We start from the raw sequence: 110,879 nt of genomic DNA on the forward strand, positions 1-110,879 counted from the left end.
AGGGGTTTGCTGGCTAACAAGCCGGTCGAAGAGGTGAACCGCCAGAATTGCGCCGGACGCTCCGATCGGATGTCCCCGGGCGAGGGCTCCCCCCAGCGAATTGAGACGCGCCGCTTCAAGGGAAAGCGCCTCCACAGTTATCCGGGCCTGCACCGCATAGGCTTCCATCAGTTCCACCGCCGCGATACCGCCGCTTGAAAGACCGCACATTCTTATAAGGTCCTCCGCCACCTTGACCGGAGCCAAGGCGGGCATGGCCGGGTCTGAGCCGATGCTGAGCCCGCCGGCGACCAGAACTCCGGGCCGGGCGGAGGCTGCCAATTTGTCTGACGCCATCATCAACACCGCCGCAGCCCCGTCCGCCTCGCAAGCGATGGTCGCTGCGCTGAGGCCTGTCGCCTCTTCACCGGTCAGGACGGGTGCGCGCAGTGCCGCTTTCAGCGACAGGGCGCGGGTGAACCCGTCCCGGTCCGGCAGCCCCTCCGCCTTGCCGGCAAGGCGCGATTGCCAATGAGCCAGTGCTGCCAACGCCTTTTCATGCGATGCAACGGCGAACTCGGCCTGTGCCTGCCGTGTCATGCCCCGCTCCCTGGCGAGGTCCGCAGCGGCTTGCGCCATGTCGGGATCGGCAAAGGGCGGCGGCGCGAAGGCGGGGCGGACATAGGCCACCGGCGCCTCATCCGGAGCCAAAGGCCGTCTCATGCGGATCGGGGCGCGGCTGAAACTTTCCGTGCCGCCCGCGATCACGCAATCGGCAGCACCGGCCTCGATCAGGCTGGCGCCAAGGAGAATGGCATCGAGGCCCGAACAGCATTGTGTGTCGAGGGTGAGCGCCGGGACGCTTTCCGGCAGGCCTGCCCTTAAAGCTGCCAGACGCGCGGGATTGCCGCCTCCATATAGGGCATTGCCGAGAACAACGCGATCAACCCTTTGCGGCGGGAAACCGGCGTCTTCCAGAAGCTGTCTCATGACGGGAGCGGCCAGCTCATCCGCCTGAAGGGTGGAAAGCGCTCCGCCACGCGGACAGACGGCCGTTCGTCTGGCGGCCACGATCACGGCCTTGCGCCCCTCTGTCACCGCTTCTTCCCGCCTCCCGCCAGTTCCGCTGCAATCTTCTGGATATCCGGTTTGCCGCCGGCCGTCAGCGGCAGCTCCTGCAGGATGTGGATCTTTTTCGGTACCTTGCCGCTTGCCAGATGCTCCCGGCACCGGCGCAGGAGCTGGATTTCCGGGTTGTCCAGGGACGCGGAAAGTTCCACCGCCGCCTCCAGCCTCTGGCCACGGACCGCATCGGCGAGGCCGACGACCACCGCGAGGGCAACAGCGGAATGATCCATGAGCACCGCCTCGACCTCTTCCGGATAGACATTGAGGCCGGAGGTGACGACCATGCGGTTTTCGCGCCCCGTCAGGACGAGGAAGCCGGCTGCGTCCAGGAACCCGTGATCACCGACGGTGAGCCACCCATCCTTCCAAAGCGTGTCCGGCGCTGCGCCGCAAAGATAATGGTCAAACAGCAAACCGCTCCGGACCCAGATGAGCCCGGCCTTGCCGGCAGGAGCGGGGGCGTGCGGATCGCCGATGACGATCTCGACGCCGGCAGCGGCGCGGCCGACGGAACCCGCCGGCCCGTCCTCTTCCGCCGAGGACACCGTGATGAAACTGGTCTCCGATGCACCGTAGAACTCAAAAAGCTTCGCCTCGGGGAAAACCGCTTTCATCGCCTGACGGTCCGCGTCGCGCCATTTGGCGCCGCTGGCGAGCACCTGTCTGACCGCAGCAACCGGCCCTGTGCGCCTGGCGGCTTCAGCCAGAAAATGGAGTTGGGTGGGCGTTGCATAAAGCACCGAGCCCTCCGGGGCGTCTTCAAGGGCAGCCAGGACGGCACGCGGATCGAAGCGCGGCATCAGCACCACCTCCTGTCCCGAAGCCAGCCCGCAGACGGCACCATATAGATGCAGCGAATGGGTCAACTGCCCCGGCAGCACGACGCGGCTTTGCGGCGAGATGCCGAAGACATGTTCCGAGAGGGCAAAGCTTTCCAGCCAGGACCCGTGCGAACGCACATAGCCCTTGGGCATGCCGCTGGAACCGGAGGTAAAGCCTGCGTAGAAAAAATCCGCTTCACCCGGAGGTTCCTGCCCTCCGGTGCTGCCGTCAGACGAGAGGTCGTCACCGTTGGAAAGCTCGGCAAAGATGTGTTCGTCGACAACGAGGTTCGGAGCGATCCCGGCCAGAACGGCGTCCGTCTGCGCCGGAGGCCAGCCCGGGTCCATGACGACGGCAATCCGCCCGGTGCGGGCACAGGCGAAAAAGCAGATGAGAAGAGACGCGGGATCGGCGAGACGCAGGACAACCCGCCCGCCGCGCTGCGTGCGGCACAGAAGGCCGGCTTCGATAGTGCCGACCCGTTCGGCAAACCCGGCCCAGGAAAAGCGAACCGGGCCACACGCGAGTGCGGCCCGGCCGGGAAATCTTTTAGCAGAGTGCGCGAGGCTGTCGCCGACGAATGCCATGGCGCGAGGCCTCGGACAGCTGCTTACGTCCTGGAGAGCAGGGCGCTCGGCAGACCACGGGCAATGGTCTGGGCAATTACCGCCGTCAGCACGACCTTGACCAGATCGCCCGGGATATAGATGGCGCTGCCGAGAGCGGCTTTCGGCAGGGAGAGATCTGCCATGATGGCGATGCCCGGGATGCCGAAGGCATAGACCACCAGAATGCCGCCGATGGCCGCCGAGATTGCAGCCGATACAGCGACGTTCAGATCGCGCGTCGACCGCATCACCCATCCGGCGACGAGGGCACCGACCGGCCAGCCGATCAGAAAGCCGACGGACGGCCCCATGAAGACGGCAAGGCCGCCACGGCCGCCGGACAGAAGCGGTGCACCGAGGGCAACGAGGAACAGGAACAGAAGCACCGCAAGCGCGCCGCGAATCGGGCCAAGCATGACGCCCGCCAGCATGACGCCGAGTGTCTGCGCCGTGATCGGCACGCCGCCGAGATAGGCAATCGTCACCGGCGGAACCAGGCCGAGAGCCGCGATCAGGGCCGCGTAGAAAGCAATGTGCACAAGAGACCGGTCAGCCATTTCGATTACACCTTCTTCTTGATGGTAAGGATGCTGCCGCTTGAAGTTGAGTTTATCACTTGTTCCCGGCGCGACGCAGCGTCTTCTATTGGCGGGATAGCCCAATTTCTTGGCAAATGCCAGATCTATTCGACTTCCTTCTTAGGTTATCTTGACAAGCCTTCGGCACCACCGCGCGCCTTCAAGGCTTCGGCGACATGGTCGGACATGCTCAGAGACTGGATCGCGAACGGGGCCAGCAGGCGCCAGGATTTCTTGGTGCCGGTGCGGGCCTGCCAGGCTTCCTGCAGATGGCCGAAGATCAGCATCAGATGCGGCACGAAACGCAGCACCAGCGTGACGCCGAGCGCGGGCTTGCGCGGTGAGAGCCCAAAAAGCTCAAGCGGCCGGAAGAGGGGCAGGACCGCGGCCAGCATGTCGTCCATACGGGTGGTGATGGAGACGAAATTCGCCGCCAGGATCATCACCACGAGGCGCAGCACGATGACGAGACCGTCGACAAGCGTGCCCGATACGGCGTGCAGAGCCAGCAGCAGCACAAGAAGCATGCTCAAGCTGCGCAGGAGCTTCAGCTGCGCCAGGCCATTGCGGCCAAGCGAGGCATAGGCGGCGAGCACGGCGGCGAGGCAGGGAAGATAAACCCAGACCGACGTGACCTGGAACAGGACCAGACCGGCAATGGCAATGACCAGCAGCTTGAAGCCGGCGGGCAGTCGGTGGGCCCAGCTGTTGCCCTGAAGATAGATCGGGATCATAGCGCCGCGAACTCCGGTGCCATGCCGAGCCGCAGCGCAATGTCCCGGGAATAGGCCTCCCGGACCGTGCCGGGATCGCCGTCCATGCGCAGCCGGCCGTCCTCCAGCCACAACAGCCGGTCAAAGCCGTCGAAATGGGACAGGTCATGGCTGACCATCACGATCTTCTGCGGTAGGGAGAGGATCTTGTCGCGGATCCGCCTGGTAACCAGGGCGTCGAGGCTCGTCATCGGTTCGTCCAGCACCAGGAGACGCGGCTCCATGACCAGCACCGCCAGAATGCAGATCAGGTGTTTCTGACCTTCGGAAAGTTCCGTGATCGGCTTGCCGGCCAGTGCTTCGCAGCCGTGGAGCGCCAGGAAGGCGCGGGCGCGGCTGCGGCTTTCGTCCCGGCCCGAACCCAGTTGCGTCAGACCGAAGGCGATCTCTTCTTCAACGGTCGGAAAAATGGCCTGGTGATCCGGGTTCTGGAAGACGAAGCCGACATGGCGCGGCAGTTCGGCTTCGGCCTCTCTTGCCGGTGCGCCAAAAAGGGTCAGCGTGCCGCTTGTGGGCGCACGCAGGCCGTTGAGCAGGCGGACAAAGGAACTCTTGCCGGATCCGTTGAGCCCGACGATGCCGATCCGGTGCTCGTCCAGCGAAAGCGTCAGGTCCTCCAGGATCTGTTTGCCCGAAATAGCTAGGCCGACCCCGTCGAACACCGCGAAGGGGTGGGCGTCGGGATTGCAGACAAGCGGCCTGTTTTCGCGTTTTTTTCCTGGCCAGAGTGCCATTTTGCCTCGTTGCGCGTGGGATCGGTCGGGCGCTTGGCCGCCTCGGGCACACGCCTTTTGGCGGCGCTTATCGGCCGGAAGCCGGCCTTTGTCAAAGCGTGCCTATCCTACCGGACGCGTCAGATCGGGCAAATCGGCCAATTGGCCGATCGTTGCCTTGATGCGCTCGAGCGCCCAGAAGAAGCGCTCCTCGGAGGGTTCGGAGCCGAAGGTGAGGCGCAGATACGGGGCCGGGGCGTGATCCCGGCCCTGAAAATAGCGTGCGGAAAGAACCTGGACGCCCTGATGGCCGAGCGCTGCCTGCAGCGCATCCGGGTCGACGCCGTCCGGCAGCCTCAGCCAGCCGAAGACCTTGTTGACGTCACCTTGCAGGAAATAGGGTTCCAGTACGGCGCGGGCGCTCAGGAACCGTGCCCGGTTTGCCTTGCGCTTCAACCTGATGGTCTTGAACAAAAGCCCCTCGCGCACCCAGCCGGCAATGAGCTCAGCGGTAATCGGCGAGGCCATCCAGGTGCTTTCGCCGATCTTGTTGCGGATGCTGTCGCCGAAGGCGGCCGGCACATGGACAAAACCGATACGGCTGCCGGGCGAACAGACCTTCGAGATACTGGCGATGGAAGCCGTGCGCTCGGGCGCCAGCGCTCCGAAGGACGGCAGGGTTTCCGGCAGGAAGGGCGTATAGGGATCGTCCTCGACGATCTTGAGGTCACATTGCCGGGCGACATCGACCAGAGCCTGACGCTCCTCGAGCGACATGGTGTGGGTGGTCGGGTTCTGCATGTTCGGCATCAGGAACATGCCCTTGACCCCGTGCACCCTGGCCGCATGGGCAAGCGCCTCCGGGTCCATGGCGCCGAAGCCGCCGTCCGGCCGAGTCAGAGCCGGGACCGGAACGGGCTTCAACCCGAGGCTGGCAAAGGAGCTGAAGATGGAGGGATAGGTGAAGCGGTCGACGGCAATGGCGTCGCCGCTGCGGAACAGCGCCTGGCAGGTGACCTGGATGCCGTGCTGGGCACCGCAGGTGACGGCAACCCGCGCCGGATCGGCCTGCAAACCGTAGTCCTTGAAGACCAGCACACCGGTTTCCCGGTGCGCCTTCAGGCCCTCGGACGGCACAAAGCCGTTCAGCCGGTCGATGCCGTTGGTGCGCGCCATGCGCATCAGGCCCTCGGACAAGCTTGGGTTCAGATGCGGATAGGCGAAGTTCCGGGCGAGATCGCAGGCATCCGGCTCGTCTTCCTGCGGCACCAGCGGCGACACTTTCTGGCTTTCGGAAGCGACATAAGTCCCGCGCCCGGTCTCGCCCTTGACCAGCCGCCGGCGCTCCGCCTCGCCATAGGCCCGGGTCACCGTGCCGAGCGTGACGCCGAGCTGATAGGCAAGCTCGCGCTGCGGCGGCAGCCGGTCGCCCTGGGCCAGCGACCCGGTGCGGATATCGGCCTCCAGCGCATCGGCGATCGCCAGATAGATCGGCCCTCCGGCCGCCTCGATGTTCGGAATCCACATTGTCATGAGAACAATGTTATCATTGACTGATACAATAACTCAATACACTTAGTGACTCCGTCAATTGTACCGATTGTATCAATATCGGCCGTTGTTTGTCCGGAGACACTTATGGACCTCGCCACCTTTTTCGCTTTTGCGGTGTTTGTCATCGTCATGACCGGCACCCCAGGCCCCGGCAACCTGACCTTCCTGGCGATCGGCGCTTCGGCGGGATATCGCACCGCGTTTCCGGTGATCCTCGCCTCGCAGATCGGCTACATGCCGCTGGCGATCAGCGTCGCCTATGGGCTCGGAGCCGTCATGGCCGGCGGCGGGCCCGTCGTCATGGTCTTCAAGGCGTTGAGCATGACCTATATGGCGTATCTCGCCTGGCGCATCATTTCGCTGACCGTCAAACCGAAGGGCGAGGTTGCGCTGCCGAGCTTCTGGGAAGGCGTGCTGATCCATCCGCTCAGTCCGAAGACCTGGGCGATGAACCTGGTGGCCTTTTCCACGTTTCTCGCCGGCAACGGCCTTGGCCTCCACCAAAATGCCCTGATCCTGGTTATCGGCTTCAGTCTCGGCGGACTGGTGTTCCATTCGCTCTGGGCGCTGGTGGGTGTCTCGATCCTCAAACTGATCGGCGACGGACCGCTGATGCGCGCGATTACGGTTGCCATGGCGATCGCAATGCTGGCGGCAACCGCGTGGGCTCTCCTGATGTAGGGGCCGCGGCAAGGAAACTTCGGCTCGGGACCGGACCATTCCTGGGCGTATCAATAAAGAAACGGCACGAATTTCCGTGTCCGGGCCGCATAGTCTTCGAAGGCCGCGCCATAGCGCTCGGCCAGATAGGCGTCGAGTGCCGGGATGTGGAAGAAGATGAAAGAGATCGCCATGAAACCCGGAACGGCAAGGGCGATCAGACTGTGGGTCAAGAATGCCCAGCCTGTGAAGAGCACCGTGTCGCCAAAATAATTGATATGCATCGACCAGGCGAACAGGCCGCCAGTGTAGCAGCGGCCGCGATTGGCCGGATCCTGCTTCCACCATTTTCGTTGCAGTTCCGACCAGGTGTTGAGAAAGGAGCCCGCAAGGACCAGCCCGAGCGCGACCCCATCCAGCAGGCCGAAGGGAACGGCGGCCTCACGCAAGGCACCGCTCCCCAGCAGCAGAAATGCGATTTCGAAGACCCCCATGAACGCCGCCAGGCCGAATACCTCGGAGTAGTCAACCTTCCGCGCCAGAAGATAGAAAAGCGTCACCAGATGACGCAGGACATAAAGGGCCGTGCAGACCAGGAGGACAAGGCCGCGCTGCGGGTCTGCGATCGTGACTTCGAGGCCGAGCAGGCCGCCCAGATGGCTCCAACCGCCAGCCAGCAGCAGCCACGCGCAGATGGCAAGGCTTGCCAGATGCAGCAGTGCGAAGATGGTTTTCTGGGGCAGAGACGCAGAATGTGTCCGGTTAACGCCTCCCGTCTGCACCATGTCGCTCTCCTTGTCTTTCGCAGCCCTTCCGGAAGAAGGCGTCATTTTCGTCCAAGTGGACTAAAAAGATTTCTAGACGCCGATGAATGATCCAGTCAATGTGTTTATCGACCAGTTGGACGAAATAATGCCGAAACAGATTGATCATGACGCCTACCGGCTGGAACTCGCCCGGAAGGCAGCGCCTCTTTTTTCCGAACATGGCTATTCCGGGCTTGGCATGCGCCGGGTCGCCGAGGAAATCGGCCTGTCAAAAAGCGCGCTTTATCACTATTTCCCGACCAAGAAGAGCCTGTTCCTGGCCTGCACGGAGACCGTCATGTCCGCAATGCAGGCGAGCGACGAGGAGCAGGAGGAGAACAAAACCGCGGCCGCCGCACTGATCGATTTTGCGAAAGACCTTGAACCCGGTTTTGCCAGCGAAATGTCGCTTCTCTTCGATTACCTGCGCGGCAAGACCCGGGAAGAAATCGCAGCCGATCCGGCCATGCGTCTGGCGAACGACCATCTGTTGCAACAGGTCGGCAAACTGACCGGGCCCGATCACGCGCAGAGCGTGCTCTGCATGCTGATGGGTGCGTTGCTGATGCGGTATTTCACCGGCGGCACCCTGCAGCTCGATGCACTGGCGCCGGCCCTGGAACGCCTGCGCTAGTTTCGGTCAAACGCCGGCAAACAGCCAAGCTCCCATTGAGGTCTCCAACTGGGACAGGGCGTTCGGCTGCGCCGGATGCAGGCGATCTGATCCTTCACCGCCGCATGTTCCGCAATTCTGCCTGCCATCTCTCCTCGAACGAGCCTTCGGCCTCGTACCGGCCGAGACCAATGTCCCGGCGCAGATCGTCCGGCAGGTCGTCCGCGCTCAGCCGGACATGGTCTCGGGAAGTCAGCCGGGCAAACACGGAACTGATAAGCGTTGTTAATGAAAAACCCGCAGTCTGGTGATGAGTCGCACAGCCGCAGTTTGTTTCGGAGGACTCGTACATGTCTGTAACTCCAGTTTCTTGTGAGCTACATATCGGCGCGTTCGGCTTGCCTTACCAACGAAATCTCGTAAGATATGCATAAGGGAGCTTTATGCATGATTGCCAACCTGCCGCCTTTGCCCGCCATCCGTGCCTTTGAGGCAGTCAGCCGTCACCTCAGCTTTACCAAGGCCGGCGACGAACTCGGCATGACCCAGGCGGCCGTCAGCTATCAGATCAAGATCCTGGAGGACAAACTCGGGTTTCAGCTGTTCCTGCGCCGGGCGCGGAAGATCGAGCTGACCGACAACGGCGCCCAGCTGGCGTCCCGCGTGATCGACGCCTTCGCCATGCTGCGCACCGCCTTCGAGGAGGTTTCAGAAAAGAATGCGGGCCAGCTGGTGGTCTCCAGCAACACGACCTTCGCCGTCAACTGGCTGGCCAACCGCCTGTTTCACTTCCAGATGCAGAACCCGGATGTCGGGGTGCGCATCGTGCCTTACGGACCCCATGCAACGCCGGAATTCGACGATTCGGATATCGTTATTTCGGCTTGCAAGGCGCCGCCCAAGAACTGGCTGGCCCATGAAATCGTCCGCGCCGATTTCACCCCCATGCTGAGCCCGGCGCTGGCCCAGACCATCGGCGGCGTGAAGAAGCCGGAGGACATCCTGAAACTGCCGCTGGTCGATCCGCAGGACCCCTGGTGGCAGATCTGGTTCGAAGAAGCCGGCCTCAAGGATGTTGATCTGAGCGGCCACCCGAGTTCGCGCATGGGGTCGCAGGCCCTTGAGGCCAACCGGGCCATCGCCGGTCAGGGGGTCGCGATCCTGACCCCCTATTTCTGCAAGACGGCATTGGAAAACGGCCAGCTGACCCAGCCCTTCAAGCTGACCTGCCGCGCGGACGATGAAAGCTGGTACCTGAGCTATCCGCCGGCACTCCGGACCAGCCGCAAGGTGCGGCTGTTCCGGGACTGGGTCCATTCGGAGCTGCAACGCGACGGCATGCCGGTCCTGTCGGCAATGGCCGTGGTTGCCTGAACCTTACTGGGTGAACACGATGGTCTTGTTGCCGACGATCATCACCCGGTTCTCCAGGTGGTACTTGACGGCGCGGGCGAGCACACGCGATTCGATGTCGCGGCCGCGGGCGACGAAATCGTCGGCTGACAGCGCATGGCTGACCCGTTCCGCGTCCTGTTCGATGATCGGACCTTCGTCGAGATCCGGCGTCACGTAGTGGGCCGTCGCGCCGATCATCTTGACGCCGCGCGCATGGGCCTGGTGATAGGGCTTGGCCCCCTTGAAGCTCGGCAGGAAGGAATGGTGGATGTTGATCACCTTGCCGAAGAGCCGCTTGGAAAGGTTATCGGACAACACCTGCATGTAGCGGGCCAGCACCACAAGGTCCGCCCCTGTTTCCTTGACGAGTTTCAGCAGCTTTTCTTCCTGCTCGCCTTTGTTTTCCTTGTTGACTGCCCAGTGATGATAGGGAATGCCCTCATGCTCGGCCGTGCGCTGGCTGTCGGTGTGGTTGGAGACGATCGCCACCACCTCGGCGTCCATCCAGCCGACGCGGATCTGGTAAAGCAGATGCAGCATGGCGTGGTCGAACTTCGACACCATGACAATGACCTTGGGCCGCTTGGCGGTGTCGACCAGCTTTGCCTTCATGTCAAAGCGGCTGATGACCGGATCGAGCGCCTTCTGCACGCTTTCCACCGTCACACCTTCGGGGGCGAGGATGGCGATGCGCAGGAAGAACTGGTTGGTAACCCGGTCCCAGAACTGGTCACTCTCGGCGATATTGGCACCGAAATCCGCCAGTTCCGTCGTGACCGCCGCCACGATCCCGGGTTTGTCCGCGCAGGACAGGGTCAGAACGAAAAGGCTGTTCGCCATGGTCTTCCAGTCTCCAATCACGCGGGAGCTTCCCGCTGCCTGATGTTCCCGGCCTGCCCGTCGCGGCAGGCTCCGGACCCTTTCGCGCGAGGCCCGCACAAGGCGCCGGACCCCGGCCGGTATCGCGGCCTCTCAGTCTCTATTCTCCACCAGCTTCCCTGGTGGTTTGAACCTGCATATGCGGCACCGCAACACGAATTTCCGACAGGCCTGCGGATTAGCTCCCGCCATTGGCGGTCATCTCTCCGCAGGAATGCGGAGAGGAGGCCTGCGGGCCAGGGAAAGCTTTGATGCCTGCAACATCGCGCGGCACGGTGCGCGGGATCATTTTCCAGCCTCGGTCACGGGAAGGTCCACCGGACAAAACCCGATTCGATTGCAGCATTAACCACGTTTTTCATTAGAATTTTAATCAAATTCTACGAGCCTTGGCGCGGGGGACACGTTTGTAATCCGTAACCGACAAGGCTGCCCGTCATGCGCCAGCACCTCATCGCCTGGACCCTTTTCCTTGGTTTGACCGCCTCCCTGGCAGGCTGCGGCTCCGTCGCCGGTGTCACCGGCATGGGCTGGATGACCGCGTCGCACAATTCCATCGATTACAACGACAGTTCCTGGTGCGTGCCGCGCAAACTGAAAAAGGTCCTGAACCGCGTCGCCGCGCGTTATGGCCATGTTACCGTCAGCTCCACCAAGCGCTGGTGGCTGGAAAACTGGTGGAAGGGTGGCGCGAAGGATTCCTATCACCTCAACTGCCGCGCAGTGGATTTCTCCGTCGGCGGCGACCCGTCGTCCGTCATCGCCTTCCTGAAGGCACAGCCGGAAGTCGGGGGCTACAAGCACTATTCCTCCGGCCACTATCACATCGATACGGGCCCGCGCCGGAGCTGGTAAAGACCCGGTCAGGCCGAAACGCTACTTCAGCTCACCGAGCTCAAGCGCCATTTCCCAGGCAACCGGATCGAAGCCGATGAAGTTCTTGGCTTCGCCCTCGACAATCGGGCGTTTGATGACAGACGGATTGTCGATCATCACGTCCAGTGCGCTCCTGGGGTCGGTGACGCCGTCTTGCGTTGCCTCGTCCAGTCGCCGCCAGGTGGTGCCGCGTTTGTTCAGAACAGTGTCCCACCCGAATTCCCCCACGAACTTCGCCAGCTTGTCCGCATCGACGCCGTCCTTCTTGTAGTCGTGAAACTCATACGCAATGCCAGCTTCCTCGAGGAACTTCCGCGCTTTCTTGACGGTGTCGCAATTCTTGATGCCGTAGACTTTCATGCCATTCTTCCAAATTGTACTGGTTGCCCCCGAATGTGCCGACTGAGACGCAGGATGCAAGGTCTACAGGACGCAAAACACTGCCTGGGGAAAACCGGCGGCACCGGACAATCGAACCTGTCCGCTTGACCGCGCAAGCCGGGCGCGCTTGAAGTGGAAGAGGGCGGCCCGACCGGCGCGCACCTGCGGACCCTGACCGGAGATCAAAACTGCATGAGCGTAGAGGCATCCGCAAAGAGCCCGGCCGACCGCTCCGGAACCAATGGCAAGGCGAAGGCGCCTGCCAGGCGCGGCATGTTGGGCCGGGGCAACTGGCGCCAGCGGGCGCGGCTGTGGAGCGGCCTCATCCTTTTCACCTTCTGCCTCAGCCACTTTTCCAATCACGCGCTCGGCATCATCTCCTTCGAGGCAATGGACCGGGCATCGAACTGGCACTACGCCGTGTGGCGCAGCCCGCTTGGCGAAGCGGTGCTGGTCCTGGCCGCGCTGACCCATGTTCTCCTGGCACTCTGGCGGACCAGCAAACGGCGGACGCTGAGAATGTCCCGCTGGGAACTCGCCCAGCTCACCCTCGGCCTCTACATTCCCTGGCTGCTGATCCCACACGTCACCACCACCATAGGCGCTGCCAAGGAATTCGGCTTTTCGCCGGCATATGAGCAGATGCTGACCATTCTCTGGCCCAACCTGGCGGTGAACCAATCCGTGCTGCTGCTGGTGGTGTGGACCCATGCGATGATCGGCCTGCATTTCTGGCTGCGGCTTTTTCCGGTCTACAAGCGTCTGATGCCCGTTGCTGCGGCCTTCGCAGTCGCGGTGCCGGTGCTGGCGCTCTGGGGCTGGATCGAGGCGGCACGGCGGCTGGCCCTGACGCGGGAGGTCGTGCTGAAGGTAACGCCGGAACAGCAGGCCTGGGTCTATGACGTTGTGGATCAGTTCCGGGCCGTCGTCTTCGGCCTGATCGCCGTCAGCCTGCTCGCGATCCTCGTCCGTTATCTTCTTAGCCTCAAGGCCCGCAGCCTCACCATCACCTATCCGGGCGGCCTTGCCATCAAGGCACAGCCGGGGGCAACGCTCCTGGAGATCAGCCGCATGAACAACGTACCGATCGCCTCGGTTTGCGGCGGGCGGGCCCGCTGTTCCACCTGCCGCGTCAAGGTGCTGGACGGAGCCAGGCATCTGGCGAAGCCGAGTGTTGCCGAAACATCCGTGCTGTCGCGCATCGGGGCAGGCGAGCAGATACGCCTTGCCTGCCAGATCCGTCCCGAACATGACGTTTCCGTCCAGCCGCTGGTGCCGGTCAAGGCCAGCGCCATTGCAGGCGATCACCTGCAGGATGCCTATTACTGGGGTGTGGAGCAGGATGTGGTGGTGATGTTCGTGGACCTGCGCAATTTCACCGGCATCACCGAATCCCAGCTCGCCTATGACGTCGTCTATCTGCTCAACAGCTATCTGGACCAGGCATCCGCGGCGATCAGGGATGAGGGTGGGTATGTCGACAAGTTCATCGGCGACGGCATCATGGCCATCTTCGGCATGGAAACGAACGCTGTCACCGGCGCCCGGCAGGCGCTTGCCGCCTGCCGCCGCATCGAGGCAGTGATGACTGCGCTCAACACGGAGAAAGGGCCGCAGTTTCGCGACCCGATCCGTCTCGGCATCGGCCTGCATCTCGGACCGGCCATTCTTGGCCGGATCGGCGCTGCGGGCGCTTCCGGATCCCGCGGCGGGCTGACAGCGCTCGGCGATGTCGTCAACACCGCCAGCCGGCTGGAGTCGGAAAACAAGAATCACGGCAGTTTCCTGATGGTGTCGCAGGCGGTGGTTGACGCCGCCGGTGCCCGAATCGAAGGCGCGGAACCTGCCGAAATAAAGGTACGCGGCAAGGAGACCCCCTTGCAAATCCTTGCCGTGAAAAGCTTAAATGGCCTCCGTCTGACGGACGGCGCCGCCGCCTGATCCCAACGTTTCAATCCCCGGAGCCTTTCAAGGGAGCTTTCGTGAGCCGGACCTATTCGCCCCGCGACATGCTGGAGAAACTGATCTCCTTCAACACCGTGTCGGATCGCAGCAATCTCGACCTGATCGCCTTTGTCGAGGACTATCTCGCCGGCTGGGGCCTCGCCCCGCAGAGGGTTTCGGACGAAACCGGTACCAAGGCGGCGCTCTTTGCCCGGATCGGCCCGGAAGCCGATGGCGGCGTCGTGCTGTCGGCCCATACCGATGTGGTCCCGGTCGAGGGCCAGGCCTGGTCGCGAGATCCCTTCACCGCATGGGAGGAGGACGGCCGGCTATACGGACGCGGATCGGCCGACATGAAGGGCTTTGCCGCAACCGTCCTCGCCAAGGTGCCGAAGTTCCTCGATGCAAATCTGACACGGCCGCTGCACATCGCCCTTTCCTATGACGAGGAAACCAGCTGCGATGGCGCCCGTGCGCTGATTCCGGCAATGCTGGCGGCCGGTCCCCGCCCGGCGATGGTGATCGTCGGCGAACCTACGCGCATGAAAGTGGTAACCGGCCACAAGGGAATCACCATCCTGAAAACCCGGATCCAGGGCCATCCGGTGCATTCCAGCCAGCTGCATCGCGGCGTCTCCGCCATTTCGGCCGCCGCAAGGCTGATCGGCTGGCTCGACGGCAAGACCGCCGAGAACAAGGCAAAGGCCGACCCGGAATGCCCCTTCGAGCCGCCCTATACGACCCTCCATTGCGGCGTCATCGAAGGCGGGCAGGCGCATAACATCACCGCTCAAAACTGCGAGTTCGTCACCGACATCCGCCTGCTGCCGGGCGAGAAGGCCGAGGACTGGGTGGCAGCCTATCGCCGCTTTGCGGAGGAGGACGTGTTGCCGCCGATGCAGGCGATCGCCCCCAGCTGCCGTATCGACATCAAGGAATTGGCCTATGTGCCCGGGCTCGCCGAAGAGCCGGACGGGCTTGCTGAGCGGACGGTCCGGCGGCTGACCGGCGACAATGCCCGCAACGTCGTGGTCTATGCCACCGAGGGCGGTCTCTTTCAAACTCATGGCCTGTCGGCGGTCGTTTGCGGCCCCGGCTCCATCGACCAGGCGCACCAGCCCGACGAATTTATCGAGCTTTCCGAACTCGACCGATGTTCTGCCTTTCTCGACCGCCTGATTGACGGAATGTCGCAATTAGACAGTTAAACGGGTTTGAACACAGAGAGTTACGGTGTCATAGTTCACTCTGACAACATGGGCGTGCGGTCATCGCAGAGCTGGGTGTCCATGGAAAAATCCGGAAACCGGAATAAACGAGGGGATTATGGACAAAAAACATGTCGTCGTCGCCGCGACGCTGATTGCGGCGGTATCGGGGTCTGCTGTTCAGGCGGAAACACTGAAATATGCCTTCCAGGGGACGCTCAACGCCCTGGATCCCTACAGCCTCAACGAGACCTTCACCCTGTCGTCGCTCGGCAATACCTATGAAGGCCTGACCCGGCGCGGCGAAGACCTTTCCATCGAACCGGCGCTTGCCGAAAGCTGGGAAATCGTTGATCCGACCCGCTGGCGCTTTCACCTGCGCAAGGGCGTCAAGTTCCACAATGGCAGCGATTTCACCGCCGAGGATGTCGCCTTCTCCGTCGACCGCGTCCGCTCCGAAGGCTCCGACCTGACGACGCGCGTTCCTGACGATGCCAAGGTCGAGATCGTCGACGATTATACGGTCGATTTCGTCCTTTCCAGCCCGAACCCGATCCTGCACTACGAGTGGGATACGTTCTACATCATGGACAAGGAGTGGACGACCGAGAACGACGCGGTCAAGGTCACCTCCGCCTCCGATACGACGGCGAACCATGCGGCGCTGCACGCCAACGGCACAGGCCCGTTCAAGATCACCAGCCACGAAGCCGGCGTGAAAACGGTCTACGAGAAATTCGACGGCTGGTGGGACACGCCGACCCATAACCTCGATACGGTGGAATTCACGCCGATCGGCTCCGACGCCACCCGAGTTGCCGCGCTGCTCTCCGGCGAGATGGACATGGTCTATCCGATCCCGGTGCAGGACATCAAACGCATCAACGACAATGCCGGCACCGTTGCCCTGACCGGGCCGGAGCTGCGGACCATCTTCCTCGGCATGGACCAGATGCGCGACGAGCTGCTCTATTCCAGCGTCAAGGGCAAGAACCCGCTGAAGGACGCGCGCGTGCGCAAGGCCTTCTATCAGGCGATCGACATCGAGGCGATCAAGAAGAAGGTGATGCGGGACCTCTCCGAGCCGACCTCGATCATGATCTCGCCGCTGCTCTTCTCCAAGTCTGGCGAATTCGAGCGCTATCCGTATGACACGGAAGCTGCCAAGGCCCTGCTGGCGGAAGCCGGCTATGCGGATGGATTTTCCATCGGTATGGACTGCCCGAACGACCGCTATGTCAATGACGAGGCGATCTGCCAGGCGGTCGCCGCGATGCTCGCCCGCATCGGCGTGAAGGTTGACCTGAACGCCCAGCCGAAAGCCAAGTATTTTGCAAAGATCCTGGCTTCCGGCGGTTACGATACGTCGTTCTACCTGCTGGGCTGGACACCGGGCTCGCTCGACAGCTGGAACGTGCTTTCCAACCTGATGAACTGCCGCGACGAGTCCGGCAAGGGCTCGCCGTTCAACAATGGCGGCTTCTGCGACGAAAAGATCGACGAGCTGACGGCGAAGGTTCTGGTGGAGAACGATACCGATAAGCGCGACGAGATGATCGCCGAAATCTACCGCATCAGCCACGACAACGCCTATTACCTGCCGCTGCATCAGCAAAGCCTGGCCTGGGGCGTGTCCGACAAGGTCAACCTTGTCCAGCGCGCCGACAACCAGTTCAAGTTCCGTTTCGTGACCAAGAACTGATCTGACGGCAACGCGATTGACGCCCCCGGCGCCGCCGGGGGCGTATTTTCATAAAAACACTTGAAGAGCCGATATGATTGGATTTGCAACGCGCCGCATCGTGCAGGCGATGATTGTCATGCTGGTGGTTGCGCTGCTTGCTTTCACCATGTTCCGTTTTGTCGGCGATCCCATCAACCAGATGGTCGGTATCGAAACCTCGCTGGAGGAGCGCGAGGCGCTGCGCGAGCGGCTTGGCCTCAATGATCCGGTTCCCGTGCAGTTCCTGCGCTTCGTTACGAAGGCAGCGCAATTCGATTTCGGCACCTCCTACCAGTTCCGCCAGCCGGTGGCCGAACTCTTTGCAAAGCGCATTCCGGCAACGCTGGAACTCAGTTTTGCCTCTGCCCTCTTTGCGTTGGTTGTCGGCATCCCGATGGGCATCTATGCGGGTCTGAACCGGGAATCGCCTGTCTCCAAGCTGTTCCTCTCCGTGTCCCTCGTCGGCATATCGCTGCCGACATTCTTCATCGGCATCCTTCTGATCTTCCTCTTTTCCGTAACGCTGCAATGGCTGCCGAGCTTCGGCCGCGGCGAAACCGTGCAGATCGGCTCCTGGTGGACCACCGGTTTCCTCACAGTGTCCGGCCTGAAAGCCCTGATCCTCCCGTCGATCACGCTCGGTCTTTACCAGATGACGCTGATCATGCGGCTCATACGCGCCGAAATGCTGGAAGTCATCCGCACCGACTACATCAAGTTCGCCCGCGCCCGCGGCCTGCCGGACAGGCTGGTGAATTTCCGCCATGCATTGAAGAATTCGCTGGTGCCGGTCATCACCATCACCGGTCTGCAGCTCGGTTCGATCATCGCCTTCGCCACCATCACCGAAACCGTGTTCCAGTGGCCGGGCATGGGCCTCATGTTCCTGCAGGCGGTGCAGAATGTCGACATTCCGATCATGTCCGCCTATCTGCTTTTGACCGCGTTCCTGTTCGTGACGATCAATTTCATCGTCGACATTCTCTATTTCTTCATCGATCCGCGCTTGCGCGTCGGCCGGCCCTAAGGGAGAGCGCACATGCCCTTCGTCACCAACGAAGAAGCCAAGGCGGCCGTCCAGGACCGCAGCGGGCCGGTGCCGACACCGGGACGCATGAGCCGCATTCTGGACAGCGACCTGTTTCACTCGTTCCTGAAGTCGAAGGTCACGGTGATCGCGGCGATCGGCACGACGATCCTGTTCCTGCTGGCCTTTCTCGCGCCCTGGATCGCGCCGCACGACCCGTTCGATCTCGCGTCCATTTCGATCATGGATGCACGCGTACCGCCTGTGTGGATGGAATATGCCGATCCGCGTTTCCTGCTGGGCACGGACGACCAGGGCCGCGACATGCTCTCCGGCATCTTCTACGGCATGCGGATCTCGCTGATCGTCGGCTTTTGCTCCGTCATTGCCGCGGCCAGTATCGGCATTACGCTCGGCCTCGTCGCCGGTTACATGGGCGGGCGGGTCGATGCGATCATCATGCGCATCGCCGACGTCCAGCTGACCTTCCCCTCCATCCTGATTGCGCTTCTGATCGACGGCATCGCCAACGGCATTTTCGGCAATCTCGACCGGGAAGTGTTCGCTTTCTACATCCTGATCGTTGCACTGGCCCTGTCCTTCTGGGTGCAATATGCGCGCACCGTGCGCGGCTCGACCATGGTTGAGAAGAACAAGGAATATGTGCAGGCCGCCCGCGTGATCGGCCTGCCGTCAATCATCATCATGGCCCGGCATATCCTGCCGAATGTCATAGGCCCGGTGCTGGTGATTGCGACGATCAACCTCGCGCTTGCCATCGTGACGGAGGCGACACTGTCCTTCCTCGGCGTCGGCATGCCGCCCACCCAGCCCTCGCTCGGTACGCTTATCGCTGTCGGCAACGACTTCCTCTATTCGGGCGAATGGTGGATTGCGATCTTCCCGGGCGTGGCCCTTGCCCTCCTGGTGCTCAACGTCAACCTCCTGGGCGACTGGCTGCGCGACGCCCTCAACCCGAAACTCAGGTGAGGCGGCATGAGCGTTCTTCAGATCAAGGACCTCAGGGTCGAGTTTCCGGGCCGCAAGTCCGTCTTCGTTGCCGTCGACGACGTCACGTTGAGCGTCGAGGCCGGCAAGGTGCTGGGTGTCGTCGGCGAATCCGGGGCCGGCAAGTCGACGGTCGGCAATGCGGTGATCGGCCTTTTGCAAGAACCCGGGCATATTGCGGGCGGCGAGGTCTTCCTGCACGGCAAGCGCATCGACAAATTGCCCTATCGCGACATGCGCAAACTGCGCGGCCGCAAGATCGGCATGATCTTTCAGGACCCGCTGACGTCGCTGGACCCGTTGCAGACGGTCGAAAGCCAGCTGGTCGAGACCATCCGCACCCATCTGCCGCTGTCCGCAAAGGCCGCACAGAAGCGTGCGGTGGAACTGATCGAAGCTGTCGGCATCCCCAATGCGGGCGAGCGGATCACGCAGTATCCGCACCAGTTTTCCGGCGGCATGCGCCAGCGCGTGGTGATCGCCCTGGCGCTCTGCGCCGAGCCCGAGCTGGTGATTGCAGACGAGCCGACGACCGCGCTCGATGTTTCCATCCAGGCACAGATCCTGGAGCTGATGAAAAAGCTCTGCCGCGAGCGCAACGTCGCCATGCTGGTGATCACGCACGATATGGGCGTCATTGCCGACATCACCGATCATGTGGCGGTGATGTATCATGGTGAACTGGTGGAATATGGCGAGACCACGCAGGTTCTGGGCGCGCCGAACCATCCCTATACGAAGAGCCTGATTTCCGCCGTGCCGCGGCCAGACATCAAGGTGCGGCGCTTTCCGGTGGTGGACTACATCGAGAAGGCCGGCACCCCCAAGAAGCAGATCGACATTGCGACCCACTGGTTGGGAAAATCGCGCGACTATGAGAAAGTCTCCGGCCCGCTGGTGCAGATCCGCGACCTCGACATGCGCTTTGAAACAAGGGGGTCCATCTTCCCTTCCAAACGGAAGTATTTTCAGGCGGTCAAGAAGGTCAGCTTCGATATTCAGGAAGGCGAGACCTTCGGCCTTGTCGGCGAGAGCGGCTCCGGCAAGTCGACCATTGCCCGCCTCATCACCGGTCTCTACGAACCGTCGGGCGGTTCGATCCTGTTCGGCACGACCGAGCTGACTTCCCTGCGCAACCGGCGCGAAGTTCTTGCCATGCGCCGGCAGATGCAGATGATCTTCCAGGATCCCTATTCGTCGCTGAACGCGCGCATGCGGGTCAGCGACATCATTGCCGAGCCGATCAAGTTCCACAGACTGGCCTCCAGCAACGCGGAAGTGCGCCAGATCGTCGACGATCTTCTCGACCATGTCGGCCTTGGTGTGGCTGCGGGCAAGAAATTTCCGCACGAATTCTCGGGCGGCCAGCGCCAACGTATCTCCATCGCCCGGGCGCTTGCTACAAGACCTCGCTTTCTCATCTGCGACGAGCCGACCTCCGCGCTCGACGTGTCGATCCAGGCCCAGATCCTGAACCTTCTGAAGGACCTGCAGGAAGAACTGAGCCTTACCATGCTCTTCATCAGCCACGACCTGGCGGTTATCCGGCAGATGTGCAATCACATCGGGGTCATGCGCAATGGCGAACTCTGCGAGGTCGCCGAATGCGACCAGCTTTTCGAGACGCCGCAGCATGCCTATACGCGCGAGCTTTTGAACCTCATGCCGTCGCTGGAGCTGCTGTCGCGTGCCAACCTGACAACGGCCTGACCATTGTTGCAAGATCCGGGTGCAACCCGGATCTCCTCCGGCACCGTCAAGTCCTTGAAGATGAGTCTTTTTTCAGATTCGCCTGAGTCCCGGGCTTGACTCGCCTGGCGGTCCCGATTCTCCGATGGCCGCCGTCCAATAACCACAAACGAGTCCCGAGGCGGCAGAATTTGCCGCCCATTCCGGTCTGTCCGCGCGCACCAAATAAAAACCTCCGGACTTTGCAGAGAACCAGGTTGGTTAACGCGTCTTAAGGATTTCCGTTTCGACTTACACTTTGGCTTTTTCTATGTAAAAGGGAGGGCCAACAGACCCTCCCATCAATATTTCTCACCCATTGATGAATTTTGTCCCGTGGACACTAAACACGAGCCCCTTAAATACGACGCGACTTCAAGAATATGCACTTGAACTCTACTGCGAATATTTTCGCCGCCAAGGGTCTGACTGCCCAAAAGCCCGGCAGAAATGTACTGGTCCTGTGCAGGTGAGAGGCACTTTGCCCGCTGAAGTGACTCAGCGGCATTGCCTGAAAAATCCGGCTCCCGCATTTTCAACCTGTCGCCCGGGAGATCCTACAGCACCCTCCAGTACTCCCGCCTAGCGCCAATCACTGAATTTGAAACACACGAAAGCCGTCCGGCCATGCCGAAACCGTCCATGATTTCAGCGCTTTGGTTCTTTTTCCTGTCACTCGCCACCGCGTTTCTCGCTCTGGCGTCGTGGGCCTCGCTTTCCCATGACGGCCACGATACCAGCGCGATAGAAGTTTTCGGCACATACAGCGCCTTAATTTTCAGCATGTTTTCTGCGATTTTTTCGCTGCTTGGCCTGTCGTTCTCGCTCAACACCGCTGTCGGCCGTCCGCTGACCCTTGCCACCGTCGCAGTCAGCACGCTGCTGCTCGGGATCACGGCTGCTTTCCAGCTTGCGCCGGCGGCGTCGGCAGAGGCGAACACGCCCGCACTTGCTGCCGCCTTGCTGATGGCGCTGCGGGCCTTCGGCGTTGTGCTGCTGCCACCGCGTGGCGACCAGAGCGGCCTCGCATCGGCCGGTTGGTCGCTTGCTCTGGCAACTGTCTCCGGCGCGCTCTGGTGGGTGCTGGATGCTGCTTTGGCAGCCCCTGTGGCAGCCACCGTGCTGCTGCTCTCCTGGCCGCAGCTGATCGACGGCATCAATGCTTTCGCCGACAAGATCTTCCTGCGGGCCGCCGAGGCTGCCGGTGCCAGGAACCTGACCGCGGCAAGCTTCACCAAGATCGCCCGGGCCCGCGACATCCTGATCGACAAGGCGGCCGTCATGTCCGGCCCGGACCTGATGGTGACCAATGTCATGGCCTTCAACAATGAGCCGAAGACCTTGCTGGCGGTGGCCGCATCCGCGGAGGCCGGCTCCAGCCACCCGGTTGCCCAGGCGCTGCGCCAACTGGCAAGCCAGTGGCAGGTCACCCTCAAAAGGCCGGACCGCTTCGAGCCGACACCGGGTCTTGGGGTCGTTGCGCTGCTTGGCGGCCAGACCGTAGGCATCGGCACGACGGACCTCTTGAAGAAACTCAGGATCGACAGCTTCACCGCCGACGCCATTGCCCGCTCTCTGGAAGCAGACGGCAAAACCGTGCTGCGTGTTGCCGTTGGCGGCCGTGTGGTCGGCGTACTCGGCCTGGAAGGGACCCTGCGCCAGGACGCCGGTGTCGCCGGCATGGCTCTGCGCCAGGAGGGGCTCGTTCCCTGGCTCTTCAGCGGCGACGGGGCCAATACCCGTGCGGCGCTGGCCGGCATGCTTGGACTGGAGCTGACCGACGACCCGAAACCGGGCGAAACCGCCCTGGAAGCGGCCGCACGCGGTTTTGCCGGCACATCGCCGCTTGTGCTGACCCTGTCTCAAGACCGGATGTCGCTGGAGCTGCGGGACGGCTCGGCGCCGGAGGACGGCAGCACAGCCGCCCGCATAGCGCCGATTGCCGCCAGCAATACGGACGATATCGGCGCCTTCCCCGCGCTGAAGGCCCTCGCCATGCGGCGCACGCTCCTGGCGGTACAGGCACGGCGTCTGCTTTGCAGCCTGTGGCTTCTGGCCGGGCTTGCCGGGGCCAGCACACTTGCCCCGCTCGCAACCGCACCTCTGCTCTTCGCGCTCTGCCTCGCGATCCTGTGGGTCTTCGCGCGCTTCTCCGTCGCCGACACGCTGCGCAAGGCGGGGTAGGAGCAAAAGTCTCACATGATGAGACCAATTTGAGCTACGGCTGTCTTTACAGTTTTCGGGAACAGGTGTTTATCGGCGTTCTACGACTGCGTTGAGGGACGAGGCGCCATGAGCGACACAAAGACACCGAAGCTGCGATCTGCCGCCTGGTTCGACAATCCGGACAATCCCGGCATGACCGCGCTCTACATCGAGCGCTACCTCAATTTCGGTATCACACGGGAAGAGTTGCAGTCCGGCAAGCCGATCATCGGCATCGCCCAGACCGGCTCGGACCTGTCACCCTGCAACCGGCATCATCTCGAGTTGGCCAAGCGCGTGCGCGAGGGCATCCGCGACGCCGGCGGTATCGCGTTCGAGTTCCCCGTGCACCCGATCCAGGAGACCGGCAAGCGCCCGACGGCAACGCTCGACCGCAACCTTGCCTATCTCGGCCTCGTCGAATTGCTCTACGGTTACCCGATCGACGGCGTGGTGCTCACCATCGGCTGCGACAAGACCACGCCCGCCTGCCTGATGGCGGCTGCGACGGTCAACATTCCGGCAATCGCGCTTTCCGTCGGGCCGATGCTGAACGGCTGGTACAAGGGTGAGCGCACCGGGTCCGGCACCATAGTCTGGAAGGCCCGGCAGATGCTGGCGGCCGGCGAGATCGACTATAACGGCTTCATGGATCTGGTCGCCTCCTCCGCCCCCTCGGTCGGCTATTGCAACACCATGGGCACGGCGACGACCATGAACTCGCTTGCCGAGGCGCTCGGCATGCAGCTTCCGGGGTCGGCCGCCATCCCTGCGCCCTATCGCGAGCGCGGCGCAATTTCCTACGAGACCGGCAAGCGCATCGTCGACATGGTGCGCGAGGACCTGAAGCCGTCCGACATCATGACGCGCGAAGCCTTCGAGAACGCCATCGTCGTCAACTCCGCCATCGGCGGCTCCACCAACGCGCCGATCCACCTCAACGGCATCGCCCGCCATCTCGGTGTCGAGCTCGACAATGACGACTGGCAGGCGATCGGCCATGACGTGCCGCTGCTGGTCAACCTGCAGCCGGCCGGCGAGTATCTTGGCGAGGATTATTTCCATGCGGGCGGCGTCCCGGCCGTCATCGCCGAACTGATGCGCCACGGCAAGTTGCCGCATCCGGGTGCGAAAACCGCCAACGGACGCTCCATCGGCGAGAATTGTGATGGGACCACCACCGACCTGCCGGAGGTGATCAAGCCTTATGACGCACCGATGAAAGAGAAAGCCGGGTTCATCAACCTGAAAGGCAATCTCTTCGACAGCGCCATCATGAAGACAAGCGTGATTTCGGAAGAGTTTCGCGGCCGCTATCTCTCCAACCCGGACGACCCGGAGGCCTTCGAAGGCCGGGCGGTGGTCTTCGAGGGACCGGAAGACTATCACCACAATATCGATAACCCGGATCTTCAGATCGACGAGCATTGCATGCTCTTCATCCGCGGCACCGGTCCGATCGGTTATCCGGGCGGTGCAGAAGTGGTCAACATGCAGCCACCCACAGCCCTGATCAAACGCGGCGTCACATCGCTGCCCTGTATCGGTGACGGCCGCCAGTCGGGAACGTCCGGCTCGCCGTCGATCCTGAACGCGTCCCCGGAAGCCGCCGCCATGGGCGGGCTGGCACTGCTGAAGACCGGCGACCGGGTGCGCATCGACCTGAAGAAAGGCACAGCCGATATCCTCATTTCCGATGAGGAACTTGCGCAGCGCAGGGCGGACCTGGAAGCCGCTGGTGGTTTCAAGGTCGCCGAGAGCCAGACGCCCTGGCAGGAGATCCAGCGTGCGATGATCGGCCAGTTCGATAAGGGCATGGTGCTGGAACCGGCGGTGAAATACCGGGACGTTGCCCACACCAAGGGGCTGCCGCGGGACAATCACTGAGCGCTCGCAAACAAGCGCACAACACGCACTGTTGTCACCCCGGGCGACCGGAGGGAGACCCGGGGCCCACTCGTTTCCAGAGAGCTGAAGTGGGGGACACCTTCTTCAAGAACGTTGTGCGCTTCGATAATTGGCTCTGCGAGTAGGCCCCGGATCGGCGCTTCGCTTGTCCGGGTGACACCGTGGACGTGATTGGCAGACTTGTTTCAGGAGGAGGACGCCCCCAAGCGATGGCCGTCCTATTTCCGGCGATGAGGTTTACCGGGTCACTGGTCTGCGCTGCCGCTTCGCCCGGAATGACAACTCTGATAGTGTCGCGTTTCAGAATTTCAGGGCAGGCCGTCATTGCATCAATCGCAACTTCCTGCTTGACGATTACGTAAACGGCATGCTTCAAGAAGGCAACCGGGCGAAAGCCCAATTCAGATGGGAGAAAACAACATGTCCTTGGAACAGCTCACCGAAGGCGTCCGCGCGAAAGTGGCCGATGGCGGCATCGACGAAAGCGTCAAGTTCGACCTCGGCGAGACCGGCGTCATCTTCCTGCAAGGCTCCAACGTCTCCAACGACGACGCCGATGCCGACTGCACCATCAAGATGTCCGCCGATGATCTCGGCGACATGCTGTCCGGCGACCTGAACCCGACCGCAGCCTTCATGGGTGGCAAGATGCAGGTGGAAGGCGACATGAGCGTTGCCATGAAGCTCGGCAGCATCGTCTGAGACAGGCCGGTTTTCAAAGCAGAAACCTTGCTAACCGGCTCCCGCGGGAGCCGGCTTTTTTATGGGCAAACCTCCGCACTCCAACCTCATCCTGAGGAAGCGCGTAGCGCTGTCTCGAAGGATGGGCCGTTTGGCTCAAGAGTGTGTCGCCCATCCTTCGAAACGGACCTTCGGTCCTCCTCAGGATGAGGTTGGAGAGTGGAGAGGGACCAGAAAAACGGCGGCCCGAGAGCCGCCGTTTCAAGTTTCTGGATGGTCCGGACCGTTACCGGTTTGTGATTATTTCCGGGCCCATCAGGCTGTAGGGAAGCCAGGTGGAGATTGCCGGGACGTAGGTGACGAGGATCAGGAACAGGAGCAGGATCAGAACGAACGGCGCTGCCGCCCGCACCACCTGCACCAGACTCATTCCCGTTATCCCCGACGTCACGAACAGGTTGAGCCCGATCGGCGGCGTGATCATGCCGATTTCCATGTTCACCACCATGATGATGCCGAGATGGATCGGGTCGACGCCGAGTTCCATGCCGATCGGGAACACCACCGGTGCCACGATCAGCAGGAGACCCGAAGGCTCCATGAACTGGCCGCCGAGCAGCAGCAGCAGGTTGACCGCGATCAGGAAAGTGAACCAGTTGAACCCGGCCCCGACCATCAGATCCGTGATCGCCTGCGGAATGCGTTCCGACGTCAGGACGTGTGCAAAGAGCAGCGCGTTGACGATGATGAACATCAGCATGATCGTCGTCTTCGCCGCATCCACCATCACCTTCTTGGTGTCCTGGTGGAACATGGCCGGCAGGAACTTCCAGACGATGAGGCCGATGTTGCGGCCCCAGATCGACACGCCGGTGCCGAGTGTTGCCGGAAGCTCGGCCGGGGAGAGCTTGTGGCGCAGAACCGGGTAGGCGATCAGGGCAGCAATCAGCACGATGGCGCTGTCGATGCCGTAGAAGCCCTGGCGGTCGGTGAAAGCGTAGGCGAGGCTGGACCAGACGAACATGGCGATGATCGCATAGGTGATCGACTTGAACCCGGCCAGACCCAGCGGGCCGTCTTTTTCCTGTACCCAGCGGACGCCCGTCAGCGGGCCCATGTCGCGATAGACGAAGAGGGCCACGAGGCAGGCGTAAACGGCGGCGACGGCGGCGGCTTCCGTCGGCGTGAAGATGCCGCCATAGATGCCGCCAAGGATGATGACCATCAGGAACAGGCCGACGGCTGCTTCCGTCATGGCGTGCCAGATTTCCTTGAAGCCCGGCCAGGGCTGTGCCGGCAGGTTCTTGATGCGCGCCATGACATAGATGGCGATCATCAGCATCAGACCGGCAATCAGTCCCGGCACGACCCCTGCGAGGAACATGCGGCCGACGGAAACGTTGGTTGCCGCCGCATAGACCACCATCACGATGGAGGGGGGGATGAGGATGCCAAGCGTACCCGCGTTGGCGATGACGCCGGCTGCGAATTCCTTGGTGTAGCCCGCCTGGCGCATGCCGGCGATGGCAATGGTGCCGATGGCAACCACGGTCGCCGGCGAGGAGCCGGAGAGCGCGGCGAACATCATGCAGGCGAAGACGCCGGCAATCGCGAGACCGCCCCGGATCGACCCGACAGAAGCGATCGAGAAGCGGATGATGCGCTTGGCAACGCCGCCCGTCGACATGAAGGCGGAGGCCAGGATGAAGAACGGGATCGCCAGGAGCGTGTAGTTCTGCGAGGCCGTGAACAGCTGCAGGGCTACCGACGAGATGGAGTCGTTGGAGAAGATGGCGATCGCCAGAACGCTGGACAGGCCAAGCGAAATGGAGATCGGGACGCCCAGGAACAGAAAGCCGAGGACGAGGATAAAGAGAATTGCTGCTTCCATGGCCCCGCCTCAGTCCTTCAGAACGTCTTTGTTTTCGGCAACGAGGTCTTCGGCCTCATGTGCCGCGATCATCATCTCGCGTTCGCCGGTGATGATCTGCCAGGCTGCCTGGATGCAGCGGAACAGGAAGAGCGCAAGCCCTATGGGCAGGATCAGATAGGCAATCCAGCGCTGGACGCGTTCCTTGGTTCCGAAATTTTCGATGATGTAGTCGGGATAACGCAGGTCATCGAGGCCGATGCCGATCTTGTACATCTTCGACCAGTAGTCGATGGCTCCGCCCCTCGTATCGAGGCCGAAGATATGCAGCCATTCGGACCAGAGCAGCGTCAATGCATAGGCAACGCCGCACAGGGCGCCGAACACGGCAGCCGCCCGGAAGAGTGGCTTCGGAAGCAGCCGGATAACGGCGTCGACCCCAAGATGCGAACCGATCTTCACGCCGTAGCTCATGCCGAAGAGGATCAGCCAGGCGAACAGGATGCGGGTGAATTCCAGGGCGCCGGTCCAGCCGGAATTAAATCCGTACCGCGCTACCACCTGGGTGAAGGATACGATGGTCATCGCGGCCAGGAGAAAGGCGAGTACACCTTCCTCGAAGCGCGTGACCCAATTGTCGACGCGTTGCATGCGTTTCCCCCGAATAGGTCTCTTGATAGTTGCGTGCGCCCGGGGACAAAGCCCGGATGGCCGCGGGACCTTGGCAGAAGGGCCGGACGATCCGGCCCTTCAAAGTTTGGTTTTCGCTCGGATCAGCTTGCGCTGTTGGACGAAACGGCGGCGTCGATCAGGTCCTTGCCGATATCGCCTTCAAACTTGTCCCAAACCGGCTTCATGGCATCTACCCAGGCCTTGCGCTGTTCCGGGGTCAGCTCGCGGATGGTGGAACCGGCATCCAGGATCGCCTGGCGGTTCTGGGCTTCCGCATCCGCAACATTGCCGTTGGCGGTTGCGGTGACTTCTTCCACGATGGTCAGGAACTGGTCGCGGACATCCGGCTCCAGGCTGTTCAGCCATTCGTCAGAGGTGACGAGCAGGTAGGCAAGCAGCTGGTGGTTGGTTTCGGAAATGCCGTCCTGCACTTCGAAGAACTTCTGGGTATAGATGTTGGACCAGGAATTTTCCTGACCGTCCACAACACCGGTCTGCAGAGCGCCGTAGACTTCCTTGAAGGCCAGCTTCTGGGCGTTTGCACCCATGGCTTCGATCATGGCGACGGCGACGTCGGAGGTCTGCACGCGGAATTTCAAGCCCTTGGCGTCATCCGGAACCAGCAGCGGCTTGTTGGCGGAGAACTGCTTCAGACCGGAGCTCCAGTAGCCGAGACCCATGAAGCCGTAGTCGGTCATGGAATTCAGCAGCATCTTGCCGTTTTCACCGGTGGTGAAGCGTTCGACGGATTCCAGGTCCTGGAACAGGAACGGCAGGTCGAAAAGGCGGAACTTCAGCGTGTAGGCTTCGAACTTGGAGAGCGAAGGGGCTGCCAGCTGGACGTCGCCGAGCAGCAGGGCTTCCATCACCTTGTCGTCGTCGAAGAGCTGAGAGTTCGGGAACACCTGCATGCAGGCCTTGCCGTTCATCTCGTCGTTGACACGCTGTGCCAGAAGGGTGGCAGCATCGCCTTTCGGGTGGCCGGTATCGGCAACCACGTGGCTGAACTTGATGACGATTTCACCGTCATCACAGGAATCAGCCGCATAGGCGTTTGCAGACAGGGCAAGGGACGCCGCGGTAGCTGCGGCGAGAGCGAATTTTTTCATCGGATGTCCTCCCAGACATTTCAGTATGACGGCCATTCGGGCCGGACAGCGCGGTGGCTGGTCGGCACCCTAATGGCAAGCCCCGTGCCAAGTGCCGCCCGCTCTTCAAAAAGCGCCGGTTTCCGCAGGTTAACAAATTGTTGCAGATGTACCTAGAGCGGATTCACCGCAAGAAATGGGTCAGACTCGACACATGGCAATGGAGCCGATGTGTCGATTTCGACACATCGCGCGTGCACAATTGGAAATTTCCGAGGAGTTTCAGTGCCAGAGCGCACCGCTGGCACCGTCGTGGCGCAGCCGGGTGGAGAGACGTGCAAGCTTGTCCGGATTGCGGATGTTGAAAATCCGTTCGATCCTGCCCTCAGCGTCATAGCCGAATGTAACCGCGCTGACGGCCTCGCTCCCATCGAACACCGCAAGCCCGCGCGTGCCGTTAAGATAGAGCACCTCGACCCGGCCTGCCGCCCACAGGCGGCCGAGAATGCGGGCGATATAGCGGCCAACCTCATCGGATCCCTGCAGGACCCGGGACAGTGCCGTTGCCTTGCCGCCGCTGTCGGACTGGAACTGGACGGTTTCCGCAAGAAGCCCGGTCAGATGTTCCGTCGACCCGGTTTCGAGCGCTGCCAGGAAAGACGACAGGATCCGGTCCTGATGGTCGGCGGGCGGAACGAAGCGGGAGGCAGGGCCTTGCACATGGCGGCTCGCCCGCGAAACAAGCTGGCGGCACGCAGCTTCGCTGATGCCCAGCGTTGCTGCCACCTCCTCGTAGGACTTGCCGAAGATTTCCCGAAGGAGATAGGCCGCGCGTTCCTTCGGGGTCAACCGCTCCAGCAGCAACAGAAAGGCTGTCGTCAGTGACTGCGCGCGGTTGAGGTCGGCTTCCGGATCCGAGCCGCTGTCGATCTGCAGCGGCTCGGGAATCCAGGAGCCGACATAGTCGACCCGCTTGCGGTGGGCGGCTTTCAGATAGTCCAGGCAGCGATTGGTGCAGACCGTCGTCAGGAACGCTTCGGGGGTGGCAATTGCCGACCGGTCCGCGTCCTGCCATTTCAGGAACGTGTCCTGAACCGCATCCTCGGCATCCGCCATGGAGCCGAGCATGCGGTAGGCAAGGCCAAGAAGTCTTGGCCGCACGGTTTCGAAAATATCGGTGCCTGGTGCTTTGGTCATGTCAGTGGTTCGAAACCTGCATCCGGTTCCACAGATTGATCATTGCGATCGCCGAGGTCATGGCGCTGATCTGCGTGTCGTCGAAATGCGCTCTCAGGTCGCCGCGAAGTTTCTCATAGTTCGTGTCGACGTTGAGACTGGTCAAGGCCTCGGTCCAGGCAAAGGCCGCCTTCTCGGCCGGCGTGTAGTCGCTGACATGCCGCCAGACGGTGAGCCGTTGCAGCCGCTCCTGACTTTCGCCCGCGTCCAGAGCTTCCTTGGTATGCATCTTCACGCAATAGGCACACTGGTTGATCTGCGAGGCGCGCAAGTCGATCAGATGGCGCAGCTTGGGCTCAAGCCCGGTATTGCCGATTTCGCCTGAGGCATCGACGAAGCGCTTCACGATGTCCGGAATGTTGCCGTAGTGGTTGATGGCAGTCGAGGTTGTCATGTGTGTCTTCCATTGAGGTTCAGGGGATTGACACAGGGTTGACGAGTAGGCGTGGTGGTTTGTGACATTGGCGGGAGATTTTTCTGCCTTACTCCCAGACAGGGTCCCGGCGAAAGGCTCCGGCAAGAAAACCCATCAGTAGGGAAACCTTTTGCAGACCGCGCAGGTCCGGGTGCGTCAGAATCCAGAGACTGTTGGAGGGTGCCGGCGAATACGTAAAAAGCCGCTGAAGGTCGGGACGTCGCATGTCATCGGGAAGAAGCGCCACTCCGAACCCGTGCGCAGCCAGGCTTGCCATGGTCGTGAGATCGTCGCAGCAGACCCGCGTCAGCGGCTGGGACACGCCCAGAAGCTTTGCGAACGCAGGATGGCGCGCAAGTTTTCCGGCTGGTCCGAGCACCCTGTGCGCGCTCAGGTCTTTCGCATCGTTCAGGGGTTCATTGGCCTTCAGATAGCCGGGCGAGGCGTAAATCGCCCAGCCGATGCTCAATATCCGCTGTCCCCAGAGATGATCGGGCGGATCCTGGGCAACACGCAGCGCCACGTCCGCGCTTCTGTCGGACATGTTGAGTTCCTGGTTGGAAACCAGAAGTTCGATTGAAATCGCTGGGTGCACACGCGCGAAATCCGCGAGATATCGCGGCAGTACGGTGTCGGAGAAACTTCGCGGAGCCGTCAGGCGAATTGTGCCGGCTGCTGCCTCGTCCCGGCCGGCTATGCGTCTGTTGACTTCCTCGAACGAACTGATGATGCCCGCGCTGATCTCCTGCATCTCGGTACCCGCGTCCGTAAGGACATAGCGGCCCTTCACGCGATCAAACAGCTTCGTGCCCACCTGACGCTCCAGAGCGGCCATATGCCGGAAAACCGTCGCGTGACTCACCCCTATCCGTTCAGCTGCCTTCACCAACGAACCTGTTTCGCAAACGGCGGCAAATACCTTGATCGCATTCCAATCCATAAACTCATTTCACTTTTGCAATATAGCTACTCAATACTGGCTATCGATTGAAAAATTGCAAGCCGATATCGTTCGGGTGTCAGAAAACGATCAACCGGAGTTCTTACATGATCGGCTACACTTCTCTGGGCACCTCGGACCTCGCGCGTTCCGCAGCTTTTTATGATGCCCTCTTTGCCGACCTTTCGGCAGAACGCATCATGACTTTCGACGATTTCATCGTCTGGTCCGCCGGCACCAACGGCCCCGCATTCTCGATCCACATTCCGGAGAACGGTGAGCCATATTCGGTCGGCAACGGCGTGATGATCGCTCTCGCGGCCACCGGCAATGCACAGGTCGACAGGGTCCATGCCCGGGCGCTGGAACTTGGCGGCAGCGACGAAGGCAAACCCGGATTCCGCGCGGAAGGTTTCTATGCCGGTTATTTCCGCGATCCGGATGGCAACAAGCTCAACATCTTTCACATGGCCGGATGAATGGAACGGGTCCATTCTCCTTGCAAAGTCGTAGGGCACAGATTGTGCCCCTACGTCCAGCGGGTGGTTATCGTGCTGCTGGAACGCCGCCTGCCATTCAAGCGGATCGACATCGATCTTGACGACAAACCGGATTGGCTCTTCGACGTGTCTCCCTGTGGGAAGGTACCGGTCATCCGTATCTCCACCGGCGACTGGCTTTTCGACTCCTCCGTCATCGCCCGCTATCTGGACACTCTATCCGGCGAAGGCCTGTTGCCGTCCGACCCGCTGGCGCGGGCACGGCAAGAAGCCTGGATCACTTTTGCCGACGGCATGCTGGCAGGCGTGGCGGATATGATCTACCGAGATTTGAGCGCGAAGGCCTTCCACGGGTCGATCACCGATCTCGCCCATTGCCTGACAACGGTTGCCGCACGCTTTGCACCAGAAAGATATTTTGCGGGATCGGAGTTCGGTCTGGCTGATGCCGTGTTTGCGACCCTCTTCCGCTGTTTCCCGGTGCTTGACGAAATCGCTGATGGAACGCTGGAAAAGGATCTGCCTGTTGTACTCGCGGATTGGTGGGCAGAGATCCGCGATCGTCCCGCTGTCGCGGACGCCGTTCCACGCAGCTATCACGAGGAACTCCGTACGTTCATTGCGGCAAGGGACAGTTATGCGGGGCGATTCCTTGCAAGCCGGCCGGCTGCCCAAAGAAACAAAAGGTTCGGACAATAGTCCGAAAGCCCTCAGGATGTTTGACCTGCACGGATCGAGGTGTCCCCGGCCTCAGCCAACCATCGCCTCGTCCTTGCCGAGCCCGTATTTGCGCATCTTTTCGTAAAGCGCCTTGCGGGAGAGGCCGAGGGTCTCGTAGGTGGGCTTGATGGCGCCGTCGTTGCGCTTGAGTTCCGCAACGATCAGTGCCCTCTCATAGGAAGCGACCTGATCGAAGAGGGTCGAGCCGGAGCCGTTGCGGGGCGCGGTCACCTGTTCGACGCCAAGCACGAAACGGTCGGCGACATTGCGCAATTCGCGCACGTTGCCGGGCCAGTCGCGGGTCATCAGACCGGCGAGATATTCCTCGTCGATATCCGGGATCTCGCGCCGGTAGCGGGCCCGGGCTTCCACCGCCAGATGCCGGAAGAGAAGCGGGATATCCTCCAGCCGCTCGCGCAGGGGCGGAATGGCGACATTGACGACGTTCAGCCGGTAGAACAAATCCAGCCGGAAACGGCCTTCCTTGCCGGCGGCTTCCAGGTCTTCCTTGGTGGCGGCGATGAAGCGCACATCCAGCTCGATCGCCTTGTTGGAGCCGAGGCGCTCGATGGTGCGGGTCTCGATGACGCGCAGCAGCTTGACCTGCAACTCCAGCGGCATGGATTTGATTTCGTCCAGGAACACCGTGCCGCCATGGGCATGTTCCAGCTTGCCGATCCGCTGGCCGCTGGCGCCGGTAAACGCCCCCTTTTCGTGGCCGAAGAGTTCCGATTCGATGATTTCGGCGGGCAGGGCACCGCAATTGAGTGCGACGAAGGGCTTGTCCTTGCGCGGGCCTTCGTCGTGCAGCGCCCGGGCGACCACCTCCTTGCCCGAACCGGTTTCGCCCAGGATCAGGACGTCCGCATCGGTCGCCGCCAGCGCCGTCACGTTGCGGCGGAGCAGGTCCATCGCAGGCGTCCGGCCGACGAGGCGGCTCTCAAGGCCTGTCCGGTCGGCAAGTTCCTCGCGCAGCTTGCGGTTTTCGAGGACCAGCCGGCGCTTGTCGAGGGCGCGTTCCACCACCGAGGCAAGACGGGACACCGAGAAGGGCTTTTCCATGAAGTCATAGGCGCCGGCGCGCATCGCCTCGACGGCCAGCGGCACGTCGCCATGGCCGGTGATCAGCACGACAGGCATGGCCGGGTCGATCTCGAAGGCGCGTTTCATCACCTGGAAACCGTCTGTGCCGGGCATGCGGATGTCCGTGACGAGCACACCGTAGAAACCGCGGTTGATCCGCTCCAGCGCCTCTTCCGGTGTCCCGGTCGCGAAGACCTCCTGGCCGGAAAGCTCCAGGCCCTGGCTGAGCGACCCTCGCAGGTCTTCCTCGTCGTCGATCAGAAGGACGGTTGCCTGATCCATGAACGCCTTTCTATTCCGCTGCGAGCATGTTTTCGTCGGCCACCGGCAGACGCATCGTGAAGACGGCACCGCCGCCTTCGAGATTTGCCGCCTTCAGCGTGCCCGAAAAGTCATGGACGATCTTGTAGGCGATCGACAGGCCGAGGCCCAGCCCCGCGCCGACCTCCTTGGTGGTGAAGAAGGGATCGAAGATCTGCGGCAGCGCTTCTGCGTCGATGCCCGGGCCGTTGTCGCTCACCGACAGAACCGCCTCGGTCTCTTCCCGCGCCAGCGCCAGGCGCACTTCCGGCCAGGCGCTGCCGCTGACTGCGTCCACCGCGTTGGACAGGAGATTGATCACCACCTGCTCCAGACGAATGCGTCCGCCCTTGACGATGATGTCGCCGTCCGGCAGGTCGAGTTCCAGCCGAACCTGCTTCTGCTTGATCTGCGGCTGCAGCAGCAGCGTCGCCTCGTCGATCACCTGGCGCAGCGACACCGGCTTGATGTCCGTGCCGGACCTGCGGGTGAACCCTTTCAGCGTCTTGGCGATCTCCGCCATTCGGGTAACCATGCCACCGATCCGGGTGAGATTGGCCTGAGCCTCGTCGGCGCGGCCGCGCTCGATCAGCATTCCGGCGACTTCCGCATCGGATCTGATCGCGGCAAGCGGCTGGTTGTATTCGTGGCTGAGGGCCGCCGACATGCGGCCGAGCGTGGCGAGCTTCGCCGCCTGCACCAGTTCGGCCTGGGCCAGACGCAGATCCGCTTCCGCCTGTTCACGCTCGCGCACTTCCTGTTCCAGCCGCACATTCGCCTTGCGCAGATCTGCCGTCCGGCTCTGCACCCGGCGCTCCAGCCTGAGAGCGGCCGCCTTGTCGCGCCGGGCATGCCGGACGAATTGCTCACGCCGGGCGATCAGGATCGCCAAGCCGCCGGCGGCGATCACGCAGACAAGCAAGGCCACCAGCATGGCCCAGCCGGCCCCCTGCCGGGCATCCTCCACATCGACCAGCGTGTGCACTTGCCATTCAAGAACCGGAAGGTTTTCCGTCAGTTGCATGTGATAGTCCGGCGCCGCGCTGACCGGCAGCAGCAGTTCCAGACGCTCGGCGAAGTTCAGATCGGCGACGTTATGGCCAACATCGAGCGCGGAGAGGTGCTTGCCTCGCCAAGCCGGCACATTAGTCACGACGATGCGGCCGTCTGCATCGACGGCGACGATCGGATCCTTGCTGAGAGCCCAGGCCTGTTCGACATCCTCAAGGCTCACCCTGACGGCAAGAACGCCGGAAATGACATTGCCCCGCCGCAGCGGCGAAGCGAAAACATAGTTGGACGGCCTTTCCTGCGTGCCGGGAATGAGCTGGCGGCCAAGCTGGCCCTGGAGGGCTTGATCGAAAGCCTGGCGGATCGCATCGCGTCCGCCGATGGACCCGGACGGAACGCCATCCTGACTGGAGACGACGACGAGGCCGTCGGCATCCATCAGCCAGACTTCCTCGGCTCCGGACATGCCGGCTGCAATTGCCGCGATGCCCGGGTCCTGGGAAAGCCCGCTGCGCGTCAGCAACGCGCCGATATCGGGTCCGCGTGCCAGCAGCGGTGACAGCAGGCGGAACTTGTCGAGGAGGCGTTCCAGAACCGCCGTCTGGACGGCGAGATTGGCTCTCGCTCCGGTCTGCAGTTCGGCAAGCGTGAGGCGCAAGCTGCCATGGCCGGTCAGCCACATCAGCGCCAGCGTTGCGAGGACCGCCGCCGCTGCGATGCCGATCTTCAGCCTGCGCCAGGTCCGGCGCTTGGGATTGCGTATCATTGCGCCAGTATAATCACGCCGCGCCATCCGTGAAGCGCAAGGCGCATCGTGACCTATTCCACACTTCGAACTGCCTCCGGCTGCACCGCGGCCCGCTGACGCCGGTCGATGGCGACGCTCTTGATCAGCACCGTCACCTCACCGCCCTCCTTCAGGTCGAGGTCCGCCACGGACGCCCGGGTGATGCGGGCGCGCAACGTCTGGCTACTGACGGAACACAGGATTTCCGCGTAAGGCCCGGTCTCGCTGGAAATGCTCGTGATGGTGGCGGCAAACGCATTGCGGATCGAAAGACCCTCCGGCGGCTTGACCGCGAGGGCCACGTCTCTTGCCCGGATGCGAAGGCGTACCGTTTCGCCCGGATCTGCGATCCTGTCGGGGATCTGCAGGATCGCGCCGCCGATATCCACGCGGGTCAGACCCCAGCTTGCATCGAAGTCCGTGACCCTACCCTCCAAAAGAGCACTGGCCTCATGGCGGCCGGTGGCGCGGCCAAGGTCGGTGCGGGCCAGCATTTCCGCCACCGGCCCGAAGGCGGGCGTGCGGCCTTCCGACAGGATCACCAGCGTGTTGGAGAGGCGGGCAACCTCCTCGATGGAATGACTGACATAGAGGATCGGTATGCCGGCCTCCACGCACAGCCGGTCGAGATAGGGCAAAATATCGTTCCGCCGCGCCTGGTCGAGGTTGGCCAGGGGCTCGTCCATGATCAGGAGGCGCGGATCGGAAAGCAAAGCGCGGCCGATCGCGACCCGCTGCCGTTCGCCGCCCGAGAGTGTGCGCGGCTTGCGGTCGAGCAGTCCTTGAAGGCCAAGCAGCCTGACCACTTCGCCAAGGTCACGCGTCTCCGGCCGCCGCCCCGCCCAGCGCGCGTAGGTGAGGTTTGCCCTGACGCTCAGATGCGGGAAGAGGCGCGCATCCTGGAAGACATGGCCGACGCGACGCGCCTGAACCGGCAGGTCGATACCCTTATCCGCGTCGAAGAGGACTGTGCCGTTGACGGAGATGCGTCCACTTGCGGGCCGGATCAGACCGGCAATCATATTGGTGAGGGTCGTCTTGCCCGCCCCCGACTGGCCGAAGAGGGATGTGACACCTGCCTCGCTGGTAAACCTGGCTTCCAGATCCAGCGTGCCGATACGGCCGGTGATGTCGACGTCAAGCATGGCCGCCTCCCATGCGCGAACGCAGGCGGCGCGCCAGCACTTCCGAGGCGATCAGGGCCGCGAAGGCAACGACGGTCGCGATCAGTGTCAGGCGAAAGGCGGCAAGATCACCGCTCGGGGTCTGGGTGGCGGTATAAAGCGCCAGCGCCAGGGTGCGGGTTTCGCCCGGAATGTTGGAGACGAAGGTGATCGTGGCACCGAATTCGCCCATCGCCTTGGCAAAGCCCAGAATAGCGCCGCCGAGAATGCCGGGCAGGGCGAGCGGCAGGGTGACAGTGAAGAAAGTCACCAGCCGGTGCGCCCCGAGGGATTCGGCCGCCTCTTCGAGCTTCGGGTCGACAGCCTCAAAGGAGAGACGGATCGGGCGCACCATCAGCGGAAAGGCCATGACCCCGGCCGCAAGTGCCGCACCGGTCCAGTTGAAGGCAAAGCTGATGCCGAAGAGATTGTCCAGAAAGGCCCCGACCGGCCCCTTGCGGCCGAAGGCCAGCAGCAGGACATAACCGGTGACGACCGGCGGCAGCACCAGAGGCAGATGCACCAGCGCGTTGACGAGGCCGTGTCCGGCGAAACGGTACCGGGCGAGCAGAAAGGCCATCAGGACAGCGAGCGGCAACGCCACGGCGAGGGCGGCAGCGGCGACCTTGAGCGTCAGGAGAAGGGCCTCTGTTTCCTCGGGCTGGAGATTGAAGAAATCCACGTCGGCTCAGTCTGTTGGTTCCGGATGCGGGCCGCACCCGGCGGCCATTCACTCGTTATCGGTTACAAAGCCAAGCGAATGCAAGATATCCCTTGAGGCCGGACCGGTGAGGAATTCCAGAAACGCCTCGGCATCCGGATGGTTTCGGGCCGTAGTCAGGGCGCCGAGATAGCGGATCGGCGGATGGCTCGTTTCCGGAAACTCGAACAGGACGGCGACGCCGGGCTCGACTGCGGCATCGGTCTTGTAGACCAGCCCAAGTGGTGTGTCGCCGCGGGCGACCGACGCCAACGCGATCCGGACATTTTCCATCGGTGCGAGCGAACCGGAGACAGCCTGCCAGAGCCCCATCGTTTCCAGCGCCGACTTGCCATAGCGGCCGGCCGGTACGGTCTCCGGATCAGCCATGGCCAGGCGGTTGCCACCCAGCCTTGTTGCAAGCGTTTCAGCAGAGAGCTCCAGAGGCGCACTGTCTTTCGGGCCGATCAGCACGATGGCATTGGTGGCAATGTCGCGCACGCTGTCCGGCTGCACGGCGTCTTTCTCCAGCACATAGTCCATCCAGACGGCATCGGCGGAAACGAAGACATCCGCCGGAGCGCCGGCTTCGACCTGGCGCGCCAGCGCGCCGGTGCCTGCAAAGGAAAAGACGACCTCGCCGCCCGTTTCCTTTTCGAAAGCCGCGCCGGCCTGTTCCATCGCTTCCCGGAGGCTCGCAGCCGCAAAGACGGTGAGAGGCTCGCCGGCACGCACGGGCAGCGCCGCTGCTATGATCAGCGCGGAGGCGAAGAACATGCGTGCGATCATATAGCCCTCTCCCTTGATACGTTCCCTACCTAAGATTGCTCCATTCGATCAGCAAGAGCCAGGTGCAGCCAAACGTCTGAACCGAATGCAAAATCGCGCAGGTAGCAGGCTTCCGTTTCGATCGCAAAACCCCATATGGTCGGTTAGGTTCTTTACAATTCCGCTCCCGCCGCTGCTTTCATTTCCGAGACATTGCATGACGATCACGTTGAAGCCCCAGGTCCCCGATATCGATACTTATCTCAATCTGCGCGTCAGTTCCGGATTAAGCGGCTATGGCCGGGATGCCGTGGAAATCGGCCTGAAGAACAGTCTCTATTCGGTCATGCTTTTCGACGGCAGCGAGGCCATCGGCATGGGCCGCCTGATCGGTGACGGCGGCTGTTTCATCCAGGTGACAGATATTGCCGTCCTGCCCGCCTATCAGGGCCAGGGCCTCGGCAAGCGCATCATGGCCGCGCTGACCGCCCATATCGAAAGCGCTTTTCCATCCTCCGCCTATGTCAGCCTCATCGCAGACGTCCCCGCAAACGCGCTCTATGCGCAATTCGGTTTCGCGGAAACCGCGCCGCGCTCCCTTGGGATGTCCCGGCGGGCGGGCAAACCCGGTCTCGGCTAAGCTGCCGTATCCATATTCCGGTTAAGCTCGCAAATCGGGTCGTTTGGGACATTTGCCCGATCTATGGTCACCTCAACGCAATCGAGGAGATCAACCGATGTTTCAGATCCAGCCCCTGCCCGCCGCCGATTTCGCCTACCTGGCCGGCCTGAGTGATGCAGAACTCACCCGGAAGAATATCCAGGTGCACTATTCCGACGGCAGATTTCCCTGCCGCGTATCGCTAGCCGACGCTGCCGAAGGCACGAAGGTCTATCTTCTCAATTTCGAGCATCAGCCGGGGGAAACACCCTACCGCTCCCGTCATGCGATCTTCGTCGCAGAAGGGGCCGAGGAAAGCCATCCGGAGCCGGGTGTGGTTCCGGAGGTGCTGGCCCGCCGCCTGCTGTCGGTGCGTGCCTTCAACCAGGGCCACGAGATAATCGACGCGGACGTGATCGAGGGCCGCGAGGTCGCCGGACTTATCGCGAAGTTCTTCGACAATCCGCAGGTCGACTACATCCACCTGCATTTCGCCGGCCGGGGCTGCTATGCGGCCAAAGTGACGCGGACCGCCTGGTCCTGACCAATCGAGCCTGAATCAATAAAGCCTGAGCAACCCCTCGGAGGTGGCTTCCTCAAGAAGCGCCTCCGGGCTTTGCGTCAGCTTGCCGTGCTTGATCATGGCATCGCCGATATCGCCCAGATCGTCGGCATTCTTCCAGCTTTCCGGCTGCCAGATCTTCGACCGGATCATCGCCTTGGGGCAATGCATGAAGGCGCGGGTGACATGCACCACCAGCGCCATTTTCGGCACCTTGCCGTCCACCGGCATCCTTTGCAGCAGGTCCGCGTCCCGGACGATCCTCGCCTCGCCGGAGACCCTGAGTGTTTCCTCCTTGCCAGGGATGAGGAAAATCAATCCGATGCGCGGGTCTTTCAGGAGATTGTGGTAGCTGTCGAGACGGCGGTTGCCCGGCCGGTCGGGGATGGCGAGCAGCGTGTCGCTGAGGACGGTGACAAAACCCGCCGGATCGCCCTTGGGGCTGATATCGACGACACCTTCCGGATCGGCCGTTGCAATCAGGCAGAAAGGCGCGCGTGAAATGAACGCGCGGCAAAGGTCGTCCAGGGCGGTGATTTCCTTGACACGGACCTTTTCCGGTGCCGTTCCCGCATGGGCTTCGAGCTCTTCCGCCGTTTCGATCACATCGGAAAAGGCTGCGAATGGTGACGGATCTGCGGGCATGCCGTATTCCCTTCCAGCGGCTGTGACGCTCTGATTTCATTACGCAATTGTCGTGGCCGGGATTATGCCTGTCAGGATCCGGCGCGGCCGACGGCCTTTTTCCCGACTGGAACCCCGTTTCTGGCTAAACTGGATCTTACCGCCGCACAGCTGCGATGCTCAAGTGTAGCGGCATTGTCATTCTGAACGTCATACGTGCATATTGAAACCTTGCCATCAAAGGGAGATCCGGCCATGCCGACCGCAGCCAAACGCCGTGCCGCCTTCAAGACGCTTCACAAGAAGGGGCAAGCCTTCCTGATGCCGAACCCGTTCGATATCGGCACCGCTCGCATTCTGGACGGCCTTCGCTTCGATGCCCTTGCGACCTCCAGCGCCGGTTATGCCTGGACACAAGGCGTCAAGGATGCAGAAGGCATGGTGACGCGCGAGGGGGCGCTTGCTCACGCCGCCGACATCATCGGCGCCTGCAGCCTGCCGGTGAACGGCGATCTTGAAAACGGCTTCGGCGACAGTCCGGAAGACGTGGTGGAAACCGTGAAGGGCGCCATCGAGGTCGGTCTCGCCGGCTGCTCGATCGAGGATTACACCACGGATCCGAAACACCCCTATTACGACCTGGACCTCGCGGTGGAACGGATCAAGGCGGCGGTGGATGCCAAGAACCGGCTGGCGCCGGACTTCGTCCTGACAGCCCGCAGCGAGGGACCGGTCCAGACAGAGTACGAACTGGCGGAAACCATCAAGCGGCTCAACGCCTTCGCCGAAGCCGGCGCAGATTGTGTCTATGCGCCGCAGTTGAAGGACCGGGAGCAGATTGCCGTGGTGCTTGGCGCCGTCGACGCGCCGATGAATGTGCTTGCCGGCCGCCAGAACTTTCATCTCACCCGCAAGGAGCTCGGCGACATGGGCGTTGCCCGCGTCTCGATCGGCGCGGGCCTCGCGCGGCTCGCCTACCATGCTTTCATCGCGGCCGCCGAAGACATGAAGGACGGCGGCACCTTCGGCTGTTTCGACCGTACGGAGACGATGCCCGAAGGTGTTCCAGATTTCGAAGCCTTCATGAAATCGCGGCCCTGACAGCGGATGCAGCACTCCATGCCTCCCACCGGCCTGACCCGGGCAAGGCCCGGTGACGCTGAAGCCATGAGCGCGCTCGCCGAGCGCGCTTACGCGCACTACATCCCGATCATCAATGCCATTCCGGTGCCTATGAGCGCGGATTACGCCGCGCATATCCGCGATCATGAGGTCTGGGTACTGTCCTCAGGCGGCACACTTGGCGCCAGCCTCGTGCTGATCACAAATCCTGACCACCTGCTTATCGAAAGTATCGCTGTCGATCCGGCGGAACAGGGAAAGGGGCACGGCCGCACGCTGCTCGGCTGGACAAGGCAGCGGGCGTTGGACCTGAAGCTGCCGGAAATCCGGCTCTACACCAACGTGCTGATGACGCAGAACCGAGCCTGGTACCATCGAGCTGGATTTTCCGAAACGCACGAGGAACAGCGCGGTGACAAGCGCATCGTTCATATGAAACTTGTTCTCGAGCAACACTCACCTATCGAGGAACAAGTGACCGGGCGGCCCGATTGAACCGCCCGTTTCATGTGTCTAATCAGGACCCTGATTTTTCAACTTCTTCTGCTTCATGATGCCGCGAACCATCTTGCCGAAAGCCTTGTCCTTCGACCGGCGTTCCGCAAGGCTGGAGGAATTGAAGGCTTCTTCGGCCTTCAATTTGCGCCATCTCGCCAGCCTCGCCACATCGAGCTCACCGGCCAGAATTGCCTCCTGAACGGCGCATCCGGGTTCCGTTTCATGCGCGCAATCGCTGAAGCGGCAGCGGGCCGAAAGTTCGCTGAGATCGGCAAAGAGATCGTCGAGACCTGACGAGACATCCGCCAGCTGCAGTTCGCGCATGCCGGGCGTATCCAGCACGAGGCAGCCGCCGGGCACCATGTGCAATTGGCGGTGCGTCGTCGTGTGCCGTCCCTTGGCATCGTCCTCACGGATGGACTGGGTCGCGATTGCCTGCGTGCCGGCAAGGGCATTGGTCAGCGTGGACTTGCCGACACCGGAAGAACCGAGAAAGGCGATGGTCTGCCCGGGCTTGCACCACTCGGCGAGTTTTGCCGCCGGTTCTTCGCCTCTGGCATCGAGGGTCAGAACCGGCACCTGAGCGGAGATCGTGGCTGCCCGGTTGGCATAATCCCCGGCATCTTCCGCCAGATCCGCCTTGGTCAGCAGGATGACCGGCGCAATTCCGGCATCGAATGCAAGGGCGATATAGCGTTCCAGACGGGCAATGTTGAAGTCCGGGTTGCAGGACGAGACGACGAAGGCCGTGTCGATGTTGGCGGCGATCAGCTGGACCTGCCGGTCCGTCCCCGGGGCTCGGCGTTTCAGAAGGCTCTTGCGCTCCAGCAGGCGGCTGGAGGACGGATGCTTGCCGTCAAGCAGCAGCCAGTCGCCGACCGTTGCGCCGCTGCCCGGCGGGACCATCTCGTCGATGCCGTCCCCCAGCACATGCAGGGCGTTGCGATGGACCTCGACAACACGCACGGGCGGTGTCTCGCTCAGCTCATCGGCGCTGGTCTGCTGTGCAAAGAAGCTCTGCCAGCCAAGGGTTTCAAGAAAGGTCGGTTGCCGTTTCGGGCTGGTTTCCGGCTTGCCGGAGGGAAAGAAGGCGGAATAATTCCGTGCCATTGGATGTCTCATGAAAAGAACACACGTCATCAGGCGCCCGTTCGGGGCACCGGTTCATGTCTTCACGGCTCCCACGAAAGGGAACCGGCTCATGCAATCTCGGACATCCAATCTCCATCTGGCGCTTTCACAAGGCGCTCGACATAGCTAGTCCCATCCGGCCGGCGTTTCAAGCCCGGCTGAGACGTGCGTTTCTTCTTCCTGCCTATTGCGGACGCTCGCCGACATAGGCGGCGCGGGGCCGGATCTGTTCCGGCGCCCGGTACTGTTCCAGCGCGTGGGCGATCCAGCCGGTCATGCGGCCGGCACAGAAGATGATCTTGCCGCTCTCCTTCGGCAGGCCATAGGTCTTCTGGATGGCCGCCAGAGCCAGGTCGATATTCGGCGCTTCGCCGAAAAGGTCCCGCGCAATGGTGATGAGGCCTGGCAGACGCTGGACAAAGGGATGGTTTGGCTCGCTGCGGAAGAGGATGTCCAGCAGGCAGGCCGCGCGCGGGTCCGGCACCTTGTAGATGGAATGACCGAAGCCGGGCAGCGGATCGCCGCGGCTGAGCCTGTCCGAAAGCATCGCCTCGATATCCGTTTCCGGGCCGATGTCCGAGAGCCAGGCAATCGTCCGGTCGGAGGCCGCACCGTGGCGCGGACCGGAAAAGGCACCGAGACCCGAGATCAGCGCCGCGTGGAGCGGTGCGCGCGTCGAGGCGGCGCAGCGGGTGGCGAAGGCGCTGGTGTTCAGTTCGTGGTCGGCACACAGCACCAGCGCCGCCCTGATGACGTTCTTGGCCTGGGACGACACGCCGTAGGCAGCGGCGATCTGGGTGTGGATCGGCACGGCAACCGGATCGGCATTGAGGAGCGCCGCCACGGAATAGCGCAACAAGGCCGCGCCCTTGACCTGCAGCAATTTGGGCGCCTGGGTGAAGGCAGCCTTGTCCTGCAGCGGCCAGGCGGCGAGCGCCATCATCAGCCGGTCGAGCGTCGCCAATCCCTCCGGCAATGTCGGTGCCGGCAAGGGGGCTGCTTCGGCGAAGGGATCGGCCTGCGAGGCCCAGAGCAGGGTGGCGACGGTTTCGAGCGTCGAGGTCTTGGCAAGATCCACTGCGGCGCGGCCCCGGTAGACCGGACCCGTTTCCGAAATCAGCGTCAGCTCGGTCTCCAGCACGGGATCGCCGGTCAGAGGACGTGTGCCGGAATGATCGTCGGCGGCCTTGCGGCCCTTGAGACGGCGCACATCCGCCGCGTCGTAGCGGCGCTGCTTGCCGGGGCCGGCAATCGAGGAAATCAGTCCCCGGCTGACATAGGCGTAAAGGGTTGCGGGCTGGACGCCGAGTTCGGCGGCAGCTTCACGGGCGGAGAGGTAGATCGGCGTGGTCATGAGTTGATTTTAATTATCAATATTGATCAATGCAATTGGTTGTTTCTAGGTGTCTGCGATAACCGAGGAGACACATATGACCGAAGCGCCAAATCACGCCCGGATGACCCCGGACCCGATTGCCGGTCTCGAAGGCGTCGTTGCCGCCACAACCACGCTCAGCCATGTCGACGGCGAACGCGGTATTCTGATCCTGCGTGGCAAACGGATAGAGGATCTCGCCGGGCACCTGACCTTTGAGGAGGCCGTCCGCCATCTCTGGCAGGATTTCGATCTGCCACAAGCCGACAGCCTCAAAGACGCCTTCGGTCAGGCGCGGCTGGCCGCCTTTGCCGTTGTGCGGCTTCTGGAGCGCGCGCCGGCAGCGCTCAACGTCTATGAGCGCATGCAGCTCGGCCTTGCCGCCCTGCCGCTTCAGCGCGACCTTCCCGCAGCCATCGCCATTTCCGGCGCGCTGCCTGTGTTCCTGGCCGCGTCCCACCGGATCTCGACCGGCCAGGCGCCGCTTGCCCCGGACAGCACGCTGGAAACTGCTGCGGACTTGCTGCGCATGCTGACAGGCGAGACACCGCCCGCTGCCCATGCCGCCGCGCTCAACCGCTATCTGGTGACCATCCTCGATCACGGCCTCAATGCATCGACTTTCACGGCAAGGGTGATCGGCTCCACCCAGGCGGATCTCAAAGCTGCGGTGCTGGGTGCCATGGGCGCGCTCAGCGGACCGCTGCACGGCGGCGCGCCGGGGCCGGTGCTGGACATGATCGATGCCATCGGCAGCCCCGACAAGGCCGCCGGCTGGATCAAGGCTGCGCTTGCCCGCAGGGAACGGCTGATGGGCTTCGGCCATCGCATCTACCGCACCCGCGATCCGCGCGCGGATGTGCTGAAGGCGGGGCTGCGGCTGCTGGGGTCCGGCAATCCCAAGGTCCGGCTGGCGGAAGAGATCGAACAGGCGGCACTCATCGCCTTGAAGGAAGCCAAGCCCGACCGGCCGCTCGATACCAACGTGGAGTTCTATACCGCGGTGCTGCTCGACGCGATCGGTATCGACCGCAGTCTCTTCACGCCGCTCTTTGCAGTCGGCCGCACGCCCGGCTGGTGCGCCCATGTGCTGGAACACCAGAAAACCGGCAAGCTGATCCGGCCGTCGTCGCATTATATCGGACCAGCGGCCGACTGATCCTATCGATCAAACTGACCGTCGCCCGGGACAAAGTTTCCGGGCGGACATTCAGTCCTCCTTCCGGCTAGTGCTGTTGAGCCGGTAGATCCGGTCCCGCACCCACATATGAACAGGTGAGCGGTGATTGAGCGTTGTCCAGACCAGCGCGATGGTGACCGTGGTCCTGACCGGACACTCGACAACCCGAAGCCCTGCGCTGACCGCCTTGGAAAGGCGCTCCGGCACGGTCGCAACCAGGTTGGAGCCCGCCACCAGCAGCTCCAGCCCCGCAGGGCTCGGCACCCGCAGGGCGACTTTCAGTGCCTTTCCCATCCGCTCAAGTTCGATCAGGTAGCGCGAGCGCCACTGGCCGCCATAAGTGACGAGCACGTGGTCGAGGCCGAGATAATCCTGCAGGCTCAAGGGCTCTTCCGCCTTCGGATGGGATGGATCGAACAGGCAGACATAGCGGTCCGGGTAGAGATCGCGCCGGTAGAAATGCGGGTCAAAGCGCTCGAACGGTCCGATCAGCAGGTCCGCCTCATTCCGGAGCAGCCTTTCGTGACCGATGCCGGAGGCATCGATGATTTCCAGTTCCAGGTTCGGCGCTTCGCGCGTCAGCGTGTGCACGATCTCCGGGATGATCAGAACCCGTTCATAGAAATTGCAGGCGATGGTGAATTTCTGCGAGACAGTCGCGGGATCGAACTCCGGTGGGGCGGCAAGTTGCCGGAACTCGCTGGTCAGACGCTTCGCCTGGAGCACGATGTCCTCGCAGCGCTGCGTCGCATGCAGGCGGCGGGACTGGCGGACGAAGAGCGGGTCCTGAAACACATCGCGCAGCTTGGCGATGGTGTAGCTGACAGCAGACTGGTTGACCCCCAGCTCCTCCGCCGCCTTGGTGAACGACCTCAGCTGGTGCACGCAGACCAGAACCTGCAGGGCACGGAAATCGACATCCAGCGGATCGAAGGCAGTCGTCATCTGCTCACACTCCCTTGGCAATCCTTCATAAAATCAAAAAATTCGATGGCAACTATAAAATCAATCGTATTGCCTGATTTTATCGAGGCAGCTTAACTGCCCCCGTTGCCGGATTTGGGAGGAGATGGCGCATGGCGGTCGTACCGGTCGACGACAAACTGACGCTGGCAGAGCTGACGCGGGATCCTTATCCGATCTACCGGCGCATGCGGGCCGAGACACCTATCGTCAAGGTGCCTGCCGCCAACCGGATCTTTCTGACCAAGGCCAAACACACCCGAATGGTGAAGGACGATCCGGAGCTTTACAGCTCCGACGATCCGGTAACGCCGATGCGGCGGGCGTTTCTCGCCCACACCCTGATGCGCAAGGATGGTGAGGAACACCGGCGCGAGCGCATGGCGATGCAGCCCGCCTTTTCGCCCAAGGTCATCAAAACGGATTGGGCCGAGCTCTACCGCAGGATCGCCGCTGACTACCTTGACCGGCTGCCGCGCGGCGAGACGGTGGATCTCTTTACCGGCCTGTGCGGCCCGGTGGCGGCTAGGATCCTTGCCCATATTCTCGGTCTCGACGAGGTCAGCGATACCGACATGCAGCGCTGGTCGCAGGTGCTGATTGATGGAGCCGGCAATTTCGGCTTTGCCGACGAACCGTTCGAACGCTCGGATGCCGCCAATGCGGAGATGGATGCGGTCTTCGACAGCCTGATCCACCGGCATAAAGCCGAGCCCAACAATTCCGCCTTCTCGGTGATGCTGAACGCCAAAGACCCGATCCCGAAAAGCCAGATCTACGCCAATATCAAGATCGCCATCGGCGGCGGCATCAACGAGCCCCGGGATGCGCTTGCAACGATCATCTACGGTCTTCTCACCAACCCGGACCAGCTTGAGGAAGTGAAACGCCAGGAAGCCTGGGCGGACGCCTTTGAAGAGGGTGTGCGCTGGGTGGCGCCGATCCAGGCTTCGTCCCGGCGGGTAACACGGGACCTTCAGATCGACGGCATCGACATTCCCGAAGGCGTGACGCTGATGACGATCCAGGCGTCCGCCAATCGCGACGAAGACCTTTACGAAGACGGCGAGGCCTACAACGTCTTTCGCAAGAAAGCACCGCACCAGGCCTTCGGCAGCGGCCCGCATCACTGCGCAGGTGCCCATATTTCCCGCCGGACAGTGGGCGAGATCATGCTGCCGATGCTGTTCGAGCGGTTTCCGAACATGCAGCTCGACAGGGCCGAAGATGTCGTCTGGAGCGGCTTCGGCTTCCGCGGTCCGCTGAACCTGCCCGTCAAACTCAACTGATCAAGGAGAGGCTACATGGTGGAGGTCACCTTCGTCCAGCCGGACGGCAACAGCATCACGGTTCGCGGTGAACCAGGCTCCAGCGTCATGGAAACCGCGGTGAACCACGATGTCGACGGCATCTTTGCCGAATGCGGTGGCGCCATGATGTGTGCGACCTGCCATTGCTACGTGGACGAGGCCTGGGCGCAAAAGACCGGCGCACGGGTCGACGGCGAAGTGGACATGCTGGAATGCGCGGCTGCCGAACTGCGCGGCACCTCGCGCCTTTCCTGCCAGCTGAAACTCAGCAGCGATATGGACGGGCTCATCGTGCATCTGCCGGAGGAACAGGCCTGAGAGCGAAACATCATCACCAACGGCCGGTGGGAGACGGCCGATCAGGCCGCCGGCGAGACGGAAAACCCGGCAGGCGGCACTTCGAAAGGGAGGACATCATGGCGACTTACAAGACACTGACAACACTGGCGGCGGAGGCGGTTCTGGCCGCAGGCCTGACGCTTGCAAGCGCATCCGCACCCGTAGCGGCGGCGGATGTCACCCTGCGGCTGCACCAGATGCTGCCGGCGCAGGCGAGCGTGCCGCGCAATATCCTGGAACCCTGGATGGCGAAGATCCAGGAAGAGTCCGGCGGGCGGATCGAGATCCAGCACTTTCCCGCAATGCAGCTTGGCGGCAAGCCGCCGGAGCTGATCGACCAGGCGATCGACGGCGTCGCCGACATTGTCTGGACCCTGCCCGGCTATACGCCAGGCCGCTTTCCGCGGACCGAAGTGTTCGAACTGCCCTTCATCATGACAGATGCCGAGGCTGTCTCTCGCGCCTACTGGCAGCTGGCGGAAGAAACCATGCTGGACCAGGACTTCAAGGACATGAAGGTTCTGGGGCTCTGGGTGCACGGGCCGGGACTGATCCACTCGAAGGAACCGATCGACTCGCTCGACGATCTCAACGGCGTCAAACTGCGCGCGCCGACACGCGTCACCAACGAGATGTTCAGCGCACTTGGCGCGACACCGGTCGGCATGCCGGTGCCGGCCGTGCCGGAAGCCCTTTCCAAGGGCGTGATCGATGCCACAGTGGTGCCCTGGGAAGTGACCGGCGCCCTGAAGATCAACGAGCTCGTCAGCAACCACACGGATTTCGGCAAGGACGCGCTTTATACGGCGACCTTTGTGCTCGCCATGAACCGGGCCACCTATGACGCGCTTCCCGATGACCTGAAGGCGGTCATCGACAACAATTCAGGCCTTGAGCTCTCTGCCTTCGCAGGCAGGCAGATGCAGGCCGACGACGCCCCGCCGCGGGATGATGCGATCGCCAAGGGCGGCGCCATGATCGAACTCCCAGCGGAAGAGATCGCCCGCTGGAAGGAGGCTGCCGCGCCGACGCGCGAGAAGTGGATCGTGGAGATGGACGAGAAGGGCCTCGACGGCAGCGGGTTGTACCAGCGTGCCCTTGAGCTGATTGCGGAAAACACCGCCAACTGACGGGGTCAGATAACCGGCTCTCGGCACCGGCTTCCCCACAGGGCCGGTGCAAAATCGCCCCGCGCGGCTTGCCATCGCGAAGCCGTGCGGGGTTGCCGGTTGCCAGGGGCGTTCTGCAGCGGACAAGCTGCAGAGCGCCTCTTTCGATTTCAGGACATTCGTAACTGAGCGATCGAGCCGGCCCAAGCCCGATAACCTCTCCCAACGGGAGAGGGAGTTGACCTCGCCAAAGGCGACCGCCCAGCCTCCGCCAAGGAAGCCGCTCAGTCCGCCATCTGCGCTTCGCGGACGGCGAGGTCGATTTCATTGACGAGACCGTCGTCAAGGTTCAGCCGTGCGGCCAGCATCTGCAGATAGGCCCGTTCGGCCGGATGATCCGGATCGATGGCAAGGCGGGAGGCGGCATAGATCTCGGCGGCCGTCTCCTGGCAGGTGGCGCTGGAAACCACCTTGTCGAGGTCGAGCGGTGACCGCAGCTCGTCCATCAGGAAGGCCTTGGCTTCGCTGTCGAGGCCGGCTTCGTCGATCTTGGCGAAGATGCGGTTCTGTTCGTCCCTGTCGATGTTGCCGTCCGCCTTGGCGGCGGCGATCATGGCCGTCAGCAATGCCGTTGCCAACTGGTGCTCGCCGCCGGGATGTTCGCACGGATCGAAGGCAGTACCGCGCGGGGCTTCCAGCGGGATCGGCTCATCCGCCGGATATTGCGGCCGCGGTGCATTCTGCTGATTTGCCTGGTAGCCCTGATAGGCCTTGTAGGCGAGGCCGGCGACCAGGGCGAGACCGCCATAGGTCACCGCCTTCTTGCCGATCTTGCGACCGGATTTGGTGCCGAGCATCAGGCCGGCAAGGCCGCCGAGCGCGAGGCCACCACCCTGGGAGGAGAGGAAGTCCTTGCCTTGCGAGAGAAGGTCCCCGGAGCCACCCTGACGACCTCCCTGGCGGCCACCGTCGTGTGGGCCGGGCCGCCCGCCCTGAGCGCCCATAAACTGGTCCAGCAAGGATTTTGCATCAAACATCGTCTGCTCCACAATTATGCCGCCCTGACGGGCCGAAATCACGATCGTCCTAACAAATGGGATTTTCTGTCCCGGACGCAAGTTTGCGCTACAGTCGCGTACAATTTACGACCTGTCGCAAGAGATCCAATGGCAAAAGACCGGACCACCGACTTCTTTCGAATTGCCGGTTTTGCTTTGGCTGCACTCATGATTGCCGCCTCTCCGGCCCGATCCTCTTCTGCGGGCGATGCGCCGGACTCCTATGCCGAGATCGAAGAAGACGGATTGAAGCAGGCCTATCTTGAGGCGCTGGCTGCCACCGAGGAGAGTTCGACCGGCAAGCTTGTCCATTACCACCAGGGCACCGGCACGCAGATCACCGTTCACGCCGTGCAGGATCGCGGCTTGCCGAGCGGCGAGGAGTATCCGACCTACGTTTTCAGGACAGTCGGCGGGGTGGACCGGCCAGAGCTGATCTACAAAACCCTTGTCGGAACCCGGATCTACCATTCAGATTCCTACAGCGATACCGGCTGTCTGTTTTCCGCGCAAAAAGCCTATTCGGATATCTGCCTGGCCGACGTCAATGGCAATGCAGCCCCTGACCTGCCCGGACTGCGCAAGGATTTCTGGTCGGATCTGATCAAGCTCTTCGGTCTTTGATTTGCCGTTTCAGGACGTACCCAGCGGCAGCAAATTGTCGTCCTTCAGCGTTTCCATGGCGATCGAAGACCGGACATGGTGGACGGCCTCCTGCGGCAGAAGGTCGTCATTGATGAAGTCACTGAGCGCCTTCAGATCCGGCACCACGACCTTCAGCATATAGTCGACATCGCCCGTCAGCGTGTGCGCTTCCTGCACTTCCGGCATGGCTTTGACCATGTTTCGGAACTTGCGCGCGTTTTCCTTCGAATGCGCACCGAGCGTCACGCCGACAAAGGCCGTCACCGTTAGCCCCAGCGCTTCCGGATCGAGGGCCGCGCGGTATCGGCGGATGACGCCGGCCTCTTCCAGCTTCTGCCGACGTCTCGAGACCTGGCTGGCTGAGAGGCTGATCACCTCGCCCAGCTCCGCGTTGGTCAGCGCGGCATTGTCCTGCAATGCGGCCAGCAGCTTCACGTCATAGCCATCCAATGCAACGCTCATGCGCCTCTCCCGATTTTCACGCACGTTCGATGCAACATCATACGGGAAATCACGTGGATTGCACACACCCTGCGCGGGTTTGGCGGCATTCTGAGGAAAATGATTTCTCGAACGAGGAGGAGCCCCGAATGGGACCGTTTCCGCATAACGCACCGCCTGCGCGGATCACACCGGACAATCCGGCCGGGACCGACGGTTTCGAATTCGTCGAATTTGCGCACCCGGAGCCGGAAAAGCTGGACGAGCTCTTCCGCAAGATGGGCTATGTGCCGGTCGCCAGGCACAGGACCAGGAACATCACGCTCTACCGCCAGAGCGACGTCACCTATGTGTTGAATGCCGAGCCCGGCAGCTTCGGCATGCGCTTCGTCGACACGCACGGTCCCTGCGCCCCGTCCATGGCCTGGCGCGTCGTCGATGCGCAAAAAACCTTTGAGCACGCTGTCGCCAGGGGCGCGACGCCCTATGAAGGCGACGACAAGACCCTGGACGTGCCGGCCATCGTCGGCATCGGCGGATCGCTGCTCTATTTCGTCGACACCTACGGCGAGAAGGGCTCGGCCTATTCGAAGGAATTCACCTGGCTGCGCGAATTCGATCCACAGCCGAAGGGCGTCGGCTTCTATTACCTCGACCACCTGACCCACAACGTCTATCGCGGCAACATGGACAAGTGGTGGGACTTCTACCGCGACCTCTTCAACTTCAAGCAGATCCATTTCTTCGATATCGACGGGCGCATCACCGGCCTTGTCAGCCGGGCGATCACCAGCCCCTGCGGCAAGATCCGCATTCCCCTGAACGAGTCCAAGGACGACACCAGCCAGATCGAGGAATATCTGAAGAAGTATAACGGCGAAGGCATCCAGCACATCGCGGTCGGCACGGACAATATCTACGAAAGCACCGACCAGCTGGCGGAAAATGGCCTGAAGTTCATGCCCGGCCCACCGGAGACCTATTACGAGCGCTCCCGCGCCCGCGTTTCCGGGCATGACGAACCGATCGAGCGCATGAAGCGCCATGGCATCCTCATCGACGGCGAAGGCGTCGTCGATGGCGGCATGACCAAGATCCTGCTGCAGATCTTCTCCAAGACCGTGATCGGTCCGATCTTCTTCGAATTCATCCAGCGCAAGGGCGATGAAGGTTTCGGCGAAGGCAATTTCCGCGCCCTGTTCGAATCCATCGAGGAAGACCAGATCCGCCGGGGCGTGATCAAGACTGAAGCCGCCGAGTAATTCCCACTTGCCGGTTGCTTTGGAAGGCCGCTTCTTCGCAAGGGAGAAGCGGCCTTGATCCTTTATAAGATCCCACTCAGGCCACCCGGACCTCGTCCTGCCAGAAATGGTAGAGCGCTTCGATATCGCCGCTTGTCAGCAGTTTCATGGCCCGGGACAACGTCTCGTCCCGCCAGTCCCACCAGGCCATTTCCAGAAGCAGGGCGATGCGCTCGTCGCTGAACCGCTTCCTGATCAGCTTCGCCGGATTGCCGCCGACAATGGCATAGGGCTCGACATCCCTTGTCACTAGTGGTTCGATTCTGACATTTGCATCCCCCTGCTGCTAGCGCTGGAGCAAATGTCAGAATCATAAGAACCACTAGATAAATATATGATTCTAGTGGAGCTGTTGAATTTGACATTTGAGCATCAGCCTAGCCGCGAGCGGGACTCAAATGTCAAATTCGCTCCACTAGCGCTCTTGTGCCGATAACCGCGCCGTCGCCGACCTTGATGCCGGGCATGATGATCGCCTCGGTACCGATCCAGACATCGTTGCCGATCACCGTGTCGCCCTTGCCGAGATAACCGTTCGCGGCACCGGCAAATTGCGGTGCATCCGGTTCATAGGCAAAAGGAAACGTGCTGACCCAGTCGGCCCGGTGCCCCTGGTTGCCCGCCATGATGAACGCCGCGCCGGTGGCGATCGAACAGAAACTGCCGACAATCAGCCGGTCCTCGTTGTCCTCGCCCGACAGGTAACGGGCGCATTCGTTAAAGCTGTGCCCATGGTAATACCCGGAATAATAGCTGTAGCGGCCGACGGAGATGTTCGGATTGGTCACCTGTTTGTCGAGCGCAATGCCCTTGAACGGGCTTTCGAAAAAATTGTTCATGGATGGCCTCGTTGCGCCACGGTGCAGCTTCCGAAGAGACTGCTTCAGGGGCGTTTGATAAAAAATCTTGTCAAAATTTTACGTCTACCGATCAGCTAAATCATTGTTTTTGCAATTAATAAAGTCTGCTTGACGGAAGCGACAAAAATTCTTCAAACAAATTTTCTCCCCATCAAGGAAGAAGTCCGCGGGGCAGGGGTTTTACTGACAGAGGCTGCCGAGTAGGCCCTCTGTTGCATTGTCTAAGCACAAACTTTTTTACCTCCGCCCCCACGCGGAGGTTTTTTTTGCGCAATCGCAGGTTTTAGAGCGTATCGCGTTTAACTGGAAATGTCTTGCATCGCTTTTTGCGTTGAAATCTCTGATTTCAGACAGCGAAAAGCGATTCCGATAAAACGCGATTTGCTCAAGGGTGCGGCTCGTGGGGGAGAGGTGGTCCTGGCGGGCAAGTGCCCGCCGAAGAAGGCTCTGTTCCGGGTCGGCTTCACACAGCGGCAAAGTTCCCCATCACCGCCTTCGCGCCGATCTGCTTCAGGAAGGCCTGCGGGTTGAAGTCCGCCTTGCGGTATTCCTCGGCCATCCTCATCTTTGCAGCCCGGAACACGTCCTCATTCCGCCACTCGACAAAGGTGACGAATTTCGCGGTTTCCGCGCTTGCTGGCTGTTCAAGGACAAGGTTCTGGAGACAGCCCTCGATATCCTGCAAGAACCCGCGAATGATGGTGAGCCGCTCCAGCAGCGCGTCGCGCGATTGAAGCGGCACCTCGAAGCTGTCGACGCGGTAAATGGACTGCGATGTGGTCTCTGCACTCATGCTGACCTCCTTGATTTTCCTGAAGGAGATACAGCCCTACAACCTCAACTTAAATTGAGGTCAAGCAGGATTTCCGAGGTAGCCCAAACGCATTTCATCGGGGCCAAGCGGCTTATTTCGCTGCCACTTTCGCTTCCAGCACGTCCCAGACCATCGCCGCCACATCCGGGCCGCCGAGATTGCGGATGGCACGGATGCCGGTCGGGGCGGTGACATTGATTTCCGTCAGCCAGCCGTCGATGACGTCGATGCCGACCAGAATGAGGCCCTGCTCTTTCAGCGACGGCCCGAGGCGGGCGCAGATCTCGCGTTCGCGCTCGGTGAGTTCGCTGTCGGTCGGCGCGCCGCCGCGCACCATGTTGGAGCGCAGGTCTCCTGCCGCCGGCACCCGGTTGACCGCACCGGCAAATTCGCCGTCGACCAGCAGGATGCGCTTGTCGCCGTGTTTCACGTTCGGCAGGAACTGCTGAATCACCCAGGGTTCGCGGAAGGTGGCGGCGAAGAAATCGTAGAGCGAACCATAATTGAGATCGTCGCGCGTAACGCGGAAGACCGCCGCACCGCCATGACCAAACAGCGGCTTCATGACGATGTCGCCGTATTCCTCGCGGAAGAGGTCGATCTCGGCCCTGTCCTTAGTGATCAGGGTCGGTGGCATCAGGTCCGGAAATTCGGTGACGAACAGTTTTTCCGGCGCGTTGCGCACGGAAACAGGGTCGTTCACCACAAGGGTATCCGGATGGATCTTCTGCAGGATGTGGGTTGCCGCGATATAGGAGAGATCGAAAGGCGGATCCTGGCGCATCAGCACCACGTCGATCTCGCGCATGTTCATGCGCCGCTTCTCACTGAGGGTGAAATGATCGCCCTTGACGTCGCGCACATCCACCGGCTCCAGCGCGCAGAAGACCTCCTCGCCGCGCATCGCCAGGCGCTCGGGCGTATAATGATAAAGCTCATGCCCGCGGGCCTTTGCCTCCAGCATCATCGCAAAGGCGCTGTCGCCGGCAATGTTGATGGACGAGATATGGTCCATCTGGACCGCTACTTTCAAAGCCATGAGGCAACTCCCGGCGGGCGCGCCCGAGGCGCTTTGGGATTTTCAGAACGATTGGTCCAGATATGCGGTGCGGGGTCCGCTTTGTCCAGAGGGGGAGGTGAGAAGCTTCTGCCTTTGCCTCAATGTCATTCCGGACAAGGACGTTTGATCGTAAAAAGCAGCCGACAGCACCTATATACCTCTCCCGTTGGGAGAAGTCGGCGCAAAGCGCCGGGTGAGGGGTCAGACATTAGTGTCTTTTCTGAGAGTTTTGCACCCTCACCCCATCCCTCTCCCAATGGGAGAGGGAGCCTTCCTTGCCAGCTTCGATAGCTCTCCATCACTCCGGATCTGCGTTCGGCTGCGCCTCACTTGTCCGGAATGACGACGGAGGAACAAGTGGCGTGTCTACTCCCACGCCTCGAACGCATTCGCAATCCGCTCTGGCAGCGCCCAGGGGCGGATGATGACGATGTCGAAGCGGAGCGTGTAGAACCCTGCCTTCGGGTGCCGGGTGACAAAGAACCTGGCGGCGCGGGAGATGCGTTTCTGGCTGGCGGGCGTCACCGCCTCCAGCGCCGCTTCCCGCGTTTTCCGCGCCTTGACCTCGATGAAGGCCACCGTCTTGCGGCGCTTGGCGATGATGTCGATCTCGCCGGAACTTGTCTTGTAGCGGCGCTTCAGGATGCGCCAGCCGGTGAGGCGCAGATACCAGGCGGCATAGGTTTCCGCGTGCAGGCCAAGCGTCTGGGCCTTGCGGCGGCGATCGCTGGAAAGGCCGTCGCCGCCCCGCGCCATCAGTCCGCGTCCGCCTTCAGTTCCAGCGCGCGCTTATAGACCTCGTTGCGGTCGAGGCCGGTCGCCTTGGAAATCTTCTTGGCGGCGGCGCTGACGGGCATCTCGGCCAGGGCCTCGGTCAAGAGGCTGTCCAGATCCGAGCTGTCGGCTTCCGGCTTGTCTTCGGGCGGGCCCACCAGGATGACGATCTCGCCCTTGACGGTCTGGCCGTCGAAACGCTCCGCGAGTTCTGAGAGGCTGCCGCGCTCGAAGGTTTCGAAGCGCTTGGTCAGCTCCCGCGCGACGACGGCTTCGCGGTAACCGCCCAGCACCTCCGCCATCTGCACAAGGGTCGCGGGCAGGCGGTGGGGGGATTCGAAGAAGACAAGCGTTGCCGGGATCGATTTCAGCTCTTCCAGGCGGCGGGTCTTCGGCCCGCCCTTTTGCGGCAGGAACCCGGCAAAGAGCACGGTGTCGCTCGGCAGGCCAGCGGCGACGAGACCGGCAAGCGGTGCTGATGCACCGGGGATCGGGATGACACGAAAGCCTGCCGCGACAACATCGCGCACCAGCCTGTAACCCGGATCGGAGACGAGTGGCGTACCGGCATCGGAGACCAGTGCCACGGCCCGGCCATCCTCCAGCGCTTCCAGGATCTTCGGCCGCTGCTTTTCCGCGTTGTGCTCGTGATAGGCCAGGAGCGGGGCTTTCAGGGAAAAGCGTTGCGTCAGCGTCGCCGTCACCCGCGTATCCTCGCAGGCAATCACACTGGCGGCGGCCAGCGTTTCCAGCGCCCGGACGGTGATGTCGCCGAGATTGCCGATGGGCGTCGAGACGATATAGAGCGCCGGCTCCAGATTGGGCGCGGTGAAGGCATGTTCGGCAAGGCTGTAGCGGTTTTTGTCCGCGCCCGGTGCGGCCGTCTCCCTGCTCATGTCGCCTTCCTTTCTCGCCTGCTTTTGTCTTGCGCTAGCCTCTCGATACAACCAATGCAAGGCAAATCCACCGATGATCGCGTGGATATGCCATTGAAACGCCACTAAATCTTTACAGGTCCATAGCGAGTACGTAAGTCTTTTCCAAAGGGTGGATTGACAGATATGGCAAGTGGACTGCGGGGCGACGACGTGCAACAGCGCAGACGAGTTTTCCTGAAAACGGCTCTGGCCGGCGCCAGCACGCTACTGCTCGGCGGCTGCATGGGCTCCAATCTCGGTTCCGTTCCGGGCGACCAGATCCAGCCGAGTGCGCTGCCGCAGACGACAGGCGAGGTCATCGGGACCGGCGGCGTCCGGGTCGGGCTGCTGCTGCCCCTGGCAAGCGCCAGCGGCAATGCCTCCATCGGCACCGTCTTCAAGAACGCCGCCGCCCTCGCCCTGCAGAATTTCCCGAGCGCCGATGTGCAGCTGCTGGTGAAGGATACAGGCGGCACCGCGGAAGGCGGCCGTGCGGCGGCGCAGGCGGCCATTGCCGAAGGCGCGGAGCTGATCCTGGGTCCCGTGTTTTCCCCCGCCGTTGCCGGCGCTGCCCAGGCAGCCCGGGCGACCGGCGTACCGGTGATCGCCTTTTCGACGGATACATCCGTTGCCGCGCGAGGCGTCTATCTCCTCAGCTTCCTGCCGGAGAACGACGTCAAGCGCGTCATCGGCTATGCCAACAGCCAGAACAAGAGCTCCTACACGGCGCTCATCCCGGAAGGGTCCTACGGGGCCGTGGTCGAGGCGGCATTCCGCCAGGAAGTCGGCCGCGGCGCCGGCCGGATCGCCTCGATCCAGCGTTACAAGCTGGAGGGCTCCGACACGGCGGATCTCGTTGCCAAGACGGCGGCGCTGAAATCGGTGCTCACCAACTCCGACGCGCTGTTCGTGCCAGCGGGCGGCGGCGTACCGTCCGTGGTGGTGCAGACGCTGGTCAGCCAGGGTGCCAATCTCGGCAATATCAAATTGCTCGGCACCGGACAGTGGGACTCGCCGCAGGTGAAGAACAACCCGGTGCTGGCGGGTGCCTGGTTTGCCGGCCCCGAGGACAAGGGCTTTCAGGCCTTCGCGCAGCGGTATCAAACAGCCTACGGGTCTGTGCCACCGCGCAATGCCAGCCTTGTCTATGACGGCGTGACGCTGGCCGCCGGGCTGATCCGCTCCGCCGGGCAACAGCGCTTCCAGCAGAGCATCATCACAAACCGCGACGGCTTCATCGGCATTGACGGCCTCTTCCGCTTCCAATCCAATGGTCTCAACCAGCGCGGCCTTGCCGTCTACCAGATCACGGGCCAGGGAACGCAGGTGATCTCCCCGGCGCCGCGGGACTTCCGCACCGGGTTCTGATTTTTCTCCTCACCGGCAAGTCTCAGGGAGTGCTTTGTCAAATGCTGAGCGGCAAGGAAATCGTGCTGATCATCAGCGGCGGCATTGCCGCCTACAAGTCCCTGGACCTGATCCGGCGGCTGAAGGAACGCGGCGCAAGGGTGATCCCGGTGATGACCAAGGGCGCGCAGGAATTCATCACCCCGCTGGCCGCCGGGGCTCTTTCGGCCGAGACCGTCTATACCGATCTTTTCGACCGGCAGGCGGAACACGATGTCGGCCATATCCGCCTGGCGCGGGACCACGATCTTGTGCTCGTGGCGCCGGCCACCGCCAACCTGATGGCCAAGATGGCCCATGGCATCGCCGACGACCTTGCAACCGCCATCCTGCTGGCGACAGACAAGCCTGTGCTGGCAGCGCCCGCCATGAACCCGAAAATGTGGGACAACGACGCGACGAAGCGCAATCGCGCGCTTTTGAAAACTCGCGGCATTGCCTTTTGCGGCCCTGCAGCCGGTGAGATGGCCGAGCGGGGCGAGGCGGGCACCGGGCGCATGAGCGAGCCGCTGGAGATCGTCGCTGCTGCCGAAGCGGTGCTGCGGGACGCGGCAATCAGGGCCGGCACGCTGCCGCTCGCCGGCAAACACGTTCTGATCACCTCCGGGCCGACCCATGAGCCGATCGATCCGGTGCGCTATATCGCCAACCGGTCCTCCGGCAAGCAGGGCCATGCCCTTGCCCGCGCCGCCTGGGAGGCGGGCGCCCGGGTGACGCTGGTTTCCGGCCCGGTTACCCTGCCCGATCCGGCGCATGTCAATGTCATTCACGTGGAAAGCGCCGCTGCCATGCTGAAGGCGGTGGAAGGCAACCTGCCGGCGGATATCGCCATCATGGCGGCCGCCGTCGCCGACTGGCGGGTGGCGTCGGAAGGCGCGCAGAAGATCAAGAAGGACGGCAGCGGCAATCCGCCGGCGCTGGAGCTGACGGAAAACCCGGATATCCTGGCAACCGTCGGCCATCACGACACGCTCAGGCCGAACCTCCTGATCGGCTTTGCCGCCGAGACCCAGAACCTGATCGACAACGCCCGCTCCAAGCTGGAACGCAAGAACGCCGACTGGATCATCGCCAACGATGTCAGTCCGACGACGGGCATCATGGGGGGCGATGCCAACACCATCCGCGTCGTCAGCCGCGACGGCGTCGAGGACTGGCCGGAGCTGGACAAGGGCGAAGTCGCCCGGCGCATCATTGCCCGGGCTGCGCAAGCGCTCACGGGCTGAGGTCCTCCGGAGCCGAATCCGCAAGCACGGCCTTTCAGATTTCCGCGTAGATTTCCAGGATGTTGCCGTCCGGGTCCCGGAAGAACAGCGTCCGGTGCCCCCAGGGCTGGTCGGTGACGGGCAAGGCCATCTCGATCCCCTTTCCCTCCAGTTCCCGAGCACAGGCCGAGACCTCCTCCGGCGAGACCCGGAAGGCAAGCTGCAGCGACAACTGCCCGGCTGCCGTCGGCGTATCGTTCCAGATGAGCCCCCGTTCGGTCAGTGCCAGCACTTGAGAACCCACGGCAAATTCGATCCATTGCGGCCCCAGCTCCCGCACGAGCGGGAATTGCAGGATGTCCCCGTAGAACCGGCGCATTGCCGGCATGTCTCGGGCGAAAATGACGGTGTAGTCGATGGCCTTAATGGCCTTGAGCGCGTTCATGGAAGCTTCTCCCGTGTGAGCGTTTGCCGATTGTGCTAAGAAAACCGCACCGGAGGCGGCCGCCGCGGTAAGAAAATCACGTCTTGTCGTTGGCATTGATCCGTCTCTTTATCGTTTGTGACCCCTGGATATTGCCGAGACGCAGGAGCGGGAAAAGATGACGGATCATACTGGTACCTCCTCTACCCGCTTGGACGCGGACGCGATCCGGCGTCAGGAACTTGGTGCTTTCCTGCGCGCGGCCCGGGAGCGGATGACGGTTTCGTCGACCGAAAGGCGCAGACGCACGCCCGGCCTGCGGCGTGAGGAGGTCGCCGACGCGGCTGCCATTTCCGTTGTCTGGTATACGTGGCTTGAACAGGGGCGCGACGTCCGCATGTCGCCCGAAACGCTCGCGCGGCTTGTGCGGGCGCTCGAGTTGAATCGAACGGAGGCGCTCTACCTGCGCACGCTCGCCCGGCCGGACGATCTCGATCTGCCGTCCCTGCAGGCGGCACCCGGAGCCGTTTCGGATCTCGTGACCCGGCTGTCGCCGCATCCCGCCTACGCGCTCGACCGGACGTGGAACGTTGTCGCCTGCAACGGCGACGCGGCTAATCTCGTCGGCCCGTTTGTCCGCAGCGACCCGGTTCGTGGCAACGTGCTGGCACGGCTGTTTCTGGATCCGGACTGGAAAAGGCTCTTTTGCGACTGGGGTGAGGTGGCCCGGATGGCGGCCGCACAGTTTCGCGCTTCGACCGCGGCTTTTGCCACAGAGGCGGATGTCGTCAGCCTGCTGAGCCGGCTTCACGAGGTTTCACCGGATTTCGCGCGCATCTGGACATCGGCTGAGATCGCGCCCGCGGCAGACTGGACAAAGACAATCCTGTCAGGCGGCCGTGTTACCAGATGGCGGCATTCCGTGCTGAGGCCGGAAGGGGCCGGGCGGGACTTTTCGGTAACCGTCTACCTGCCGGCCTGAAGCTCTTTCAGGCCGCGAAGCGGAAGTAGCTCATGCTGATGGAGCCGTATTCGTAGCTTCGGTGCAGCAACTGCGCCCTGGCGTCCGGTCCGCCTGCGCCAAAAGCAAAGAAGAGCGGCAGGAGATGCTCGTCCGTCGGGTGGTTGCGGCGGAATTGCGGACCCCGGTTCAGGTCCTTGAAATAGCCGATCGATCCGGCATTGAGGCCGTCGTCGAGCCAGCGGTCGAAATCGGCCGCCCAGGCCGGTGTCGAGGACCCCTGAGGGCCGAATTCACGCAAATTGTGCGTCGTGCTGCCGGAGCCGGCCAAAAGGATGCCCTTGTCCTTGAGCGGAGCCAGAGTCCGGCCAAGCTCGTGGACAGAGGCCGGCGTGCTGTCATGGGGCAGGGACATGGCGACCACCGGAATATCGGCATCCGGATAGGCAAGCGACAGCGGCACCCAGGCGCCATGGTCCAGTCCCCAATGGCTATCCAGTTCGACGTCATGACCGGCGGCTTCCAGGAGCTGCGCAACTTGATCGACATGATCCACATCCGCGCGAGCGGGGTAGGCGATATCGTAGAGCGGGGCCGGGAAGCCGTGGAAATCGTGATAGGTGCGCAAAAGGCCGGGCGCCGACAGTTTCAGCCCGTCCGTCTCCCAATGAGCGGACAGGATCACGATCGCCTTCGGCCGCGGCTGCGAGGCGGCAAAGCTTTTCAGGAACCGGCTGGCAGCCGTGTCCTCAAGCGCCAGGGTCGGCGCGCCATGCGCAAAAAATACGGGCGAAATGCTGGTTGGCGCCGCCATGGAGCCGCTCCTCGGTCAGATGTCTTTCCTTCAGGAAAATAGACATTCCGCCCGCCGGAATAAGCCCAGAAATGGGAAAAGGCTCGTTCACTCTGATTGGACAATCAGGAAAACGCGATACCACTGTTCAGCCGCCTCGCACCCGCTCAGGCGCGAAGCGGCAAGTGGCTCAAGTTTACTTGTAACCCAGGTTGATCAACTGGACGCGCCGGTTGACCGCAGCGTCCGGCTTCGCGGGGTCGCGCAGCTGTTCTTCGCCAAGGCCGACGGCAAAGAGATAGTCACCGGGCACCTGGAATGTGGTGACGAGTGCCTCACGAACGGCCTGGGCCCGTTTGATGGAAAGCTCGAGATTGTATTCACGGGTTCCCTTGGCGTCGGTATGACCGACGATGAAGAAGGTCTGGCCTGCCAGATAGGGCGTGTGCAGCGCGTCCGCGATCAGACCCACGGTTTCATAGGATTCCGGCGCGATGTTCGCGGAGTCGAAATGGAAGGTGATTTCGACGTTGAACTGGCGCAGCGAGGCCAGCTTGTCTGCCAGGGGCAGGCTCTGCGGCGAATTGGCTCCCGGGTATTTCTCGATGTTCTCGATGGCTGCCTTCTGCAAGGCGTCGGCACTGATGTCGACTTCCTGCTGCGCCCCCTGCAGGGAATTGATGATCTCGTTGCGGCTCAGTTTGGTCTGGGAAAAGGTTGCCGTCGTCGAGACGATGAGCGCGGCAATGCTACCGGCCAGAAGAAACTTGTTCATGGAATTTGCCCCTTGATCTGGCTTAACGGTAACCGGCGAGGTCGATCGCGCTGTTGCATTTGCTGCTGACGGACGGCTGTGCCTTCAAGAGGCAACGCAGCATATGGCCCGCGCCGGGTTTTACGCCCTTGCAATACTGGGCCATGTCGCGATTGCAGATCTTGGCGACTTCAGACTGGGCGGCCAGCCGGGCCTGGATCAATCCGATGACGACCACACGGTCCGCATTGCACTTCTGCGACACCTTGGCCTGGTTCTTCTCCAGACAGGCCGTAATGCCGTTGTTTGCGAGCGAAGCGGACTGGCAATGGGCCTGGATGTCCTTGCCGCAGCTTGCCGCCAGGATCTTGATGGCGTCGGCAAAGCCGACGGTCTGCGCATAGGCGGCGGACGAGACAGACAACGCCAGCCCCGCGGTCAATGCAAAAATCAAACGTCTCATGATGATGATAACTCCCAACCACCGGTAAGTTCCGATGGGGCAGAGTGTTTCAGGAGACGCACGCGACCGCAAGTGGATCTGTGTCCGATCTAGACGAATTTCGCGCGGTGGCAAACTTGACAGAGGCCTGCGAATATCGTCACTCGCCGAATAGACCACAGCCGGACCTTATCCATGACAGTGACCCTGGAACTGAAACGCCTTGACCATGGCAGCGACCTGCCTCTGCCGGCCTATCAGTCGGCGCTGGCCGCCGGTCTCGACCTCCTGGCCGCCGTCGATGTGCCACTGACGCTGGAACCGGGTGCGCGCGCACTGGTCCCGACGGGTCTCGCAATGGCCCTTCCCGCCGGATACGAGGCCCAGGTGCGGCCCCGGTCCGGCCTTGCCGCCAAGCATGGCGTCACCGTTCTCAACACGCCGGGCACAATCGACGCGGATTACCGCGGCGAGGTGAAGGTCATCCTGATCAATCTCGGTGAAGCGCCCTTCACGATTGCCCGCGGCGAGCGGATCGCCCAGATGGTTATCGCTCCGGTGCTGCAGGCATCGATCCTGGAAGTCGAGACGTTGTCGGAAACGGATCGCGGCGCCGGTGGCTTCGGCTCGACCGGCCGCTGACAGCAACGGACCCGATCCAGCATGTCCCCCAGCCTTGTCATCTTCGATTGCGACGGTGTGCTTGTCGACACCGAGCGCCTGGTCAACGCCAACATGGCCGCCTTCGTCACCGAACTCGGTTACCCGATGACGGGGCCCGACTGCCAGCGGCAGTTCATGGGACGGACGCTGGAGGATGTGCAGCGCCTCGTGGAAGACCTTTCCGGTATCAAGCTGCCGTCGGACTGGCCGGATCAGGTGCGCACCCGGGACCTGATCAGTTTCCAGGCCGGGGTGCCGGCCGTTGAGGGCATTGAAGCCATCCTTGACGATCTCGACGGGCGCGGCGTGCCCTATTGCGTCGGCTCGTCAGGCCGGTACGAGAAGATGAACATGACGCTCGGCAGTTCCGGCCTTTTGCCGCGGCTGAAAGGACGGCTGTTTTCCGCGCAAGACTGCGAGAAGGGCAAGCCGGCGCCGGATGTCTTTCTGCTGGCGGCGAAGACCATGGGCCATGCACCGGAACACTGCGCCGTCATCGAGGACAGCCTGCCCGGCGTCATGGCAGCAAGGGCCGCCGGCATGCGCGCCTATGCCTATGTGGAGGATCCCGCCTGCGACCGCGCCGCCATGCGGGAGGCGGGGGCGATCCTCTTCGACAGCATGGACGCGCTGCCGGACCTGCTCTTTTCCACGCACTGAGCTTTTTCTGGAAAAAGGTTTTACGGGCCGTGCTGCAAAGGCATGCCGCCCCCCTTATAACTTGCTGGAGCGCGTATTATCTTAGCGCTCCGAACAGTCAAAGGAAGCCGGCGGAAGACGGTCCGGCCACATAGGGAGACCTGCCATGACCATTAAGACCAGCGGCCGCGGAAAGATCTATTCCTCCATCACTGACACGATCGGCGACACGCCGCTGGTGCGGCTGGACCGGCTGGCCAAGGCCCATGGCGTCAAGGGCAACCTCCTGGCGAAGCTTGAATTCTTCAATCCGATCTCCAGCGTCAAGGACCGCATCGGCGTTGCCATGATCGAGGCGATGGAGCAGGCCGGAACGATCGTTCCCGGCAAGACCACCCTGGTCGAGCCGACCTCCGGCAATACCGGCATCGCGCTTGCTTTCGTCGCCGCCGCCAAGGGCTACCGGCTGATCCTGGTGATGCCGGAAACCATGTCGGTGGAACGGCGCAAGATGTTCAAGATCCTCGGCGCCGAACTGGAACTGACCGAAGGCCCGAAGGGCATGAAGGGCGCCATCGCCCGCGCCGAAGAGCTTCTCGGCGAGATCGAGGGTTCGGTGATGCCGCAACAGTTCGAGAACCCGGCCAACCCGGAAATCCATCGCAACACCACGGCGGAGGAAATCTGGAACGACACGGCAGGCAAGGTCGATGTCTTCGTCTCCGGCATCGGCACGGGCGGCACGATTACCGGCGTGTCCCAGGTGCTGAAGGGACGCAAGCCGGACCTGCAGGTGGTTGCTGTGGAACCGGCCGACAGCCCGATCCTGTCCGGCGGCCAGCCGGGCCCGCACAAGATCCAGGGCATCGGTGCCGGTTTTGTGCCGGGCGTGCTCGACACTGCGGCCTATGACGAGGTTCAGACCGTTGCCAACGAAGATGCTTTCGCCATGGCCCGCGAAATTGCCCGCACCGAAGGTGTGCCGGTCGGCATTTCTTCCGGCGCAGCGCTGACCGCTGCCATCCGCGTCGGCCAGCGCGAGGGCATGGAAGGCAAGAACATCGTCGTGATCATCCCCTCCTTCGCCGAACGCTATCTCTCCACGGCGCTCTTCGAAGGTCTGTAAGCTTCCCGCCCCGCGGACCTGACAGGTTTGCGGGGCTTTTTTTGATCGTCACGTCGCATGCACCCGGCATCGCTAGTGGTTCGATTCTGACATTTGCATCCCCCTGCCGCTAGCGCTGGAGCAAATGTCAGAATCATAAGAACCACTAGATAAATATATGATTCTAGTGGAGCTTTTGAATTTGACATTTGAGCATCAGCCTAGCCGCGAGCGGGACTCAAATGTCAAATTCGCTCCACTAGAGCACGTCGCGAAAAAGTGGATTCCGGTTTTTCGCAAAAAGACGTGCGTCAAAAAAGAGATAAAGCTTTTCGCGTGAATTCAAATGAACGCGACACGCTTTAGCCTTCTGGTTTTTCTAAACCAGCTTTTCCATCCGGGTTGCAGACGCAAAACCGAACAGCAGTTCGAACCACCCGGTCTTTTCCTCGCCGACCACAACGAAGCCTGCGCGCTCATAAAGAGCCTTTGCGCGAGGGTTGGTGTCGATGACATCAAGTCGTACGCGAGAGAGCCTTCGCCGCCGGGCTTCCTCTGCAGTCGCCTCCAGCAAAGCGGTGCCAATGCCAAGACCGCGAGCCTCCTCGGAGACAAAGATACCGTCCATGAGCAGGCAATCCGGCTCGGTCTCGCGCTCGAGCACATCCAGAATGAGGCCGCGCCAAAGGCCACCGACCGGACCATAGACAGCCGTCAGATCCTTCAGCCCGCCACCCGCCAGCGATCCTTCGCTTGTCTTGAAACCTGCAAGACCCAGAAGGCGGCCGTCCCGGCCGGTTGCGCCGAGCGCAAAGGCAGGATCGAGGATCCGTTCGATCAGACGAAGCGCCTTTTCCTCAGGCGCCAGCACGCGGCCGAGCTTGCCGGAAAATGCCTGCCAGAACAGGCGCGCGGCCACTGGCCGTTGGTCTTCAGCAAAGCCGGCGGCGATGCGAACCTTTTCGGACATGGTGGCGTTCAGCGGATGACGACGGCCGTACCGGTGGCGCTGACCATCAGCATGGAGCCGTTCTGGCCGACGGTTTCATAGTCGAGATCGACGCCGATCACCGCGTTGGCGCCCATGGCCTGGGCCTGCTGGCACATCTCGTCGATGGCGATCTTGCGCGCCTTGCCGAGTTCTTCCTCGTAGGCGCCGGAGCGTCCGCCGACGATGTCGCGGATACCGGCAAAGAAATCCTTGAAGATATTCGCGCCGAGGATCGCCTCGCCCGTTACCAGCCCCTTGTAGTCCAGATCCCTGCCCTGAATGGTATTGGTCGTGGTGACGAGCATTGCCTATCTCCCTGCTGCAATTGACGCTTTGAGACATGGGAAGCCCTGCCGGGCTTTGCAAGGAAGCAGGGCCTTACCGGCGGTCAGATATCGTCGGGAAAGGGATATGTCTCCGGATCAAGTCCGAAACTCCGGATGAAACCTTCCTTGTCGTCCTTGTGCCGCCGGACGAGCTCGACGAGATTTTTTGGACGGTAAGGACCGGACATCGTTGGGTGGCGGTCCGGATTGCTGCAAAGACGCTTTATGGCGCAAGGATCGATCGAAAGATTTGCGCCGGGAGGGTAGCCGGTCAGGGGGCGGATACCCTTCTCGTACCGAAACCTGATCCGGTCGATGGTCTGGTAAAGCCGTGTATAGGTCTCACCCATCGTGTCCTGCGGATAGGAACGGTACTTGCGCAGAAATTTTTCGTCTACGGCCAGACCCAGAGCCACTGCCTTCTCCACGATCCAGTGGAGAGCGCAATTCGCCATGCCGTCGTTGCCATAACTGCCGCCGACATTGCCATGAGCGCCCGGGAACCAGCGCTGCTCGAGCGTCTGATCCGGATCGCATCCCTTCCACACTTCCGGCCGGAAGTCGTAACGCTTCTCATCGATCGCAAGTGCCTGCAGGGCCACCCGAACACACTTGGCCGGCGTTTCGTGCACGTGAAACGATCTTTCCGCCACGGACGTCCCGCTGCGCGCACGAAACCGGGATCCAAGCGACACGACTGTATCCCAGACCCCGAGAAAGGTGATCTCGACTGGACGGAGCCGGTCGGCGATTATTTCCTTCTTCGAATTGACGATTGTTCTCGGATCGCCCTTTCCGCGGGTCGTCAGATAGAGCCGGAAGAAGATCGGGATGTAGTAGGCATCCTTTTTTTCCGTCACGCCTCCGAGCCAGGAGAGGAACTGCGTCAGGCCACGGACCTGCGCCGCCCCCCGGCTGAAGCCGAAAATGAAGATTTGTTCGTTCTCGATGTAATTGTTGCTGATGAAGGTCACGGCCTGCTCGATATTGGCCTCGTAGCCGGCCCCCCACGCCCCGCCGAGCTTGCTGTCGAAGAAATTCAGCAATCTGTTGCTGATACCGGGATAGAGCCCCAGCGCGCCCACGCCGGAATCGTAGTAGGTGATCTGGCGGGCTCCGCTTTTTGGATCTTCGGGCAGAATGGCCCGTGCCAGTTTCAGCGGGTTTGTCGGTTTCATCACCGTCGTCTTGTCGTCCCGCTCCACTGCAATGAATGGATTGTTCCAGGTTCCATCGAGACACAGGACCAGTCGGCCGGTCATGACAACATCCTTTCCTTCAATCAAACTTCAATGTCGATGTGCGTCGCCCCGTTTTCCGGAAAGTTCAGCACGGCCATTCTCCCGCCTTGGGCGAGTACCGTATCCAGGTCGGCGATCAATGTTCCCTCCTGAAATTCGCGGTGCTGCTTTATTTCCTCGGGGCCATACGTCATGTGCACCGTGTAGTTCAGGCCCGGCCGGGCCTCAAACAGCATCCTGAGGGTGTTCGGCTCCGGATTGCCGTGCTTGCCATCCCCGCAAAGGACGTAGTGATCGGCTGTTACCCGCTCGAAAAACTGTGACGACACGTTCCGGTCGCTGCCGTGATGCGGCAGCTTCACGATGTTGAAATGGACCTTGCCGTTCGCATCCAGGCGGTTGGTTTGCTCCAGCCATTGAAGGATCATGTCACCCCGCGCATCTCCCGTGAGAAGAGCGGTTTTGCCGCCTGCTTCCGCGACCACGACAATCGATGCCAGGTTAGAAACAGAGGTATCCAGGCTGAGAGCGGCAGCTTTTGCATCGGCCTCCTTTGCCAGGATTTTCTTGAGCTCCTTCGCCCATTCCTTGCGCAGCTTGTCGACCTGTGCCCGCGCCGGACCGATCACGTTCAGGCTCAGCTTGCCGCGCGACCAGGGCACATCGGCTTCTTCAAGCAGGGCCAGGCGATCCTTGAACCCCCGGTTGATGTCGATGTTCAGCGCCTTCAGATCGAGCCGCAACTGCCGGCCCTGGGCGACACTGGCAAGGACAAGCTTGGAATCATGCGCTTCGGCACCGACAAACGGCAGTTCTTCAAGTGTCCCGGCCAGCGACGCGGCTTGCCCCCGGGTCTGCGAAGCGCTTTGGTCTGTTCCCTTGGCAATGGTGTCGGCAAAACTGTTGTGCCAGGCACCCCGAATGTCGGCGATCGGGTCGCGCTCCTCGTCCCGGGCCTCAAGCAGTTCGTCGGTCAGGTCGAGAATGCCGTCTATGTGGTCCGCATCGATATGGCTGACCATCAGGAGATCGATCGCCGGAGGTTCACCGCTGGTGCCCGGAAGCGCCAGTAACTGATCCCGCAGGAAGCTTTGGTAGACCCCTGAAGGGCCGCCGTCGATCAGAACGGTGGCGCCTTCGGCGAATAGAAGGAGACTGTCACCGTGTTTGGCCTTTATGGCTCGAAGGGTCAGGTCCGCCACGTCTCTTCTCCCGATGAACTCTGCTATACCGATTGCAGGGCGCGCAGGATGTCGACCAGCCCATGCCCCTGGAAATAACGCTCACGCCCCAGATCCGTCGCCGTTTCGCAGAGGATGCGCTTGATCTTTTCCGGCTGTGCGATCAACTCCGTATGCCGGGCCATCAGCATGGCCGCGGCACCGCTGACATGGGGCGCCGCCATGCTGGTTCCGTCCTTGTATTCGGCGCGGTTCTGCGGTGTCGGGCCGAGGATCTTTTCGCCCGGGGCGACAATATCCGGCTTCAACCGGCCGTCGCCTGTCGGCCCCCGGCTGGAGAAATAGCTGACGCCGTATTCGTGCGGCCGCTTGCGATGGGTCGCTCCGACGGTGATGACGCCGTTCGCATTACCCGGATCGGTGATCGAAACGGACCGGTAGCTGTCGGATGAGCGGATTTCCTCGAAATCCCGCATCTCGAAGCCACGGTTGCCGGCCGCCGCGACGATGACCATGCCAGCAGCGGCGGCTTCGTCGCACTCGTCGCAGATCGGCGTGCGGCCGCAGGCGAAACGGCGCACTTCGTGAATAAGCGACAGACTGAGATTGGCGCCGTGAACCTGCATCGTGCCGGCCCGGGAGTTCATCCAGCGAAGATACTGGAGCGCTGCCAGAAGCTCGAATTCATCGGTGAGTCCATCGTCCCGGAACACTCTGACATCGATCAGATTGATGTCCGGACAGACCCCTTTCATCTTGCGGTCGCGCTTGTCGAGGGCCTCTTTCCACTCGTAGTCGTGGTCCTCGATCCAGTCCGCGCCGAGAATGCCCGCGACATGGGTGCCATGGTCGTTTTCCGGCACATCCGGATTGTTGTCGACGATGGCGTCCTCCAGATCCTGCCAGTTGATGTCCTTGCCATTGTCGATCCGGCGCCTGAGTTCCTTGAGCAGTTCCATCGCCTTGGAGAGCCTGTCCTCTTGAGAGTCGCCCTTCATTCTCCGCGCGATTTCAAGGATCACTTCATTGTGCCGGTCCTTCGCGGTCTGCCCGTTCTCGAAAAGCTTGATATCGAAATCGAGAAGTTCCCGAAGCCGTGTGAAATCAAGCGTTTTCACGATCCGTGTTTTTGTAAGGTCCTCCAGACGAAGCTCGTCGGGTTCCCGGCCTGGATCCTCACCAGCGGCAATGGCCTCGTCGTATTCCTGCTTCAGCTTCGCGCGGACCTCCTTCTCATAAGCCTTCGAATGCAGCTTGAACGCATCGTGGCGGGGATCGATACCACTGTCGACAACGGCCCAGGTGATCCGATCGCAGGAAATGTTGAACAAACGGATGGCGGCATCCGCCTTGACGGTCAGCGCGGATTTGCTGACGGCGAGATGGATCGGACGGTTCCTGGTCACGCGCCAGATGTATTTTTCGCTTGGATAAGTGTCGTTTGCTTCCGACTCTTTTTTTGACCAGTTGCGATAGAGTTCCATGAAAGCTCTGACCACCTCGCGGCGTGCCTGCAAGGCGGTTTCATACGGGAGGTCTGAACCGGACTCGAGTTCACGTTTTTCTCTGGAATTCACGATGCGGTCAGGATCGCCAAAACCACGCTGACGCCTCAGAAACTCCGCTTCGAAGACCTTGCCGACAACATCATTTTCATCAAGCAAATCGTGTCCGTACAGAAAGCAGCTTGCGGTCAGACCCGCTATGCGCACCAGCCAGCAAAGATCCGCCGGAATATCCCGGATATACTCCAACCGGGCATCCCGGCCTGAAACAGAGGCATTCCGTTCAGCTTCCCGCCGCCGGAGTTCCGCTTCACGTTCGTGATCTTCTATCGACGCACGGGACCGGCCATTCAGTTCGCGCCGCATGAACATGAGCGCTTCCAGCAGATCCTGCTGGCGTTGCCCCTTGTCATCCGGCTGCGGAAAGGGTTTCCAGTCCGCAACCTGGGCATTTTCGGGTCTGGTGTGCTGAAGCACCCGCAGCCTGTCGTAGGTTTCATGCCACCATTGAGTCAGCGGCAGGACAACGCGCATCAATTCATCAAAGTAGAGGCGAACGGCGATCTGGCCTGGAATGTAGGAAACACGCGGCTCCTTGCGGGTCAGCTTTCCCGTTTCCGTTGTCGGATCCTTCTCCCGCAAGGTGTTCAGCATTTGCCGGATCTCTTGTGCCGCCTGTCCGGTTCCGCCTTCCTCCGCGCATGTCAGGATCAATTCGTGCTGATCGTGCGGCCGCGTCGCAAATGCAAGCCAGACATTTGGCAGGATCGGACTGTCCTGCGTGAAGCGCAATCCTCCCGGCGTTTCGAATAGCAGGCTGTTGGCGAACGCAAGCCGCCGCTTAAGTACCTCATCCATGCCGCCCCCACGTGCCTGGCTTTGGAACAATAGCTTTCCTAGACGCTGTTCCCCAACGTCATCTGACAATCTAGAATGGAATTAACTGAAATTGAACACCTAATTTGACCTCAACCCTGAATAGATGAGTCGCTTTTGTTTGGCATTCCGTTTCCGGCCAAGGTCTCAAGAGCCGTCCGGGGTGGCATCAGCTTCGGGTAATCGGGCTCAATGCCCGAAGCAGGGCGTCATTCTCCTCCACTGTCCCGATGGATATCCGCAGCCAGTTGGCAATGCGGTCCTGCCGGAAATGCCGCACCAGTATGCCCTCGGCCCTGAGACCGGCGAGCAGGTCGCCCGCCGCAAGGTTCTCGTGCGAAACGAATACAAAATTGGCGGCCGATGGCAGGACGGCGAAGCCGAGGGCCGTCAGGCTGCCGGTCAGGCGGCCGCGCTCGGCCATCACCAGCCGCCGTGTTTCCTCAAACCACGCGACGTCGTTCCAGGCCGCTTCCGCGCCCGCCAGCGCCGGACGGCCGAGCGGATAGGAATTGAAACTGTCCTTGATGCGCTGCAGGCCTTCGATCAGATGCGGCTGGCCGACGGCAAAGCCGACGCGCAGACCCGCCAGGCTGCGCGACTTGGAGAAGGTCTGCACCACCAGAAGATTGTCATATCGCGGGACAAGACCGATGGCACACTCTGCGCCGAAATCCACATAGGCCTCGTCCACCAGCACGACGCAGTCCGGGTTCTGTTTCAGCACCGCCTCGATTGCGGCCAGATCGACGGCGATCCCCGTTGGCGCATTCGGATTGGCGAGCACGACGCCGCCGCAGGGGCCGGCGAACGTCGTCGTATCCAGCCGGAACCCGTCGTCGAGCGGGATCAGGCGGTAGGCGACCTCGTAGAGTTCGCAGTAAGTCCTGTAGAAGCTGTAGGTGATGTCGGCAAAGAGCACCGGCGCCTTGCCGCAGAAAAAGGCATGAAAGGCATGGGCCAGGATCTCGTCGGAGCCGTTGCCGGCAAAGACGTGGTCCCGCGTCAGGCCGAACCGGCCGGCGATGGCAGCCCTCAGCGACGCGGCACCGGGATCCGGATAAAGCCTCAAGTCGTCCTCGGCCGCGGCTCTGATGGCGCCAAGGGCAATCGGCGAGGGACCGAACGGGTTCTCGTTGGTGTTGAGCTTGACGAAGCTGCGGTCCTTCGGCTGTTCGCCCGGCGTAAAGGGCACCAGCTTTTCGACAATCGGGCTCCAGAAACGGCTCATCACATGTCCAGTCGAGGCTTTGAGGGGGTCAGAACCGGTCGTTGGCGTTCAGCACCGGCAGACGGTTCGAGGATTTGAGTTCACGCAGTGACAGGCTCGACCTGATGCCGGTGACACCAGGCAACCGCCGCAGCACCTTCTCCACGAAACGGCTGTAGTCGTCCAGATCCCGCGCGACGACCTGCAGCAAAAAATCCGCATCGCCGGTGGTGTTGTGGCAGGCGAGAACATGGGAACTCGCCTCGATGGCCTTCTGGAACGCCGCCGTCGTCTCCTCGTCATGCTGCGAACAGGAGAGCTGGACGAAGGCCATGACCCCGAGGCCCAGTGCACGCCGGTTGACGACGGCCTGATAGCCCTCGATGACACCGTCTTCCTCCAGCCGTTTCAATCGCCGCCAGCAGGGCGTTTCGCTGAGACCCACCTGCTCCGCCAGCCGGGCATTGGAGAGCCGGCCGTCGCTCTGCAGCCGGTTCAGGATATCGGCATCCACCTTGTCGATCTTGATCATTAGGGAAGAAACTGCCTCTGATAATTGAATTCAAGGAAGAATAGGCTCCAGATCTAATCGAATGAAGCACTTTTTGCATTGTTCTTTCACCGATTTTCCGTAGCTTTTTCGCTCAAGGACAGCCAACGAGGACCCCGCCATGAAAGCCGTGCTCTATGAGACCTTCGCCAAGGCCCCTCACCTTGCCACCGTGCCCGACCCTGTGCCTGAGCCGCATGGGGCGGTGCTCAAAGTCGGGGCGACAGGGGTCTGCCGCAGCGACTGGCACGGCTGGATGGGGCATGACCCGGATATCGTGCTGCCGCATGTGCCCGGGCACGAGCTCGCCGGCACCATCGTCGCCGTCGGCAGGAACGTCACCCGCTGGAAGGCGGGCGACCGGGTGACCGTGCCCTTTGTCGGCGGCTGTGGTGCCTGTCCCGAATGCCATGCCGGCCACCAGCAGGTCTGCCACACCCAGTTCCAGCCTGGCTTCACCCATTGGGGCTCGTTTGCCGAATTTGTCGGCATTCACCAGGCCGATCTCAACCTGGTGCCGCTGCCCGATAGCATGAGCTTTGCCACCGCCGCCAGCCTCGGCTGCCGCTTCGCGACCTCCTTCCGCGGTGTCGTCGACCAGGGCCGGACAAAAGCCGGCGAATGGGTCGCGGTGCATGGCTGCGGCGGGGTCGGCCTCTCGGCCATCATGATCGCCAATGCTGTCGGTGCCAATGTCATCGCAGTCGATATTGCCGAGGACAAGCTGGCGCTGGCCCGGAACCTCGGCGCGGTCGCCACCGTCAACGCGGCTAAGACCGCCGATGTCGCTGGCGCGGTCATCGAACTCACCCGGGGCGGGGCACATGTCTCCATCGACGCGCTCGGCCACCCGGCAACCTGCTTCAATTCCATCCAGAACCTGCGCCGCCGCGGCCGGCACGTGCAGATCGGCCTGATGCTGGCCGACCACGCGACGCCGCAGGTGCCGATGGCCAAGGTAATCGGCCAGGAACTGGAAATCCTCGGCAGCCACGGCATGCAGGCCCATCGCTACGACGCGATGCTGGCGATGGTCGAAACCGGCAAGCTCAGCCCCGAGAAACTGGTAGGCAAGGAAATCGGCCTGGAACAATCCATCGAGGCGCTGACATCGATGGACAAGTTCGAGGGCGTCGGGGCGACGGTGGTGACGCAGTTCTGACCTCACGCCGCCCGGCGTGACATGTCGTGGCCACGGTAACTCAGGGCCTCGGCCAGATGGATGCGGCCGACCGTGTCCTGGCCGTCGAGATCGGCGAGGGTGCGGGCGAGTTTCAGGACGCGGTGGTAGCCGCGAGCGCTCAACGCGAGGCGTTCGGCTACGTCCCGCAGGAAGGCGAGGCCCTTGTCGTCCGGGCGGGTCATGGTTTCGACCGCGGATGCCGGGGCCTGGGCGTTGGTGCGGCAGGCAAGGCCGAGCTCCAGAAACCGCTGCTGCTGGATGTCGCGGGCGGCCGCGACGCGCGCGGCGACGACTGCGGAGCTTTCGCTTGAAGCCGGGCCGATGAGATCGGCCGCGGTCACGGCAGGAACTTCGATCCTGACATCGATCCGGTCCAGAAGCGGCCCTGAGACCCTTGCCTGATAATCGGTAACGCAGCGCTCGCCCCGGCGGCACTGGTGGCCCGGCTCGCCGGCATGGCCGCAGCGGCAGGGGTTCATGGCCGCCACCAGCTGGATGCGGGCAGGATAGGTGACCCGGTGATTGGCGCGGGCGATCACGGCCTCGCCGGATTCCAGCGGCTGGCGCAGGCTGTCGAGCACCTGGGGATTGAATTCCGGCAATTCGTCCAGGAAGAGCACGCCATTATGGGCAAGCGACACTTCGCCGGGCCGAGCCCTGAGCCCGCCACCGACCAGCGCCGCCATGGAGGCGGAGTGATGCGGCGTGCGGAACGGGCGGCGGTCGGTCAGTTTGCCCTCGGCCAGTTCACCGGCGAGCGAGGCGATCATCGAGACTTCCAGAAGTTCACGCGGGGAGAGCGGCGGCAGGATCGATGGCAGACGGCTGGCAAGCATGGATTTGCCGGAGCCCGGAGGGCCGGTCATCAGGAGATTGTGGCCACCAGCGGCGGCGATTTCCAGCGCCCGGCGCGCCGTTTCCTGACCCTTCACCTCGGCAAGGTCCGGCAACTGGCCGGCATTGCCGTGCAACTTTGCCACCGGACGGCTGAGCACCTGCGTGCCCTTGAAATGATTGGCCAGCTGAATGAGCGAGCGCGGCGCCAGGATGTCCATGTCCTTGTCCGCCCAGGCGGCCTCACCACCGCTCGCCTGCGGGCAGATGAGGCCCTTGGCCAGAGCGTTGGCGCCCATGGCGGCCGGCAGCACGCCGTTGACCGGCGCCAGCGTGCCGTCGAGGCCGAGCTCACCCAGCACCACGTAGCCTTCCAGGAATTCCGCCGGGATCGCGCCGATGGCGGCCATCACGCCGAGCGCGATCGGCAAATCGTAGTGGGAGCCTTCCTTGGGAAGATCGGCGGGCGCCAGGTTGACGGTGACACGCTTGGCCGGCAGGGCCAGACCGGAAGCGGAGAGCGCCGCCCGCACCCGTTCCCGGCTTTCGGCAACCGCCTTGTCCGGCAGGCCGACGACGTTGAAGAGGACATTGCCAGGCCCGACATGGACCTGCACATCCACCGGCACAGCCTCGATACCCTGAAACGCAACCGTGGTGACGCGGCTGACCATACATTGTCCTCTACTTCCAGATGCGCCTAAGCCAAGCACATCTGGCAGGCAGGTGCAAGAACATATAAAGAACAAACAGTCTGCCGGCCGGGAAAGTCAAAGGAGACCGGCACCCCACTCCGGCCGCGGGGGTATCAGGACACAAGAACATACGAAGCCTGGTTTTCGTGAAACGAAGCCCGGCGGCGGACAAGCACCGCTTCCAGGTAAGCCGGCATCTCGAAATCATCGCTCAGGGTCAACCGGTTGGCCTCCATCCAGCCGGACACAAGTTCCAGCAAGCGGTCCGGGTCTTTTTCATAAAGGGCCCGGCAGATCTCCATGTCGAGGGTCCTGGGGGCATCGTCAGAAGGGGGAAGGGTCATAGGTCCAGTCACAAAATCAAAACAATCAATACGTGCTACAACCATGCCTGCAATTTTCGCGAAAGGCCAGCAGATTGACAAAACGCAGCGGGGCCCGGCCCCGGCACGCCGTCAGGGTGCCCGGCCGTTCCTTTCCCGCACATGGAACCCTGCCAGGGCGCAGCAGAGAAGACCGGCGGCGAAAAACAGCGCGGAATGACCTGCAACCGGGATCAGAAAACCGCTCAGGACCGGTCCTGCCCCTTGCCCGAGGGATATCAGGAAAAAGGTGAAGCCGAAGCCGACGGACGGTGCCTGCCGGAAGATCCGCATGCTCCACATGCCGTAGAGCGCCGTCAGCACGATGAAACCCGCGCCGAAGGCGGCCGCGGAGAGATAAATGCCGAGCCGTGTTCCGACGAGCAGCGGCAGCGTGGCGACCGCGGCGCCGACCAGCATCGTGAGCAGGCGGTAGGCGAGCGCAAGGCCCAAGCGGTCCGCGAGCCCTCCGGCAAAACAGCCGCTCACACCGGCGATGCCGAGCACGATCCAGAACATGATGGCATCGCGCGGATTGCCGGTGAGGAGCGTCAGCAGCTCCACCGCATAGGTCCAGTAGACGGCGGTGACGATGCCGAAGAGAAAGGCGGAGACGAAGAGGCCCCGGGCCGCGCGGTCTTTCAGGATGCCGAGAGGCATCCGCCGCGGTCCGGCACCAGGCTCCCGGCGGCGGCGCGGCAAGGCCATGTAGTTCCAGGCCGTCACGGCGACTGCAAGACCTGTGAAGGCCATCCAGGCCAGGCGCCAGTCGCCGGCCGCATAAAGCGCGAGCGGACCGGCAAGGGCAACGCCGAAACCGGTACCCGAATTGATCCAGGCATAGATGCCGTTCTGCCGGGAGGGGTCCGTTTGCCGGACGATCACGTCGGAAAATGGCGGATAGGCAAGACCGGGGCTGGTGCCGGCGACGAACACGCCGGCCGCCAGCATCAGGGGGCTTGTCGAGACGGCGATCAGCGCCATGCCGGCCGCTGCGGCAAGGCCGCCGAGCAGAATGGGCAACCTCGGGTCAAACAAGGTCGACAGCCAGGACGCGGCGAAGGTCGCGGCGAGATAACCGAGATAGGAAAGACCGGCAATGAGCCCGATCATCTCGGCCGACAGCCCGAATTCCTGCCGGATCTCGGGCAGGAACAGGCCGAAACAATAGCGCGCGAGACCATAGGTGACCGCCACGATGGCAAGACCCGCGGCCGTCAGGCTGCGGGTCCGGGTCAGGATCGGCTCACAGGCACCAGGCGCGCCGGAAACGATGTTCTTGGTCATCCTTCAGGGTCAAGCCGCATTGTCACGATTGCCGGTCGCCTGCCGGAATGACAGGCTGGCGGAGGCGAGTTTCAGGAAGAAGTTGGAAGCTTGCAAGCTTCTTCCGCAGGTTGAGCGGCACTTTTTTCGCCTGACCGGTACGAGGCAATCCGGATCTGTAGAAGGTCTAGGAGAGGTCCGCCTGCCCTTCGCCGAGAACCACCAGCAGCTTCCGGTGGGCATCGACGGGCGCATGGTCTAGCCGCCACACCAGATAGGTGTCCACATCCCGGAATGGCTTGGGAAGCGGTTCCAGGTGCAATTGATCCGCGTTGCGATACCCCCGGACGGCGCTTTCCGGACCGACAGCAAAGCCGAGCCCGGCTTCGACGCAGCCGAGAATGCCTTCCAGCGTGCCCATTTCGGTCACCTGCGTGTCGCTGCGGCCAGCACTGCCGAGCCAGGCGAGGGCGGCAGCGCGATAGCTGCAGCCGTGTCGGAAGACAAGTAACGGGTCCCGGGTGGTTCCGGCGGGGTGGCGCGCGCAGACAAGCTCTTCGGAGAAGGCCCGTACCGCGTGAAAGCGGCTTTCATCCACGGGGCCTGCCACGAAAGCGGCATCGATCTTTCTGTCCCAGACCTTCGCCAGCAGATCCGCGGTTGGTCCCGTCGTCAACGACAGCGGTGCGGAGCTTTCGCGTTTCAGGCGTTTGAGCACACCCGGCAGGCGCACCGCCGCCGTCGTCTCCATCGAGCCGAGACTGAGTGGGGCCCCGGTTCCCGCAGCCTCCAGCAACTCCCTCTCGGCGGCGGCGAACTGATGCAGAAGATCAACCGCACGGCCATGCAGCTGTGCACCGAACTCCGTCAGCCGCGCCCCGGTCTTGTTGCGCTGAAAGACCTTCTGGCCGAAGTGTTCTTCCAGGCGGCGAATACGCGACGTCACGTTGGACTGGACACAGTGGAGCGCCTGCGCGGCCGCGGAAAAGGACCCGGTATCTGCAACGGCGACGAGGGTTTTCAAGAGTACGATGTCCATGATATCTAAAATAGTGATATTATTTTCTGCTATCAATCATTTTTCATAAGACTTCATCCATGCCAGTCTTGAGGCATGGACCAGCTTCTCGACACCCGCTTCACCCGCCGTTTCGATATTGCCCATCCGGTGATGCTTGCTCCGATGGACCGGATTTCCGACGGCCATCTAGCCGCAGCCGTTACCCGCGCGGGCGGTTTCGGCGTGATTGGCGCCGGTTACGGCGATCCGGACTGGATCGATGCTGCATTTGCTGCGGCCGGAGACCTGCGGGTCGGCATCGGCGTGATCACCTGGAGCTTTCTCAAGAAGCCAAAGCTCCTGGACAGGATCCTCGATCATCGCCCGGCGGCGCTTTTCGTCTCCTTTGGCGACGCGGCACCGCTCATCGCCGAAGCGAAGGCCCGGGACATTCCAGCCATCTGGCAGGTGCAGCGCCTCGACCAAGCCGAACAAGCCCTTGCGGCCGGTACGGACATGATCGTCGCCCAGGGCCAGGAAGGCGGCGGCCACGGCATGGACCGGGGACTGTCCGCCCTTCTGCCCGCCGTACGGGATCTGGCCGGTCCGGACCAGATCGTTCTTGCCGCGGGTGGCCTTGCCGACGGGCGCGGCCTCGCGGCTGCCCTGTTGCTTGGCGCGGACGGGATCATGATGGGCACCCGGTTCTGGGCGAGCGACGAAGCCAACGGGTCCGACGCGGCCAAGGCGGCGCTGGTCAAGGCGCGCGGCGACGACACCGCGCGTTCCAGCGTCTTCGATGTCGCACGCGGGCTCGACTGGCCGGCGGAATTCACCGGACGGGTGGTGCAGAACGCCTTCTCCCGGCCCTGGCTGGACGATCCGGCGGGGCTGACGGGCGCTGCCCATAAAATTCAGAAGACCTATGCGGCAGCCGATCCGGACGACTTCTCCGTCCGCGCCCTGATCGCCGGCGAGTCGCTCGATCTTGTCAGGGACGTGCGACCCGCCGCCGATATCGTGTCTTCCACGGTCAGAGATGCCGCCGATTTATTGTGCCAGGCGCCGGCCTTCCTCGCGAAATCCGGGTGAGAGGGCAGTGATGTCAAGGTTACTTCCCCTAGCAGAGGCAAAAGATCTGCCGCTTGAAAATTTCACTGTGCCAAAGGGGCAGGAACGTTTTCCCGAACTCCCGGCACTGCTGTCGGCGACAGATGCCAAGCCAAGTTCCGGACAGACCAATCAATGAGCTCCGCTGCTTCGGCCGGCGGTTGCCGGCCTGCGACTGTGCGCCGGTGGTGAATTCCTGATACCATGGCCCTGGTGTCCGGTCGCAAAGGAAGGGAAGGACCGGTTTCCATAAACCGGAGGGGTTTCCATGTGCGATCTATGCGTCATCAGTTCGGTCAAGCAACGTATGCTGTCTCGTCGTGATTTCTTCAAGGCAAGTGCAGCGGGGTCCGGCGTTGCCGCCGCTGCCGCGCTGACCGGCACCATGCCGGCCATGGCTCAGGCGCCCGCGCGTATTGCCGATATGACACACGAACTTTACCCCGACTTCCCGACCTTCGGCGGCAGTTCGCAGTTCGAGATGAAAAAGATCTTCGACATCGCCAAGGACGGCTACAATCTGTTTGAGTTGCGGGTCAACGAACACACCGGCACCCATCTGGATGCACCCTTGCATTTTTCGGCCGACGGCCAGTCGGTGGCCGAAATCCCGGTCGAGAACCTCGTTGCGCCATTGTGCATCGTCGATATCAAGGCAAAGGCGGCGGAAGATCCGGACGCGCAGGTGACGCCCGACGATCTGAAGGCCTGGATTTCCGCCAACGGTGACATTCCCGAAGGCGCATGTGTCGCCATGAATTCGGGCTGGGCCGCGCATGTGGCGAGCGACATGTTTCGCAATGCCGATGCCGACGGCGTCATGCACTTTCCCGGCTTTCATGCCGAGGCGACGCAGTTGCTGATGGAAGAGGCCGATGCCGTCGGAATCGCGGTCGACAGCCTGTCGCTGGATCACGGCATGTCACAGGATTTCGCCGTGCATTATTCCTGGCTTCCAAGCGGCCGCTGGGGGCTGGAATGCATCGCCAATCTCGATGCACTGCCTGCAAGCGGCGCTACGCTTATCGTTGGCGCGCCCAAACATCGTGGAGGCACAGGTGGCCCTTCGCGGGTGTTGGCGATGGTTTAAGCGGCTCCGGAATCGCGGCATTCACCCGGATCCGGGTGAATGCCTCAAAGCTAGCCGGTCTTGGAGTTTTTGAGCCTCTCATGAGCGTTCTCTTGAACGCACGATGCCTTAATGCGCCTCGTCCCAATTGTCCGCGGCACGTGCATCGACCTGCAGCGGCACGGAAAGCCTCAGCGCCGGGTCGCAGGCGTTTTCCATCACGTCCCGGATGACCGGGATGGTCGCCTCCACCTGCTCGTCCGGAACCTCGAAGATCAGTTCGTCGTGCACCTGCAACAGCATCTGCGCGTCGAGCTTCGAATGGGCGAGCTTGTCTTCCATCCGCACCATGGCGCGGCGGAGGATGTCGGCAGCCGAGCCCTGGATCGGGGCGTTGATCGCCGCGCGTTCATAGAAGGCGCGGTGGTTGGGGTTGTTGGTGTTCACCTCCGGATAATGCGCCTTGCGGCCGAAGATGGTGGTGACATAGCCGTTGGCATGCACCTGCTTCTTGGTCGCTTCCATATAGTCTCGAATACCCGGGAAGCGTTCGAAATAGGTCTTGATGTAGTCGCCCGCCTCACCCCTTGAAATGCCGAGCTGGTTGGCAAGGCCGAAAGCGGAAATGCCGTAGATGATGCCGAAATTGATCGCCTTGGCGCGTCGGCGGACCATCGGATCCATGCCTTCGATCGGTGTGCCGAACATCTCGCTCGCCGTCATGGCGTGAATGTCGAGACCGTCGTCGAAGGCTTTTTTCAGCTGCGGAATGTCCGCCATGTGGGCCAGCACACGCAGTTCGATCTGGCTGTAGTCGGCGGAGATCAGCTTGTGGCCCTTGGTGGACACGAACGCCTTGCGGATCTTGCGGCCTTCCTCTGTCCTGACCGGGATGTTCTGCAGGTTTGGTTCCGACGAGGAAAGGCGGCCGGTGGTGGTGGCCGCCAGCGCGTAGGACGTGTGCACCCGTTTGGTCTCAGGGTTGATGTAGCCGGGCAGGGCGTCCGAATAGGTGGATTTCAGCTTGGAAAGCTGACGCCAGGAGACGATTTTTGACGGCAGCTCGTGGCCTTCGGCCGCCAGATCCTCCAGCACCTGGGCCGAGGTGGACCAGGCGCCCGTCTTGGTCTTCTTGCCGCCGGGCAGGCCCATCTTGCCGAAGAGAATGTCGCCGAGCTGCTTCGGTGAGCCGATGTTGAAGCTTTCGCCGGCGAGCTCGTAGATCTCCGATTCCTGCGCCGCCATTCCTTGCGCGAATTCGCCGGAAAGCCGCGACAGCATCTGCCGGTCGACGGAAATGCCGCGCTTTTCCATGCGCGCCAGCACCGGCACCATCGGCCGTTCCAGCGTCTCGTAGACGGTCGCCATGTGATCGGACGCCAGCCGCGGCTTCAGGATCAGCCACAGGCGCAGGGTAACGTCGGCATCCTCGGCGGCATAGGCGGTTGCCTTGTCGATCGCTACCTTGTCGAAGGTGATCATCGACTTGCCCGAGCCGCAGACTTCCTTGAAGGGGATCGGCTTGTGGCCGAGCCAGCGCTCGGAAAGTTCGTCCATGCCGTTGCCGCCCTTGCCGGCATCGACCGTATAGGACAGCAGCATCGTGTCGTCGTAAGGCGCGATGTCGACGCCGTGGCGGGTCATCACCAGCCAGTCGTATTTGAGGTTCTGCGCGATCTTCAGGACCGAACGGTCCTCCAGCATCGGCTTCAGGACTTCGATAGCATCCTTCAGCGGGATCTGGCCCTCGATCAGGCCGCCGCCACCAAGCAGATCGCCCTCGCCGTCAACATGGGCAAGCGGCACATAGCAGGCCTTGCCCGGCTCGGTCGACAGCGACAGGCCGACGAGATTGGCCTGCATGGCGTCGAGGGACGTGGTTTCGGTGTCGAAGGCGACATAGCCCTTTTCATAGGCCGCCGCGCACCATTCCTTCAGGCGCTCGAGGCTTGTCACCGTCTCGTAGGCGCCGGAATCGACCGGGATCGCGCGCATGGCCTCGACGCGGGCATCGGCCACGGTCTGCGGCACCATCAGGCCGTCGTTCCCCGGCGCGGCATCGCCCGGCGTCCTGGCAGCTTCCGAGCCGGCGCTGTCGCCGCCGCGCTCCACCATGCGGCCCTTGTGGTCGGGCGTATCCCAGCCCGGCACCTGGAAGTCGGCCGCCTCGACATTGGTCAGTTCCGCGCCGGTCATTTCCGCAACGCGCTTGGTCAGCGTCGAAAAGCCCATGGCCTTCAGGAAGCCGACCGCCTTCGGCCCGTCGACCTCCGTCACCGACAGGTCGCCGACCGGTACCTTGACCGGCACGTCCTGCTTCAGGGTTACAAGTTGTTTCGAGATGCGTGCCTGATCGGCGAACTCGATCAGGTTCTCGCGCCGCTTGTTCTGCTTGATCGAACCGGCATTGGCGAGCAGGGATTCCAGGTCGCCGAATTCGTTGATCAGAAGCGCGGCGGTCTTGAGGCCGATGCCCGGCACGCCCGGCACGTTGTCGACGCTGTCGCCGGCCAGCGACTGCACCTCGATAACCTTGTCCGGGCCGACGCCGAATTTTTCGAAAACCTCAGCTTCACCGAAGATCTTGTTCTTCATGGTGTCGATCATGCCGACCTTCGGCCCGATCAGCTGCATCAGGTCCTTGTCGCCCGAAACGATGGTGACCCGTGCGCCCTGAGCGGCCGCCTGGACGGCATAGGTCGCGATGAGGTCGTCGGCCTCGAAGCCTTCCTGTTCGATGCAATGCACGGAAAAGGCCCGTGTCGCCTCGCGGATCAGACCGAATTGCGGCACGAGATCTTCCGGCGGTTCCGGCCGGTGGGCCTTGTATTGCGGATAGATCTCGTTGCGGAATGTCTGCCCCGAATGGTCGAAGATCACCGCGAAATGGGTCGGCTCGTCGCCTTCTTCCGGGGTGAGGCCCTCCTGCAGCAGCTTCCACAGCATGTTGCAGAAGCCGGAGACCGCGCCGACCGGCAGCCCGTCGGGCTTGCGGGTGAGCGGCGGCAGCGCGTGATAGGCGCGGAAGATGAAGGTGGAACCATCGACCAGAATGAGGTGGTCGTCAGCGGTGAGGGCGGGGGAAGAGCTTTGCGTCGACATGGCGCGGATCATGCCCGCAGCCCGCCCTTGAGAAAAGTCCTAAAGGAAAAAATTCGGGGCTGCGTCCACCGCCATCGGCGCCCCCTCATCGAGGGTTGCGGGCAAGGCCATTTGCAGTGCCGTCTTCCGGCAAGACCGCTTCGGAACGGAATTTGTCGGAATCGACCTTTCGCAGGCAAAGCAAATAGGCCATTATGGAAAGGCTTGGTTTTCCACAGCGGCACAAAGTGCCGGGAAACGAACAGGGAATTCGGATACGGCGTACCCAACTCGGGCGCCGGGTGCCGAAGCCGCCCCCGCGACTGTATGCGGAGAGTGCCGACCATCGATGCCACTTGCGTTAGACGCAGGGAAGGCGGTCAGGCGCTGCGACCCGCGAGCCAGGAGACCTGCCAGGCAAAGGCCAACCCCGGCTGTCGGGTGTGACAGCAACGAGGACACGACATGACTGCTCTGACTTCAAAAGCCACTCTCTCCGTTTCCAAGATCCTGCCGCTGGCTTTCGCCGCGATCCTGGGCCTCGGCATCATCACCATCACCGGACACGTGCAGGCCGGCGCCCTGCATGACGCGGCACACGACGTGCGCCATGCGACCGGCTTCCCCTGCCACTAAGATGCTGACACGATTGCTGACCAGCGGCCTGTTCGCTGGCGCTGCAGCAGGGCTTATCGCGGCTCTTCTGCAGCTTTTCTTCGTGCAGCCCGTGCTGCTTCATGCCGAGCTTTATGAATCCGGCGAACTGGTGCATTTCGGCGCGGCCGCCGTCAGTGCGCACCAGGATCTCGGCGGCTTCGACGCCGTTCGCGACGGGCTCAGCGTCATCTTCACCATGCTGACTTATACCGGCTATGCCTTCGCGCTTCTGGCGGCAATGGCACTTGCCGAAATGCGCGATGCGAAGATCACAGCCCGCAGCGGCCTCATCTGGGGCCTCGCAGGTTTCCTGACCTTCCACTTCGCGCCGGCTTTCTCGCTGCCGCCGGAAGTGCCGGGGGTTGCCGCCGCAGATGTCGGTATCCGGCAGGTCTGGTGGTGGACGACGGTGGTGACGACCGGTGCGGGCCTTTGGCTGATTGCCTTCGGCCGCAACTGGCTCGCCTTCGGCGCGGCCGCCATTCTCCTGCTGACACCCCATGTCGTCGGCGCGCCTGAGCCGGATGCCTTCACCGGGCCGGTGCCCACTGAAATCGGTGCGCTTTTTGCCAGCCGGGCTCTTGGGGTCGGCATGGCCGCCTGGATGCTGCTCGGCTGTTTCGCTGCCTATTTCTGGCAGCGCGAGGGCGCCCGGGCGGAAGCGGCCCAGACGGCCTGATCCTGTCACCGGACTGAAACGAACCGGGAGGAACCTCTGTTCCCCCGGTTTTTCAATGTGATAACGGAAAACTCATGGAACGCTCCCTAGTTCTCTTTGCCATCGGCCTGATCTTCGGCGGTGGCATCGGTTTTGTCGTTGCAGCCGGCAACGGCGTCACCTTTGACGGGCACGACCACAGCACCGGCCACGCCGCGAACCACGTCATGCCGGCACCCAACGATCCTGCGGCCGGACAACCGGCCGAGCACACAAAGGCGCATGCAGGCGGCCATAACCACGACATGCTGGTCTCGCTGCCCGCGGGACCCAACGCCCCGACGCTGGACATCTCGCTGGAACCGGACCCGGTCTCGGGCTGGAACCTGCACATACTGACGGAAAACTTCACCTTCGCACCGGCTCATGCCGGACTGGCGGATGTCCCTGGTGAAGGACACGCGCATATCTATGTCAACGGCGAGAAGGTCGCCCGGGTCTACGGGCCCTGGTTCCACGTGCCCGCCCTGCCGAAAGGCGCGGCCATGGTCGAGGTAACGCTGAACGCCAACGATCACAGCACACTGGCGATCGACGGTGACGTGCTGAAAAAGTCGGTGATGATCAGGTCCGAATAAACGTCAGCCGTGTCCGGGTTTCAGGGCCGGGATACGCGCCCGCAGACAGAAGCGGAGACGCCCGCAGGGCCGGGCGTCCTCGATCCAGCCGTCCTCGGCATCGAGGAACACCCGGCCGGTCGCGATGATATCATCGATATCGACTGGAAAAGAAACGCCGGAAAAAAGAAAGGTTGCGCGGCCCTCGCCTTGAAACGCGACCGAGACCGGCTCTTCGCAGGCTCCCATGCAGTCGACCGTGGCAACAGACAGATCGCCCGCAAGACCCGCCTCCTGCAGGGCCGCCTTCAGCACTTCCAGCATATCTCCGCCGCCTTCCGGCTCACTTGTCCTGCAGGTACGGCAGACCACGATACGGTTCATCTGGAAACGGTCGCTTTCTCTTAAAGCGTGTCGCGTTCATTTGAACTCACGTGACCCGCTTTATCTCTTTCTTGACGCATGTCGTATTGCGAAAATCGAAATCCACTTTTTCGCGACGTGCTCTCATCTGACGAAAATCCGCTGCCAGCTTTCGACGTGGCTGCGGATACAGCCCGGCTTATAGAGGCTTCCAATGCGGAAGTCAGGACATGTTCCGGACTATTCCGCCGCCTGCGTCCGGCGTTTGCCTGCAAACGTCCCGCTGAGATACGCCCAGGCGGGGCGCCGGAACAGGAACCAGCCGATGCCCGTGCGCCGGATCAGCCAGAACAGGAGCATCGGAGCGACGACGGCAAAGGCGGTCACGACCAACGCCATCGTGCCGATGTCGAGGAGACCGATATCGAGAAGGATGACCCGCATCAGGGCCATCGGGAAGAAGAAGGCGAGATAAATCACGATCGAATTTTCGCCGAAGTGCCTCAGGAAACCGAGCCCGCCCGATTTCACGATCAGCGCACTGGTGAGGATGATGGCCGCCGCGCCGGTAGCCCCCAGGACCAGGGCAACGACGGGCAGCTGCGACCAGCCGAGATATACGAGGCCGCCGTTAACCAGCCCCCAGACGAGCAGATAGGCGAAGCTGACGCCGATGCGCTCGCGCGCCCATCCGGCCAGCCGGAAGATCTGCGGCGCAAAGACATAGCCGGAATAGAAGAAGACGAAACGGGCGGCGAATTCATCGATCAGCAGCCAGCCGGTGTCGATCGGCGCGATCTGCAGCACGATGCCAATCGCGAGCACCAGTTGCCAGGGAATACGGTTGTCGTGGGCCAGTTTGGAGACGACGAAGAAGATCGGCAGCATATAGATGAACCAGAGCGTGCCGAAGGGCTCGATGAAGCTGAAGAGGTAAAATTCCAGCGCACCGCGCGGGCCGAGTTCGTCGATAAAGACCGGCGCCTTGACCGCGAACTGGATGCTCATCCAGAGCAGATAGAAATAGGCGAAATGCACGACCTTGCGGTCGAGATAGAGTTTCCAGCCGCGATCGATGACATTCGACAGGAAGAGACCCGAGATCAGGAAGAAGTCCGGCATGCGGAACGGAGCAGCAAAGGCCACGATGGCGTGCATCCAGCCGGTTTCGCCAGCGGCCGCTTCCACGCCCAGCACGGAATGCATCATCACGACGAAGACGATGCAGATGCCCTTGGCGGTGTCCACCCAGTCGACGCGCACAGCGCTCATTCCCGATTGCCTGTTCCGTGTCTGGATCAGCGGATGCACAACCGGCACCGGTTGAGCGTCCAAAAGCTGATCGATCTTAACGCGGTAGAGCATCTTGTGTGCGTTCTCCTGAACGGACGATGCTCTAGCTCATGTCTGGCCGGCGCCCGGCTTCGGCCGGGCGGTATCGAATCGCGGCGAGACTAACCATACCTTGTAAAAAGAACGCATACACCAATTGTCACAACTTGGTGACCGGTTTCCGTTTCCGCAACGAGCCTGTTACGGCTTGGCACCGCCGGAGCCGTCCTGCCAGGGGCTGAAGCGCGGCTGGCTGTCGCCACCTGCCGGTCCATCCTTCTTTTCCGACCAGTCGGCCTCGTCGAGATCGACCACGCCGTCCTGGGGCCGCCTCTTGCCGGTACCGCCTTCGACGATGACCACGTTGGACTTGGAAATGATGAACCGGGCAAGCGCTTCGCGCACCGGCGGAATGAACAGCAGCAGGCCGATGGCATCGGTGACAAAGCCCGGAATCAGCAGGAGAATGCTGGCCAGGACGATCATTGCCCCCTGCATGACCTCATTGCCCGGAGAGCGGCCCGCGTCGAGTTCCTTCTGCATGCGCATCAGCAGCGACAGGCCCTGCTGGCGCAGCATCAAGGTGCCGGCCACGGCCGTGACCAGTGTCAGCAGGACCGTCGGCAGGACGCCGATCAGACCGCCCACCCAGATGAAGACCGCAATCTCGATCAGGGGCAGCAGAAGGATTGCGGCAATGATATAAAGTCCCACGGGACCTCCAACGTCTGATAAGCTGTTTGGGTATAAGGTAGACATTCACTGCCAAAAATGCGAGCAGGCAGTCGCGGAAAGACGGGCTTGACGAAGAATCAGTCTTGCTCTTGGGTCTGGATGCTGGTTCAAGGACCCCCTAAATAGGAAATACATGACCTTGCGCGCGGGGCGGTGCTCACCTTACGGACGGGAGCGGCTCTTGAGCCTTACAAAGGGTAGCCGGAAGTTACGATGAACGAGATTTTTGACCCCTTGAACCTCCTCCTGCTGGGCCTTGCGGTTTTCATCCTGTTCAGGTTGCGGTCCGTGCTGGGCAAGCGCACCGGCAATGAACGCCCGCCCTTCGATCCCTATTCCAAGCCGGAACAGCCGCGTGACCGTGCGAACGGCAACAGCTCGGACAACGTGATCCCCCTGCCGAACCAGAGCACCGACGAGCTGGAACCGGTGGAAACACAGGGTGCGGGCGGCAATGTGGTGATCGACAAGGTCGCGCCGGCAGGCTCCGCGCTCAACAGCGCCCTGAAGCAGATCCTTTCCGTCGACCGCAGCTTCGAGCCGGAACCCTTCCTGGAAGGCGCGCGTGCGGCTTATGAAATGATCGTCATGGCCTTTGCCGACGGCGACAAGAAGGCGCTCAAGAACTTGTTGTCGCGCGAAGTCTATGAAGGCTTTGTCACTGCCATCGACGACCGTGAAAAACGCGGCGAGACCATCGAATCCACCTTTGTCGGCATCGACAAGGCCGAGATCGTGGAAGCGGCGCTGAAAGGCCCGACCGCCCAGGTCACGGTCAAGATCCACAGCCAGCTGATTTCCGCGACACGGGACCGGGCCGGCGAAGTGGTGGACGGCGATCCGGCCAAGGTGACCGAGGTGATCGATATCTGGACTTTCGCGCGGGATACCACGACCCGCGATCCGAACTGGAAGCTGGTTGCGACCGAATCCGCCGACTGACCATGGTGCGGGGGAAGCGGTATACGCGGCCCGGGCCGGCCTTCCGGCTTGACGCAGTTTTAAAGGGCGCGGCTGTGGCCGCGCCGCTTTTTGTTTCAGGAGCTGCCTCCGCCATGGCGCAAGCCCCGCAGATCCCGGACCGGTTCGACGAAATCTCCTTCACCGCTCTGGCAGGCTGGCAGAACGACGACCACGCGGCAGCGCTGAAAAGCTTCCTGCGCCTGTGCCGGAAACCCGAAATCCTGGAGGCAAACGGCCTGCTGCCCCGGCTCTCCCGGCCCGAGCAGCAATTTCTTTGCCGTGACGCGGAAGAGGCGGCGCTCAAGGGCGCACCGGACGCGCGCCGGTTTTTCGAGACCCATTTCCGCCCCTACCGGATCACCCGGAAAGGCTTCGTCACCGGCTATTTCGAGCCGGAGCTTGCCGCCTCGCGGGTGAAAACGGCGGACTATTCCGTACCGCTCTTGAAAAAACCCGACGGCCTTGAACCTGTCACCGGCGGCAACCGGCCGCAGGACTGGCCCGCCGACCTCAGCCATGGGCGGCGCCAGGACGGGATTTTGAGCGAAATGCCCGACCGCGGCGCGATCATGGACGGCGCGCTCGATCCGGAAAAGCTTGAGCTGGTCTGGCTTGCCGACCCGGTCGATGCCTTTTTCGTCCATGTCCAGGGTTCCGCCCGGCTGCGCCTGAGCGACGGATCGGTCATGCGTGTCGGCTATGCCGGCAAGACCGGCCATCCCTATACCGGCATCGCGAAGCTCCTGGTGACGCGCGGCGAGGGCACACCCGAGGACTTCACCATGTCGGGTCTCCGGCATTGGCTGGAAGACCATCCGGATCAGGTCGATTCGCTTTTGCGCGAGAACCGGTCCTATATCTTTTTTCGCGAGGCCGACGAGATCAGCCCCGAGGACGGTCCCGTCGGCGCAGCGGGCCTGCCGCTGACGGCCGGCCGCAGCCTTGCCGTCGATCCGGCCTTCATGCCCTATGGCGCTCTGGTTTTCGTGGCTTCGGACATACCTGACCCCGCCGGCAAGGGCAGCCCCTTTGCACGGCTGATGGTCGCGGACGACACTGGTTCCGCCATCAAGGGTCCCGCCCGCGGCGACATTTTCACCGGATCCGGAGACCTTGCCGGCGCTTATGCCGGCGAGATCCGCCATGCCGCGGATTTCACTGTCCTGGTGCCGGCCGGCGCCATTGCAGCGGCGGCCGACTGAGCGATGGCGCGGCGGGGAAAAAAGGGCGCTCTCTCTCCGGAAGACCGGGAATTGTGGGGCAAGGTCACCAAGACGCTGACACCGATGCATCCGGAGCGGGTGCAGGAACTCAAGGCGGAGCTGGAAAAGCTGCAGGCCGCAGACCCGGAACCTGCCGCGAAAACACCCAGGACCGCGACCGCGATCCAGGCTCCGGCCGTTGCCAAAAAGTCCGCACCTCCGCTGCCGCTGCACCAGCTCGAACACCGCTATCGCCGCAAACTCGTGCGCGGCGTCAAACCCATCGATGCGCGCATCGACCTGCACGGCCTCACCCAGCACCAGGCGCATGACCGGCTGCGCGGTTTCCTTGTCCATGCCCAGGCACGCGGCTGCAAGGTGGTGCTGGTGATCACCGGCAAGGGTGGCGACGAGACGCGCGCCTATATGGACGAACGCGGTATTTTGCGCAGAATGGTGCCCCAGTGGCTGGCGCTGCCCGATCTCCGGTCCGTGGTGCTCGGCTATGAGGAAGCTCATGCCAGCCATGGCGGCACCGGCGCCCTTTACGTGCGCATTCGAAGGAAAAGGTAGGACCGTGACCCCGCTTGGCGCAAAGATCCGGGAACTGAGACTGAAACGGGGCGTGTCGCTGAAGGAGATGGCGTCGGCCCTTTCCGTTTCCAGCGCCTATCTTTCGGCACTGGAACACGGCAAGCGCGGCAAGCCGACCTGGTTCCTGGTGCAGCGGATCATCACCTACTTCAACGTCATCTGGGACGAGGCGGAGGAAATCCAGCGCCTCGCCGAGCTTTCCGATCCGCGCGTCACCATCGACACCGCCGGCATGGACCCGAAGGCAACGGAACTCGCCAACCAGCTGGCGCTGAAGATCGGCGGTCTCTCCGAGGAGTCCCTCGGCGGCCTGCTGCACCAGCTGCGCGTGGCGGCGGCGAAGGACGGGGTTTAGCACAACCGGACCAGATGCCCGGGTTGTCATCTCGGTTTGGCGCAGCGGAGAGGCACGAGATTTCTCGCTCCTCGAACACCGCTTAGCGCCGCTCCCGGAACGATTTACGTGTCCTTCAACCCCGTTCCCTATATAAGCTGCAACAAAGCGGGCCTTTGAGAACGGAACACCGGACCAGTATGAAACTTTCCCAGGAAGACCTTGCCGGACTGATTGACGCCGACGCCTTGCGGATGCGCCTGACCGCACTGACCGCTGCGAGCGACGGCGACGGATCGGACATGAAGATCCGCTCGGCCGTTCTCGGCGAACTCAAGCAGGTTGTGAAGGACGCCCGCGGCAGGGCCCAGGAGATGCTCGACGAGGATGGCGGCGGGCTGCTGTGCGCCGGCCGGCTCTCCTTCATCCAGGACGAGCTGATCCGCGTGATCTACGATTTCGCCCTGCATCACGTCTACCGCATCAAGAACCCGTCCGCCGCCGAGCGCATGTCAATTGCTGCCGTCGGCGGCTATGGCCGCGGCACGCTGGCGCCAGGGTCCGACATCGACCTTTTGTTCGTGCTTCCCTACAAGCAGACGCCCTGGGGCGAGCAGGTGGTGGAATATATCCTCTACATGCTCTGGGATCTCGGCTTCAAGGTCGGCCACGCCACGCGCAACATCGACGAGTGCATCCGGCTCGCCCGATCCGACATGACCATCCGCACCGCCATCCTGGAAGCCCGGTACATCTGGGGTGACCTGGATCTTTTCAGTGAACTTGTCAGCCGCTTCGACAAGGAAGTGGTCGAGGGCACCAGTTCGGAATTCATCGCCGCCAAGCTGCAGGAGCGGGACGAGCGCCACAAGCGCCAGGGTGCGTCGCGCTATCTGGTCGAGCCCAACATCAAGGAAGGCAAGGGGGGCCTGCGCGACCTCAACACCCTGTTCTGGATCGCCAAGTACCACTATCGCGTCGACAGCCAGTCCGACCTCGTCAAGAGGGGGGTCCTGACACGATCCGAATATGCGCGGTTCAAGAAGTCGGACGACTTCCTGTGGGCCGTGCGCTGCCACCTGCATTTCCTGACCGGCCGGCCGGAGGAACGCCTCTCGTTCGACGTGCAACGGGAAATCGCCATCCGGCTCGGCTACACCCAGCATCCCGGCATGAAGGACGTCGAGCGCTTCATGAAGCACTACTTTCTGGTGGCCAAGGATGTGGGGGACCTGACCCGGATCATCTGCGCCGCCCTGGAAGAGGAGCATGTCAAGGAGCCGCGCGGCAAGGGCCTTACCGGCATGATGCGGCGCCTGCGCAGCGGCCGTTTTTCCAGCACCGCGAAGCCGGTGGAAGGGGTGACGGGTTTCGTTGTCGACAACAACCGCCTCAATGCGACGTCCGATACCGTCTTCGAGACCGATCCGACCAATCTGCTGCGGGTCTTCCAGATCGCGGACAAGAACGAATACAACATGCATCCGGACCTGACCCGGCTGATCCGGCATTCGCTGAAGCTGGTCGATACGGACCTGCGCAATGATCCGGAAGCCAACCGGCTGTTCCTGTCGATCCTGACCTCCCGGCACACGCCGGAAAAGGCCCTGCGCAAGATGAACGAAACCGGCGTTCTCGGCCGTTTCGTGCCGGAATTCGGCAAGGTCGTGGCGATGATGCAGTTCAACATGTATCACCACTACACGGTCGACGAGCACCTCATCCGCTCCATCGGCGTCTTGGCCGATATCGAGCGCGGCAATTCGGGCGACGACCATCCTCTGGCGACCGACCTGATCCTGACCCTGCAGAACCGCAAGCTGCTCTATGTCACCATGTTCCTGCACGACATCGCCAAGGGGCGGCCGGAAGACCATTCCATCGCCGGGGCAAGGGTTGCCCGCAAGCTTTGTCCGCGCTTCGGCCTGAATGACGCGGAGACCGAGACCGTCGCCTGGCTGATCGAGCATCACCTCGACATGAGCACCATTGCCCAGTCGCGCGACCTTTCCGACCGCAAGACGATCACGGATTTCGCCCACACGGTGCAATCTCTGGAACGGCTGAAGCTGATCCTGATCCTGACGGTCGCCGATATCCGCGCTGTCGGTCCCGGCGTTTTCAACGGCTGGAAGGGCCAGCTGTTGCGCACGCTCTACTATGCGACCGAGCCGTATCTTTCAGGCGGGCACACCAAGATGTCCCACAGACAGACGATCGACCGGGCCAAGGAAGAGCTTGGCGCCAAGCTGGCGCACTGGACCGCGAAGGACCGCAATGCCTATCTCAAGCGGCATTACCCGGCCTACTGGCTCAGAACGGAACCTGACCGGCTGGCCGCTCATGCGGAACTGCTGCACAAGGCGGACAAGGACAAGAAGCAGCTCGCGTTCCAGGTGACGCCACGCGCCTTCGAAGGCGTGACGGAGCTCACTATCATGGCGCCGGACCATCCGCGGCTGCTGTCGATCATTGCGGGCGCCTGCTTTACGACCGGTGCCAATATCGTCGACGCGCAGATCGACACCACCACCGACGGCTACGCGCTCGACACCATTTTCATCGGCCGGGAACTGCCGGACAACGAGGACGAGCGACGGCGCGGCGAACGCATCGCGCGGCTGATCGAGACCACCTTGCGCGGCGAGGAGAAGCTGCCGGAGCCGGTTTCCAAGAAAAGCGCCGTCAAGGGCCGGATGAAGGCTTTCAAGGTGGCAACCGAAGTGCTGGTCAACAATTCCCTGTCGGACGACTACACGGTTCTGGAAATCGCCGGTCTCGACCGGCCGGGGCTGCTCTACGACCTGACGCGCTCCATCGCGACGCTCAATCTCAACATCGGCTCGGCCCATATCTCCACCTTCGGCGAGAAGGTGGTCGACGTTTTTTACGTGACCGACCTCACCGGACAGAAAATTGCCAATATCGGCCGCCAGGAGATCATCCGTGAGCGTCTTTCCGACGCCGTGGAAGGAAACGTCGAACTCGACCCGGCAGCACCGGTGACCCGCAAGGTCCAACGGCAGGCATCATAAGTGCACTCTCCTCTCCTCGGAGCCCTTCCGGCATGAGTCTCGTCCGCAATTTCGCAACCGTCGGCAGCGCCACGCTGCTGAGCCGCCTGCTCGGCTTTGTCCGCGACGTGCTGCTGGCCGCCGCCGTCGGCGCCGGGCCGGTCGCCGATGCCTTTGTGGTCGCTTTCCGGCTGCCCAACCTTTTCCGGCGCCTGTTTGCCGAAGGCGCTTTCAATTCGGCCTTCATTCCGCTGTTCGGGCGCACGGTCGAGGAAGAGGGTGACGCGGGCGCCAAACGCTTTGCCGCCGAGATCGGCTCGGCGCTTTTCTTCTGCCTCATGGTGCTGACCGCGCTCGCGCAGATCTTCATGCCGTTTGTGGTCTGGGCGCTGGCGCCGGGCTTTGTGGAGGATCCGGCCAAATTCGACCTCACCGTGCTGATGTCGCGGATCGCCTTTCCCTATCTGATCTTCATGTCGCTGCTGGCCTTTATCGGCGGCATCCTCAACACCTACCAGCGCTTTGCCGCCGCTGCCTTTGCCCCCGTCATGCTGAACGTGGTGATGAGCGCGGTGCTCGGAACCGTGCTCTTTCTCGGCGTCAAGGACGACACCAATCTCGGTATCATCCTCGCGGTCGGGGTCACCGTCGGCGGCATCGTGCAGCTGCTCGTCGTGATCGTCGACCTGAAACGGCTCGGCTTCCGCTTTCCGATCGTCCGGCCGCGCTATACCAAGTCTGCCCGGCGACTGCTCATGCTCGGCATTCCCGGGGTCGTCGCCGGCGGGGTCACCCAGATCAACATTGCCGTCGGCCAGATCATCGCCTCCATGCAGGAGGGCGCCAATGCGCTGCTTTATTTTGCCGACCGGCTCTACCAGCTGCCCCTCGGCGTCATCGGCATCGCCATCGGCGTTGTGTTGCTGCCCAGCCTGACACGCCAGCTGCGTGCCGGGCACATGAACGCCTATCAGCACAGCCTCAACCGGGCGCTGGAATTCTCGCTGGTGCTGACACTGCCAGCCGCGGTCGCGCTTGCAGTCATCCCGCAGGAAATCGTTGCCGTTCTTTTCCAGCGTGTGCGCTTTGACGCCGCTGCCGTGGAAGGCACTGCCGCCGCGCTCACCGCCTTCGCCTTCGGCCTGCCCGCCTTCGTTCTCAACAAGGTGTTCTCGCCCGGTTATTTCGCCCGCGAAGACACCAAGACGCCGATGTATTTCGCCATCGCCGGCATGGTGGTGAACGTGGTGCTGTCGATCGCCCTCTTTCCTGTGCTGAAACATGTCGGCATTGCGCTGGCGACCACGCTGGCCGGCTGGGTCAATACGGGGCTTCTGATCGCCGTCCTGTGGCGGCGCGGCCATTTCCTGCCGGATTTCAAACTGCTGCGGCGGCTGTCGCTGGTGCTGCTGGCCAGCCTCTTGATGGGCGCCGGCCTCCATTTCCTGGCGGACTTGCTGGCACCCTGGCTGACGGATCCCTGGCTGGCGGTGCGGGCCTTGAGCCTCGTCGGGCTTGTTGTTGCCGGGATGGTCATTTTCACCGTCTTCACCCAGCTCAGCGGCGGCTCGGACCTCCTCGGCATGCTGAAAGCGTTGACACGGCGCAACACCTGAGAGCGAAACGCAGGCCCGCGCCGTTTCCCCGCTTGCAAGCGGTGATGAGCGGGCTTAAACCCGGCGCGCCCAAACGTTCATAGCGCCCTTCCAACCGGCCGCACCAATAAAGGGATATTCCATGGCGGAGTTCCAGCCCCGTGTCTTTTCCGGCGTCCAGCCGACCGGCAACCTGCATCTCGGCAACTATCTCGGCGCCGTCTCGCGCTGGGTGCCCCTGCAGGACCAGATGCCGACCATCTTCTGTGTCGTCGACAGCCATGCCATCACCGCCGGCTTTCCGGATCCGCATGAGCTCGCCCAGGCGACCCGTGAGGTGACCGCGGCCTATATGGCCGCCGGCATCGATCCTAAGAAGTCGATCATCTTCAACCAGAGCCAGGTTCGCGAACATACGGAACTTGCCTGGATCTTCAATTGCGTGGCACGCATGGGCTGGCTCAACCGCATGACCCAGTTCAAGGAAAAGGCCGGCAAGAACAAGGAAAACGCGTCCGTCGGACTGTTCGCCTATCCGAGCCTGATGGCGGCCGACATCCTTGCCTATCGCGGCACGCATGTTCCGGTCGGCGACGACCAGAAGCAGCACCTGGAACTGACCCGCGACATCGCCGCCAAGTTCAACAACGACTTCGCGGAGCGGATCAAGGAACTGGGCATCGGCGTGCCGAACCCGACGCCTTCGCCGGAACTGCCGGAATATCTCTATTTCCCGATGACCGAGCCGATGATCGCCGGCCCGGCCACAAGGATCATGTCGCTGCGTGACGGAACCAAGAAGATGTCGAAGTCCGACCCGTCGGACCTGTCGCGCATCAACCTGACCGACGACGCGGAGACCATCGCCAAGAAGATCAAGAAGGCGAAGACCGATCCGGATGCCCTGCCGAGCGAGGTCAAGGGCCTGGAAGGCCGTCCGGAAGCGGACAACCTTGTCGGTATCTATGCGGCTCTCAGCGGCGCCACCAAGGACGAAGTGCTGACGGACTTCGGCGGTCAGCAGTTCTCGGCCTTCAAGCCGGCCCTGTCGGACCTCGCCGTCTCGAAGCTCGCACCGATGACCGACGAGATGCGCCGTCTGATGGACGACAAGGCCCAGATCGACGCCATCCTCAAGGACGGTGCCGAGAAAGCTTCCGCCATCGCCGAGCCGGTGCTGAAGGATGTGCGCAAGATCATCGGTTTCCTGGACGTGCGCTAGAGCGGTTCCCGGCTAGGCCACGCCGAAACCGGCCCGAAGATGGAGACCCGGCCCTCGCGCCGGGTCTTTGCTTTCAGACACTGTCCTTGCGCTCGATCACAAGCACACGGGCCTCGCCGACCGGGTGGGCCACATGGGCATCGCCGTCACCGGCAAAGAAGATCTGGCCGGGTTCGAGCCGCTGGACCTTTTCGGCCGCCCCCTCGCGGTAATGCATGTCGACCAGGCCGGCGAGCACGACGAACACTTCCGGTCCGTCATTGACGTGCCACTTGTAGGGGCTGTCGGTCCAGTGAAGCTTGACGGTGACGCCGTCCAGTTCGCCGATGAGGCGGGCCCCCCAGGCGCGGTCCGCGATGAAGCTGCTTGTGTCCAGGTGAAAATCCATGAAACTCTCTTTCCGTGACAGTCGCTTCACGATGTAAGGGCACAGGATTTCTGCTTCACCCGGCCATTTGACCGGCCGGACCGGCCATTTGCCGGCGGGCGATTGCGGTTTTGACGCGGACAGACGATAGAGACGCATGGATTCAATCGACCGGAAATTGCTGCGGCTTCTGGAAAGCGACAGCCGCACGCCGCTGAAGACGCTGGCTGCTAGCGTCGGTCTCGCCCGCTCTTCCGTGCAGGCCCGGATCAGGAAACTCGAAGAGGCCGGCATCATCCGCGCCTATACCATCCGCATCGACGATCCGGAGCCGGCGAGGGTGGAAGCCTATCTCTGGATCCGGACCGGGTCCGCCACCTGCGCCGCCGTCGCGCCGGCAATTGCCAAATTCGAGGACGTTCTCCAGTGCCGTTCGATTTCCGGCGACAGGGACATGGTGCTGCTGGTGCGGTCGCGGACACTTGAAGAGCTCTCGACGCTGCGCAACCGCATCGCCGCCCTTGATGGAATTGCCAGTGTCGAGACCCATCCGGTGCTGAAGGACTGGATCTGAAGCCCGCGTTCCGGCCCCGATCTACTGATTACATTCGATAAAGAAACGGTTTCTCAAAGTTTACGCTTCACTCTTCAGGCAACTGGATCTTGTAGAGAGTAGCGATCTTGGTCAGTCAGAACAGTGAACGCGCCGCCGAAAACGCGCCTGAAGCAGAGCATGCCCAGGCAGACCGTTTTGCCGATGCACGGGACCGGTTCACGCCCGACAGCGAAATCTTGACCGGACCTTCGACGGTTTCAGAAGAGGCGGAGACCGGACCTGAAGTCGGTCCCGGCCGGCGCGCGACCGACATTCCCGTTTCCACACCGGCAAAGTCGCTGCAGCATCTGGCGGTCGCGGGCCTGATTGCCGGGCTTGGCGCTGCTTTCTTCCTCGTTTCCGCCGAAGGCATCAACCGGTTCTTTGCCGTCGGTCTTGCTTTTTTTGCCGGCGGGCTTGCTGTCTGGCGTCTCTTCGCGGACGACATGCACCGGGCCGTTCAGGCCTTGCAGGTCAAGGACGACAAGATCCGCCGCCTGATGGCACGCTGCGAGGAACTGGAAGACAGGGCCTGGGAACTGGGCGAATCCGACGAGCGTCATGCCAGCATCCTGGCGACCCTCGGCGACGTCGTCATCCGCCGGGACCAGGAAGGCACCGTCACCTATGTCAATTCCGCCGCCGACGACGTTTTCGGCATCGGCCACCCGCTGCAGCCGGGCAGCCAGATGCTGCTGCCGCAGATCGAGTGCGCCGTGCAGGACGGCGGCGTTGCCCGGGTTCTGGAGCGCAACGGCTCCGGTATGGGCTTTGAGGATATCCGCCTTGAGACCGCGCAGGGACCGCGCTGGTTCTCGCGCATCGATATTCCGGTCCGGGACACGGCGACCGACCGCCAGCTGGTGCAGACCGTGCTGCGCGATGTCACCGAACGTCGCCTGATCGAAGAGGAACTGCTGGCTGCCCGGCATTCGGCGGAAAATTCCAACGAGGCAAAGTCGCGCTTCCTGGCGACCGTCAGCCACGAGATCCGCACACCGCTCAACGGCGTGCTCGGCATGGCCGCGCTCCTGCGCGACACGCGTCTTACCAAGGAACAGAGCGCCTATATCGAAGCGCTGGAGACCTCCGGCGAAACGCTGCTGCTGCTGATCGACGAAGTGCTCGATTTTTCCAAGGTCGAAGCCGGCAAGCTGGACATCCACGCCTCGCCGGTGCGCGTCGGCGCACTGGTGGAAAGCGTGGTGGAGCTGCTGGCGCCGAAGGCTCACGCCAAACAACTGGAAATTGGCGCCATGCTGGATCCGCGCCTGCCCGAGCAGGTGACCCTTGATGCCACCCGTGTGCGTCAGATCCTGTTCAATCTCATCGGCAACGGCGTCAAGTTCACCGACGAAGGCGGCGTTGCCGTTGAACTGTTTGGCCGGCCCAATCCGGAAGGCGGCAGTTTCCTCGATCTTGACGTGCGCGACACCGGCATTGGTTTTGACGGTGCGGAAGCCGACCGCCTTTTCCAGGAATTCGAGCAGGTGGACCACGGTCCGGCGCGCAAATTCGGCGGCACCGGCCTCGGCCTTGCGATCGCCCAGCGGCTGGCCGGCCTCATGGGCGGTGAGATCTCCGCACAGCCGTCCGAAGGCGGCGGGGCGCTTTTCCGCGTTTCCCTGCCGATCCCCGAAGAACTCAACGGCGATGGCGACCCGCGGCTTGCGACGCTCGCCGGGCGCCGGATCGTCTTTGTCTCCACCAGCCAGATCGAATGCCCGCTTCTGGCCAAGCGGCTGCGGCACCACGCCGCCGGCGTGACGGTGCTGTCACCGGGCAGTGCCGAACTGGACGCGGCGCTGCCGCAGGCGGACCTGCTTGTCGTCGACAATGCAGCGCTTTCCGACAGCGGCGGCTGGCTGGCGAGCGCCCGCCTGACCGGCTGCACCGCACCCGCGGTCGTCCTGATTGCGCCGCCGGAGCGCGAGCGGCTGGATCACCTGCGCGAGGCCGGTTATGCCGCTTATCTGATCCGCCCGGTACGGATCGAGACCCTGATCCAGATCTTCTCCGGCCTTCTCGACGACAACGGCATGGAACATGCCTGGGACGTCAGCGCCGAACCGGTGAGCAACGGTTTCCTGCCGACGCGTCACAAGGTTCCGAGCCGGCCGCTGAGGCTGCTGGTGGCGGAGGACAACGACATCAACCGTCTTCTGAGCGAAGCCATGCTGCGCAAGCTGGGCCATGTGCCGGTAATGGTTGCCGACGGCGAAAAGGCCGTCGAGGCTGCAGCCGACGGCAGCTTCGATGCGGTGCTGATGGACCTGCATATGCCCGGGCTCGACGGGTTCCAGGCGATTGCCAAGATCCGCGAAGACGAGGCGGCCAGCGGCCGGGCTCCCGTGCCGGTACTGATCGTCACCGCCGACGTGATGAAGGACGCCCGCGACAAGGCGACGGAAGTCGGTGCGGCCGGCTATCTCACCAAGCCTCTCTCCGTCGAGGCAATCTCCGACGCGCTGGCGGAAATCAGCCGCAGCTGACGGCATCCGGCGACCTAAACCACCTTTTGGTTGCATTCTGAGACGCTTGCGCGCGCGAAGTTTCCCAAAGCTCCCGGAGTGGGTTATGCTTCGGTGTGGAGAGCGCGCGGAAAAAACCGAGTGTCATCCAGTTGTCGGAATAGTATGATCTACGGCAACATTGAAGCGGTCCAACCGGGTTCGGAGCTTGTGTTCCGGCGATGGCAAGCGGTGAAGTTACGGTAACGCGTACCTTTCCGCGGAGCGCCATAAAAATGACGAGGGTGGAATGTCGATCATGCGGCAAGGGCTTTTTTCTCCCCGGAAACTGGTCCGGAAATTCACACCGGCCTTTCGTCCCGGTGTGGCCGTGAACAACGCCCAGCGGCTCGGTCCCGCCATTCAAACCCCGGTCAAGACCGGTGAAACCCTCGGCCGCATCGGCACGCTGGAAGTCCGGCTCGCCCGCAATTTCAAGGAAGTCAAAAAGGCGCAGCGCCTGCGCTACGAGGTCTTCTACGAGGAAATGTCGGCAATCGCCGATGCCCATACGCTGGCGACCCGCCGCGACGCCGACCCGTTCGACGCCTATTGCGACCATTTGCTGGTGGTCGACCACGCCTCGCTGAAACGCAACAAGCTGGGCCGCCTGAAGCCGGAGATCGTCGGCACCTACCGCATCCTGCGCCAGGACGTCGCCGACCGCCACAGCGGCTTCTACACCGCCGGCGAATTCGACATCCAGTCGCTGATCGACGCCAATCCCGGCAAGCGCTTCATGGAACTCGGCCGCTCCTGCGTGCTGAAACCCTACCGCAACAAGAAGACCGTCGAGTTGCTGTGGCACGGCATCTGGGCTTATGTACTGCGCCACAAGATCGACGTCATGCTCGGCTGTGCCTCGATCGAGGGTGTCAATCCGGACGCGATTGCCGGCCAGCTCTCCTTCCTGCACCACAATGCCCGTGCCCCGGAAGAATGGCGCGTGCGGGCCGTCGACGAGCGCTACGTGGAAATGAACCGCATGCCGGCCGAGGAGATCAACTCCAAGGAGGCCCTGCGTGCCCTGCCGCCGCTGGTGAAGGGCTACCTCCGGCTCGGTGCCTTTATCGGCGACGGCGCCGTGATCGACCACCAGTTCGGCACGACAGACGTTCTCATCATCATGCCGGTCTCCGAACTCAACACCCGCTACGTCAACTACTACGGCGCCGACGCCAGCCGCTATTCGAGCTAGATCTGACCGGCCTCGCCCAAGTTCCTGACCCTCATCCTGAGGAGCGCGCTTGCGCGTCTCGAAGGATGGGCGGCATACTCCAGAACAAGCGGCCCATCCTTCGAGACAGCGCTTCGCACTTCCTCAGGATGAGGCATGTTGGAGTGGCCTGACCGCTTGCGGTGCAAAACTCCAAAGCCTTAACGCCCCCTTAATTCGCCGCAATCTAGGATCATGTCCGGGGAACCGGCTCTTGGCCGGCATTGGCCAACCCTGGTTGGTATGAAGTTAGGGGACTGTGGATCAATGGCGCCTCGGGCGAAACGCCAGCCGCGTGTTGAACCGACATTTGGACACTCGGGCAGCAGCCTGCTCGACCTGCGCCTCAGCCCGCAGGACCGTCCAGCTGCGCCTTCCGCAAAGAGTGGCGCCAAGGGAGCTTCGAAGAACAAGTCGAAGACCGGCAAGTCCTCCGGACAGAAGAAATCCTCAGCCAAACAGGCGGCGTCCGGCCGCAAACCGTCCAGGGGCGGCAGCGGCAATGGCCGCGGCGGCCGCTCCGGCGCCAACCGGCGCTCCAGGCGCAAGTCGAGATCCCGGTCGCCGACCGCGTTCGGCCGCCTGATCAAACGCGGTCTCTACTGGTCGATGGTGCTCGGCATCTGGGGCACGATCGGCGTTGCCTGCATCATCGGCTACTACGCCGCCTTCCTGCCGCCGACCTCCGAATGGCAGGTGCCGGCGCGCCCGCCCAACGTCAAGATCGTCGCCAGCAACGGCGACCTGCTCGCCAACCGGGGCGACACCGGCGGCGAGGCCGTGCGGCTGGAACAGCTGCCGCCCTATCTGCCCAATGCGGTGATCGCCATCGAGGACCGCCGCTTCCACTCCCATTTCGGCGTCGATCCGATCGGCCTCGCCCGCGCTGTCGTCACCAACCTCACTTCGGGACGCCTGCAGCAGGGCGGCTCGACCCTGACCCAGCAGCTTGCCAAGAACCTCTTCCTGGAACAGGACCGGACGATCAAGCGCAAGATCCAGGAACTGGTGCTCGCCTTCTGGCTGGAGGCCGAATATTCGAAGGACGAGATCATGGAAATGTATCTCAACCGGGTCTATCTCGGCTCCGGCGCCTATGGGGTCGATGCGGCCGCAAGGCGCTATTTCGGCAAGTCCGCCCGTCTGCTCACCGTTGCCGAGGCGGCGACCATCGCCGGTCTGCTGAAAGCGCCCTCACGCTATTCCCCGGCGCGCAATCCCGATCTTGCCGAAGACCGGGCCCAGCTGGTGCTGACCGCCATGCATGAGGAAGGTTACATCACCGGCGACGAGGCCAAGACTGCGCTTGCCGCACCGGCCAAGGTCGTGCGCCGCTACACCACAGCCAGCGAAAACTATGCCGCCGACTGGGTGATGGATGTGCTGCCGCACTATATCGGCTCGATCGAGTCCGACATCATCGTCGACACCACCATCGACCCGAAGATGCAGCGTGCGGCCGAAACGGCCCTGCGCGGCGCCTTGAAGGAAAACCGCGACACCTACGGCGTGCGCCAGGGCGCCATCGTGACGCTGGACACCGCCGGAGCCGTGAAGGCGCTGGTGGGCGGGGCCGATTATTCCAAGAGCCAGTACAACCGCGCCGTCTATGCCAAGCGCCAGCCGGGCTCGTCCTTCAAGCCCTTCGTCTATCTGGCAGCACTGGAAAACGGCCTGTCGCCGCAGACCATCCGCCAGGACCAGCCGGTGAAATACGGCAACTGGGCGCCGCAGAACTATTCCAAGGACTATTATGGCCCGGTGACGCTGACGAAGTCGCTCGCCCTGTCGCTCAACACGGTCGCAGCCCAGCTTGCCTATGAGGTCGGTGCGGGCACGGTTGCCGACACCGCCTCGCGACTCGGCATCACCTCGGATCTCAACCGCAACCTTTCGCTCGCACTCGGCACCTCGGAAGTCACGCCACTGGAAATCGCCAGCGCCTATGTGCCGTTCTCGAACGGCGGGTACGGCGTGCTGCCGCATGTGATCCGCCGCATCCGCACCGTCGACGGCAAGACGCTCTATTCGCGTGCCGGCGACGGCAAGGGACGGGTCGTCGACCGCCGGCTGGTCGGCGAAATGAATGTGATGATGGCGGAAACCCTGGTGACCGGCACCGGCCGCAAGGCCCGCCTGGAAAGCGGCCGGCCCGCCGGCGGCAAGACCGGCACCAGCCAGGACTTCCGCGACGCCTGGTTCATCGGCTACACCGGCAACCTGACCACGGCCGTCTGGTTCGGCAACGACGACAACTCGCCGACAAAAAAGGCCACCGGCGGCGGCCTGCCCGCCATCGTCTGGAAAGAAGTGATGGATGCCGAGCATGAGGGCCTGCCGGTGGCGGACCTGCCGGGCGTCCCGGATGTGCCCGTTGCCGTCGCGGTGCCGTCCAAGCCCGGCCCGATTGACACCGTCGGCTCCGGCAACCAGCCGATCCCGCCTGCTCCGATCGGCGGCGGAGAGGGCAATGGCGGCGAACGCAAGGGCCCGCTCAACCTTCTGAAGAGCCTGTTCGGCGGTGGATAGGTGAATTCATCTCCACGGTGTCACCCCGGACAAGCCCAGCGCAGATCCGGGGCCTACTCGCGGGACAGCTTGTCGAAGCAGAAAGTTCTTTCGCGGACGACGCGCCAAACCACCGCTCTGGAAATGAGTGGGCCCCGGGTCTCCCTTCGGTCGCCCGGGGTGACGCCTGTCAAGCCCCTCTCAACACTGATGGCTATAGGTAAAGACCAGCGTGTCCGTCGAATAGCGGCCGGTGGGGCGGCAGCGGTCGTGGACTTCGCGGGTGCCGGTGACCGTCACCTGCAGCTGGTCGCCGCGGACCGGGCCTTCGACGAAATATTCCAGCGGCGAGCCGGGGCAGTATTTGGAGAAGACCCGCGCTGTGCCGGAATACCAGTTGCCGTTCTTGATGCCGTTGAAGAGCAGCGTGCCGCGCTGGACGCCCGCGTTGCGCAATACCGGTTTCGGCACTTCATAGGAAAGCCAGCGCTGGTTGCCCTGTGCCTGCAGGCGCATCAGGGAGCCGTTGTGGTTCCAGCAGCTGTCGGCGGACGCAGAACCAGCTGACATCGCAGTCAGGATTGCCAGGAGCGGGAGGAGACTCTGCCGTGCCGTGAATTTCCTGAAATACGCCATTCTGCAATCCCCCTCATGCCCGGTTCATCGAAGCATATTTGCAGATGATTGCAACTCTTTCCGGGACGGTTCTATGCCCTCGGTGCCGATGTACGGGTTTCGAATTGCGACCGGAGCGCCCTCAGGACGCCAGGCAGATGAACTTCTCCCAGACGGGATCCGGCGACGATCCGCAGATCAAGGGACGGCAACTCGGGCAAACCGTCAGCGCGCGGCAGGCCGGGTGCATGGAGCGGGGCGAGGGCCGGGGCAACGGCGATGCCGGCGCGCACGGCGGCTTCGATCACCAGCAGGCCCGAGACCGTGGCCTTGGTCATCCAGCGCAGCCCGGCTTGATCGAGAACTTCCATGGCCGCCTCGCGCATGGCACATGTGTCCGCATAAACGGCAAGCGGTAGCGGGTCGATTGCGGCCGGATGCGGCGCACCCAGCCAGACGAGCGGCAGGGCGCCAACCAGCTCTCCCCTCGGTGTCCGGGCTGGAGACACCGCGATCACCAGGTCATAGCGGCTGCCGAGATTGGCGAGGAGTGCCTCGGAGGCCCGGGTCTCCAGATCGAGGCTGCAGGCCGCATTGCCCGGTTCACTTCCCGTCTCGATGGCGCTCAGGGCCGGAACCAGACCATAGGCGGCGATATCGTCCGTCGTGCCGATCCGGAGTGTCGGCCGCTCGGAGGCGCTTCGGGTGGCGGAGACCGCTTCCTGACGGAAGGCAAGCATGCGGCGGGCGTGGCGGTAGAAGGTTTCGCCCGCCGGTGTCAGCGAGACGGAGCGGGTTGAGCGTTCCAGCAATTGAACGCCAAGTTCGGCTTCCAGGCCCTTGATCTGCTGGCTGACGGCCGACTGGGTGCGTGCCACGTCCTCACCGGCGGCGCGGAAATTCAGCCGCTCGCAGACGGCCACGAAGCTGCGCAGGACCTGATCGTCCATTATTCAGTTTCTCTACTCAATAAGATATGAATAATTAATTTCACAATAGATTTTAGATGCGGTTATGTCCAGCTAGTGGTTCGATTCTGACATTTGCATCCCCCTGCTGCTAGCGCTGGAGCAAATGTCAGAATCATAAGAACCACTAGTTAAATATATGATTCTAGTGGATCTTTTGAATTTGACATTTGAGCGTCAGCCTAGCCGCGAGCGGGACTCAAATGTCAAATTCGCTCCACTAGGGAGACAGGACATGACCGGAACACTTCAAGAGAAACGCGTGTGCTTCGATTTCGAGATCGACTTTTCCAATGGCGGCGGCATTCAGGGCCAGGACTTCCGGCTGGATATCGACGGCGACGACATTACAGACGAAGCCCTCGCCGACTATATCGTCAAGGACATGCGGCTCCTGATGGTCGGCGAGGTCCGGATCCTCGACAAGACGATCATAGAAGAAGCCCACAAGCGGCCTGATGCCGACACTGCCGGCCCGGAGCACAGCCGGTGAGGGGGTGGGACATCGCCCTGGCCCTGCTGGTCGTTGCGATCTGGGGCTTCAACTTCGTTGTCATCGCGATCGGGCTCAACGAACTGCCGCCGATCCTCTTCACCGCGCTGCGTTTTCTTCTGGCGGCGGTGCCCGCCGTGTTTTTCCTGCGACCGCCCAAGGCACCTCTCCGGCTGGTCGTGCTCTACGGCCTCTTCATGTTCGCGGTCCAGTTCGCGCTGCTCTTTGCCGGCATGTATCTCGGCATGCCCGCCGGGCTCGCCTCGCTGGTGCTGCAGCTCCACGTCTTCATCACCATCGGGCTTGCCGCGCTGGTCTTCGGCGAGCGAAGCCATCCCGTCCGGATTGCCGGTGCGATCCTTGCCGCCATGGGCCTCGGGCTCGTTGCGCTCAACACCGGCGGGGAAACAACGCTGACCGGGCTGCTGCTGGTGGTTCTGGCCGCCTGTTCCTGGGCCGTCGCCAACCTCATCTCCAAACGCATCGGCAAGGTGGAGATCCTGCCGCTGGTCGCCTGGGGCAGCCTTGTTGCTCCCGTTCCGCTCCTGATCCTGTCGCTGGTGCTGGAAGGACCGGGTACTTACGCCGCAATGCTGCAGAACCTCACCTGGAGCGGCGCTTCTGCACTTCTCTACGTGGTCTATCCGACGACACTGCTGGGATTTTCCATCTGGAGCGCGCTGCTCGCCCGCTATCCGGCAGCAACCGTCGCGCCCTTCACTCTGCTAGTACCTGTCATCGGATTTCTGTCAGCCGCGCTGGTGCTCGGCGAGACGCTGCAACCCTGGAAAATTGCGGCTGCCGTGCTGGTGGTGGCAGGTCTCTGCGTCAATCTTTTCGGGCCCGGTCTTGTTCAGCATTTTACCCGAGAACGGGGACAGCAAGAGAAACAGGCCGCGGAATAGGCGATGGGGACCGGGCCGGCGAACCGGCCCAGGTCTTCTCAGATCCGGTTATTTGACTTCGACATGCCCATGGCTGTGCGCGTGACCGGCAAGTGCCTTGCAGGCAAGGTCCCAGGACGAATCCCCCTCAAAGAGTGCGGAACGCAGATAGGCCGCGCTCATGCGCTGGGTGACGGCAAGGCGATCCGGATCCTCGTCGTCGGTCTCCTTGGCGTCATAGCCTGCGATCCCGCCGAGGCCATGTTTGCCTCCATGCAACACCAGCAGCGCATCGGCACCAGGGCTGCAGCGGTAAGGGTCTTCGTGCCAGTCAGCGCCCCGCACCGTCAGATGCGGGTTCACGTCGGCGTCTCCGGTAACGACCAGGGTTCGTGTCGTCATGTGGCTGTAATCGGGATTCAGCGCGGAGTAGTTCTCGGCGGCAAAGGCGCTCAAACTGTCGCCGCCATTGCCGGGTGCGGCCAGCAGCACGCCTGCCTTGATCCGTGGTTCGATCAAGCTGACGTCCGTAGCCGCCGGGTCCTGCGGGTCGGTGAGGCGGGTGCCGAGCAGCATGCCGACGGTGTGACCGCCCATCGAATGACCCACGGCGGCAATCCGTGAGCGATCCAGTCGTCCCGCGATCAACGAAACCTGCGCCTCGATCTCGTCCAGCCCGTCCAGAATTCGGCTCATCTCCTCGATCCGCTGGCGCCAGAAAAGCGGTGCGCCCGGCGCATCTGCCGGCAAGCCCGCTACCTTGGAATTGGCATGGGTCGGCTGGATCACCGCAAAGCCCTGCTCGGCATAGAAATTGACCAGCGGCCCATAGGCGTCCTTCGAGGGAATATAGAGGGACGGGCCATGTCCGTGAGAAAGAAGGATGACCGGCAGGTTCTTACCGGTCATGGGCGCTGTGATGCGCAGCTCCAAAGGCATGGGCCGGTCTGGCATTGGCAGGGACACGGGACTGACGGAAATCGTCATGACGGGTTCGAGGACCGGTATCTGAGCGCTGGTTTCGATAAGATTGTTAATGGCAGGCATCCTGGGAAAGCTCCTGAATTCAGGTGGCAACGGGAATGCGGCTCGCCTATAGTTCGATCTGGAACCGCGATCCGCTTAAAAACGGAACATGGTTCCGTTTATTGAAGTCATATACGGAACGCCGCTCCGCTTTTCAAGCGGAAACGCGGTTTTCTGCTGTTGTCTGTCCGGAGTGGTGTGCGATTGGCGGAAGTTGAGAAAGATACCGGCGACAGCCGTGGACGCCTGCGCGCAGATGCAAGGCGCAACGAAGACGCCGTTCTGGAGGCTGCCAAGGAGATTTTCCTGGCCGACGGTGTCGATGCACCGGTCCGCGACATTGCGGCAAAGGCCGGCGTCGGCGTCGGCACACTTTACCGGCGCTTCCCCAAACGCTCCGATCTGGTGGCGGCGGTGTTCCGGCGTGAAGTTGATGCCTGCGCACAAGCGGCGCAGAGTTTGGCAGCCGAGCGGGCCCCGGTCGAAGCCCTCACCCTCTGGCTGAAGCGCTATACCGGTTTTCTGGCGGCAAAGAAGGGACTGGCGGCGGCGCTTCATTCCGGCGATCCCGCTTATGCGGCGCTGCCGGACTATTTTCGCGCGAATTTCGAACCGGCGCTCGCCGCGCTTCTGGACCGTGCGGCGGCAGACGGTGCCATCCGCCGGGATGTCGATGCCTACGATCTGCTCAGGGCGATCGGCAACCTCTGCGTTGCCCAGGGCGAGGATGGCCCCGCGCATGCCGGCCGCATGATGGATCTCCTGATCGATGGTCTGCGCTATGGTGCGGCGAAGTAAATCCGGTCAGCCGTAGCCGTGCAGGCGCAGGCCGTTTTCCTTCAGCCAGACGCGGGCATTCGGCGTCTGCGGGGCAAGGTCCTCGCACAGCCGCCAGAAGCGGGCGGAGTGGTTCATTTCCTTCAAATGCGCCACTTCGTGTGCGGCGACATAGTCGAGGATGTCAGGCGGCGCCAGGATGAGCCGCCAGGAAAACGACAGCCGTCCGTTGGCCGCACATGAGCCCCAGCGGCTCTTGGTGTCGCGGATGCTTAATGCCGCAATCTTCTTGCCAATCGTGCCGGCATGCAGCCCGGCCCGTGCGTTCAGGTCCAGCTTTGCCTGCTGCTTCAGCCAGGCCGTCACCTTGCGGGGAATGTGATCCTCCGCCCCCGGCACCATGAGTGCCGGAAAGCCCTCTTCCGTCTGACCAACGGTAATCAGGCCACGCAGCTTGCCGGTCGGCACGATGACATGATCCTCGCCGCGCAGGGGCACGAGGTCTCCAGCCTCGAAGGCGACATGGTCCGGGCGGTCCTGCAGCCGGGCAATCAGCCAGTCGATATGCTGGCGGGCAAACCGCTCCGCCCGCACCAGATCGCCACCCTTCGGCACGGTCAGCACCGGGCCGGAGCTGTCCGCCGACAGACGCAACAGATAGCGCTGCGCGCGCGGATTGGCGCGCAAGCGAATGCGCACGGCACGGGAGCCGGTGTCGATCTCGATATGGTCGGGCAGGGCCTTCCTGCCGGCGCGGAAAAACATGGGCGGTCCACACGAATCAGTTGGCCTGATTTTAGCGATCCTTCAGCGGAAATCGCGGCAATTTTGGCGGCAGGAATAGGGTTTCTTGATTGAGGTTCGGCGCTTAACGAGAGAAACCCTGGTCAACGGGTAAATCATTACTCCCGAGTTTGATTTTTGCCGGGACTTGGGACTTGCGCCCCTCTCCCCCCTTGAGGCTGGGTAATCGCATTTGGAACAGTCATACAGAAAGCACTGGTGTCACCCCGGGCGAGCATCGCGAGACCCGGGGCCCACTCGTTTCCAGAGAGCTGGAGTGGGGGCCACGTCTTCATGAAACCTTGTGTGCTTCGGCAAGTGGCACTGCGAGTAGGCCCCGGATCTGCGCTTCGCTTGTCCGGGGTGACACCGTAGTGATCTGACAAACGCACCGAGTAAGGAAATATTCCAAATGCGATTGCCCTGCCTCAAGGAGGGAGAGGGGAGCAAGCGGTTCGGTCGGTCGCTCAAATGAGACTGTCTCCAGGGCCAAGGGTTTCTTGGCATCTCAGGTTCGCGAAATTATTCAAGCGAAGCGCCCTCGGCATCCAGCCCCAAAACGACGAAAGCGGCGCTTTGGCAAGCGCCGCTTTCGGTCAGGCCGTCCAGCCAAGGGACGCCTTGGGACGGGTCCGGGAGGAAGAGACCCTTACATCGGGGCGGGTTCGCCGCCGGTGCTGCGGCCCCGGTTGGCCATGAAGCGGTCGAACTCTTCCTGGTCGCGCGCACGGCGCAATTCGCGCAGGAAGTCGTCGAAGTCGGCGCGCATGGCATCGAGCTTTGC

107 protein-coding genes, 3 pseudogenes and 1 riboswitch (2 of these 111 only partly in view) are annotated in these 110,879 nt (G+C 62.4%); of the genes and pseudogenes, 51 read left to right on the forward strand and 59 right to left on the reverse strand.

Annotated elements, in window-relative coordinates:
- From ACX3M4_RS17675 to ACX3M4_RS17700, 6 genes are all read right to left on the reverse strand, one after another.
- On the reverse strand, positions 1-1,077 hold the 5' portion of the coding sequence (locus ACX3M4_RS17675) for a thiolase family protein (protein ID WP_459354301.1). Its footprint begins 99 nt before the window's first position; the window shows 1,077 of its 1,176 coding nt (coding positions 1-1,077); the start codon lies at positions 1,075-1,077; its stop codon lies off the left edge, out of view.
- Positions 1,074-2,516, reverse strand: a complete 1,443-nt coding sequence (locus ACX3M4_RS17680; protein WP_459354302.1) for a class I adenylate-forming enzyme family protein — start codon at positions 2,514-2,516, stop codon at positions 1,074-1,076. The genes ACX3M4_RS17675 and ACX3M4_RS17680 overlap by 4 nt, the downstream gene beginning before the upstream one ends.
- A gap of 23 nt (positions 2,517-2,539) precedes the next feature.
- Positions 2,540-3,094 (reverse strand): biotin transporter BioY, encoded by a 555-nt coding sequence (locus tag ACX3M4_RS17685; RefSeq protein ID WP_459354303.1) that lies wholly within the window; start codon positions 3,092-3,094, stop codon positions 2,540-2,542.
- 146 nt (positions 3,095-3,240) lie between these two features.
- Positions 3,241-3,849, reverse strand: coding sequence for an energy-coupling factor transporter transmembrane component T family protein (locus tag ACX3M4_RS17690; protein ID WP_459354304.1), 609 nt, complete (start codon positions 3,847-3,849; stop codon positions 3,241-3,243).
- Positions 3,846-4,622, reverse strand: coding sequence for an energy-coupling factor ABC transporter ATP-binding protein (locus ACX3M4_RS17695; protein WP_459354305.1), 777 nt, complete (start codon positions 4,620-4,622; stop codon positions 3,846-3,848). Before ACX3M4_RS17695 ends, ACX3M4_RS17690 begins: the two co-directional genes overlap by 4 nt.
- Before the next feature lie 102 nt (positions 4,623-4,724).
- Positions 4,725-6,134 carry an aminotransferase-like domain-containing protein gene (locus ACX3M4_RS17700; protein WP_459354306.1) on the reverse strand — a complete coding sequence of 470 codons (1,410 nt, stop codon included), beginning with the start codon at positions 6,132-6,134 and terminating at the stop codon, positions 4,725-4,727.
- A gap of 105 nt (positions 6,135-6,239) precedes the next feature.
- Between ACX3M4_RS17700 and ACX3M4_RS17705 the strand changes: the two genes are divergently transcribed.
- Positions 6,240-6,836: a LysE family translocator gene (locus tag ACX3M4_RS17705; protein WP_459354307.1), complete on the forward strand. Its 597-nt coding sequence runs from the start codon at positions 6,240-6,242 to the stop codon at positions 6,834-6,836.
- Between the two features lie 50 nt (positions 6,837-6,886).
- Here ACX3M4_RS17705 and ACX3M4_RS17710 read toward each other — a convergent pair whose 3' ends face one another.
- Positions 6,887-7,600, reverse strand: coding sequence for a DUF1295 domain-containing protein (locus ACX3M4_RS17710; protein WP_459354308.1), 714 nt, complete (start codon positions 7,598-7,600; stop codon positions 6,887-6,889).
- Positions 7,601-7,727: 127 nt separating this feature from the next.
- Here ACX3M4_RS17710 and ACX3M4_RS17715 point away from each other — a divergent pair, with 127 nt between their 5' ends.
- The gene (locus ACX3M4_RS17715) at positions 7,728-8,255 is read left to right on the forward strand and encodes a TetR/AcrR family transcriptional regulator (protein WP_459354309.1); all 528 of its coding nucleotides are present in this window, start codon (positions 7,728-7,730) and stop codon (positions 8,253-8,255) included.
- A 94-nt stretch (positions 8,256-8,349) separates the two neighbouring features.
- Here ACX3M4_RS17715 and ACX3M4_RS17720 read toward each other — a convergent pair whose 3' ends face one another.
- Positions 8,350-8,586: a hypothetical protein gene (locus tag ACX3M4_RS17720; protein ID WP_459354310.1), complete on the reverse strand. Its 237-nt coding sequence runs from the start codon at positions 8,584-8,586 to the stop codon at positions 8,350-8,352.
- Positions 8,587-8,681: 95 nt separating this feature from the next.
- Here ACX3M4_RS17720 and ACX3M4_RS17725 point away from each other — a divergent pair, with 95 nt between their 5' ends.
- Entirely contained in the window at positions 8,682-9,608 is a 927-nt protein-coding gene (locus tag ACX3M4_RS17725; protein WP_459354311.1) for a LysR family transcriptional regulator, read from the forward strand.
- 3 nt (positions 9,609-9,611) lie between these two features.
- Here the strand turns inward: ACX3M4_RS17725 and purU are convergent, their stop codons facing one another.
- A complete protein-coding gene (gene purU / locus ACX3M4_RS17730) occupies positions 9,612-10,469 on the reverse strand; it encodes a formyltetrahydrofolate deformylase (RefSeq protein WP_459354312.1) in 858 nt (285 codons plus the stop codon).
- Positions 10,470-10,946: 477 nt separating this feature from the next.
- Between purU and ACX3M4_RS17735 the strand changes: the two genes are divergently transcribed.
- The gene (locus tag ACX3M4_RS17735; protein ID WP_459354313.1) at positions 10,947-11,363 is read left to right on the forward strand and encodes a YcbK family protein; all 417 of its coding nucleotides are present in this window, start codon (positions 10,947-10,949) and stop codon (positions 11,361-11,363) included.
- Positions 11,364-11,384: 21 nt separating this feature from the next.
- On the opposite strand, the gene ACX3M4_RS17740 is transcribed toward ACX3M4_RS17735, so the two are convergent.
- A complete protein-coding gene (locus ACX3M4_RS17740; protein WP_459354314.1) occupies positions 11,385-11,744 on the reverse strand; it encodes an ArsC family reductase in 360 nt (119 codons plus the stop codon).
- A gap of 213 nt (positions 11,745-11,957) precedes the next feature.
- Here ACX3M4_RS17740 and ACX3M4_RS17745 point away from each other — a divergent pair, with 213 nt between their 5' ends.
- The 9 genes from ACX3M4_RS17745 to ACX3M4_RS17785 all read left to right on the forward strand — a co-directional run bounded on the left by ACX3M4_RS17745 (position 11,958) and on the right by ACX3M4_RS17785 (position 25,218).
- Entirely contained in the window at positions 11,958-13,706 is a 1,749-nt protein-coding gene (locus tag ACX3M4_RS17745; RefSeq protein WP_459354315.1) for an adenylate/guanylate cyclase domain-containing protein, read from the forward strand.
- Between the two features lie 41 nt (positions 13,707-13,747).
- Positions 13,748-14,917, forward strand: coding sequence for an acetylornithine deacetylase (gene argE / locus ACX3M4_RS17750; protein ID WP_459354316.1), 1,170 nt, complete (start codon positions 13,748-13,750; stop codon positions 14,915-14,917).
- Positions 14,918-15,035: 118 nt separating this feature from the next.
- A complete protein-coding gene (locus tag ACX3M4_RS17755; protein ID WP_459354317.1) occupies positions 15,036-16,619 on the forward strand; it encodes an ABC transporter substrate-binding protein in 1,584 nt (527 codons plus the stop codon).
- A 73-nt stretch (positions 16,620-16,692) separates the two neighbouring features.
- Complete coding sequence (locus ACX3M4_RS17760; protein WP_459354318.1) at positions 16,693-17,667, forward strand: ABC transporter permease; 975 nt, start codon at positions 16,693-16,695, stop codon at positions 17,665-17,667.
- 12 nt (positions 17,668-17,679) lie between these two features.
- Entirely contained in the window at positions 17,680-18,657 is a 978-nt protein-coding gene (locus ACX3M4_RS17765) for an ABC transporter permease (protein ID WP_459354319.1), read from the forward strand.
- A gap of 6 nt (positions 18,658-18,663) precedes the next feature.
- Positions 18,664-20,385, forward strand: coding sequence for an ABC transporter ATP-binding protein (locus tag ACX3M4_RS17770; protein ID WP_459354320.1), 1,722 nt, complete (start codon positions 18,664-18,666; stop codon positions 20,383-20,385).
- Positions 20,386-21,045: 660 nt separating this feature from the next.
- The gene (locus ACX3M4_RS17775) at positions 21,046-22,587 is read left to right on the forward strand and encodes an HAD family hydrolase (RefSeq protein WP_459354321.1); all 1,542 of its coding nucleotides are present in this window, start codon (positions 21,046-21,048) and stop codon (positions 22,585-22,587) included.
- A 108-nt stretch (positions 22,588-22,695) separates the two neighbouring features.
- The gene (locus ACX3M4_RS17780) at positions 22,696-24,495 is read left to right on the forward strand and encodes an IlvD/Edd family dehydratase (protein ID WP_459354322.1); all 1,800 of its coding nucleotides are present in this window, start codon (positions 22,696-22,698) and stop codon (positions 24,493-24,495) included.
- A gap of 441 nt (positions 24,496-24,936) precedes the next feature.
- Positions 24,937-25,218, forward strand: a complete 282-nt coding sequence (locus ACX3M4_RS17785; protein ID WP_459354323.1) for an SCP2 sterol-binding domain-containing protein — start codon at positions 24,937-24,939, stop codon at positions 25,216-25,218.
- A 265-nt stretch (positions 25,219-25,483) separates the two neighbouring features.
- Here ACX3M4_RS17785 and ACX3M4_RS17790 read toward each other — a convergent pair whose 3' ends face one another.
- From ACX3M4_RS17790 to ACX3M4_RS17815, 6 genes are all read right to left on the reverse strand, one after another.
- A complete protein-coding gene (locus ACX3M4_RS17790; protein WP_459354324.1) occupies positions 25,484-27,088 on the reverse strand; it encodes a TRAP transporter large permease in 1,605 nt (534 codons plus the stop codon).
- 9 nt (positions 27,089-27,097) lie between these two features.
- A complete protein-coding gene (locus tag ACX3M4_RS17795; protein ID WP_459354325.1) occupies positions 27,098-27,718 on the reverse strand; it encodes a TRAP transporter small permease in 621 nt (206 codons plus the stop codon).
- A 122-nt stretch (positions 27,719-27,840) separates the two neighbouring features.
- The gene (locus tag ACX3M4_RS17800) at positions 27,841-28,848 is read right to left on the reverse strand and encodes a TRAP transporter substrate-binding protein (protein ID WP_459354326.1); all 1,008 of its coding nucleotides are present in this window, start codon (positions 28,846-28,848) and stop codon (positions 27,841-27,843) included.
- A 261-nt stretch (positions 28,849-29,109) separates the two neighbouring features.
- The gene (sigJ, locus tag ACX3M4_RS17805; RefSeq protein WP_459354327.1) at positions 29,110-30,024 is read right to left on the reverse strand and encodes an RNA polymerase sigma factor SigJ; all 915 of its coding nucleotides are present in this window, start codon (positions 30,022-30,024) and stop codon (positions 29,110-29,112) included.
- A 1-nt stretch (position 30,025) separates the two neighbouring features.
- Complete coding sequence (locus tag ACX3M4_RS17810) at positions 30,026-30,457, reverse strand: carboxymuconolactone decarboxylase family protein (protein ID WP_459354328.1); 432 nt, start codon at positions 30,455-30,457, stop codon at positions 30,026-30,028.
- Between the two features lie 88 nt (positions 30,458-30,545).
- Positions 30,546-31,418, reverse strand: a complete 873-nt coding sequence (locus ACX3M4_RS17815; protein ID WP_459354329.1) for a LysR family transcriptional regulator — start codon at positions 31,416-31,418, stop codon at positions 30,546-30,548.
- 107 nt (positions 31,419-31,525) lie between these two features.
- On the opposite strand from ACX3M4_RS17815, the gene ACX3M4_RS17820 reads away from it, so the two are divergent.
- Entirely contained in the window at positions 31,526-31,897 is a 372-nt protein-coding gene (locus ACX3M4_RS17820; RefSeq protein WP_459354330.1) for a VOC family protein, read from the forward strand.
- Complete coding sequence (locus ACX3M4_RS17825; protein WP_459354331.1) at positions 31,898-32,617, forward strand: glutathione S-transferase family protein; 720 nt, start codon at positions 31,898-31,900, stop codon at positions 32,615-32,617.
- Between the two features lie 51 nt (positions 32,618-32,668).
- Here ACX3M4_RS17825 and ACX3M4_RS17830 read toward each other — a convergent pair whose 3' ends face one another.
- The 5 genes from ACX3M4_RS17830 to modA are packed head-to-tail and all read right to left on the reverse strand — an operon-like array spanning position 32,669 to position 38,471.
- Complete coding sequence (locus tag ACX3M4_RS17830) at positions 32,669-34,003, reverse strand: sigma-54-dependent transcriptional regulator (RefSeq protein WP_459354332.1); 1,335 nt, start codon at positions 34,001-34,003, stop codon at positions 32,669-32,671.
- A gap of 10 nt (positions 34,004-34,013) precedes the next feature.
- A complete protein-coding gene (locus ACX3M4_RS17835; protein ID WP_459354333.1) occupies positions 34,014-35,798 on the reverse strand; it encodes a sensor histidine kinase in 1,785 nt (594 codons plus the stop codon).
- Between the two features lie 53 nt (positions 35,799-35,851).
- Positions 35,852-36,964 (reverse strand): molybdenum ABC transporter ATP-binding protein, encoded by a 1,113-nt coding sequence (modC, locus tag ACX3M4_RS17840; protein WP_459354334.1) that lies wholly within the window; start codon positions 36,962-36,964, stop codon positions 35,852-35,854.
- On the reverse strand, positions 36,957-37,664 hold the full coding sequence (gene modB, locus ACX3M4_RS17845) for a molybdate ABC transporter permease subunit (RefSeq protein ID WP_459354335.1): 708 nt from the start codon (positions 37,662-37,664) through the stop codon (positions 36,957-36,959). The genes modC and modB overlap by 8 nt, the downstream gene beginning before the upstream one ends.
- A 48-nt stretch (positions 37,665-37,712) precedes the next feature.
- Complete coding sequence (modA, locus tag ACX3M4_RS17850; RefSeq protein ID WP_459354336.1) at positions 37,713-38,471, reverse strand: molybdate ABC transporter substrate-binding protein; 759 nt, start codon at positions 38,469-38,471, stop codon at positions 37,713-37,715.
- Positions 38,472-38,667: 196 nt separating this feature from the next.
- Here modA and ACX3M4_RS17855 point away from each other — a divergent pair, with 196 nt between their 5' ends.
- Positions 38,668-39,090 carry a GNAT family N-acetyltransferase gene (locus ACX3M4_RS17855; protein WP_459354337.1) on the forward strand — a complete coding sequence of 141 codons (423 nt, stop codon included), beginning with the start codon at positions 38,668-38,670 and terminating at the stop codon, positions 39,088-39,090.
- Between the two features lie 97 nt (positions 39,091-39,187).
- The gene (locus ACX3M4_RS17860) at positions 39,188-39,655 is read left to right on the forward strand and encodes a DUF1203 domain-containing protein (RefSeq protein WP_459354338.1); all 468 of its coding nucleotides are present in this window, start codon (positions 39,188-39,190) and stop codon (positions 39,653-39,655) included.
- Between the two features lie 15 nt (positions 39,656-39,670).
- Here the strand turns inward: ACX3M4_RS17860 and ACX3M4_RS17865 are convergent, their stop codons facing one another.
- On the reverse strand, positions 39,671-40,318 hold the full coding sequence (locus tag ACX3M4_RS17865) for an MSMEG_1061 family FMN-dependent PPOX-type flavoprotein (RefSeq protein WP_459354339.1): 648 nt from the start codon (positions 40,316-40,318) through the stop codon (positions 39,671-39,673).
- Between the two features lie 234 nt (positions 40,319-40,552).
- Between ACX3M4_RS17865 and ACX3M4_RS17870 the strand changes: the two genes are divergently transcribed.
- Together ACX3M4_RS17870 and ACX3M4_RS17875 are read left to right on the forward strand one after the other, a co-directional pair.
- Positions 40,553-41,398, forward strand: a complete 846-nt coding sequence (locus ACX3M4_RS17870) for an isocitrate lyase/PEP mutase family protein (RefSeq protein ID WP_459354340.1) — start codon at positions 40,553-40,555, stop codon at positions 41,396-41,398.
- Between the two features lie 18 nt (positions 41,399-41,416).
- Complete coding sequence (locus ACX3M4_RS17875; RefSeq protein ID WP_459354341.1) at positions 41,417-41,914, forward strand: GNAT family N-acetyltransferase; 498 nt, start codon at positions 41,417-41,419, stop codon at positions 41,912-41,914.
- 18 nt (positions 41,915-41,932) lie between these two features.
- Here the strand turns inward: ACX3M4_RS17875 and rsgA are convergent, their stop codons facing one another.
- A complete protein-coding gene (gene rsgA, locus ACX3M4_RS17880; RefSeq protein WP_459354342.1) occupies positions 41,933-43,027 on the reverse strand; it encodes a ribosome small subunit-dependent GTPase A in 1,095 nt (364 codons plus the stop codon).
- Between the two features lie 205 nt (positions 43,028-43,232).
- Positions 43,233-44,402 carry a citrate synthase gene (locus ACX3M4_RS17885; RefSeq protein ID WP_459354343.1) on the reverse strand — a complete coding sequence of 390 codons (1,170 nt, stop codon included), beginning with the start codon at positions 44,400-44,402 and terminating at the stop codon, positions 43,233-43,235.
- Between the two features lie 76 nt (positions 44,403-44,478).
- On the opposite strand from ACX3M4_RS17885, the gene ACX3M4_RS17890 reads away from it, so the two are divergent.
- Complete coding sequence (locus tag ACX3M4_RS17890; protein WP_459354344.1) at positions 44,479-45,582, forward strand: citrate synthase/methylcitrate synthase; 1,104 nt, start codon at positions 44,479-44,481, stop codon at positions 45,580-45,582.
- A 51-nt stretch (positions 45,583-45,633) separates the two neighbouring features.
- Here ACX3M4_RS17890 and ACX3M4_RS17895 read toward each other — a convergent pair whose 3' ends face one another.
- The gene (locus ACX3M4_RS17895; protein ID WP_459354345.1) at positions 45,634-46,548 is read right to left on the reverse strand and encodes a LysR family transcriptional regulator; all 915 of its coding nucleotides are present in this window, start codon (positions 46,546-46,548) and stop codon (positions 45,634-45,636) included.
- A 131-nt stretch (positions 46,549-46,679) separates the two neighbouring features.
- On the opposite strand from ACX3M4_RS17895, the gene ACX3M4_RS17900 reads away from it, so the two are divergent.
- From ACX3M4_RS17900 to ACX3M4_RS17910, 3 genes are all read left to right on the forward strand, one after another.
- Complete coding sequence (locus ACX3M4_RS17900; protein ID WP_459354346.1) at positions 46,680-47,855, forward strand: cytochrome P450; 1,176 nt, start codon at positions 46,680-46,682, stop codon at positions 47,853-47,855.
- 15 nt (positions 47,856-47,870) lie between these two features.
- Positions 47,871-48,194 carry a 2Fe-2S iron-sulfur cluster-binding protein gene (locus ACX3M4_RS17905; RefSeq protein ID WP_459354347.1) on the forward strand — a complete coding sequence of 108 codons (324 nt, stop codon included), beginning with the start codon at positions 47,871-47,873 and terminating at the stop codon, positions 48,192-48,194.
- Between the two features lie 98 nt (positions 48,195-48,292).
- Positions 48,293-49,345: a TRAP transporter substrate-binding protein gene (locus ACX3M4_RS17910; protein ID WP_459354348.1), complete on the forward strand. Its 1,053-nt coding sequence runs from the start codon at positions 48,293-48,295 to the stop codon at positions 49,343-49,345.
- 263 nt (positions 49,346-49,608) lie between these two features.
- On the opposite strand, the gene ACX3M4_RS17915 is transcribed toward ACX3M4_RS17910, so the two are convergent.
- Positions 49,609-50,361, reverse strand: a complete 753-nt coding sequence (locus tag ACX3M4_RS17915) for a tellurite resistance TerB family protein (protein ID WP_459354349.1) — start codon at positions 50,359-50,361, stop codon at positions 49,609-49,611.
- A gap of 129 nt (positions 50,362-50,490) precedes the next feature.
- Between ACX3M4_RS17915 and ACX3M4_RS17920 the strand changes: the two genes are divergently transcribed.
- Entirely contained in the window at positions 50,491-51,006 is a 516-nt protein-coding gene (locus ACX3M4_RS17920) for a hypothetical protein (RefSeq protein ID WP_459354350.1), read from the forward strand.
- Between the two features lie 9 nt (positions 51,007-51,015).
- On the opposite strand, the gene ACX3M4_RS17925 is transcribed toward ACX3M4_RS17920, so the two are convergent.
- Entirely contained in the window at positions 51,016-51,489 is a 474-nt protein-coding gene (locus tag ACX3M4_RS17925) for an Lrp/AsnC family transcriptional regulator (protein ID WP_459354351.1), read from the reverse strand.
- 128 nt (positions 51,490-51,617) lie between these two features.
- Here ACX3M4_RS17925 and hppD point away from each other — a divergent pair, with 128 nt between their 5' ends.
- Positions 51,618-52,730 (forward strand): 4-hydroxyphenylpyruvate dioxygenase, encoded by a 1,113-nt coding sequence (hppD, locus tag ACX3M4_RS17930; RefSeq protein ID WP_459354352.1) that lies wholly within the window; start codon positions 51,618-51,620, stop codon positions 52,728-52,730.
- Between the two features lie 76 nt (positions 52,731-52,806).
- Here the strand turns inward: hppD and ACX3M4_RS17935 are convergent.
- From ACX3M4_RS17935 to rsmI, 6 genes and pseudogenes are all read right to left on the reverse strand, one after another.
- Positions 52,807-53,022: pseudogene (locus ACX3M4_RS17935) on the reverse strand (type B chloramphenicol O-acetyltransferase); the annotation flags it as partial.
- Between the two features lie 154 nt (positions 53,023-53,176).
- A pseudogene (locus ACX3M4_RS17940) lies at positions 53,177-53,608 on the reverse strand (LbetaH domain-containing protein); the annotation flags it as partial.
- Between the two features lie 484 nt (positions 53,609-54,092).
- Positions 54,093-54,422 (reverse strand): antibiotic biosynthesis monooxygenase, encoded by a 330-nt coding sequence (locus tag ACX3M4_RS17945; protein WP_459354353.1) that lies wholly within the window; start codon positions 54,420-54,422, stop codon positions 54,093-54,095.
- 112 nt (positions 54,423-54,534) lie between these two features.
- Positions 54,535-55,482 carry a glutathione synthase gene (gene gshB, locus ACX3M4_RS17950; protein ID WP_459354354.1) on the reverse strand — a complete coding sequence of 316 codons (948 nt, stop codon included), beginning with the start codon at positions 55,480-55,482 and terminating at the stop codon, positions 54,535-54,537.
- Between the two features lie 387 nt (positions 55,483-55,869).
- The gene (locus tag ACX3M4_RS17955) at positions 55,870-56,259 is read right to left on the reverse strand and encodes a YraN family protein (protein ID WP_459354355.1); all 390 of its coding nucleotides are present in this window, start codon (positions 56,257-56,259) and stop codon (positions 55,870-55,872) included.
- Positions 56,259-57,173: a 16S rRNA (cytidine(1402)-2'-O)-methyltransferase gene (gene rsmI / locus ACX3M4_RS17960; RefSeq protein ID WP_459354356.1), complete on the reverse strand. Its 915-nt coding sequence runs from the start codon at positions 57,171-57,173 to the stop codon at positions 56,259-56,261. Before rsmI ends, ACX3M4_RS17955 begins: the two co-directional genes overlap by 1 nt.
- Before the next feature lie 165 nt (positions 57,174-57,338).
- Here rsmI and ACX3M4_RS17965 point away from each other — a divergent pair, with 165 nt between their 5' ends.
- Positions 57,339-58,562: a penicillin-binding protein activator gene (locus tag ACX3M4_RS17965; RefSeq protein WP_459354357.1), complete on the forward strand. Its 1,224-nt coding sequence runs from the start codon at positions 57,339-57,341 to the stop codon at positions 58,560-58,562.
- 41 nt (positions 58,563-58,603) lie between these two features.
- Positions 58,604-59,827: a bifunctional phosphopantothenoylcysteine decarboxylase/phosphopantothenate--cysteine ligase CoaBC gene (coaBC, locus tag ACX3M4_RS17970; RefSeq protein ID WP_459354358.1), complete on the forward strand. Its 1,224-nt coding sequence runs from the start codon at positions 58,604-58,606 to the stop codon at positions 59,825-59,827.
- Positions 59,828-59,861: 34 nt separating this feature from the next.
- Here coaBC and ACX3M4_RS17975 read toward each other — a convergent pair whose 3' ends face one another.
- The gene (locus tag ACX3M4_RS17975) at positions 59,862-60,251 is read right to left on the reverse strand and encodes a VOC family protein (protein ID WP_459359454.1); all 390 of its coding nucleotides are present in this window, start codon (positions 60,249-60,251) and stop codon (positions 59,862-59,864) included.
- A 33-nt stretch (positions 60,252-60,284) separates the two neighbouring features.
- Positions 60,285-60,347: pseudogene (locus ACX3M4_RS17980) on the reverse strand (twin-arginine translocation signal domain-containing protein); the annotation flags it as partial.
- A gap of 61 nt (positions 60,348-60,408) precedes the next feature.
- Between ACX3M4_RS17980 and ACX3M4_RS17985 the strand changes: the two are divergent.
- Positions 60,409-61,212 (forward strand): helix-turn-helix transcriptional regulator, encoded by an 804-nt coding sequence (locus ACX3M4_RS17985; protein ID WP_459354359.1) that lies wholly within the window; start codon positions 60,409-60,411, stop codon positions 61,210-61,212.
- Between the two features lie 7 nt (positions 61,213-61,219).
- On the opposite strand, the gene ACX3M4_RS17990 is transcribed toward ACX3M4_RS17985, so the two are convergent.
- The 3 genes from ACX3M4_RS17990 to ACX3M4_RS18000 form a co-directional block, all read right to left on the reverse strand.
- Positions 61,220-62,005, reverse strand: a complete 786-nt coding sequence (locus ACX3M4_RS17990) for a DODA-type extradiol aromatic ring-opening family dioxygenase (RefSeq protein ID WP_459354360.1) — start codon at positions 62,003-62,005, stop codon at positions 61,220-61,222.
- Between the two features lie 175 nt (positions 62,006-62,180).
- Positions 62,181-62,759, reverse strand: a complete 579-nt coding sequence (locus ACX3M4_RS17995) for an OmpA family protein (protein WP_459354361.1) — start codon at positions 62,757-62,759, stop codon at positions 62,181-62,183.
- Between the two features lie 22 nt (positions 62,760-62,781).
- Entirely contained in the window at positions 62,782-63,201 is a 420-nt protein-coding gene (locus ACX3M4_RS18000; RefSeq protein ID WP_459354362.1) for a hypothetical protein, read from the reverse strand.
- 174 nt (positions 63,202-63,375) lie between these two features.
- Between ACX3M4_RS18000 and dut the strand changes: the two genes are divergently transcribed.
- The 3 genes from dut to cysK all read left to right on the forward strand — a co-directional run bounded on the left by dut (position 63,376) and on the right by cysK (position 65,608).
- Positions 63,376-63,822, forward strand: a complete 447-nt coding sequence (gene dut / locus ACX3M4_RS18005; protein WP_459354363.1) for a dUTP diphosphatase — start codon at positions 63,376-63,378, stop codon at positions 63,820-63,822.
- Between the two features lie 21 nt (positions 63,823-63,843).
- Positions 63,844-64,503, forward strand: coding sequence for an HAD family hydrolase (locus ACX3M4_RS18010; protein WP_459354364.1), 660 nt, complete (start codon positions 63,844-63,846; stop codon positions 64,501-64,503).
- Positions 64,504-64,648: 145 nt separating this feature from the next.
- Positions 64,649-65,608: a cysteine synthase A gene (gene cysK, locus ACX3M4_RS18015; protein ID WP_459354365.1), complete on the forward strand. Its 960-nt coding sequence runs from the start codon at positions 64,649-64,651 to the stop codon at positions 65,606-65,608.
- 358 nt (positions 65,609-65,966) lie between these two features.
- Here the strand turns inward: cysK and ACX3M4_RS18020 are convergent, their stop codons facing one another.
- The 7 genes from ACX3M4_RS18020 to ACX3M4_RS18050 form a co-directional block, all read right to left on the reverse strand.
- Positions 65,967-66,557: a GNAT family N-acetyltransferase gene (locus ACX3M4_RS18020; RefSeq protein ID WP_459354366.1), complete on the reverse strand. Its 591-nt coding sequence runs from the start codon at positions 66,555-66,557 to the stop codon at positions 65,967-65,969.
- 8 nt (positions 66,558-66,565) lie between these two features.
- Positions 66,566-66,883 (reverse strand): heavy metal-binding domain-containing protein, encoded by a 318-nt coding sequence (locus tag ACX3M4_RS18025; RefSeq protein ID WP_459354367.1) that lies wholly within the window; start codon positions 66,881-66,883, stop codon positions 66,566-66,568.
- Positions 66,884-66,966: 83 nt separating this feature from the next.
- Positions 66,967-68,166 carry a phospholipase effector Tle1 domain-containing protein gene (locus tag ACX3M4_RS18030; RefSeq protein ID WP_459354368.1) on the reverse strand — a complete coding sequence of 400 codons (1,200 nt, stop codon included), beginning with the start codon at positions 68,164-68,166 and terminating at the stop codon, positions 66,967-66,969.
- A gap of 20 nt (positions 68,167-68,186) precedes the next feature.
- Positions 68,187-69,347: an MBL fold metallo-hydrolase gene (locus ACX3M4_RS18035; protein WP_459354369.1), complete on the reverse strand. Its 1,161-nt coding sequence runs from the start codon at positions 69,345-69,347 to the stop codon at positions 68,187-68,189.
- 23 nt (positions 69,348-69,370) lie between these two features.
- The gene (locus ACX3M4_RS18040; RefSeq protein ID WP_459354370.1) at positions 69,371-71,689 is read right to left on the reverse strand and encodes a S8 family peptidase; all 2,319 of its coding nucleotides are present in this window, start codon (positions 71,687-71,689) and stop codon (positions 69,371-69,373) included.
- Positions 71,690-71,876: 187 nt separating this feature from the next.
- The gene (locus ACX3M4_RS18045; protein WP_459354371.1) at positions 71,877-72,938 is read right to left on the reverse strand and encodes a pyridoxal phosphate-dependent aminotransferase; all 1,062 of its coding nucleotides are present in this window, start codon (positions 72,936-72,938) and stop codon (positions 71,877-71,879) included.
- Between the two features lie 28 nt (positions 72,939-72,966).
- Positions 72,967-73,449, reverse strand: coding sequence for an Lrp/AsnC family transcriptional regulator (locus ACX3M4_RS18050; protein ID WP_459354372.1), 483 nt, complete (start codon positions 73,447-73,449; stop codon positions 72,967-72,969).
- A gap of 139 nt (positions 73,450-73,588) precedes the next feature.
- Between ACX3M4_RS18050 and ACX3M4_RS18055 the strand changes: the two genes are divergently transcribed.
- The gene (locus ACX3M4_RS18055; protein ID WP_459354373.1) at positions 73,589-74,629 is read left to right on the forward strand and encodes a zinc-dependent alcohol dehydrogenase family protein; all 1,041 of its coding nucleotides are present in this window, start codon (positions 73,589-73,591) and stop codon (positions 74,627-74,629) included.
- Between the two features lie 2 nt (positions 74,630-74,631).
- On the opposite strand, the gene ACX3M4_RS18060 is transcribed toward ACX3M4_RS18055, so the two are convergent.
- The 4 genes from ACX3M4_RS18060 to ACX3M4_RS18075 all read right to left on the reverse strand — a co-directional run bounded on the left by ACX3M4_RS18060 (position 74,632) and on the right by ACX3M4_RS18075 (position 78,846).
- Complete coding sequence (locus ACX3M4_RS18060) at positions 74,632-76,158, reverse strand: YifB family Mg chelatase-like AAA ATPase (RefSeq protein ID WP_459354374.1); 1,527 nt, start codon at positions 76,156-76,158, stop codon at positions 74,632-74,634.
- 134 nt (positions 76,159-76,292) lie between these two features.
- Complete coding sequence (locus tag ACX3M4_RS18065) at positions 76,293-76,523, reverse strand: hypothetical protein (protein WP_459354375.1); 231 nt, start codon at positions 76,521-76,523, stop codon at positions 76,293-76,295.
- Between the two features lie 111 nt (positions 76,524-76,634).
- Positions 76,635-77,828 carry an MFS transporter gene (locus ACX3M4_RS18070; protein WP_459354376.1) on the reverse strand — a complete coding sequence of 398 codons (1,194 nt, stop codon included), beginning with the start codon at positions 77,826-77,828 and terminating at the stop codon, positions 76,635-76,637.
- Positions 77,829-77,994: 166 nt separating this feature from the next.
- On the reverse strand, positions 77,995-78,846 hold the full coding sequence (locus ACX3M4_RS18075; protein ID WP_459354377.1) for a LysR family transcriptional regulator: 852 nt from the start codon (positions 78,844-78,846) through the stop codon (positions 77,995-77,997).
- Between the two features lie 75 nt (positions 78,847-78,921).
- Between ACX3M4_RS18075 and ACX3M4_RS18080 the strand changes: the two genes are divergently transcribed.
- Both ACX3M4_RS18080 and ACX3M4_RS18085 read left to right on the forward strand, forming a co-directional pair.
- Positions 78,922-79,899, forward strand: coding sequence for an NAD(P)H-dependent flavin oxidoreductase (locus ACX3M4_RS18080; RefSeq protein ID WP_459354378.1), 978 nt, complete (start codon positions 78,922-78,924; stop codon positions 79,897-79,899).
- 286 nt (positions 79,900-80,185) lie between these two features.
- Complete coding sequence (locus tag ACX3M4_RS18085) at positions 80,186-81,007, forward strand: cyclase family protein (protein WP_459354379.1); 822 nt, start codon at positions 80,186-80,188, stop codon at positions 81,005-81,007.
- Positions 81,008-81,115: 108 nt separating this feature from the next.
- Here the strand turns inward: ACX3M4_RS18085 and polA are convergent, their stop codons facing one another.
- A complete protein-coding gene (gene polA / locus ACX3M4_RS18090) occupies positions 81,116-84,100 on the reverse strand; it encodes a DNA polymerase I (protein WP_459354380.1) in 2,985 nt (994 codons plus the stop codon).
- A gap of 176 nt (positions 84,101-84,276) precedes the next feature.
- Positions 84,277-84,499, forward strand: a riboswitch (cobalamin riboswitch).
- Between the two features lie 33 nt (positions 84,500-84,532).
- Between polA and ACX3M4_RS18095 the strand changes: the two genes are divergently transcribed.
- The 3 genes from ACX3M4_RS18095 to ACX3M4_RS18105 all read left to right on the forward strand — a co-directional run bounded on the left by ACX3M4_RS18095 (position 84,533) and on the right by ACX3M4_RS18105 (position 86,020).
- Positions 84,533-84,703, forward strand: a complete 171-nt coding sequence (locus tag ACX3M4_RS18095; protein ID WP_459354381.1) for a CbtB domain-containing protein — start codon at positions 84,533-84,535, stop codon at positions 84,701-84,703.
- Positions 84,678-85,403 (forward strand): CbtA family protein, encoded by a 726-nt coding sequence (locus ACX3M4_RS18100; protein WP_459354382.1) that lies wholly within the window; start codon positions 84,678-84,680, stop codon positions 85,401-85,403. Before ACX3M4_RS18095 ends, ACX3M4_RS18100 begins: the two co-directional genes overlap by 26 nt.
- A gap of 74 nt (positions 85,404-85,477) precedes the next feature.
- Complete coding sequence (locus ACX3M4_RS18105; RefSeq protein WP_459354383.1) at positions 85,478-86,020, forward strand: hypothetical protein; 543 nt, start codon at positions 85,478-85,480, stop codon at positions 86,018-86,020.
- A gap of 3 nt (positions 86,021-86,023) precedes the next feature.
- Here ACX3M4_RS18105 and ACX3M4_RS18110 read toward each other — a convergent pair whose 3' ends face one another.
- The 3 genes from ACX3M4_RS18110 to ACX3M4_RS18120 all read right to left on the reverse strand — a co-directional run bounded on the left by ACX3M4_RS18110 (position 86,024) and on the right by ACX3M4_RS18120 (position 88,408).
- Positions 86,024-86,383: a DUF1636 family protein gene (locus ACX3M4_RS18110; protein WP_459354384.1), complete on the reverse strand. Its 360-nt coding sequence runs from the start codon at positions 86,381-86,383 to the stop codon at positions 86,024-86,026.
- Positions 86,384-86,602: 219 nt separating this feature from the next.
- Positions 86,603-87,634, reverse strand: a complete 1,032-nt coding sequence (locus ACX3M4_RS18115; protein ID WP_459359455.1) for an acyltransferase family protein — start codon at positions 87,632-87,634, stop codon at positions 86,603-86,605.
- 261 nt (positions 87,635-87,895) lie between these two features.
- Positions 87,896-88,408, reverse strand: coding sequence for an FxsA family protein (locus ACX3M4_RS18120; protein WP_459354385.1), 513 nt, complete (start codon positions 88,406-88,408; stop codon positions 87,896-87,898).
- A 234-nt stretch (positions 88,409-88,642) separates the two neighbouring features.
- Between ACX3M4_RS18120 and ACX3M4_RS18125 the strand changes: the two genes are divergently transcribed.
- The 7 genes from ACX3M4_RS18125 to trpS all read left to right on the forward strand — a co-directional run bounded on the left by ACX3M4_RS18125 (position 88,643) and on the right by trpS (position 97,353).
- Positions 88,643-89,371 carry a Tim44/TimA family putative adaptor protein gene (locus tag ACX3M4_RS18125; RefSeq protein WP_459354386.1) on the forward strand — a complete coding sequence of 243 codons (729 nt, stop codon included), beginning with the start codon at positions 88,643-88,645 and terminating at the stop codon, positions 89,369-89,371.
- Positions 89,372-89,484: 113 nt separating this feature from the next.
- Complete coding sequence (gene mltA / locus ACX3M4_RS18130; RefSeq protein ID WP_459354387.1) at positions 89,485-90,594, forward strand: murein transglycosylase A; 1,110 nt, start codon at positions 89,485-89,487, stop codon at positions 90,592-90,594.
- Between the two features lie 3 nt (positions 90,595-90,597).
- A complete protein-coding gene (locus ACX3M4_RS18135; protein ID WP_459354388.1) occupies positions 90,598-91,167 on the forward strand; it encodes a Smr/MutS family protein in 570 nt (189 codons plus the stop codon).
- Positions 91,168-91,171: 4 nt separating this feature from the next.
- Entirely contained in the window at positions 91,172-91,543 is a 372-nt protein-coding gene (locus tag ACX3M4_RS18140) for a helix-turn-helix domain-containing protein (protein ID WP_459354389.1), read from the forward strand.
- Positions 91,544-91,722: 179 nt separating this feature from the next.
- On the forward strand, positions 91,723-94,557 hold the full coding sequence (locus ACX3M4_RS18145) for a [protein-PII] uridylyltransferase (RefSeq protein WP_459354390.1): 2,835 nt from the start codon (positions 91,723-91,725) through the stop codon (positions 94,555-94,557).
- Between the two features lie 32 nt (positions 94,558-94,589).
- On the forward strand, positions 94,590-96,152 hold the full coding sequence (murJ, locus tag ACX3M4_RS18150) for a murein biosynthesis integral membrane protein MurJ (protein WP_459354391.1): 1,563 nt from the start codon (positions 94,590-94,592) through the stop codon (positions 96,150-96,152).
- A 121-nt stretch (positions 96,153-96,273) separates the two neighbouring features.
- Entirely contained in the window at positions 96,274-97,353 is a 1,080-nt protein-coding gene (gene trpS, locus ACX3M4_RS18155; protein WP_459354392.1) for a tryptophan--tRNA ligase, read from the forward strand.
- A 73-nt stretch (positions 97,354-97,426) separates the two neighbouring features.
- Here the strand turns inward: trpS and ACX3M4_RS18160 are convergent, their stop codons facing one another.
- On the reverse strand, positions 97,427-97,741 hold the full coding sequence (locus ACX3M4_RS18160; protein ID WP_459354393.1) for a cupin domain-containing protein: 315 nt from the start codon (positions 97,739-97,741) through the stop codon (positions 97,427-97,429).
- 136 nt (positions 97,742-97,877) lie between these two features.
- Between ACX3M4_RS18160 and ACX3M4_RS18165 the strand changes: the two genes are divergently transcribed.
- The 4 genes from ACX3M4_RS18165 to ACX3M4_RS18180 all read left to right on the forward strand — a co-directional run bounded on the left by ACX3M4_RS18165 (position 97,878) and on the right by ACX3M4_RS18180 (position 104,570).
- Positions 97,878-98,294, forward strand: a complete 417-nt coding sequence (locus tag ACX3M4_RS18165; RefSeq protein WP_459354394.1) for an Lrp/AsnC family transcriptional regulator — start codon at positions 97,878-97,880, stop codon at positions 98,292-98,294.
- 107 nt (positions 98,295-98,401) lie between these two features.
- The gene (locus ACX3M4_RS18170; RefSeq protein WP_459354395.1) at positions 98,402-100,807 is read left to right on the forward strand and encodes a hybrid sensor histidine kinase/response regulator; all 2,406 of its coding nucleotides are present in this window, start codon (positions 98,402-98,404) and stop codon (positions 100,805-100,807) included.
- A gap of 277 nt (positions 100,808-101,084) precedes the next feature.
- Positions 101,085-102,023: a l-ornithine N(alpha)-acyltransferase gene (olsB, locus tag ACX3M4_RS18175; protein WP_459359456.1), complete on the forward strand. Its 939-nt coding sequence runs from the start codon at positions 101,085-101,087 to the stop codon at positions 102,021-102,023.
- Positions 102,024-102,308: 285 nt separating this feature from the next.
- Entirely contained in the window at positions 102,309-104,570 is a 2,262-nt protein-coding gene (locus ACX3M4_RS18180; protein WP_459354396.1) for a transglycosylase domain-containing protein, read from the forward strand.
- A 180-nt stretch (positions 104,571-104,750) separates the two neighbouring features.
- On the opposite strand, the gene ACX3M4_RS18185 is transcribed toward ACX3M4_RS18180, so the two are convergent.
- Both ACX3M4_RS18185 and ACX3M4_RS18190 read right to left on the reverse strand, forming a co-directional pair.
- On the reverse strand, positions 104,751-105,185 hold the full coding sequence (locus ACX3M4_RS18185) for a hypothetical protein (protein ID WP_459354397.1): 435 nt from the start codon (positions 105,183-105,185) through the stop codon (positions 104,751-104,753).
- Positions 105,186-105,256: 71 nt separating this feature from the next.
- Entirely contained in the window at positions 105,257-106,114 is an 858-nt protein-coding gene (locus tag ACX3M4_RS18190) for a LysR family transcriptional regulator (protein ID WP_459354398.1), read from the reverse strand.
- Positions 106,115-106,367: 253 nt separating this feature from the next.
- On the opposite strand from ACX3M4_RS18190, the gene ACX3M4_RS18195 reads away from it, so the two are divergent.
- Complete coding sequence (locus tag ACX3M4_RS18195) at positions 106,368-106,625, forward strand: hypothetical protein (RefSeq protein WP_459354399.1); 258 nt, start codon at positions 106,368-106,370, stop codon at positions 106,623-106,625.
- Entirely contained in the window at positions 106,622-107,530 is a 909-nt protein-coding gene (locus ACX3M4_RS18200) for an EamA family transporter (protein WP_459354400.1), read from the forward strand. The genes ACX3M4_RS18195 and ACX3M4_RS18200 overlap by 4 nt, the downstream gene beginning before the upstream one ends.
- Before the next feature lie 48 nt (positions 107,531-107,578).
- On the opposite strand, the gene ACX3M4_RS18205 is transcribed toward ACX3M4_RS18200, so the two are convergent.
- Positions 107,579-108,556 (reverse strand): alpha/beta hydrolase family protein, encoded by a 978-nt coding sequence (locus ACX3M4_RS18205; RefSeq protein WP_459354401.1) that lies wholly within the window; start codon positions 108,554-108,556, stop codon positions 107,579-107,581.
- A gap of 183 nt (positions 108,557-108,739) precedes the next feature.
- On the opposite strand from ACX3M4_RS18205, the gene ACX3M4_RS18210 reads away from it, so the two are divergent.
- Positions 108,740-109,333: a TetR/AcrR family transcriptional regulator gene (locus ACX3M4_RS18210; RefSeq protein ID WP_459354402.1), complete on the forward strand. Its 594-nt coding sequence runs from the start codon at positions 108,740-108,742 to the stop codon at positions 109,331-109,333.
- Positions 109,334-109,339: 6 nt separating this feature from the next.
- Here the strand turns inward: ACX3M4_RS18210 and ACX3M4_RS18215 are convergent, their stop codons facing one another.
- Both ACX3M4_RS18215 and ACX3M4_RS18220 read right to left on the reverse strand, forming a co-directional pair.
- Entirely contained in the window at positions 109,340-110,077 is a 738-nt protein-coding gene (locus tag ACX3M4_RS18215; RefSeq protein WP_459354403.1) for a M48 family metallopeptidase, read from the reverse strand.
- A 667-nt stretch (positions 110,078-110,744) separates the two neighbouring features.
- Positions 110,745-110,879 carry the 3' portion of a DUF2852 domain-containing protein gene (locus ACX3M4_RS18220; protein WP_459354404.1) on the reverse strand. It continues 288 nt past the right edge of the window, so 135 of the gene's 423 nt are visible here — the last part of the coding sequence; its start codon lies off the right edge, out of view — the gene reads right to left on this strand; it ends in the stop codon at positions 110,745-110,747.

Source organism: Roseibium sp. M-1, from assembly GCF_054515675.1.

Excerpts from the sequence above, each read along its gene's own strand:
- cysK (WP_459354365.1), top strand. The coding sequence starts at position 64,649 with ATGACCATTAAGACCAGCGGCCGCGGAAAGATCTATTCCTCCATCACT.
- ACX3M4_RS18205 (WP_459354401.1), bottom strand. The coding sequence starts at position 108,556 with ATGCCTGCCATTAACAATCTTATCGAAACCAGCGCTCAGATACCGGTC.
- ACX3M4_RS17740 (WP_459354314.1), bottom strand. The coding sequence starts at position 11,744 with ATGAAAGTCTACGGCATCAAGAATTGCGACACCGTCAAGAAAGCGCGG.
- ACX3M4_RS17695 (WP_459354305.1), bottom strand. The coding sequence starts at position 4,622 with ATGGCACTCTGGCCAGGAAAAAAACGCGAAAACAGGCCGCTTGTCTGC.
- ACX3M4_RS17825 (WP_459354331.1), top strand. The coding sequence starts at position 31,898 with ATGGAACGGGTCCATTCTCCTTGCAAAGTCGTAGGGCACAGATTGTGC.
- ACX3M4_RS18160 (WP_459354393.1), bottom strand. The coding sequence starts at position 97,741 with ATGGATTTTCACCTGGACACAAGCAGCTTCATCGCGGACCGCGCCTGG.
- gshB (WP_459354354.1), bottom strand. The coding sequence starts at position 55,482 with ATGGCTTTGAAAGTAGCGGTCCAGATGGACCATATCTCGTCCATCAAC.
- sigJ (WP_459354327.1), bottom strand. The coding sequence starts at position 30,024 with ATGACCAAAGCACCAGGCACCGATATTTTCGAAACCGTGCGGCCAAGA.
- ACX3M4_RS18180 (WP_459354396.1), top strand. The coding sequence starts at position 102,309 with ATGGCGCCTCGGGCGAAACGCCAGCCGCGTGTTGAACCGACATTTGGA.
- dut (WP_459354363.1), top strand. The coding sequence starts at position 63,376 with ATGACAGTGACCCTGGAACTGAAACGCCTTGACCATGGCAGCGACCTG.
- ACX3M4_RS17755 (WP_459354317.1), top strand. The coding sequence starts at position 15,036 with ATGGACAAAAAACATGTCGTCGTCGCCGCGACGCTGATTGCGGCGGTA.
- ACX3M4_RS17685 (WP_459354303.1), bottom strand. The coding sequence starts at position 3,094 with ATGGCTGACCGGTCTCTTGTGCACATTGCTTTCTACGCGGCCCTGATC.
- ACX3M4_RS18000 (WP_459354362.1), bottom strand. The coding sequence starts at position 63,201 with ATGAGACGTTTGATTTTTGCATTGACCGCGGGGCTGGCGTTGTCTGTC.
- ACX3M4_RS18025 (WP_459354367.1), bottom strand. The coding sequence starts at position 66,883 with ATGCTCGTCACCACGACCAATACCATTCAGGGCAGGGATCTGGACTAC.
- purU (WP_459354312.1), bottom strand. The coding sequence starts at position 10,469 with ATGGCGAACAGCCTTTTCGTTCTGACCCTGTCCTGCGCGGACAAACCC.
- mltA (WP_459354387.1), top strand. The coding sequence starts at position 89,485 with ATGGCGCAAGCCCCGCAGATCCCGGACCGGTTCGACGAAATCTCCTTC.
- ACX3M4_RS18010 (WP_459354364.1), top strand. The coding sequence starts at position 63,844 with ATGTCCCCCAGCCTTGTCATCTTCGATTGCGACGGTGTGCTTGTCGAC.
- ACX3M4_RS17920 (WP_459354350.1), top strand. The coding sequence starts at position 50,491 with ATGGCAAAAGACCGGACCACCGACTTCTTTCGAATTGCCGGTTTTGCT.
- ACX3M4_RS18050 (WP_459354372.1), bottom strand. The coding sequence starts at position 73,449 with ATGATCAAGATCGACAAGGTGGATGCCGATATCCTGAACCGGCTGCAG.
- ACX3M4_RS18195 (WP_459354399.1), top strand. The coding sequence starts at position 106,368 with ATGACCGGAACACTTCAAGAGAAACGCGTGTGCTTCGATTTCGAGATC.
- hppD (WP_459354352.1), top strand. The coding sequence starts at position 51,618 with ATGGGACCGTTTCCGCATAACGCACCGCCTGCGCGGATCACACCGGAC.
- ACX3M4_RS17890 (WP_459354344.1), top strand. The coding sequence starts at position 44,479 with ATGACCGAAGCGCCAAATCACGCCCGGATGACCCCGGACCCGATTGCC.
- ACX3M4_RS18115 (WP_459359455.1), bottom strand. The coding sequence starts at position 87,634 with ATGAGCGCTGTGCGCGTCGACTGGGTGGACACCGCCAAGGGCATCTGC.
- ACX3M4_RS17775 (WP_459354321.1), top strand. The coding sequence starts at position 21,046 with ATGATTTCAGCGCTTTGGTTCTTTTTCCTGTCACTCGCCACCGCGTTT.
- ACX3M4_RS17875 (WP_459354341.1), top strand. The coding sequence starts at position 41,417 with ATGCCTCCCACCGGCCTGACCCGGGCAAGGCCCGGTGACGCTGAAGCC.
- ACX3M4_RS18135 (WP_459354388.1), top strand. The coding sequence starts at position 90,598 with ATGGCGCGGCGGGGAAAAAAGGGCGCTCTCTCTCCGGAAGACCGGGAA.
- ACX3M4_RS18215 (WP_459354403.1), bottom strand. The coding sequence starts at position 110,077 with ATGTTTTTCCGCGCCGGCAGGAAGGCCCTGCCCGACCATATCGAGATC.
- coaBC (WP_459354358.1), top strand. The coding sequence starts at position 58,604 with ATGCTGAGCGGCAAGGAAATCGTGCTGATCATCAGCGGCGGCATTGCC.
- ACX3M4_RS17770 (WP_459354320.1), top strand. The coding sequence starts at position 18,664 with ATGAGCGTTCTTCAGATCAAGGACCTCAGGGTCGAGTTTCCGGGCCGC.
- ACX3M4_RS18030 (WP_459354368.1), bottom strand. The coding sequence starts at position 68,166 with ATGACCGGCCGACTGGTCCTGTGTCTCGATGGAACCTGGAACAATCCA.
- ACX3M4_RS17925 (WP_459354351.1), bottom strand. The coding sequence starts at position 51,489 with ATGAGCGTTGCATTGGATGGCTATGACGTGAAGCTGCTGGCCGCATTG.
- ACX3M4_RS18095 (WP_459354381.1), top strand. The coding sequence starts at position 84,533 with ATGACTGCTCTGACTTCAAAAGCCACTCTCTCCGTTTCCAAGATCCTG.
- ACX3M4_RS17995 (WP_459354361.1), bottom strand. The coding sequence starts at position 62,759 with ATGAACAAGTTTCTTCTGGCCGGTAGCATTGCCGCGCTCATCGTCTCG.
- olsB (WP_459359456.1), top strand. The coding sequence starts at position 101,085 with ATGCGGCAAGGGCTTTTTTCTCCCCGGAAACTGGTCCGGAAATTCACA.
- ACX3M4_RS17955 (WP_459354355.1), bottom strand. The coding sequence starts at position 56,259 with ATGGCGCGGGGCGGCGACGGCCTTTCCAGCGATCGCCGCCGCAAGGCC.
- ACX3M4_RS17795 (WP_459354325.1), bottom strand. The coding sequence starts at position 27,718 with ATGCAACGCGTCGACAATTGGGTCACGCGCTTCGAGGAAGGTGTACTC.
- ACX3M4_RS18045 (WP_459354371.1), bottom strand. The coding sequence starts at position 72,938 with ATGAGCCGTTTCTGGAGCCCGATTGTCGAAAAGCTGGTGCCCTTTACG.
- trpS (WP_459354392.1), top strand. The coding sequence starts at position 96,274 with ATGGCGGAGTTCCAGCCCCGTGTCTTTTCCGGCGTCCAGCCGACCGGC.
- ACX3M4_RS17885 (WP_459354343.1), bottom strand. The coding sequence starts at position 44,402 with ATGACCACGCCGATCTACCTCTCCGCCCGTGAAGCTGCCGCCGAACTC.
- ACX3M4_RS17830 (WP_459354332.1), bottom strand. The coding sequence starts at position 34,003 with ATGGATCAGGCAACCGTCCTTCTGATCGACGACGAGGAAGACCTGCGA.
- ACX3M4_RS18040 (WP_459354370.1), bottom strand. The coding sequence starts at position 71,689 with ATGGATGAGGTACTTAAGCGGCGGCTTGCGTTCGCCAACAGCCTGCTA.
- ACX3M4_RS17690 (WP_459354304.1), bottom strand. The coding sequence starts at position 3,849 with ATGATCCCGATCTATCTTCAGGGCAACAGCTGGGCCCACCGACTGCCC.
- rsmI (WP_459354356.1), bottom strand. The coding sequence starts at position 57,173 with ATGAGCAGGGAGACGGCCGCACCGGGCGCGGACAAAAACCGCTACAGC.
- ACX3M4_RS17820 (WP_459354330.1), top strand. The coding sequence starts at position 31,526 with ATGATCGGCTACACTTCTCTGGGCACCTCGGACCTCGCGCGTTCCGCA.
- ACX3M4_RS17815 (WP_459354329.1), bottom strand. The coding sequence starts at position 31,418 with ATGGATTGGAATGCGATCAAGGTATTTGCCGCCGTTTGCGAAACAGGT.
- ACX3M4_RS17910 (WP_459354348.1), top strand. The coding sequence starts at position 48,293 with ATGGCGACTTACAAGACACTGACAACACTGGCGGCGGAGGCGGTTCTG.
- modA (WP_459354336.1), bottom strand. The coding sequence starts at position 38,471 with ATGATCGCACGCATGTTCTTCGCCTCCGCGCTGATCATAGCAGCGGCG.
- ACX3M4_RS18070 (WP_459354376.1), bottom strand. The coding sequence starts at position 77,828 with ATGACCAAGAACATCGTTTCCGGCGCGCCTGGTGCCTGTGAGCCGATC.
- ACX3M4_RS17760 (WP_459354318.1), top strand. The coding sequence starts at position 16,693 with ATGATTGGATTTGCAACGCGCCGCATCGTGCAGGCGATGATTGTCATG.
- ACX3M4_RS17790 (WP_459354324.1), bottom strand. The coding sequence starts at position 27,088 with ATGGAAGCAGCAATTCTCTTTATCCTCGTCCTCGGCTTTCTGTTCCTG.
- murJ (WP_459354391.1), top strand. The coding sequence starts at position 94,590 with ATGAGTCTCGTCCGCAATTTCGCAACCGTCGGCAGCGCCACGCTGCTG.
- ACX3M4_RS17780 (WP_459354322.1), top strand. The coding sequence starts at position 22,696 with ATGAGCGACACAAAGACACCGAAGCTGCGATCTGCCGCCTGGTTCGAC.
- ACX3M4_RS17700 (WP_459354306.1), bottom strand. The coding sequence starts at position 6,134 with ATGACAATGTGGATTCCGAACATCGAGGCGGCCGGAGGGCCGATCTAT.
- ACX3M4_RS18190 (WP_459354398.1), bottom strand. The coding sequence starts at position 106,114 with ATGGACGATCAGGTCCTGCGCAGCTTCGTGGCCGTCTGCGAGCGGCTG.
- ACX3M4_RS17855 (WP_459354337.1), top strand. The coding sequence starts at position 38,668 with ATGACGATCACGTTGAAGCCCCAGGTCCCCGATATCGATACTTATCTC.
- ACX3M4_RS18100 (WP_459354382.1), top strand. The coding sequence starts at position 84,678 with ATGCGACCGGCTTCCCCTGCCACTAAGATGCTGACACGATTGCTGACC.
- ACX3M4_RS17945 (WP_459354353.1), bottom strand. The coding sequence starts at position 54,422 with ATGAGTGCAGAGACCACATCGCAGTCCATTTACCGCGTCGACAGCTTC.
- ACX3M4_RS18185 (WP_459354397.1), bottom strand. The coding sequence starts at position 105,185 with ATGGCGTATTTCAGGAAATTCACGGCACGGCAGAGTCTCCTCCCGCTC.
- ACX3M4_RS18075 (WP_459354377.1), bottom strand. The coding sequence starts at position 78,846 with ATGGACATCGTACTCTTGAAAACCCTCGTCGCCGTTGCAGATACCGGG.
- ACX3M4_RS17715 (WP_459354309.1), top strand. The coding sequence starts at position 7,728 with ATGCCGAAACAGATTGATCATGACGCCTACCGGCTGGAACTCGCCCGG.
- ACX3M4_RS17900 (WP_459354346.1), top strand. The coding sequence starts at position 46,680 with ATGGCGGTCGTACCGGTCGACGACAAACTGACGCTGGCAGAGCTGACG.
- ACX3M4_RS17870 (WP_459354340.1), top strand. The coding sequence starts at position 40,553 with ATGCCGACCGCAGCCAAACGCCGTGCCGCCTTCAAGACGCTTCACAAG.
- ACX3M4_RS17785 (WP_459354323.1), top strand. The coding sequence starts at position 24,937 with ATGTCCTTGGAACAGCTCACCGAAGGCGTCCGCGCGAAAGTGGCCGAT.
- ACX3M4_RS18080 (WP_459354378.1), top strand. The coding sequence starts at position 78,922 with ATGGACCAGCTTCTCGACACCCGCTTCACCCGCCGTTTCGATATTGCC.
- ACX3M4_RS17710 (WP_459354308.1), bottom strand. The coding sequence starts at position 7,600 with ATGGTGCAGACGGGAGGCGTTAACCGGACACATTCTGCGTCTCTGCCC.
- ACX3M4_RS17745 (WP_459354315.1), top strand. The coding sequence starts at position 11,958 with ATGAGCGTAGAGGCATCCGCAAAGAGCCCGGCCGACCGCTCCGGAACC.
- ACX3M4_RS18165 (WP_459354394.1), top strand. The coding sequence starts at position 97,878 with ATGGATTCAATCGACCGGAAATTGCTGCGGCTTCTGGAAAGCGACAGC.
- ACX3M4_RS18060 (WP_459354374.1), bottom strand. The coding sequence starts at position 76,158 with ATGGTCAGCCGCGTCACCACGGTTGCGTTTCAGGGTATCGAGGCTGTG.
- ACX3M4_RS17680 (WP_459354302.1), bottom strand. The coding sequence starts at position 2,516 with ATGGCATTCGTCGGCGACAGCCTCGCGCACTCTGCTAAAAGATTTCCC.
- ACX3M4_RS17895 (WP_459354345.1), bottom strand. The coding sequence starts at position 46,548 with ATGACGACTGCCTTCGATCCGCTGGATGTCGATTTCCGTGCCCTGCAG.
- ACX3M4_RS17800 (WP_459354326.1), bottom strand. The coding sequence starts at position 28,848 with ATGAAAAAATTCGCTCTCGCCGCAGCTACCGCGGCGTCCCTTGCCCTG.
- ACX3M4_RS17975 (WP_459359454.1), bottom strand. The coding sequence starts at position 60,251 with ATGAACGCGCTCAAGGCCATTAAGGCCATCGACTACACCGTCATTTTC.
- ACX3M4_RS18145 (WP_459354390.1), top strand. The coding sequence starts at position 91,723 with ATGAAACTTTCCCAGGAAGACCTTGCCGGACTGATTGACGCCGACGCC.
- ACX3M4_RS17765 (WP_459354319.1), top strand. The coding sequence starts at position 17,680 with ATGCCCTTCGTCACCAACGAAGAAGCCAAGGCGGCCGTCCAGGACCGC.
- ACX3M4_RS17915 (WP_459354349.1), bottom strand. The coding sequence starts at position 50,361 with ATGTTTGATGCAAAATCCTTGCTGGACCAGTTTATGGGCGCTCAGGGC.
- modC (WP_459354334.1), bottom strand. The coding sequence starts at position 36,964 with ATGCTTGACGTCGACATCACCGGCCGTATCGGCACGCTGGATCTGGAA.
- polA (WP_459354380.1), bottom strand. The coding sequence starts at position 84,100 with ATGATCCGCGCCATGTCGACGCAAAGCTCTTCCCCCGCCCTCACCGCT.
- ACX3M4_RS18055 (WP_459354373.1), top strand. The coding sequence starts at position 73,589 with ATGAAAGCCGTGCTCTATGAGACCTTCGCCAAGGCCCCTCACCTTGCC.
- ACX3M4_RS17705 (WP_459354307.1), top strand. The coding sequence starts at position 6,240 with ATGGACCTCGCCACCTTTTTCGCTTTTGCGGTGTTTGTCATCGTCATG.
- ACX3M4_RS17735 (WP_459354313.1), top strand. The coding sequence starts at position 10,947 with ATGCGCCAGCACCTCATCGCCTGGACCCTTTTCCTTGGTTTGACCGCC.
- ACX3M4_RS17810 (WP_459354328.1), bottom strand. The coding sequence starts at position 30,457 with ATGACAACCTCGACTGCCATCAACCACTACGGCAACATTCCGGACATC.
- ACX3M4_RS17905 (WP_459354347.1), top strand. The coding sequence starts at position 47,871 with ATGGTGGAGGTCACCTTCGTCCAGCCGGACGGCAACAGCATCACGGTT.
- ACX3M4_RS17860 (WP_459354338.1), top strand. The coding sequence starts at position 39,188 with ATGTTTCAGATCCAGCCCCTGCCCGCCGCCGATTTCGCCTACCTGGCC.
- rsgA (WP_459354342.1), bottom strand. The coding sequence starts at position 43,027 with ATGGCACGGAATTATTCCGCCTTCTTTCCCTCCGGCAAGCCGGAAACC.
- ACX3M4_RS18020 (WP_459354366.1), bottom strand. The coding sequence starts at position 66,557 with ATGTCCGAAAAGGTTCGCATCGCCGCCGGCTTTGCTGAAGACCAACGG.
- ACX3M4_RS17725 (WP_459354311.1), top strand. The coding sequence starts at position 8,682 with ATGATTGCCAACCTGCCGCCTTTGCCCGCCATCCGTGCCTTTGAGGCA.
- ACX3M4_RS17865 (WP_459354339.1), bottom strand. The coding sequence starts at position 40,318 with ATGCCCGCAGATCCGTCACCATTCGCAGCCTTTTCCGATGTGATCGAA.
- ACX3M4_RS18125 (WP_459354386.1), top strand. The coding sequence starts at position 88,643 with ATGAACGAGATTTTTGACCCCTTGAACCTCCTCCTGCTGGGCCTTGCG.
- ACX3M4_RS17985 (WP_459354359.1), top strand. The coding sequence starts at position 60,409 with ATGACGGATCATACTGGTACCTCCTCTACCCGCTTGGACGCGGACGCG.
- ACX3M4_RS18065 (WP_459354375.1), bottom strand. The coding sequence starts at position 76,523 with ATGACCCTTCCCCCTTCTGACGATGCCCCCAGGACCCTCGACATGGAG.
- ACX3M4_RS17835 (WP_459354333.1), bottom strand. The coding sequence starts at position 35,798 with ATGATACGCAATCCCAAGCGCCGGACCTGGCGCAGGCTGAAGATCGGC.
- ACX3M4_RS17720 (WP_459354310.1), bottom strand. The coding sequence starts at position 8,586 with ATGTACGAGTCCTCCGAAACAAACTGCGGCTGTGCGACTCATCACCAG.
- ACX3M4_RS18085 (WP_459354379.1), top strand. The coding sequence starts at position 80,186 with ATGTGCGATCTATGCGTCATCAGTTCGGTCAAGCAACGTATGCTGTCT.
- ACX3M4_RS17965 (WP_459354357.1), top strand. The coding sequence starts at position 57,339 with ATGGCAAGTGGACTGCGGGGCGACGACGTGCAACAGCGCAGACGAGTT.
- ACX3M4_RS18105 (WP_459354383.1), top strand. The coding sequence starts at position 85,478 with ATGGAACGCTCCCTAGTTCTCTTTGCCATCGGCCTGATCTTCGGCGGT.
- ACX3M4_RS17990 (WP_459354360.1), bottom strand. The coding sequence starts at position 62,005 with ATGGCGGCGCCAACCAGCATTTCGCCCGTATTTTTTGCGCATGGCGCG.
- ACX3M4_RS18110 (WP_459354384.1), bottom strand. The coding sequence starts at position 86,383 with ATGAACCGTATCGTGGTCTGCCGTACCTGCAGGACAAGTGAGCCGGAA.